Source organism: Pseudogemmobacter sp. TB195, assembly GCF_058313095.1.
Genome location: NZ_JBZEGG010000027.1, coordinates 1 through 91,620, shown reverse-complemented (window position 1 = coordinate 91,620; position 91,620 = coordinate 1). Strand labels below are relative to the sequence as shown.

112 protein-coding genes and 2 tRNA genes are annotated in these 91,620 nt (G+C 62.5%); 29 read left to right on the top strand and 85 right to left on the bottom strand.

Features of this window, described 5'->3' with window-relative positions; genetic code table 11:
* Positions 1-154: 154 nt before the first annotated feature.
* Positions 155-228: transfer RNA gene (locus tag AC4FS3_RS23125), tRNA-Gly, on the bottom strand.
* 167 nt (positions 229-395) lie between these two features.
* Here AC4FS3_RS23125 and AC4FS3_RS23120 point away from each other — a divergent pair.
* Entirely contained in the window at positions 396-734 is a 339-nt protein-coding gene (locus AC4FS3_RS23120; RefSeq protein WP_283178708.1) for a DUF952 domain-containing protein, read from the top strand.
* A 10-nt stretch (positions 735-744) separates the two neighbouring features.
* The gene (locus AC4FS3_RS23115; protein WP_491022472.1) at positions 745-1,806 is read left to right on the top strand and encodes a quinone-dependent dihydroorotate dehydrogenase; all 1,062 of its coding nucleotides are present in this window, start codon (positions 745-747) and stop codon (positions 1,804-1,806) included.
* 19 nt (positions 1,807-1,825) lie between these two features.
* Here AC4FS3_RS23115 and AC4FS3_RS23110 read toward each other — a convergent pair whose 3' ends face one another.
* Complete coding sequence (locus tag AC4FS3_RS23110) at positions 1,826-2,611, bottom strand: YdcF family protein (protein ID WP_491022471.1); 786 nt, start codon at positions 2,609-2,611, stop codon at positions 1,826-1,828.
* Positions 2,612-2,649: 38 nt separating this feature from the next.
* Complete coding sequence (locus tag AC4FS3_RS23105) at positions 2,650-3,288, bottom strand: TetR/AcrR family transcriptional regulator (protein ID WP_491022470.1); 639 nt, start codon at positions 3,286-3,288, stop codon at positions 2,650-2,652.
* A gap of 123 nt (positions 3,289-3,411) precedes the next feature.
* Here AC4FS3_RS23105 and hpbA point away from each other — a divergent pair, with 123 nt between their 5' ends.
* Positions 3,412-5,448 (top strand): N-methyl-L-proline N-demethylase HpbA, encoded by a 2,037-nt coding sequence (hpbA, locus tag AC4FS3_RS23100; RefSeq protein WP_491022469.1) that lies wholly within the window; start codon positions 3,412-3,414, stop codon positions 5,446-5,448.
* A gap of 940 nt (positions 5,449-6,388) precedes the next feature.
* Here the strand turns inward: hpbA and AC4FS3_RS23095 are convergent.
* The 5 genes from AC4FS3_RS23095 to rlmB form a co-directional block, all read right to left on the bottom strand.
* Entirely contained in the window at positions 6,389-6,625 is a 237-nt protein-coding gene (locus AC4FS3_RS23095) for an Lrp/AsnC ligand binding domain-containing protein (RefSeq protein ID WP_491022468.1), read from the bottom strand.
* A gap of 129 nt (positions 6,626-6,754) precedes the next feature.
* Entirely contained in the window at positions 6,755-8,296 is a 1,542-nt protein-coding gene (locus tag AC4FS3_RS23090; protein ID WP_491022467.1) for an ATP-dependent DNA helicase, read from the bottom strand.
* Positions 8,297-8,421: 125 nt separating this feature from the next.
* A complete protein-coding gene (locus AC4FS3_RS23085; RefSeq protein WP_491022466.1) occupies positions 8,422-8,598 on the bottom strand; it encodes a hypothetical protein in 177 nt (58 codons plus the stop codon).
* A gap of 181 nt (positions 8,599-8,779) precedes the next feature.
* Positions 8,780-10,072 (bottom strand): crotonyl-CoA carboxylase/reductase, encoded by a 1,293-nt coding sequence (gene ccrA, locus AC4FS3_RS23080; RefSeq protein ID WP_491022465.1) that lies wholly within the window; start codon positions 10,070-10,072, stop codon positions 8,780-8,782.
* A 414-nt stretch (positions 10,073-10,486) separates the two neighbouring features.
* Positions 10,487-11,263, bottom strand: a complete 777-nt coding sequence (gene rlmB / locus AC4FS3_RS23075; RefSeq protein WP_491022464.1) for a 23S rRNA (guanosine(2251)-2'-O)-methyltransferase RlmB — start codon at positions 11,261-11,263, stop codon at positions 10,487-10,489.
* A 190-nt stretch (positions 11,264-11,453) separates the two neighbouring features.
* Between rlmB and AC4FS3_RS23070 the strand changes: the two genes are divergently transcribed.
* Positions 11,454-11,537: transfer RNA gene (locus AC4FS3_RS23070), tRNA-Tyr, on the top strand.
* Between the two features lie 652 nt (positions 11,538-12,189).
* Here AC4FS3_RS23070 and fsa read toward each other — a convergent pair.
* Positions 12,190-12,843, bottom strand: a complete 654-nt coding sequence (fsa, locus tag AC4FS3_RS23065; RefSeq protein WP_491022463.1) for a fructose-6-phosphate aldolase — start codon at positions 12,841-12,843, stop codon at positions 12,190-12,192.
* Positions 12,844-12,965: 122 nt separating this feature from the next.
* Here fsa and AC4FS3_RS23060 point away from each other — a divergent pair, with 122 nt between their 5' ends.
* The 4 genes from AC4FS3_RS23060 (at position 12,966) to AC4FS3_RS23045 (ending at position 17,741) form a co-directional block, all read left to right on the top strand.
* On the top strand, positions 12,966-15,155 hold the full coding sequence (locus AC4FS3_RS23060) for a primosomal protein N' (protein ID WP_491022462.1): 2,190 nt from the start codon (positions 12,966-12,968) through the stop codon (positions 15,153-15,155).
* A 165-nt stretch (positions 15,156-15,320) separates the two neighbouring features.
* Positions 15,321-16,031 carry a DUF484 family protein gene (locus tag AC4FS3_RS23055; protein WP_491022461.1) on the top strand — a complete coding sequence of 237 codons (711 nt, stop codon included), beginning with the start codon at positions 15,321-15,323 and terminating at the stop codon, positions 16,029-16,031.
* A complete protein-coding gene (locus AC4FS3_RS23050) occupies positions 16,028-16,990 on the top strand; it encodes a tyrosine recombinase XerC (RefSeq protein ID WP_491022460.1) in 963 nt (320 codons plus the stop codon). Before AC4FS3_RS23055 ends, AC4FS3_RS23050 begins: the two co-directional genes overlap by 4 nt.
* 46 nt (positions 16,991-17,036) lie before the next feature.
* Positions 17,037-17,741, top strand: coding sequence for a CDP-alcohol phosphatidyltransferase family protein (locus AC4FS3_RS23045; RefSeq protein WP_171909531.1), 705 nt, complete (start codon positions 17,037-17,039; stop codon positions 17,739-17,741).
* A 146-nt stretch (positions 17,742-17,887) separates the two neighbouring features.
* Here the strand turns inward: AC4FS3_RS23045 and AC4FS3_RS23040 are convergent, their stop codons facing one another.
* The 4 genes from AC4FS3_RS23040 to AC4FS3_RS23025 all read right to left on the bottom strand — a co-directional run bounded on the left by AC4FS3_RS23040 (position 17,888) and on the right by AC4FS3_RS23025 (position 20,857).
* Complete coding sequence (locus AC4FS3_RS23040; RefSeq protein ID WP_283176028.1) at positions 17,888-18,724, bottom strand: DMT family transporter; 837 nt, start codon at positions 18,722-18,724, stop codon at positions 17,888-17,890.
* Between the two features lie 67 nt (positions 18,725-18,791).
* Complete coding sequence (locus tag AC4FS3_RS23035; protein ID WP_283176029.1) at positions 18,792-19,238, bottom strand: methylated-DNA--[protein]-cysteine S-methyltransferase; 447 nt, start codon at positions 19,236-19,238, stop codon at positions 18,792-18,794.
* A complete protein-coding gene (locus AC4FS3_RS23030; protein ID WP_491022459.1) occupies positions 19,235-19,840 on the bottom strand; it encodes a hypothetical protein in 606 nt (201 codons plus the stop codon). The genes AC4FS3_RS23035 and AC4FS3_RS23030 overlap by 4 nt, the downstream gene beginning before the upstream one ends.
* An 87-nt stretch (positions 19,841-19,927) precedes the next feature.
* Positions 19,928-20,857, bottom strand: coding sequence for a LysR family transcriptional regulator (locus AC4FS3_RS23025; protein WP_283176031.1), 930 nt, complete (start codon positions 20,855-20,857; stop codon positions 19,928-19,930).
* Between the two features lie 102 nt (positions 20,858-20,959).
* On the opposite strand from AC4FS3_RS23025, the gene AC4FS3_RS23020 reads away from it, so the two are divergent.
* Positions 20,960-21,163: a YjiS-like domain-containing protein gene (locus AC4FS3_RS23020; RefSeq protein WP_283176032.1), complete on the top strand. Its 204-nt coding sequence runs from the start codon at positions 20,960-20,962 to the stop codon at positions 21,161-21,163.
* 114 nt (positions 21,164-21,277) lie between these two features.
* Here the strand turns inward: AC4FS3_RS23020 and AC4FS3_RS23015 are convergent, their stop codons facing one another.
* The gene (locus AC4FS3_RS23015; protein WP_491022458.1) at positions 21,278-21,865 is read right to left on the bottom strand and encodes a hypothetical protein; all 588 of its coding nucleotides are present in this window, start codon (positions 21,863-21,865) and stop codon (positions 21,278-21,280) included.
* 182 nt (positions 21,866-22,047) lie between these two features.
* On the opposite strand from AC4FS3_RS23015, the gene AC4FS3_RS23010 reads away from it, so the two are divergent.
* Positions 22,048-22,656: a hypothetical protein gene (locus tag AC4FS3_RS23010; RefSeq protein ID WP_491022457.1), complete on the top strand. Its 609-nt coding sequence runs from the start codon at positions 22,048-22,050 to the stop codon at positions 22,654-22,656.
* An 82-nt stretch (positions 22,657-22,738) separates the two neighbouring features.
* Here AC4FS3_RS23010 and ileS read toward each other — a convergent pair whose 3' ends face one another.
* Complete coding sequence (ileS, locus tag AC4FS3_RS23005; RefSeq protein ID WP_491022456.1) at positions 22,739-25,678, bottom strand: isoleucine--tRNA ligase; 2,940 nt, start codon at positions 25,676-25,678, stop codon at positions 22,739-22,741.
* A gap of 217 nt (positions 25,679-25,895) precedes the next feature.
* Between ileS and AC4FS3_RS23000 the strand changes: the two genes are divergently transcribed.
* From AC4FS3_RS23000 to AC4FS3_RS22990, 3 genes are all read left to right on the top strand, one after another.
* On the top strand, positions 25,896-27,110 hold the full coding sequence (locus AC4FS3_RS23000) for an FAD-dependent oxidoreductase (RefSeq protein WP_491022455.1): 1,215 nt from the start codon (positions 25,896-25,898) through the stop codon (positions 27,108-27,110).
* A 62-nt stretch (positions 27,111-27,172) separates the two neighbouring features.
* Positions 27,173-27,550 carry a DUF2237 family protein gene (locus tag AC4FS3_RS22995; RefSeq protein WP_283176036.1) on the top strand — a complete coding sequence of 126 codons (378 nt, stop codon included), beginning with the start codon at positions 27,173-27,175 and terminating at the stop codon, positions 27,548-27,550.
* A gap of 42 nt (positions 27,551-27,592) precedes the next feature.
* Positions 27,593-27,982, top strand: a complete 390-nt coding sequence (locus tag AC4FS3_RS22990; RefSeq protein WP_491022454.1) for a group III truncated hemoglobin — start codon at positions 27,593-27,595, stop codon at positions 27,980-27,982.
* A 9-nt stretch (positions 27,983-27,991) separates the two neighbouring features.
* Here the strand turns inward: AC4FS3_RS22990 and AC4FS3_RS22985 are convergent, their stop codons facing one another.
* Positions 27,992-28,327, bottom strand: coding sequence for a lysozyme inhibitor LprI family protein (locus AC4FS3_RS22985; RefSeq protein ID WP_491022453.1), 336 nt, complete (start codon positions 28,325-28,327; stop codon positions 27,992-27,994).
* Positions 28,324-29,556, bottom strand: coding sequence for a tryptophan synthase subunit beta (gene trpB, locus AC4FS3_RS22980; RefSeq protein WP_491022452.1), 1,233 nt, complete (start codon positions 29,554-29,556; stop codon positions 28,324-28,326). The genes AC4FS3_RS22985 and trpB overlap by 4 nt, the downstream gene beginning before the upstream one ends.
* Positions 29,557-29,691: 135 nt before the next feature.
* Here trpB and AC4FS3_RS22975 point away from each other — a divergent pair, with 135 nt between their 5' ends.
* From AC4FS3_RS22975 to AC4FS3_RS22945, 7 genes are all read left to right on the top strand, one after another.
* Positions 29,692-30,297 carry a (d)CMP kinase gene (locus tag AC4FS3_RS22975; RefSeq protein ID WP_491022451.1) on the top strand — a complete coding sequence of 202 codons (606 nt, stop codon included), beginning with the start codon at positions 29,692-29,694 and terminating at the stop codon, positions 30,295-30,297.
* Positions 30,298-31,263, top strand: a complete 966-nt coding sequence (locus tag AC4FS3_RS22970) for a hypothetical protein (protein WP_283176041.1) — start codon at positions 30,298-30,300, stop codon at positions 31,261-31,263.
* 148 nt (positions 31,264-31,411) lie between these two features.
* Complete coding sequence (rpsA, locus tag AC4FS3_RS22965) at positions 31,412-33,091, top strand: 30S ribosomal protein S1 (protein ID WP_092899119.1); 1,680 nt, start codon at positions 31,412-31,414, stop codon at positions 33,089-33,091.
* A gap of 57 nt (positions 33,092-33,148) precedes the next feature.
* On the top strand, positions 33,149-33,427 hold the full coding sequence (locus AC4FS3_RS22960; RefSeq protein WP_491022450.1) for a hypothetical protein: 279 nt from the start codon (positions 33,149-33,151) through the stop codon (positions 33,425-33,427).
* Between the two features lie 4 nt (positions 33,428-33,431).
* Positions 33,432-33,713, top strand: a complete 282-nt coding sequence (gene ihfB, locus AC4FS3_RS22955) for an integration host factor subunit beta (protein WP_092899121.1) — start codon at positions 33,432-33,434, stop codon at positions 33,711-33,713.
* A 98-nt stretch (positions 33,714-33,811) separates the two neighbouring features.
* Positions 33,812-34,174 carry a lipopolysaccharide assembly protein LapA domain-containing protein gene (locus tag AC4FS3_RS22950; RefSeq protein WP_491022449.1) on the top strand — a complete coding sequence of 121 codons (363 nt, stop codon included), beginning with the start codon at positions 33,812-33,814 and terminating at the stop codon, positions 34,172-34,174.
* Positions 34,171-34,845, top strand: a complete 675-nt coding sequence (locus AC4FS3_RS22945; protein ID WP_491022448.1) for a phosphoribosylanthranilate isomerase — start codon at positions 34,171-34,173, stop codon at positions 34,843-34,845. Before AC4FS3_RS22950 ends, AC4FS3_RS22945 begins: the two co-directional genes overlap by 4 nt.
* Before the next feature lie 80 nt (positions 34,846-34,925).
* Here AC4FS3_RS22945 and AC4FS3_RS22940 read toward each other — a convergent pair whose 3' ends face one another.
* The 5 genes from AC4FS3_RS22940 to AC4FS3_RS22920 form a co-directional block, all read right to left on the bottom strand.
* Positions 34,926-35,486, bottom strand: a complete 561-nt coding sequence (locus AC4FS3_RS22940; RefSeq protein WP_198837643.1) for a F0F1 ATP synthase subunit B — start codon at positions 35,484-35,486, stop codon at positions 34,926-34,928.
* 4 nt (positions 35,487-35,490) lie between these two features.
* On the bottom strand, positions 35,491-36,042 hold the full coding sequence (locus AC4FS3_RS22935; protein ID WP_491022447.1) for a F0F1 ATP synthase subunit B': 552 nt from the start codon (positions 36,040-36,042) through the stop codon (positions 35,491-35,493).
* A gap of 86 nt (positions 36,043-36,128) precedes the next feature.
* Positions 36,129-36,365, bottom strand: a complete 237-nt coding sequence (locus AC4FS3_RS22930; RefSeq protein WP_092899130.1) for a F0F1 ATP synthase subunit C — start codon at positions 36,363-36,365, stop codon at positions 36,129-36,131.
* A 61-nt stretch (positions 36,366-36,426) separates the two neighbouring features.
* A complete protein-coding gene (locus AC4FS3_RS22925; protein ID WP_283178713.1) occupies positions 36,427-37,137 on the bottom strand; it encodes a F0F1 ATP synthase subunit A in 711 nt (236 codons plus the stop codon).
* A 53-nt stretch (positions 37,138-37,190) separates the two neighbouring features.
* A complete protein-coding gene (locus tag AC4FS3_RS22920) occupies positions 37,191-37,559 on the bottom strand; it encodes an AtpZ/AtpI family protein (RefSeq protein WP_198837641.1) in 369 nt (122 codons plus the stop codon).
* A gap of 239 nt (positions 37,560-37,798) precedes the next feature.
* Here AC4FS3_RS22920 and AC4FS3_RS22915 point away from each other — a divergent pair, with 239 nt between their 5' ends.
* Entirely contained in the window at positions 37,799-38,179 is a 381-nt protein-coding gene (locus AC4FS3_RS22915; RefSeq protein WP_283176044.1) for an ArsR/SmtB family transcription factor, read from the top strand.
* 454 nt (positions 38,180-38,633) lie between these two features.
* Positions 38,634-38,801, top strand: a complete 168-nt coding sequence (locus AC4FS3_RS22910; protein ID WP_283176045.1) for a hypothetical protein — start codon at positions 38,634-38,636, stop codon at positions 38,799-38,801.
* Here the strand turns inward: AC4FS3_RS22910 and AC4FS3_RS22905 are convergent.
* The 17 genes from AC4FS3_RS22905 to argB all read right to left on the bottom strand — a co-directional run bounded on the left by AC4FS3_RS22905 (position 38,770) and on the right by argB (position 51,320).
* The gene (locus AC4FS3_RS22905) at positions 38,770-39,579 is read right to left on the bottom strand and encodes a division plane positioning ATPase MipZ (protein WP_283176046.1); all 810 of its coding nucleotides are present in this window, start codon (positions 39,577-39,579) and stop codon (positions 38,770-38,772) included. The two genes, AC4FS3_RS22910 and AC4FS3_RS22905, sit on opposite strands and share 32 nt — an antisense overlap.
* 87 nt (positions 39,580-39,666) lie before the next feature.
* The gene (locus tag AC4FS3_RS22900; protein ID WP_491022446.1) at positions 39,667-40,068 is read right to left on the bottom strand and encodes a hypothetical protein; all 402 of its coding nucleotides are present in this window, start codon (positions 40,066-40,068) and stop codon (positions 39,667-39,669) included.
* Positions 40,069-40,111: 43 nt separating this feature from the next.
* Complete coding sequence (gene rpmE, locus AC4FS3_RS22895; protein WP_092899140.1) at positions 40,112-40,333, bottom strand: 50S ribosomal protein L31; 222 nt, start codon at positions 40,331-40,333, stop codon at positions 40,112-40,114.
* A gap of 11 nt (positions 40,334-40,344) precedes the next feature.
* Complete coding sequence (gene rplS, locus AC4FS3_RS22890; protein ID WP_092899142.1) at positions 40,345-40,719, bottom strand: 50S ribosomal protein L19; 375 nt, start codon at positions 40,717-40,719, stop codon at positions 40,345-40,347.
* 400 nt (positions 40,720-41,119) lie between these two features.
* A complete protein-coding gene (gene trmD / locus AC4FS3_RS22885) occupies positions 41,120-41,986 on the bottom strand; it encodes a tRNA (guanosine(37)-N1)-methyltransferase TrmD (protein ID WP_491022445.1) in 867 nt (288 codons plus the stop codon).
* 124 nt (positions 41,987-42,110) lie between these two features.
* A complete protein-coding gene (locus AC4FS3_RS22880; protein ID WP_491022444.1) occupies positions 42,111-43,142 on the bottom strand; it encodes a hypothetical protein in 1,032 nt (343 codons plus the stop codon).
* 392 nt (positions 43,143-43,534) lie between these two features.
* On the bottom strand, positions 43,535-44,041 hold the full coding sequence (gene rimM / locus AC4FS3_RS22875) for a ribosome maturation factor RimM (RefSeq protein WP_283176050.1): 507 nt from the start codon (positions 44,039-44,041) through the stop codon (positions 43,535-43,537).
* A gap of 56 nt (positions 44,042-44,097) precedes the next feature.
* Positions 44,098-44,457 (bottom strand): 30S ribosomal protein S16, encoded by a 360-nt coding sequence (gene rpsP / locus AC4FS3_RS22870; protein WP_198837631.1) that lies wholly within the window; start codon positions 44,455-44,457, stop codon positions 44,098-44,100.
* 43 nt (positions 44,458-44,500) lie between these two features.
* Complete coding sequence (locus AC4FS3_RS22865) at positions 44,501-44,797, bottom strand: chorismate mutase (RefSeq protein WP_092899152.1); 297 nt, start codon at positions 44,795-44,797, stop codon at positions 44,501-44,503.
* On the bottom strand, positions 44,790-45,329 hold the full coding sequence (locus AC4FS3_RS22860) for a GNAT family N-acetyltransferase (RefSeq protein WP_491022443.1): 540 nt from the start codon (positions 45,327-45,329) through the stop codon (positions 44,790-44,792). Before AC4FS3_RS22860 ends, AC4FS3_RS22865 begins: the two co-directional genes overlap by 8 nt.
* Positions 45,326-45,844, bottom strand: a complete 519-nt coding sequence (locus AC4FS3_RS22855) for a GNAT family N-acetyltransferase (protein ID WP_491022442.1) — start codon at positions 45,842-45,844, stop codon at positions 45,326-45,328. The genes AC4FS3_RS22860 and AC4FS3_RS22855 overlap by 4 nt, the downstream gene beginning before the upstream one ends.
* A complete protein-coding gene (locus tag AC4FS3_RS22850; protein ID WP_491022441.1) occupies positions 45,841-46,380 on the bottom strand; it encodes a GNAT family N-acetyltransferase in 540 nt (179 codons plus the stop codon). Before AC4FS3_RS22850 ends, AC4FS3_RS22855 begins: the two co-directional genes overlap by 4 nt.
* Positions 46,377-47,900, bottom strand: a complete 1,524-nt coding sequence (gene ffh, locus AC4FS3_RS22845) for a signal recognition particle protein (RefSeq protein WP_491022440.1) — start codon at positions 47,898-47,900, stop codon at positions 46,377-46,379. Before ffh ends, AC4FS3_RS22850 begins: the two co-directional genes overlap by 4 nt.
* 208 nt (positions 47,901-48,108) lie before the next feature.
* Positions 48,109-49,059: an aldo/keto reductase gene (locus tag AC4FS3_RS22840; protein WP_491022439.1), complete on the bottom strand. Its 951-nt coding sequence runs from the start codon at positions 49,057-49,059 to the stop codon at positions 48,109-48,111.
* An 87-nt stretch (positions 49,060-49,146) separates the two neighbouring features.
* On the bottom strand, positions 49,147-49,650 hold the full coding sequence (locus AC4FS3_RS22835) for a SixA phosphatase family protein (protein WP_198837624.1): 504 nt from the start codon (positions 49,648-49,650) through the stop codon (positions 49,147-49,149).
* Complete coding sequence (locus AC4FS3_RS22830; RefSeq protein WP_491022438.1) at positions 49,647-50,309, bottom strand: ferredoxin; 663 nt, start codon at positions 50,307-50,309, stop codon at positions 49,647-49,649. The genes AC4FS3_RS22835 and AC4FS3_RS22830 overlap by 4 nt, the downstream gene beginning before the upstream one ends.
* 129 nt (positions 50,310-50,438) lie before the next feature.
* Entirely contained in the window at positions 50,439-51,320 is an 882-nt protein-coding gene (gene argB / locus AC4FS3_RS22825) for an acetylglutamate kinase (RefSeq protein ID WP_370584813.1), read from the bottom strand.
* Positions 51,321-51,509: 189 nt separating this feature from the next.
* Between argB and AC4FS3_RS22820 the strand changes: the two genes are divergently transcribed.
* Complete coding sequence (locus AC4FS3_RS22820; RefSeq protein WP_491022437.1) at positions 51,510-52,139, top strand: TetR/AcrR family transcriptional regulator; 630 nt, start codon at positions 51,510-51,512, stop codon at positions 52,137-52,139.
* Between the two features lie 14 nt (positions 52,140-52,153).
* Here AC4FS3_RS22820 and AC4FS3_RS22815 read toward each other — a convergent pair whose 3' ends face one another.
* From AC4FS3_RS22815 to rplO, 20 genes are all read right to left on the bottom strand, one after another.
* On the bottom strand, positions 52,154-52,930 hold the full coding sequence (locus AC4FS3_RS22815) for an ABC transporter permease (RefSeq protein WP_283176060.1): 777 nt from the start codon (positions 52,928-52,930) through the stop codon (positions 52,154-52,156).
* On the bottom strand, positions 52,930-53,655 hold the full coding sequence (locus AC4FS3_RS22810) for an ABC transporter permease (protein WP_491022436.1): 726 nt from the start codon (positions 53,653-53,655) through the stop codon (positions 52,930-52,932). Before AC4FS3_RS22810 ends, AC4FS3_RS22815 begins: the two co-directional genes overlap by 1 nt.
* A gap of 25 nt (positions 53,656-53,680) precedes the next feature.
* The gene (locus AC4FS3_RS22805) at positions 53,681-54,451 is read right to left on the bottom strand and encodes a transporter substrate-binding domain-containing protein (RefSeq protein WP_491022435.1); all 771 of its coding nucleotides are present in this window, start codon (positions 54,449-54,451) and stop codon (positions 53,681-53,683) included.
* A gap of 31 nt (positions 54,452-54,482) precedes the next feature.
* Positions 54,483-55,277 (bottom strand): ABC transporter ATP-binding protein, encoded by a 795-nt coding sequence (locus AC4FS3_RS22800; protein ID WP_491022434.1) that lies wholly within the window; start codon positions 55,275-55,277, stop codon positions 54,483-54,485.
* Between the two features lie 24 nt (positions 55,278-55,301).
* Positions 55,302-56,084, bottom strand: a complete 783-nt coding sequence (locus tag AC4FS3_RS22795; protein ID WP_283176063.1) for an alpha/beta fold hydrolase — start codon at positions 56,082-56,084, stop codon at positions 55,302-55,304.
* Positions 56,085-56,087: 3 nt separating this feature from the next.
* On the bottom strand, positions 56,088-56,306 hold the full coding sequence (locus tag AC4FS3_RS22790; protein ID WP_370584812.1) for a 4-oxalocrotonate tautomerase: 219 nt from the start codon (positions 56,304-56,306) through the stop codon (positions 56,088-56,090).
* A complete protein-coding gene (locus AC4FS3_RS22785; RefSeq protein ID WP_491022433.1) occupies positions 56,303-57,331 on the bottom strand; it encodes an LLM class flavin-dependent oxidoreductase in 1,029 nt (342 codons plus the stop codon). Before AC4FS3_RS22785 ends, AC4FS3_RS22790 begins: the two co-directional genes overlap by 4 nt.
* Before the next feature lie 186 nt (positions 57,332-57,517).
* On the bottom strand, positions 57,518-58,168 hold the full coding sequence (gene yihA / locus AC4FS3_RS22780; RefSeq protein ID WP_283176065.1) for a ribosome biogenesis GTP-binding protein YihA/YsxC: 651 nt from the start codon (positions 58,166-58,168) through the stop codon (positions 57,518-57,520).
* Positions 58,165-58,926 (bottom strand): MOSC domain-containing protein, encoded by a 762-nt coding sequence (locus tag AC4FS3_RS22775; protein ID WP_491022432.1) that lies wholly within the window; start codon positions 58,924-58,926, stop codon positions 58,165-58,167. Before AC4FS3_RS22775 ends, yihA begins: the two co-directional genes overlap by 4 nt.
* The gene (gene yidC, locus AC4FS3_RS22770; RefSeq protein ID WP_283176067.1) at positions 58,923-60,803 is read right to left on the bottom strand and encodes a membrane protein insertase YidC; all 1,881 of its coding nucleotides are present in this window, start codon (positions 60,801-60,803) and stop codon (positions 58,923-58,925) included. Before yidC ends, AC4FS3_RS22775 begins: the two co-directional genes overlap by 4 nt.
* 161 nt (positions 60,804-60,964) lie before the next feature.
* On the bottom strand, positions 60,965-62,503 hold the full coding sequence (locus tag AC4FS3_RS22765; protein ID WP_491022431.1) for a putative bifunctional diguanylate cyclase/phosphodiesterase: 1,539 nt from the start codon (positions 62,501-62,503) through the stop codon (positions 60,965-60,967).
* A gap of 69 nt (positions 62,504-62,572) precedes the next feature.
* Positions 62,573-63,445 carry a tRNA 2-thiocytidine(32) synthetase TtcA gene (ttcA, locus tag AC4FS3_RS22760; RefSeq protein ID WP_491022430.1) on the bottom strand — a complete coding sequence of 291 codons (873 nt, stop codon included), beginning with the start codon at positions 63,443-63,445 and terminating at the stop codon, positions 62,573-62,575.
* Between the two features lie 400 nt (positions 63,446-63,845).
* A complete protein-coding gene (locus tag AC4FS3_RS22755; protein WP_283176070.1) occupies positions 63,846-65,162 on the bottom strand; it encodes a replication-associated recombination protein A in 1,317 nt (438 codons plus the stop codon).
* A gap of 362 nt (positions 65,163-65,524) precedes the next feature.
* Positions 65,525-65,935 carry a 50S ribosomal protein L17 gene (gene rplQ, locus AC4FS3_RS22750; RefSeq protein ID WP_092899191.1) on the bottom strand — a complete coding sequence of 137 codons (411 nt, stop codon included), beginning with the start codon at positions 65,933-65,935 and terminating at the stop codon, positions 65,525-65,527.
* A 168-nt stretch (positions 65,936-66,103) separates the two neighbouring features.
* Complete coding sequence (locus AC4FS3_RS22745; RefSeq protein WP_092899193.1) at positions 66,104-67,120, bottom strand: DNA-directed RNA polymerase subunit alpha; 1,017 nt, start codon at positions 67,118-67,120, stop codon at positions 66,104-66,106.
* A gap of 144 nt (positions 67,121-67,264) precedes the next feature.
* The gene (gene rpsK / locus AC4FS3_RS22740; RefSeq protein ID WP_092899195.1) at positions 67,265-67,663 is read right to left on the bottom strand and encodes a 30S ribosomal protein S11; all 399 of its coding nucleotides are present in this window, start codon (positions 67,661-67,663) and stop codon (positions 67,265-67,267) included.
* A gap of 15 nt (positions 67,664-67,678) precedes the next feature.
* Entirely contained in the window at positions 67,679-68,047 is a 369-nt protein-coding gene (gene rpsM, locus AC4FS3_RS22735; RefSeq protein WP_283176071.1) for a 30S ribosomal protein S13, read from the bottom strand.
* A 179-nt stretch (positions 68,048-68,226) separates the two neighbouring features.
* Positions 68,227-68,814, bottom strand: coding sequence for an adenylate kinase (locus tag AC4FS3_RS22730; RefSeq protein ID WP_491022429.1), 588 nt, complete (start codon positions 68,812-68,814; stop codon positions 68,227-68,229).
* A gap of 62 nt (positions 68,815-68,876) precedes the next feature.
* Complete coding sequence (gene secY / locus AC4FS3_RS22725) at positions 68,877-70,235, bottom strand: preprotein translocase subunit SecY (RefSeq protein ID WP_491022428.1); 1,359 nt, start codon at positions 70,233-70,235, stop codon at positions 68,877-68,879.
* Between the two features lie 115 nt (positions 70,236-70,350).
* A complete protein-coding gene (rplO, locus tag AC4FS3_RS22720; RefSeq protein ID WP_283176073.1) occupies positions 70,351-70,824 on the bottom strand; it encodes a 50S ribosomal protein L15 in 474 nt (157 codons plus the stop codon).
* A 223-nt stretch (positions 70,825-71,047) separates the two neighbouring features.
* Here rplO and AC4FS3_RS22715 point away from each other — a divergent pair, with 223 nt between their 5' ends.
* The gene (locus AC4FS3_RS22715) at positions 71,048-71,539 is read left to right on the top strand and encodes an energy transducer TonB (RefSeq protein WP_491022427.1); all 492 of its coding nucleotides are present in this window, start codon (positions 71,048-71,050) and stop codon (positions 71,537-71,539) included.
* A gap of 1 nt (position 71,540) precedes the next feature.
* Here AC4FS3_RS22715 and AC4FS3_RS22710 read toward each other — a convergent pair whose 3' ends face one another.
* From AC4FS3_RS22710 to AC4FS3_RS22585, 26 genes are all read right to left on the bottom strand, one after another.
* Entirely contained in the window at positions 71,541-72,521 is a 981-nt protein-coding gene (locus AC4FS3_RS22710; RefSeq protein WP_491022426.1) for a glycosyltransferase family protein, read from the bottom strand.
* 101 nt (positions 72,522-72,622) lie between these two features.
* Entirely contained in the window at positions 72,623-72,814 is a 192-nt protein-coding gene (gene rpmD / locus AC4FS3_RS22705; protein ID WP_092899209.1) for a 50S ribosomal protein L30, read from the bottom strand.
* Between the two features lie 5 nt (positions 72,815-72,819).
* Complete coding sequence (gene rpsE, locus AC4FS3_RS22700; protein WP_198837600.1) at positions 72,820-73,392, bottom strand: 30S ribosomal protein S5; 573 nt, start codon at positions 73,390-73,392, stop codon at positions 72,820-72,822.
* Positions 73,393-73,517: 125 nt separating this feature from the next.
* The gene (rplR, locus tag AC4FS3_RS22695) at positions 73,518-73,877 is read right to left on the bottom strand and encodes a 50S ribosomal protein L18 (RefSeq protein ID WP_491022425.1); all 360 of its coding nucleotides are present in this window, start codon (positions 73,875-73,877) and stop codon (positions 73,518-73,520) included.
* Between the two features lie 11 nt (positions 73,878-73,888).
* Positions 73,889-74,422, bottom strand: coding sequence for a 50S ribosomal protein L6 (gene rplF, locus AC4FS3_RS22690; RefSeq protein ID WP_092899215.1), 534 nt, complete (start codon positions 74,420-74,422; stop codon positions 73,889-73,891).
* A 10-nt stretch (positions 74,423-74,432) separates the two neighbouring features.
* Complete coding sequence (rpsH, locus tag AC4FS3_RS22685; RefSeq protein WP_198837598.1) at positions 74,433-74,831, bottom strand: 30S ribosomal protein S8; 399 nt, start codon at positions 74,829-74,831, stop codon at positions 74,433-74,435.
* 12 nt (positions 74,832-74,843) lie between these two features.
* Complete coding sequence (gene rpsN, locus AC4FS3_RS22680; protein WP_198837597.1) at positions 74,844-75,149, bottom strand: 30S ribosomal protein S14; 306 nt, start codon at positions 75,147-75,149, stop codon at positions 74,844-74,846.
* Positions 75,150-75,167: 18 nt separating this feature from the next.
* On the bottom strand, positions 75,168-75,728 hold the full coding sequence (gene rplE, locus AC4FS3_RS22675) for a 50S ribosomal protein L5 (RefSeq protein WP_283176076.1): 561 nt from the start codon (positions 75,726-75,728) through the stop codon (positions 75,168-75,170).
* Positions 75,728-76,033, bottom strand: coding sequence for a 50S ribosomal protein L24 (gene rplX / locus AC4FS3_RS22670; protein WP_092899223.1), 306 nt, complete (start codon positions 76,031-76,033; stop codon positions 75,728-75,730). Before rplX ends, rplE begins: the two co-directional genes overlap by 1 nt.
* Position 76,034: 1 nt before the next feature.
* Positions 76,035-76,403: a 50S ribosomal protein L14 gene (gene rplN, locus AC4FS3_RS22665; RefSeq protein WP_013066055.1), complete on the bottom strand. Its 369-nt coding sequence runs from the start codon at positions 76,401-76,403 to the stop codon at positions 76,035-76,037.
* Positions 76,404-76,491: 88 nt separating this feature from the next.
* A complete protein-coding gene (gene rpsQ, locus AC4FS3_RS22660; RefSeq protein WP_092899225.1) occupies positions 76,492-76,725 on the bottom strand; it encodes a 30S ribosomal protein S17 in 234 nt (77 codons plus the stop codon).
* An 11-nt stretch (positions 76,726-76,736) separates the two neighbouring features.
* Complete coding sequence (gene rpmC, locus AC4FS3_RS22655; RefSeq protein ID WP_092899227.1) at positions 76,737-76,937, bottom strand: 50S ribosomal protein L29; 201 nt, start codon at positions 76,935-76,937, stop codon at positions 76,737-76,739.
* Between the two features lie 183 nt (positions 76,938-77,120).
* Complete coding sequence (locus AC4FS3_RS22650; protein WP_491022424.1) at positions 77,121-77,858, bottom strand: MgtC/SapB family protein; 738 nt, start codon at positions 77,856-77,858, stop codon at positions 77,121-77,123.
* Between the two features lie 163 nt (positions 77,859-78,021).
* Entirely contained in the window at positions 78,022-78,435 is a 414-nt protein-coding gene (rplP, locus tag AC4FS3_RS22645) for a 50S ribosomal protein L16 (RefSeq protein ID WP_092899232.1), read from the bottom strand.
* 13 nt (positions 78,436-78,448) lie between these two features.
* A complete protein-coding gene (gene rpsC, locus AC4FS3_RS22640) occupies positions 78,449-79,174 on the bottom strand; it encodes a 30S ribosomal protein S3 (RefSeq protein ID WP_092899234.1) in 726 nt (241 codons plus the stop codon).
* Entirely contained in the window at positions 79,174-79,554 is a 381-nt protein-coding gene (rplV, locus tag AC4FS3_RS22635; protein WP_198837594.1) for a 50S ribosomal protein L22, read from the bottom strand. Before rplV ends, rpsC begins: the two co-directional genes overlap by 1 nt.
* A gap of 3 nt (positions 79,555-79,557) precedes the next feature.
* Entirely contained in the window at positions 79,558-79,836 is a 279-nt protein-coding gene (gene rpsS / locus AC4FS3_RS22630; RefSeq protein WP_092899238.1) for a 30S ribosomal protein S19, read from the bottom strand.
* Positions 79,837-79,839: 3 nt separating this feature from the next.
* Entirely contained in the window at positions 79,840-80,679 is an 840-nt protein-coding gene (rplB, locus tag AC4FS3_RS22625; protein WP_198837593.1) for a 50S ribosomal protein L2, read from the bottom strand.
* Positions 80,680-80,933: 254 nt separating this feature from the next.
* Positions 80,934-81,446, bottom strand: a complete 513-nt coding sequence (locus AC4FS3_RS22620) for a hypothetical protein (protein WP_491022423.1) — start codon at positions 81,444-81,446, stop codon at positions 80,934-80,936.
* Between the two features lie 279 nt (positions 81,447-81,725).
* The gene (locus AC4FS3_RS22615) at positions 81,726-82,022 is read right to left on the bottom strand and encodes a 50S ribosomal protein L23 (protein WP_124085136.1); all 297 of its coding nucleotides are present in this window, start codon (positions 82,020-82,022) and stop codon (positions 81,726-81,728) included.
* Entirely contained in the window at positions 82,019-82,639 is a 621-nt protein-coding gene (gene rplD / locus AC4FS3_RS22610; protein ID WP_092899246.1) for a 50S ribosomal protein L4, read from the bottom strand. Before rplD ends, AC4FS3_RS22615 begins: the two co-directional genes overlap by 4 nt.
* Complete coding sequence (gene rplC, locus AC4FS3_RS22605; RefSeq protein ID WP_491022422.1) at positions 82,636-83,361, bottom strand: 50S ribosomal protein L3; 726 nt, start codon at positions 83,359-83,361, stop codon at positions 82,636-82,638. Before rplC ends, rplD begins: the two co-directional genes overlap by 4 nt.
* A 10-nt stretch (positions 83,362-83,371) precedes the next feature.
* Positions 83,372-83,680 (bottom strand): 30S ribosomal protein S10, encoded by a 309-nt coding sequence (rpsJ, locus tag AC4FS3_RS22600; RefSeq protein WP_092899250.1) that lies wholly within the window; start codon positions 83,678-83,680, stop codon positions 83,372-83,374.
* A 333-nt stretch (positions 83,681-84,013) separates the two neighbouring features.
* A complete protein-coding gene (gene tuf / locus AC4FS3_RS22595) occupies positions 84,014-85,189 on the bottom strand; it encodes an elongation factor Tu (protein ID WP_283176081.1) in 1,176 nt (391 codons plus the stop codon).
* Between the two features lie 117 nt (positions 85,190-85,306).
* Complete coding sequence (locus AC4FS3_RS22590) at positions 85,307-86,011, bottom strand: hypothetical protein (protein ID WP_491022421.1); 705 nt, start codon at positions 86,009-86,011, stop codon at positions 85,307-85,309.
* A gap of 139 nt (positions 86,012-86,150) precedes the next feature.
* Positions 86,151-88,457, bottom strand: coding sequence for a DNA topoisomerase IV subunit A (locus AC4FS3_RS22585; protein ID WP_491022420.1), 2,307 nt, complete (start codon positions 88,455-88,457; stop codon positions 86,151-86,153).
* Positions 88,458-88,609: 152 nt separating this feature from the next.
* Between AC4FS3_RS22585 and AC4FS3_RS22580 the strand changes: the two genes are divergently transcribed.
* From AC4FS3_RS22580 to AC4FS3_RS22560, 5 genes are all read left to right on the top strand, one after another.
* The gene (locus AC4FS3_RS22580; RefSeq protein ID WP_491022419.1) at positions 88,610-89,314 is read left to right on the top strand and encodes an SH3 domain-containing protein; all 705 of its coding nucleotides are present in this window, start codon (positions 88,610-88,612) and stop codon (positions 89,312-89,314) included.
* A 97-nt stretch (positions 89,315-89,411) separates the two neighbouring features.
* A complete protein-coding gene (locus tag AC4FS3_RS22575) occupies positions 89,412-90,239 on the top strand; it encodes an SDR family NAD(P)-dependent oxidoreductase (protein ID WP_491022418.1) in 828 nt (275 codons plus the stop codon).
* A 93-nt stretch (positions 90,240-90,332) separates the two neighbouring features.
* Positions 90,333-90,539, top strand: coding sequence for a twin transmembrane helix small protein (locus AC4FS3_RS22570; protein WP_198838080.1), 207 nt, complete (start codon positions 90,333-90,335; stop codon positions 90,537-90,539).
* Between the two features lie 25 nt (positions 90,540-90,564).
* Positions 90,565-91,167, top strand: coding sequence for a cob(I)yrinic acid a,c-diamide adenosyltransferase (locus AC4FS3_RS22565; protein ID WP_491022417.1), 603 nt, complete (start codon positions 90,565-90,567; stop codon positions 91,165-91,167).
* Positions 91,168-91,330: 163 nt separating this feature from the next.
* The coding region (locus AC4FS3_RS22560) for an electron transfer flavoprotein subunit beta/FixA family protein (protein WP_491022416.1) at positions 91,331-91,620 on the top strand (290 nt) is incomplete at its 3' end.

Genomic DNA, 91,620 nt, shown 5'->3' with positions numbered 1-91,620 from the left:
CCGGGAATCGGCAGGATAGTGCAACAAAGCCGGCGGGCCTGGATCAGCCGCTCCTGCGCCATCGAAGGGCTGCGGGATTCGGAGAAGGCGGGGTTTCAACTTGGGACACGTCCGCACTTACAGCGCTGTAAATAATCCACTATTTTCCATGAAATGGAGCGGGCGGCGGGAATCGAACCCGCGTCTCCTGCTTGGAAGGCAGGGGTCTTACCATTACACAACGCCCGCATCTGCTGCCTCACCCTTAAGGGCCGCCGACAGTTTTCTTCAGATAGCGGGCTTCGCGCGCTTGTGCAAGCGAGGCAAGGTGGTTTCTGCACAACCCGGGCCCTCAACCCCGGTTTTTTGCCGGTTTTCATTTGACGCAGCCGCCCTTCGGGTGCAGGAAGCGCGCCATGCTCATCCTCAAGATATTCCGCCGCCCCGAATGGGATGCTTTCCGTGCCGCCGGCGAAACCGCCGGAGCGCCGGTTGATCTCGCCGATGGCTATATCCATTTCTCGACGCCCTCGCAGGCGGCGGAAACAGCGGCGAAGCATTTCAGCGAGGAAAGCGACCTTGTGCTGGTGGCCTGCAATGCCGACCGCCTTGCCCCCGATCTGAAATGGGAGGAATCGCGGGGCGGAGCGCTCTTCCCGCATCTCTATCGCAATTTGCGGCTGGCTGATGTGGTCTGGGACAAATCGCTGCCGCTGGGCGCGACCGGCCATATCTTCCCCGAAGGCCTGATCTGAGGAAAACACCATGAGCCTGATCGAACGCGCCGGCCTTTGCCTTTTGCACCGGCTCGATCCCGAACGCGCCCATGGGCTGTCGCTTTCCGCGCTGCGCGCCGGGCTGGCCCCTTTGCCCGGGCTGGTGACCTCGGCGCGGCTCCCGACCGATCTGGCGGGGCTTATGCTGCCCAATCCGATTGGCCTCGCGGCGGGCTATGACAAGAACGCGGTGGCGATCCAGGCGCTGTCGCGCGCCGGGTTTGGCTTTGTCGAGGTCGGCGCCGCGACACCGCGCCCGCAGATCGGCAATCCGCAGCCGCGCCTCTTTCGCCTGACCGAAGACCGTGCCGCGATCAACCGCTTCGGGTTCAACAATGAGGGGATGGGCGCGATCGCCGCCCGGCTGCAGGCGCGCCGCCCCGGGCCGGTGCCGGTGGGCCTGAACCTTGGCGCCAATAAGGATTCCGCCGATCGCGCGCAGGATTTCGCGAAAGTCCTGGCGACCTGCGGGCCTTTCGTCGATTTCGCCACCGTCAATGTTTCGTCGCCCAACACCGAAAAGCTGCGCGACCTGCAGGGGCCGGCGGCGCTGCGCGCGCTGCTTGCGGGGGTGATGGAGACCCGCGCCGCCCTGCCCCGCCCGATCCCGGTCTTCCTGAAAATCGCCCCCGATCTGACCACCGAAGACCTGGCCGAGATTGCCGAAGTGGCGGTAAACTCGGGTCTTTCAGGGATCATTGCAACCAATACCACGCTGTCGCGCGAGGGGCTGGCCAGCGGCCATAAGACCGAGACCGGCGGGCTGTCGGGCGCGCCTTTGTTTGAACGCTCCACCCGGGTTCTCGCGCAGCTGTCGCAGCTGACAGAGGGCCGGATCCCGCTGGTCGGGGTCGGCGGGGTCGGCTCGGCCGAACAGGCCTGGGAGAAAATCCGCGCCGGTGCCACGGCGGTGCAGGTCTATACGGCGATGGTCTATGAAGGGATCTCGCTGATCGGCCGGATCGCGACCGGGCTTGATGCGATCCTCGCGCGCGAGGGCTTTGCCTCGGTCAAGGATGCGGTCGGCAGCGGTCGGGGAAGCTGGCTCTAGGCCTTCAGCGCCCCCGCCCTCAGCGTCCGGTCAGGCTGTAGGCCAGCAGCCCGACACATTCCTTTGCCGCGACATTCAGCTGCCGCAGGTTATAGGCGAAATCCCAGCCGACACCCCAGCGGAAGGGCCGCACCCGGAAATCCACCGGCCAGGGCAGGATTTCCGTCCAGCCGGCGGCGCGGAAAGTGCGGACCGAACGCTCCATATGAAAGGCCGAGGTCACGAGGATCCAGGTCTCGCCAGGTTGCGGCTGCATCATCTCGTAGCTGAGACGCGCATTTTCCGCCGTATTGCGCGAGGCCGATTCGATCACCAGCTGCGCGGGCGGAATGCCCTGTTCCAGGAAAAAGACGCTCGCGGTGGTCCGCTCCGGCGGCACCCGGATCGCCTCGGTATTGCTGATCGAGCCGCTCCCGCCCGTGAAGAGCAGCCTTGCCTCGGGGTAAAGCTTCGCAAGTCGCACCCCTTCGGTGAACCGTTCAGCGGCTTCGTTAAAACGCACCTGCGGCCCCTGGACGGTCCAGATCCCGTCCTCGGCACCGCCGAGAACGATGATTCCTGTGACCGTTTCCGGCAGTTCCGGAATCGGGTAGCGCTCCTCCAGCGGCCGCATCGCCATATCGCCGACCGGCAGAATCGCGACGCTCAGCGCAAAACCCAGTGTCAGGCCCAGAGACCAGCCCGCCAGACGGCGCCTGCCGAGGAGAAGGCCGAGTGCGGCCAGAACCAGCCCGATGAAAAGCCAGCTCTCGGGGCCGATAAGACCCCAGATAAGTTTCGAAGCGATGAAGAAAAGCGTGTCCATGGGTGTCTTCTGCCCCGGTCGGGGCACGCGGGCAAGCCTCAGCCGGGCGGAGAGAACCCGTGACGGGCATGAAATCGCTCCAGCTCCTCCGGCCCGGGGCGCGCCCCGCCGGAAAAGATCGCGACATAATCGGGGATGCGCCGCATCCTTTCGGCAAGGCTTTCGCTGACCTGCATCGAGATATATCCGATCTGCGTCAGATAGATGGCGCGGGCGCGCACATCTGCCTCATGGGGCACATGGCCCCAGCGGATCAGCATGGCGCAAAGCGCATCGAGGCGTTGCTGATCGGCCTCGCGGATGCGCCCGGCGATATCGGGATCCTGCAACCCCCAGCCCCGCACCGCGAATTCCAGCCGGTCATCAAACACCGCCCGGTCAAGAAAAAGCGAGATCACATTCAGATGCGCTTCGGCCTCCGACGCCGCATAAGCATCACAGGCCGCCAGCAGCGGGACGGTTGTGCGCGCCTCCCAGCGCTTTGCCAGCCCGGTCAGCAGCGCTTGTCGATCCTTGAAATGCCAGTAGAAACTGGTCCGGGCGAGGCCCAGCTGCGCGGCGAGCGGCAGGATTCTGACCTGATCAATGCCGCCCTCTATCAGCGCCGCATAGGCCGCTTCGAGCCAGATTTCCGGCGAGCCGCGCCAGCCGGTTTCGGGAATATCGCCTGTCTCCATGGCCAGATCCTAGCCGGTGCGGTCCCCTGGCGCAACGCAATGTTCACTCATGACCTTAAACTTGACACATGTGAACATTTCTTTCATCCTTGCCACCAAACAGGTCCAGCAGGTTTGCCCGATATGTCGAATGATCCCCTCCTCCAGCCCTTTCAGCTGAAACATCTGACTCTGAGAAACCGGATCATGATCACCAGCCATGAACCGGCCTATCCCGAGGACGGGATGCCGAAAGGCCGTTACCGCGCCTATCATGTCGAACGCGCCAAAGCGGGGGTTGCGCTGACGATGACGGCAGGTTCGGCCAGTGTCGCGCGCGACAGCCCGCCGGTGTTCAACAATATCCTCGCCTGGAAGGATGAGGTGGTCGGCTGGATGAAGCAGATGGTCGATGAATGTCACGACCATGGCGCGGCGGTGATGATCCAGCTGACGCATCTCGGCCGCCGCACCCGCTGGGACAAGGGCGACTGGCTGCCGGTTCTCGCCCCCTCGCATGAGCGCGAGGCGGCGCATCGCGCCTTCCCCAAGCGCATGGAAGACTGGGACATCGCCCGCGTGATCCGCGATTTCACTGATGCGGCCGAGCGGATGAAGGCGGCGGGCGTCGACGGGATCGAGCTGGAAGCTTACGGCCATCTGCTGGAACAATTCTGGTCGCCCCTGACAAACGATCTCGACGCGCCTTATGGCGGCGGTCTCGACAACCGGCTGCGATTCACCTTTGACGTGCTGCGCGCCATTCGTGACCGCTGCGGGCCGGATTTTATCGTCGGGCTGCGCTATACCGGCGATCAGGATCTGAAGGGCGGCATGGGTCCGGATGAGGGGCTGGAGGTCTCGCGGCGTCTGCGCGACAGCAGGCTGGTCGATTTCCTGAATGTGGTAAAGGGCCATATCGACACCGATCCGGGCCTTACCGATCTGATCCCGGTCCAGGGCATGCCCTCGGCCCCGCATCTTGATTTCGCGGGCGAGATCCGGGCCGCGACCGGGTTTCCGACCTTCCACGCCGCCCGCATCCCCGATATCCCGACCGCCCGTCATGCAATTGCCTCTGGCAAGCTGGATATGGTCGGCATGACCCGCGCGCATCTCGCCGACCCGCATCTGGTCCGCAAACTGCGCGAGGGGCGCGAGGACGATATCCGCCCCTGTGTCGGCGCGAATTACTGCCTTGATCGCATCTATCAGGGCGGCATGGCGTTCTGCCTGCATAATGCCGCCTCGGGCCGCGAAGAAACGATGCCGCATGACATCCCCCCCGCCCCGGTGGCAAAGCGGGTGACGATCATCGGTGCCGGCCCCGGCGGGATGGAGGCCGCGCGGGTGGCCGCTGCCCGGGGTCATGCCGTCACCGTGCTTGAGGCCGCCGACCGGGCCGGTGGTCAGGTCCGCCTGACGGCCCAGGATGCGCGGCGGCGCGAGATGATCTCGATCATCGACTGGCGCATGGCGCAATGCGCAGCGAAGGGGGTGACGTTTCGCTTCAACACGTTTGCCGATCCCGAAACAGTGCTGGAGACCCGGCCCGATGAAGTGATCATCGCCACCGGCGGCCTGCCCCATACCGAAGTGCTGGAGGCCGGGAATGACCTGGTGGTCTCGGCCTGGGATATTCTTGCGGGCGATGTGAAGCCGGGGGCGAGCGCGCTGATCTTTGACGATGCGGGCGATCATGCGGCGCTGCAGGCCGCCGATCTGATCTCGGCCAGCGGGGCAAGCGTCGAGATCGTGACGCCGGACCGCAGCTTCTCGCCCGAGGTGATGGCGATGAATCTTGTGCCTTATATGCGCAATCTGCAAAAGCGTGACACGACCTTTACCGTGACCTGGCGCCTGATGTCGGTCACGCGCGAAGGCAACCGGCTGCGCGCCGTTTTAGGCAGTGATTACGGCGACTTCCGGCGCGAACGCCTGGTGGATCAGGTGGTGGTGAACCATGGCACGAGGCCGCTTGACGATCTCTATTTCGCGCTGAAACCGCTGTCCTCGAATCTGGGCGAGGTTGATTATGAGGCGCTCTCGACCGGAGGGTTTCAGACATTGCGGCCAAACCCGGAAGGCGCCTTCCGCCTGTTCCGGATCGGGGATGCGGTGGCCGCGCGCAACACCCATGCGGCGATCTACGACGCGCTCAGACTGGTAAAGGATCTGTAACCGCTGCCATGACGTCAGCGGTCAGACAGACCGGGAATCGCGTCAGCGGCGTATAATCGGGCGCGTCCGCCGGCCGGATGATGTGCGACATGTTCTTGCCCTTTGCCTGTTCTTCTGAGGTTCCGATCTCGGGAGGCCCGCATAAGGTGCCCGGATCGCGCGCGCCTTTCATTGCGCCGCAGTCCTCGACCATCGCAAACCATCTGCCAAAGGCGGTGGGGGCTGCCTGGTCGATCGGGGCGGCGAAACGGCACCGTCCGGGATATGCGATCCTCTCTGATAACGGGCTGATCTTTTACAGTTTCGGCGATGCCTCAGAAAACTATTCCACAACGCAGGGGCCTTTAACGCCACCGCCCGCACAGCGTATCAGTCGCTGCCTCTGCCGCTGCTTTTTTGTTGCGACGATGACGGGATCGGGATTTCCAACCCTACAGCTAAGAGCCGGATCACGGCGAATTTCGCCCGGTGACCTGGGCTTAAATATTTCGCCTGCGACGGACTGGAGATCTTTGACAGATTCGCCACCAGCCAGGCCGCCGCCGCTTCCGTCCGGAGCCGTCGAAAACCGCCTTCCTGCATATCTCGGTGCTGCGCCTTTTTGGCCATGCCGGGGCGGATATACCGACGACCTGACTGCCGAAAGCCGAAGGCGAGGCTGCGACTTTGCCTTTTTTCCCGACGGGACAGGTCAGCAACCCGATAGTTCTCAGGATCGCGGGCCTGGGCGGTGCAGGGCTGCGCTCATATGCTGGTGGTTGATGAAACCCGCCGCCCTGGCGGGCTGGCCGAGGCATTGATGACGCGTCTCGCGGAGGCGGGCTTCTCGCGAATTGCACGGCTTACGGCGGAAGACAGCTTCAACCCGTCCGGACCGGCCTGTTCCGACCCCGCCGTCGCGCGACAGTATCATCGCCGCCGCCTGGCGATTGCTGCCGCGCTAGAACGCGCGGAAGGTCATGATTGTCAGCGTGCGCTGTATGCCGGGAATGTCAAAAAGCTTTGACGACAGGTAATGCCCGGTATCTTCCCCCTCGGGGATATAGACCTTGGCGATAATGTCGAAATCGCCGCTGGTCGAATAGAGCTCGCTGACGACTTCCCGGTCCCAGATCGCATCTGCGACCTCGTAAGTGCGGCCCGGAGTGCAGCGTATCTGAACGAAAACCAGTGACATGGGAGCGTCCTCTCTTCTTTCACCGCAGCCTAGCGCCGCCCTGATCAAAGGGAAATCCCCCCGCGACCGCGAAACGATTTCTTGCAAGAAATCGTGCCGGAGTTTTTCAAAAACTCCGGGCGGCCCGCTTCATGCGCCCGCGTCGGCCCTGTCATCTTCGGATTTCAGCTCCAGCTTTGGCGCCGCCCGCAGGTCCGAGATTCCCAGAATTTGTTTTGGCCGCGCGAGCCGGTTTCTGACCACCCAATGCAGCCGCGTTTCGGCCCGCGTGATCGCAACATAGGCCAGGCGTTTCCACAGGGGCACACCCGCCTCGGTCCGGTTCGCCCAGGCTGCCGCCGCGAGATCGGGCGCAAACACCTGTACTTCGGGCCATTGCGACCCCTGCGCCTTATGGATCGTCACCGCCGCCCCATGCAAGAACGCGGCTCCCATCGTATGGGCATGGGGAATAAAGGGTTCCTCCTCCTCCGGCCGTTCGATCTTGATGATCGAGGCGACCGAGAGCTGCGGATCTTCCGCCCCCAGCACATGCAGTTTCGCAAATCCCGAGCGGTTGCCCGGCCCCAGATAAATCACCTGCGCGCCTTTGATCAGGCCACGCGCCTCCAGATCCACCCGTTTCTTGCGGTGTTTCAATGGCAGCTCGAGCCCGTCGCAGATCAGCGGCTCGCCGGGCATCAGATCATCGGCGGGGGCGTTGTGACCGAGGCGAAAGGCGGTGATCAGTTTGACCCGCGTGGCATTGCGCCAGACCAGAACCGGCGAGCGCGCCATCAGATCGGCATCCACCCGTTCAGACCACATGACCCGGTCATCCTGGCCCGCCTTTTCGCGCACCAGCCGCTCAAAATCGTCAAAGCCGATGCTGTCATCTGCCAGCGCATGCGCGAGATCGAGGATCGGATTATCCTGGGTCTGACGGTGGATGCGGTGCAGGTTCAGCCGCTGTTTCGGCTCCAGCCCTTCGAACACCATCTTGCCCGACTGCCCGACCGGCGCCAGCTGCGCCGGATCGCCGAACAGCACGAGACGCGGGAAAATCTCCTGCAAATCGTTGAACTGGCGTTCATCCAGCATCGAGGCCTCGTCAACAAAGCCCATATCCAGCGGATCTTCCCGCCGCTTCCAGCCCTGGATGAAATCAGACCCTTTCAGCCCTGCCGCCGCCAGTGCGCCCGGGATCGACGCGACCTGCTGATAAAACGCATGGGCGCGGTCCAGCGCCTCCTCGGTAAGCCCCTCTACCTTCGGCCGTTCGGCCTGGCCCGCGAGCCATTCGGCGATCCGCTCATATTGCGGATCATAGAGCGGCGTATACAAAATACGGTGGATGGTGGTTGCCGGCACGCCGCGCTGACGCAAAACCGAGGCCGCCTTGTTGGTTGGCGCAAGAATCGCGAGGCTGCGGCGCTCTTTGCGGCGCTTGCCTTCCCAGTCGCCCGAGACGATCTCGACCCCGGCGCCTTTCAGCGCCTTGTAGAGTTCGGCCAGCAAAAGCGTCTTGCCAGACCCGGCTTTGCCGATCACCGCCATGACAGAGGCAAGCCCCTCGCCCGGCGGCAGCAATATGCCATTGTCGAGATCAACCCCCTGGGATTTCAACCCGGAGGAAATACGGTCCCAGGCCTCGGCCTGATCGTCGGAAAAAGTGGGGGCGAGTGCCTGCATGGCGGGCAGACTATCCTTTGCCGCCCATAAGCGCCAGCGGCGCCAGACCCTTCACAGGCGTCGGCCCAGACCAGGACCGCAATGCGCTGCAGACACATGCGGTGTAACAGCCGTTATGGCAAAGATCAGTGTGGCAGCCCTTTGGGGTTCGGGCGCTTGCCGTCCTTTGCCGCCGGTCTGCCGATCTCCAGCTCGGCGGCGCGCAAAGCCTCTTCAACCTTCTGCGCCAGCGCGGGAAGGTCATTTGTCAGCGCATAAGCGCGCAAGTCCTTCAGGACATCGAAAACCCAGTCGTGCCCCATACTGTCACCTGAAACAGGGAAACCCGTAACATTCTTACCATTCCTCCCAAGCGTGAGAGTATCCGCCACTTCCTGAACAAACTGTTGCCATAATCGCGAATCTCGCAACCATAAATGAAAAGGGCCGCATCCTTACCGGAAACGGCCCTTTTCGGTCTGATCAGATCAGAGTTGAGCCTGATCAGCGATTGCGGCTGGCTTCCAGCGTATCCTCAAAGGTCCTGAGCCCGGTGCGCGGTGCCTGGACCAGCACGGCCATATTGCCGGGCTTGTGCTGGTTCTTCCACATCAGCGTATGGGCGCGCGGGATCTCGGCCCAGGGAAAAACCTCGGACATGCAGGGATCAAGGCGGCGCTCGCACATCAGCTTATTGGCGGCGGAGGCCTGTTTCAGATGGGCGAAATGGCTGCCCTGCAGGCGCTTTTGATGCATCCACATGTAACGTACGTCAAAGGTGCAGTTGAAGCCGGAGGTGCCGGCGCAGATCACCACCATACCGCCTTTTTTGCAGACCAGCGACGAGACCGGGAAGGTCTGCTCGCCCGGATGTTCGAACACGATATCCGGGCTGACGCCCTTGCCGAAAATGTCCCAGATTGCCTTGCCGAACTTGCGCGCCTCTTTCAGCCAGACATTATATTCGTCCGAGTTCACCGTCGGCAGCTGCCCCCAGCATTTGAACTCATTGCGGTTGATCACGCCTTTCGCGCCCAGCGACATGACGAAATCGCGCTTGCTTTCATCCGAGATCACGCCAATCGCATTGGCGCCTGCGGTATTTGCCAGCTGGATCGCGTAAGATCCGAGACCGCCGCTCGCCCCCCAGACCAGCACATTCTGCCCCGGTTTCAGGTCATGCGGCGCGTGGCCGAAGAGCATCCGGTAGGCGGTCGCCAGCGTCAGCGTATAGCAGGCGGCTTCCTCCCAGGTCAGGTGCTTCGGGCGCTCCATCAGCTGTTGCGCCTGCACCTTGGTGAATTGCGAGAACGAGCCGTCATGGGTCTCATAGCCCCAGATCCGCTGGGTCGGCGAGAACATCGGGTCGCCGCCGTTGCATTCTTCGTCGTCGCCATCATCCTGGTTGCAATGGATCACAACCTCATCGCCGACCTTCCAGCGTTTCACCTTGTCGCCCACCGCCCAGACGATACCCGAGGCATCCGAGCCCGCGATGTGATAGGGTTGCTTATGCACGTCAAACGGCGAGATCGGCACGCCGAGACCGGCCCAGACGCCGTTGTAATTGACGCCCGCCGCCATGACGAGCAGCAGCACCTCATTGCTGTCGAGCTTCCAGGTGTCGACCACCTCAAGCTGCATCGCGCTTTCGGGCGCGCCATGACGTTCGCGGCGGATCGCCCAGGCATACATCTGCGCCGGTACATGGCCGAGCGGCGGCATCTCGCCAATCTCGTAGAGATCTTTCTTGGGGGCATCATAGGTCATGATCGGTGCCTGCCTGTCCAGTGCCATGGGCGAACTCCTGATTTCGTGCCGCGCCGCAGAATCAGCGGGCCGTTGTCAGGAGGTTTAAAATTCATCACGCAATAATGCAATCACATTTGGATAGTTTAGGTAATTTTATGTCCGCCGCGTCGCAGCGCCACCTGGAAGCAAGCCAGGACAACACTTCTGCCTGTCGCGCGGCCATTCCGGCCCGGAAAAAGACGCGCCCGCGGTCCGGGACGGTGCAGAGAATGCGGCGGAAAGAAAAAGGCGCCCTGCGCAGATCGCGCGGGCGCCAGGTGCGGAACGAGGGACAGTGCAAACAAGGTACGGGGGTTCCAGATCCCGCGCCTCATGACTGTGACTTAGAATCATTACTGCTGCATTAAAGGGGCGTTCGCATCTTTGTGATCAAACCGCCCCGCCGCAGTTGCCCCTCCCTTAACGGATCGTGGCCGCGTAAAGCGCCACCGCCGCCGCATTCGAGACATTGAGACTGCCGAAACCGCCCGCCGCCGGAATACGCGCGATCAGATCGCAGGTCTCGCGGGTTTTCTCGCGCAGTCCGGGCCCCTCGGCGCCCATCACCAGCCCGACCGGCCGCGTTCCGGCCTGGCTCAGCGCATCCGACAGCGTCAGATCCGCCTCGCCGGCAAGGCCGATCAGCAAAAAGCCCATATTGCGCAGCTCATTCATCGCATCGGCAAGATTGGTGACTCTGAGATAGGGCTGCCGCTCCAGCGAACCAGAGGCGGTTTTTGCCAGCGCCCCGGTCTCCGGCGCGGAATGATGGCGCGGCGCGATCACGGCACGCGCCCCGAAAACCTCGGCCGAACGCAACACCGCACCGGCATTATGCGGATCGGTGACCCGGTCCAGCAGCACCACGAGCGGCGCGCCTTCACCCGAGACCGCGACCTCCTCAAGGCTGCCCCAGTTGAGCGGCTTCACCTCCATCGCAGCGCCCTGATGCACAGAACCCGGATCAATCGGCACGTCGAAGGCCCGCGTATCAACCAGCTCCGGCTCAAGCCCCGAAGCGAGGATCGCATCCTCAAGCTTGTCGAATGCGTTCTTGGTCACCACGAGACGCAGTTTCTCGCGCTTTGGGTTCAACAGCGCGTCGCGCACGGCATGCAGCCCGAAGAGCCAGACGGTCTCTTTCGCCTCTGCCCGCTTCGCGCGTTCCTTATCGACCACCCAGGCTGGTTTTTTCATCGCATTATCCCCGTCTGGCTCCAGATCACGCATCACAGATTTCCGGGGACAAAAGGCCGAATCCAGCGAAAAGCGCAAGGCAAAAGCGGATCATGTGCCAGGTCCTGAGCCGATCACACGAAAGATCGTCACAAAAGCGGTGATAGGGCATTGACGGGGCAGAACGGAGAATCTAGTAAGCCCGCACTGTGGGCGACGTGCTGCAAGGTGCGGCAGCGGACTGTAACTCCGCCGAGGAGACTCATGCCTGGTTCGATTCCAGGGTCGCCCACCATCAATCATAACAATGCGTTATGGGATTGATCCTGTAAGACAGGCCTATGGGCCCGCCGGGATCAGCATAGATGTTTTTCAAACTCTTCCCGCCTGGCTCCCTCGTATAGTCAGCCTGTCGCGCCGTTTGCAGTTCAGGTTCACGCGCGGCCTGGAATGCCTGCCGCCCGGGACTCGCTTTTTTTCAGGGCGGGCCTGTCCCAGGTTGGCCGTTCTGACCGTGTCGCCCGTCCGGGAAATGGTCCGAGACTGCAGCGACCCCACGCAGACGCGGGCGATCTGGCCTTTGCGGCGCCCTGGGGCCATGCAGCCCGTCACTTTTGACCCTGGATGGTAACGCGCCGAGCGCGGCCTCGCCCGCGAGGCGGAACACGGCATCAGCCACATCCTGCGCCAGTACCAAACGGGCAGACCGGGCAAAATCGGCCCTGCTCCGCGCCTGGGTCGGATAAAAAAATGAGAGGAAATAGTGCGCTGCGCCGGAAAGCATCACAAAGGACCGTGCGCAGGACAAGGCGGACAGGTCATCCGCCCGGGCCCTCGCGGCCCATCGGTGACGCATACACGACCAGAAGACGGGCCTGAGACAACCGGCAGATGTCGGAAAGGCGCGCCGGGGCGGCAAAGCCCCCCGGCGCGGCCCGAGAGCGTTGTCAGAGAATTTTCTGGCCGGTTTTGGCCCAGTCTTTTGCGAACTGCTCCAGCCCCTTATCGGTCAGGACATGGTTCGCCATCGCCTTGATCACCGAAGGCGGCGCGGTGATCACGTCAGCCCCGATCAGCGCGCAGTCTTTCGCGTGGTTCACGGTGCGAACCGAGGCCGCGAGGATCTGGGTCTCAAACCCGTAATTGTCATAGATGGTGCGGATATCCTGGATCAGATCCAGCCCATCGAGGTTGATATCATCCAGACGGCCAACGAAGGGCGAGATGAAGGTCGCACCGGCTTTCGCCGCCAGCAGCGCCTGGTTGGCCGAGAAGCACAGCGTCACATTGACCATCCTGCCTTCGCCCGTCAGCACTTTACAGGCTTTCAGACCGTCCCAGGTCAGCGGCACTTTGACGGTGATGTTCGAGGCAATCTCGGCCAGTTTGCGGCCTTCGGCGATCATGTCATCGGCCTTCTCGGCGACGACCTCGGCCGAAACCGGGCCGGCGACGATCGAGCAGATCTCTTTGGTGACTTCCAAGATGTCACGTCCGGATTTCAGGATGATCGAAGGGTTGGTGGTCACACCATCCACCATCCCAAAATCGTTCAGCTCACGGATCGCATCCACATCAGCGGTATCGACAAAGAATTTCATGGCGTCATGCTCCCATTGGGCGGCCAGGTGGGTGGAGAAAGGGGGTCGGGAGAGGTATTACCGCAAAGTGGCCTGGGACGAAAGAGGGTCCGGCCCCGGAAATGTGAGCGCTAACGGAAATGATGGCAGAACGGGTTTTCGAGGCGGGCGATACGGTGACGGTGCTGACCACCGAGCCGCTCGGGCCGTTTCTGGATTACCGCGCGCCGGAGGGCGGCTGCGGCACCGGCGATTTCGTCGAGGTGCCGCTGGGCCCGCGCCGGGTGCTGGGTGTGGTCTGGGGCCCGGGGCTTGGCGATTTCGACCGCGCGAAGCTGCGCGATATCCGGCAGGTGCTCGACGTGCCGCCAATGCGGGCCGAGCTGCGCCAGTTCCTGACGCGCGCTGCCGATTACACCATGACCTGGCTGCCCTCGATGTTGCGCCTGGCCACACGGGCGCCGGGGCTGACGGATCCGCCCTCGATGCGCAAAGTGTTGCGGCTGAGCGGGCCGGTGCCGAACCAGCTGACCGATGCGCGCCACCGCGTGATCGAGGCTTTGCGCCAGTTCGGCGGTGCCTCGGTCCTGCCCGGCGAGCTGGCCGAAGCCGCCTCGGTCTCGGCCTCGGTGGTCAAGGGGCTGGTGAAGCTCGGGGTGATTTCCGAGGAAGAGGCACCACGCGACCTGCCCTATCCCAGGCTGGATGCGCTTCGGCCCGGGCGGCTTTCGGGCGATCAGATCGCGGCGGGCGAGGTGCTGCGCGACATGGTCGGCAAGGGCGATTTCCGGCCGGTCCTGCTAAAAGGCGTCACCGGGTCCGGCAAAACCGAAGTCTATCTCGAAGCCGTGGCCGAGGCATTGCGCCAGGGCCGCCAGGCGCTGGTTCTTCTGCCGGAGATTGCCCTGACCGCCGATTTTCTGGCGCGCGTCGAGGCCCGTTTCGGCGCCCGCCCCGGCGAATGGCATTCCGGCGTGACGCAGACCGAGCGCCGCCGCCTGTGGAAAATGGCCGGCACCGGCGATGTCGGGCTGGTGGTGGGCGCGCGCTCGGCCCTGTTCCTGCCCTTCCAGGATCTGGCGCTGATCGTGGTCGATGAAGAACATGACAGTTCTTACAAACAGGAAGAGGGCGCGCTTTATAATGCCCGCGACATGGCGGTGCTCAGGGCCTCGATCACCCATTGCCCGGTGGTACTGGCCTCGGCGACACCCTCGCTCGAAAGCTGGGTCAATGCCGATCAGGGCCGCTACCTGCGGCTGGATCTGACCTCGCGCTTCGGGGCGGCAGAGATGCCCGCGATGCGCGCCATCGACATGCGAAGCGAAAAACTGCCTGCGGATCGCTGGATGTCAGAGGCTCTGGCGAAGGGCGTCGAAGCGCGGGTCAAGGCGGGCGAGCAGTCGCTTTTATTTATCAACCGGCGGGGATTCGCGCCGGTGACGCTGTGCCGCGCCTGTGGCCAGCAGGTCGGCTGCGACCATTGTGACGCGAGAATGGTCGAGCACCGTTTCCTCAAACGCCTCGTCTGCCATCAATGCGGCGCGACGAAACCGGTGCCGGAAAGCTGCCCCTCCTGCGGGGTCGAAGGCCGGATGGCGGCAATCGGCCCGGGTGTCGAGCGGCTGGCCGAAGAGGTCATCGCGCGCTTCCCCGAGGCACGGGTGGCGGTCTTATCCTCGGACCTTTTCGGCTCGGCCCGGGCGCTGAAGGCTCAGATCGAAGAGATCGCGGCGGGCGGCGCCGATATCATCATCGGCACCCAGATCGTGGCAAAGGGGCACAATTTCCCGCATCTGACGCTTGTTGGGGTGATCGACGCCGATCTCGGGCTGCAAGGCTCCGATCTGCGCGCGGCCGAACGCACCTTCCAGCTGATGCGCCAGGTTGCCGGGCGTGCGGGGCGCGCCGAGAAACCGGGCGAGGCCTGGTTGCAGACCCACCAGCCCGAACATCCGGTGATCCGCGCCATTCTGGGCGGTGACGAAGAAGCCTTCTGGCGGGCCGAGGCCGATGAGCGCCGCCAGGCAAGCGCCCCCCCCTTCGGTCGCTTTGCCGGCATCATCCTCTCCGGCCCCGATCTGCAACCGCTGTTTGATTTCGGCGCCGATCTTGCCCGTGCCGACGGGCCAATCCGCCAGGCAGGGGGCGAAGTGCTCGGCCCGGCCCCGGCCCCCATCGCCCGCGTCCGTGGTCGCCACCGCGTCCGCCTGCTGATCCGCGCCCCGAAAAGCGCGGCACTGCAAAACGCGATTGCGGCCTGGCTCAGACAGACCCGGCAGCCGAAGGGCATTCGCCTCGCCATAGACATCGACCCGCAGAGCTTCTTGTAACCTTGCGAAGGGGCGCTGCCCCCACTGCTTCGAGGGGGTGTGCCGGAGGCAGATATGCCACGCGCGCGGCGGTTTGCGCCGGGGCGAAAGGAAATACTTCCTCAGGCTTTCCCTTTTTTGCTATATCTGCCCCCGAACAACGAAAAAAACACCGAGCAGCTTTCAATGATCGAACCTGACTTGCGCGACCGCATTCTTGCGGAGCCGGAAAACCTGCTGGATGACCGCGACCTCATGAATGCCCTGGTGGCGGCGAATGAGCGGGCGATGGGCTCCAATGTCATTGACCTGCGCGGCATCGCCATGCAGCGGCTGGAGACAAGGCTGGAGCGGCTGGAAGACACCCATCGCTCGGTGATTTCCGCAGCTTACGAAAACCTGGCCGGCACCAATCAGATCCACCGCGCCATTTTGCAGATGCTCGATCCGCCGGATTTCGCCGGGTTTCTGGCTGGCCTCTCGGGGGAGGTCGCGGCAACGTTGCGCGTCGACCGGGTGCGGCTGGTGCTGGAAAGTGCGGGCGGCGGCGATCAGACCGGGGATCCCGCCCTGTCGCGGTTGGGCAATGTGCTGATGATCGCCGATCCCGGCTTCAGCGCCGGCTATCTCGCTGCCGGCCGCAAGACCGCCTCGCGCAGCGTCACCCTGCGCCCCGTGGCGGCTCAGGTCCAGGCCGCGTGCGACCGCATCTATGGCGGCCATGGCTTTATCCGCTCCGAGGCGCTTTTGCAGCTCGATTTCGGTCCGGGGCGGCTGCCGGGGATGCTGGCGCTTGGCGCGGAAGACCCGCATCAGTTCCGCCCGACCCAGGGCACCGATCTCCTGGCCTTCTTTGCGGGGGTTTTTGAGCGCTCCATGCGCCGGTTCCTGTCATGAACGATCTTGACGCGCTGACGCCACAGATGCGGGCGGCGCTGAGCGACTGGCTGGCCGGGCTCTCGGCACTGGGCAATGCATCCGGTCACACGATCATCGCCTATCGCCATGATGTGGTGAACTGGATGGGCTTTCTTGCCGCGCATCATGGCGAGCCGGCCGGGCCGGCAACCATCGCTGGCATGAGCCAGTCCGACCTGAGGGCCTGGATGGCCCATGAGCGCGGACGCGGGCTGTCGGCGCGCTCGCTGGCGCGGGCGTTGTCTTCGGTGCGCAGCTTCGCGCGCTGGCTGACCGAACGCCAGGAGGGGCTGGGCGAGGCAACCGTGATCCTCTCGGCGCGGAGCCCGAAATTCCGCCGTCGCCTGCCAAGACCGCTCAGCGAGACCCAGGCGCTCGGGATGATCGAAACCGTCTCGTTACAGGCGCGGACGGACTGGCAGCAGGCGCGCGATATGGCGGTGGTGACGCTGCTTTACGGCTGTGGCCTGAGGATTTCCGAGGCGCTGTCGCTGACCGGTGCCGATCAGCCGCTGCCCGATATGCTGAGGATCACCGGCAAGGGCGGCAAGACGCGGCTGGTGCCTGTGCTGCCGGCAGCGCGGGCAACGGTGGCCGACTATGTCCGGCTCTGTCCCTTTCAGATCACCGGGGCAGACCCGCTTTTCCGGGGCGCCCGCGGTGGTGCGCTGAACCCGAGGCTGATCCAGAAAGCGATGGAACAGACGCGGCTGCAGCTTGGCCTGCCCGCAACCGCCACCCCCCATGCGATGCGCCACAGCTTCGCGACCCACCTGCTGTCGTCGGGTGGAGACCTGCGTTCGATCCAGGAATTGCTGGGTCATGCCTCGCTTTCGACCACCGAAGCCTATACGGCGGTTGACGCCGCGCGGCTGATGGATGTCTATGCAGCCGCGCATCCCCGTGCGCATTCTTCGCCGCAACGGGGGGTTTCCTGACCCGCCGGAGATTGCACTTTCGGCGCTTTTGCTTCATGAGTTTGTGATGTCAGACCGCTACAAAGCCCTTTCCGTTCATCTGCTGACCGCCTCTGGCGCGGTGCTGTCAATGCTGGCGATGCTGGCTGCGGTTGAGGCAAAATGGAGCCTGATGTTCCTCTGGCTCGTCGTCGCGCTGATTGTCGACGGGATCGACGGGCCGCTGGCGCGCAAATTCGATGTGCAGAAAAACTGGCCGACCTATGATGGCGTGCTGATGGATCTGATCGTCGATTATCTGACCTATGTGTTCATTCCGGCCTATGCCCTGTTCAAATCAGGGCTGCTGACCGGCTGGACGGGCTGGATCGCGATCATCGTGATCGTCTTCGGCTCGGTGGTCTACTTCGCCGATACAAGGATGAAAACCCGCGACAAAAGCTTCGCGGGCTTTCCGGCCTGCTGGAACATGGTTGTGCTGGTGCTCTTTGCGGTCGCCCCCTCGCAAGGGGTGATCCTGGCTCTCGTGATCGCGCTGACGGTGACCATGTTCACCAATCTGAAATTCATCCACCCGACCCGGACCAAACGCTGGCGCAATGTCTCGCTGCCGGTCTCGGTCGCCTGGATCGTCTTTGCCGCCTGGGCCGCCTGGATGGATTTCGCTGAAGGCAGCCTCGCCCATTGGGGGCTGATCGTGACCTCGCTCTATCTCGCCCTTGCGGGTATCCTGCAGCAGATCATTCCGGAAGGGATCCGGCGCGTCAGATAAGCCGGGTTCTGCCGGGCAGGCCGTGGAAGCCTCCGGCGGGGATATTTAAAGACAGAAAATGACCTCACCGAACTGCTTCATTTTCTGTCTTCAAATATCCCGGGGGTGAGGCCCCGCAGGGGCTGAGGGGGCTGGCCCCCTCTCTGTTACACCCTTGTCAGGATCACCCCGGCAACAATAACAAGCGCCGCCGCAGCCTTTTCCCGGCTCATCCTCTCGCCAAAGACCAGCCAGCCGATCAGCACCGCGAACAGGATCGAGGTTTCGCGCAGCGCCGCCACCAGCGCGATGGGGGCAATGGTCATGGCCCAGACCGCAATCGCATAGGCGCCAAAGCTCGCGGCGGCGCCGATCGTGCCCATCTTCCAGGCCTGAAAGCCCATCGGCACCACTTTGCGACCGCGCATGGCCAGCATCCCCAGCGAGAAGATCAGCCCATCCGCCACGAAAACCCAGGCGATATAGGACACGGCATTACCCGAGATCCGCGCACCCTGGCCGTCGATCAGCGTATAGCAGGCGGTCGCCAGGGCCGAGCCAAGTGCAAAGGGCACCAGCTTGCGGTTCTCGTCGCTCGAAAACACGCCCCGCGCCATCATCAGGATCCCGGCCGCCAGCACGGCAATGGCGAGATACTGGCGCGAACTCATCACATCGGTCAGCAGGAATATCCCCGCCACCGTCACCAGCATAGGCGCCGCCCCGCGCGCAATCGGGTAGACGCGGCTCAGATCACCGCGCTCATAGGCATAGCTGAGAAAGTACTTATAGGCGAAATGCGTGATCCCAGCCGCGATCACCCAGGGGATTGCCGCCGGATTGATCGGCCCCATGAAATAGGCGACGCCAAGGCCGATCGGCACTTCCATCACCGACAGAACCACCATTGCACCTATCTTGGAAGTGCCAAGCTTGATCAGCGCATTCCACAGCGCATGGAGGAAGGCCGCTGCCATGACAGCGAGAAAGACGCCAAAGGTCACGATGAAAAACCGTTACAGTTCCGTTACGCCGATCTCTGGCACGCGGCGGCGGCGGCGGCAAGCGCGCTCATATCAGAAGCCCTGCCGCCCCCTCGAACCGCAAGAGCGCCACTTTGGTCTCGACACCGCCGGGGGCAGAAAAGCCTCCCAGCGTCTTTGCACCCAGCACCCGGTGGCAGGGAATGATGATCGGGATCGGATTGGCACCGCAGGCCTGGCCCACAGCCTGGGCGGGCGCGCCTGTCAGCTTCGCGATCTCGCCATAGCTGCGGGTCTCGCCCTGAGGGATCGCCGCCATCGCGCGGCGGACCTTTTCATGCAGCCCCCTGCCCCAGTCGAGCGGCAGGTCAAACTGCACCAGCCGGCGCTCGAACCAGGCCGCGAGCTGTGCGAGCCCCTCTCGTTGCAGCGGGCTGTCCCCGGCCTCGCCCTCCCCCCAGACCAATGCGGTGATCTGCTGGCCATCATCGCGCAATGAGACGGGACCAAAGGGGGTGAGGCAGAAATTCGTCATTCGAAATTCACCAGGGTGACGGGATTGCCCTTGCCATCATAGCTGGCATCCACCTCATAGCGCACCAGCCGGAAGGCGGCATCCTGCAGCCGCCAGACCCCGCTATCCGAGGCATCCCCGATCCCGCGCCAGAAGCTATGGGCCGAAATCTGCAGCGTTTCAGGATCGAACCCGGCATTGATCGCCAGCAGATCCGCACTCCAGCCATTGATTTCCAAAAGGCTCACCACGCTATCCACCTCACCGGGCGCCGCGGCCTTCTCGTCATATTCGATCTTCAGCGTTGGCCGGGTCAGGCCCACCGGAATCGCTCCGCCCTGATCGGAGGAGATCATGAAGACCTGCGAGGTATTATAGGCGTAGATTTCGCATTGAAACTCCCAGACCACCATCGGGATCGGATCGCCCCAGCTGCCGGGGCTTTCGACCTCGAACCGCTTCGGGGGCTTGAGCAGCCGGCCATCTTCGGAAAACGCCCCGGTGCATTCTTCGGCAAAGGTCGCTGAAAAAGCCGCAATGGCGATGGCATCCTCAGGCAGCGCCGCCTGGGAGAAGACCGGGCTGGCCGTCGCCAGCAGCAGCGGAAACAGGATCTTTCGCATCAGAGGGTCTCCTTCACATGCGAGACTGGCATGTCGGCCCCCCGCTGCCAAGCGCCGCGCCCTGCCCGATCCGGAGGACGGCGTGGATCAGCAGCGAGGTGCCAGCACGCTGCGCTCGGGCGCGATCTTTTCTTCGGTGCCCGGGGCCCGCGCCATGGCGAGGGGCCGGAACGCCTCGCGCAGGACCGCCGCCATGCCTTCGATCGCCGCCGAGCCGCCTCGCGGATTGCGCCGCAGCAGCACCCGCGCCGAATCAATCGCCGGAAAGCCCTCTTCCACCGTCAGTTCGCGGCATCCGACGGGGATCGTCGACCGCGACAGCGGCGAGATCGCCATGCCATTCGTCACCGCATTGCGCATGCCGCTGGCCACATCGCAATACCAGGCCCGCCGCCAGCGCAGCCCCTGGTGGTTCAGCGCCGCTTCGGCAAATTCGCGACACCAGGAGCTTTCGATATAGACCGAGACCGGCAACGGGCTTCTGAGATGCTGCATATGGGTCATCGAGGTCACCCAGACCGTCGGGTCGATGGCCAGAAGCTCGCCTTCCTGGAAATAACTGGTGTCATGGATCACCGCGATGTCCAGCCGGTCTTCCTCCAGCGCTTCCAGCTGTTTTTCGGAATGGTCGCACAGGACCGAGACCTGCAGCCCCTCATGGCGTTCGTCAAAGGCGGCAAGCGCGCGCGGCAGGATGGTGCCGGAATATTCATCCGGAAAACCCACCCGGACCGGCCCGGTCAGTGGTTTTTCCCGCAATGCCAGCGTCGCCTCATCCAAGAGTGCGACCACGCGCTGCGCATAGGGCAAGAGCTGCTCGCCGCGCGCCGTCAGGCTGACGCCGCGCGCAAGCCGCTGGAACAAAGGCTGGCCAAGATTTTCCTCCAGCCGCCGGATCAACAGGCTGACCGCCGATTGCGTCCGGCCCAGCCGTGAAGCCGCGAGCGTCACCGAGCCGGCCTCGGCCACGGCGAGAAAGCCACGCATCAGATCGCTTTCAAGATGGGGATGCGACATCGCCAGACCTATAAATGAAACTCATGAAACCCATTAAATCTATTCGTTTGTGAAATGTCAAAACCGGAGCGATATAGATGAGGTAATTCCAAGGAGGCTGAAATGTTCACCCGTCTGAAATCGCAGATGCAGATGCGCCGCTCTACCGCGTTCCTGCTTAATCGCGCGGATGACCGGTTGCTGGACGATATCGGCCTGACCCGTGGCGATCTGATGGCCATGCATGAGGGTCTGGAACCCGATACCGGCACCGCCAATGCGCAGGTTCTGTTGCCGCTCTGGCTTGGCGCGAAGCGCGCCGCCTGAGCTTTGACCACCAGTTTTCTGATCGTCTCCTGTCGGTGACGAAACCTGGACGCCAGCGATCGCCGCTGGCGTCTTTTTTACATTCCCCCTGGTTCTGCGGGCAAAGGTTGCGGGTCAGAGATAGCCGGCTTCTGCCGCCTTTTCGCGCAGCTCTTCCCGGCTGAGGTCGATCATTGTCTCGCCCGCACGGGTCACGGTGGCCCGATTTCGGTCAATCCGGAACAGATCCTCTCCGACCTGAAATTCGATCTCTGGCGACATGGCGAGAAAGCCGCGCTTTGCAGTCAGCGTGAAAAGCGAATCGCGCAGCCCCTCGGCCTGGTCGCGGTAAAACAGCGCAATCAGCTGCGGCAGATGCATGCGGATGGCCTGGGCACCGGCCTTCCTTGCATCCGGCAACGGCACTTTGAACAGCCGCGACGGTCCGGTGGCCATCTTAAAGGTGACATCATCGCCGAAAATCTCGCCCTTCACCTTTTGCGTGCTGCGTCTTTGCTGCGGCCTCGAAGGCACTTCCTGATATTCGGCGCTGAAGCTTTCGCGCGTGCGGATCGGCTGGCGGTCGGTGACGGACACCACGCGCATCCGGGGCGACTGTTGCCCGGCAATCAGGGCGAGCCCGACCAGCAGCACATCGCCAAAGAACAGCCGCGAAAGATCGAGGGACTGACGCCCGGCAATATCGCTGACCTGCATATTCATGGGCCTTGCCCCTCTGGCTGTGGAACTGATCCGTTCACAGACACCCTGAACCGGGCCGAAATCGGAACAAACTAAGGTAATCCCGCGACCAAAGGCGTCAGAGGCCATGGAAAATCCGCTCTGTGGTCCTCTTCGCGCCGCTTTCGCCACAGAAATCACCTCTGTTCCATCAGGGAGTTTTCATGTTCCACCTTTCCCATCCCATGCGTGTTCTCCTGCTGCCGCTGGTGCTGGCCGCCTGTGTCAGCCCCGAACCGCAACGCGGCAATTCCTATTTCGATCGCCCGATCGGAAGCTCTGCCGCCCCACCGCCCGGTATCGCTTTCACCGCCAACGGCCCGGCAATCGGGGCTTTGGCGACCGGCGGCCGACAGGCGCTGCCGGTCTATCAGGTGACCAAATCCATTCCCCGCGACAATGTCCGAGGTCAGAGCCCGGATGAGCGCCGCTTCCTGGCGGTCGAGACCATGGCGCACCAGCCCGGCGCCACCTTGCAGGCCGCCGCCGGGCCGTTTGTTGCGAAACGGGTGATCCTCAACAACGACGCGGATTTCCTGATCGCCACCGGCCTTGGCAAGAACAAGCCCAAAGACGCCGTTGCGGTGGTCGAGGCGACGGGCGCCTGCGACATCAACACTTCTGGCCGCAATGTCCTGATGAAGAGAATCGGCTTCCGGGGTGACGGTTTCATCATTCCCTGCCAGCCTGCCCGCGATGAGGCCAAACGACAGGAGCGCATCTGGCACGGGGCGGGCGTCACCCTGCCGATGCCCGGCTGGACCGCTTACTGACCATTCGCGCCGCGCAGGGGGCGCCCGAAACAGATAAGGGCCGCATCCTGCGATGCGGCCCTTTTGGTTCTCGGGATGTCCGTCAGCCCAGGACGCTGTTACAGCGCGCGCAGGTCTCGGGGTGCTTGTGGCTGCCGACATCGGGCAGGATCTGCCAGCAGCGCTGGCATTTCGCGCCTTCCGCCGGGGCGAAGACCACTTTCACCGCCGGCGCATCGGCCAGGGTGAAAGCCCCGTCCGGCGCGGCGGCATCGGTCACACGGATGCCGCTGGTGATGCAGATATCGGCAAAGGCCACCGAATTCAGCGCGGCCAGCATCGCCGTATCCGCTACATGGACCACCGGCTTCGCCTCAAGGCTGGCGCCGATCACCTTGGCGGTACGCTCCACCTCCAGCGCGCCGGTCACGACGCGGCGGGCGGCGCGGATCCCGTCCCATTTCGCGGCGAGGGCATCGTTCTTCCAGCCCGCCGGTGTCTCGCAGAAATCCTCGAGATGAACCGAGCTCTCCTCGCCCGGATGGCGCGAGAGCCAGACATCTTCCATCGTGAAGGGCAGGATCGGCGCAAGCCAGGTCGTCAGGCGCTGGAACAAGAGATCCAGCACCGTGCGCGCGGCCCGGCGGCGGAGACTGTCGGGCGCATCGCAATAAAGCGCATCCTTGCGGATGTCGAAATAGAAGGCCGAGAGATCGACGGTCGCAAAGTTGAACAGCGTCTGGAACACGCCCGCAAAATTGAAGGCACGGTATTCGCGCCGCACTTCGGCATCGAGTTCCGCGAGGCGGTGCAGCACCCATTGCTCCAGCTCGGGCATTTCCGCCGCGTCGAGGCGCTCGGCCTCCTGGAAGCCGGACAATGCGCCCAGCATGAAACGCAAAGTATTCCTCAGCCGGCGATAGCTGTCGGCGGTGCCTTTGATGATCTTCGGCCCGATCCGCTGATCCAGCGTGTAATCGGTCTGCGCCACCCAGAGCCGCAGGATATCGGCGCCATATTCGGCGATGATCTCTTGCGGCGCGACCGTGTTGCCGATGGATTTGGACATTTTCATGCCCTTCTCATCCAGCGTGAAACCATGCGTCACCACATTGCGGTAGGGCGCGCGGCCGCGCGTGGCCGAAGCCTGCAACAAAGACGAATGGAACCAGCCGCGATGCTGGTCGGTGCCTTCCATATAGACATCGGCGATGCCGTCATCGGTGCCGTCGGCGCGGTCACGCAGCACGAAAGCATGGGTCGAACCGGAATCGAACCAGACATCGAGCACATCAAAGACCTGGTCATAATCCGCCGGATTAACCACGCCTTCGAGCACTTTTTCCTTGAAGCCTTCCACATACCAGACATCGGCGCCGTCTTTTTCAAAGGCGTCAGAGATGCGGCTGTTGACCGTTTCATTGCGCAACAGGAAATCCGGGTCGGTCGGTTTCGCGCCTTTCCTGGTGAAGCAGGTCAGCGGCACACCCCAGGCGCGCTGACGCGACAGCACCCAGTCCGGACGGTGCTCGATCATTGAATGCAGGCGGTTCTTGCCCGAAACCGGGGTGAATTCCACCAGATCCTCGATCGAGGTCAGGGCGCGTTTGCGGATCGTATCGCCGAACTCGCCAAAGCCGTCATCCAGCTTTTCGTCGATGGCGGCGAACCATTGCGGCGTGTTGCGGAAGATCACCGGCGCTTTCGAGCGCCAGCTATGGGGATAGCTGTGCTTGACCCTGCCCTTGGCCAGCAGCGCACCCGCATAGGCCATCTGCTTGATATTCGAGACATTTGCCGGGCCTTCCTTGCCATCGGCAAGGATGATGTGCTGGCCGCCGAACAGCGGCAGATCGGCGCGATACGAGCTGTCTTCGGTGACGTTATAGGTCATCGGCAGCCTGAACCTGACGCCCAGCTGATAGTCGTCATCGCCATGGCTCGGCGCGGTATGGACAAAGCCGGTGCCCGCATCATCGGTGACATGGTCGCCCGGCAGCATGGGCACGTCATAATCCCATTCGCCATTCGCGCCCTCAACCCCGTGATAGGGGTGGCGCAGGATCACGCCTTCGAATTCCGATGCTTTCACATCGCGCAGACGGGTCCAGGCCTCGATCTTTGCCGCAGCCTTAACGCCTTCGGCCAGCGCATCGGCCAGCACCAGGGTTTCTCCGACCACTGCCGTCGATTTCTCATCTGCGGCATCGACACGGTAAAGCCCGTAAGCGATCTCAGGCCCGTAAGCGACCGCGCGGTTTTGCGGGATCGTCCAGGGCGTGGTGGTCCAGATCACCACCGAGGCATTCAGCAGCCCGGTATTGATGCAGCCATCCAGCTCCGGGAAGCTTGCCGCGGATGCAGGGCGGAACCGCACCCAGACCGTGTGGCTCGTATGGTCGTGATATTCGATCTCGGCCTCGGCCAGCGCGGTCTTCTCGACCGGCGACCACATGACGGGCTTTGACCCCTGATAGAGCGAGCCGTTCATCAACAGCTTCATGAAATCCTGGGCGATCACCGCCTCGGCATGGTAAGCCATTGTGAGATATGGGTCTTCCCAATTCCCGTAGACACCCAGCCGCTTGAATTCCTCGCGCTGGATATCAACCCAGCCCTCGGCAAAGCGGCGGCATTCCTGGCGGAAATCGACGGTGCTCACATCGTCCTTGTTCAGCCCTTTGGCGCGGTATTGCTCTTCGATTTTCCATTCGATCGGCAGACCGTGGCAATCCCAGCCCGGCACATAGCGCGCGTCATGGCCCATCATCTGATGCGAACGCGTGATGATGTCTTTAATCGTCTTGTTCAGCGCGTGGCCGATATGAAGATGGCCGTTGGCATAGGGCGGGCCGTCATGCAGCACGAAAGACGGGCGGCCCGGCTTCGCACGCAGGCGGTTATAGACCTCAAGCCGCGCCCAGCGGGCCAGCCATTCGGGCTCGCGGTTCGGCAGGTCGCCGCGCATCGGGAAATCGGTCTCGGGAAGGAATACGGTGTCGCGGTAGTCGACACCCGTTTCAGCGGTGGTTTCGGCGCACATCGATGCGGTCCTCTGGAATGTTGGCATTGGGGCGCCCCCTTGCCTGCGCGTCACGCAGCAGGAATGGTCCGCGCGAAATCTCCCGGCGTGCTGGTGTTCAGCGCGCCGGGCCGCTAATTCGGACACCCGGGGTCCGGGCGAGGATCGCAAAAGAATACGACATGGGGTCGGCTTATAGTCGCGGGCCGGGGTCGGGTCCAGTGCCAGGGTGAGGAAGATGGCGGGGAAAAGCACGGCAAAAACGCTTGAGATCGCCGTGGTGGGTGCCGGCATGGGCGGGCTGGCGGCGGCAAGCCTGCTTGCGCGCGACGGCCACCGGGTCACGCTGGTCGAGCGGTTTGCGACGCCGCGCCCGCTGGGCTCGGGGCTGGTGGTGCAGCCGGTGGGCCTTGCCGTGCTGGACGAGCTGGGCCAGGGCGATGCGGCCCGGGCGCTCGGGGCGCCAATCCGGCGGATGCGGGGCTGGTCGGTCGCGCAGCTCTCAGGCGCCACCCGCAGCCGCAACGCGCTGGATGTGCATTACCCGGCGGCAGACCCCGCCTGTGCGATGCATCGCGCAAGCCTTTTTCATGTGCTCTGGCAGGCGATGCAGGCATCCCCGGTCACACTGATCAGCGGCGAGACGGTGCGAGAGGCACCGCTGCGCCAGGGCCTGCGGGTGCTGGTCTCGGACAATGGCGAGATCGGCGGTTTTGACCTGGTGATCGATGCCTCCGGCGCGGGTTCGGCGTTGTCGCCCTTAAAGGCGCGGGAGCTTGGCTATGGCGCGATCTGGACGCATGTCCCCTGGCCCGAAGGATCTGATCAGGGCCAGGATCAGCTGCGCCAGCGTTACTTTCGCGCAAGCCGCATGGCCGGTCTGATGCCCATCGGCCGCCTGCCCGGCGAGGCGGGCGCCCGCGCCGCCGTCTTCTGGTCGATGCCGCGCGCGGATCTGGCGGGCTGGGATGAAGCACGTTTCCAGGCCTGGAAGGCCGAGGCCAGCGCCTTCTGGCCCGAGATGCAGCCCTTCCTGACTGGCCTGGATCATGCAGGCCAGATGACGACAGCACTGTACAGCCATGGCACGCTGGACCGGCCTTATGCGCCGGGACTGGTCTATATCGGTGACAGTGCGCATCGCGCCAGCCCGCAGCTTGGCCAGGGCGCGAATATGGCGCTGCTTGATGCGCTGGCGCTACGCGAGGCGCTGCGCGGTGATATCGATGAGGCGCCCGCGGCCTATGCCAGAATGCGGCGCTGGCATGTGCGGATCTACCAGTTGTTCAGCCTGTTCCTGACCCCGGCCTATCAGCCGGACAGCCGGGTTCTGCCTCAGATCCGGGATCTGTTTCTGGCCCGGATCTCGCTGGTGCCACCGGTGCCGCAGATATTGACGCGGCTGGTGGCTGGGCATCTCGTACCGCCTCTGGCCTCGAAACGCTGGCCCTGACTTGCCTCCCCTTGACCGGGCCGGGCGCTTTCAGCAGGCTGGGCCGCGAAAGGGAGCATGTGATGAAATACCCGTCGATCAATGTGCTGGGCGGCCCGCTGGAGGTCTGCTCGACCCGCCCGCTCACCGGTTTCTTCCGCGATGGCTGCTGCAATTCCGGGCCGGGCGATCAGGGGCGGCACACGGTCTGCGCTGAGATGACGGCAGAGTTCCTCGCATTCTCGAAATATCTCGGCAATGACCTTTCGACACCCCGGCCAGAATTCGGCTTTCAGGGCCTGAAGCCGGGGGATCAATGGTGCCTTTGTGCCAGCCGCTTTGCCCAGGCGCATGACGAGGGCGCGGCGCCGAAGCTGCGCCTCAAGGCGACGCATCATGCGACACTCGACCTGGTTCCGCTGGAGGTTCTGAAGCTGTATGCGAGTGATGGGGAAGCCTAGTCGCTTTCACTTATCGAACATTTCAGCCCGAAAGCCTGCTCTATGACCCTCGCCCGCTTTCCTGTTTCCGACATTGAGCTGCGCGGCGTGGTTCATGACTTCTACCTGGAGGTCCGGGCGCATCCCGTGCTTGGACCGGTCTTCGCTGCGCATGTGAAAGACTGGCCGGAGCATGAGGAAAAGATCGTCGCCTTCTGGCGCAATGCGATCCTGATGGAGCGCGGCTATGACGGCAATCCGATGGCCGTCCATAAAGCAGCCGGCAATGTCCGCGCCGGCATGTTCATCCCCTGGCTGAAGCTTTTTGACGAGGTGCTGGCCCGGCGCCTGCCCCAGGAAACCGCCCGCGCCTGGTCGGCACTTGCGCATCGGATCGGGAGGGGGCTCAGCCTCGGGCTGCAGGACTATGGCGGTATCCCGAAACTGAAATAGAGCGCGTGGTCAGAGCGGTCGGTCGATCCCGTCATAGATCGCCTGCAACGCCCCGATGCGTTTGGCATAAGCGGCACGGATACAGGTGATATCGGCCTCACAGGCCATGCGCTGCCGCAACCAGGCCGCCTGATCATCGAGGATCTCGCCCCGATAGCCCATGGCAAAAAGCCCGGTCAGGAATTTCAGCAGCGTCGCCATTTCCACATCGGCGTCGTTCAGGTCACGATTGTCGCAAATCGCCCGCTCGTTCGGGCTGAGCCCTGCAAGCGTACAATCGAAACTGGCCGCCGCCGCCGGGAGCGGCAGCGACAGCAGAATGGCAAGCGACAGCGCGCGCCTCACCCCTTGATCTCGACACCGAGATGGCGGGCGACAGTGAAGATGTCCTTGTCGCCGCGCCCCGAGAGATTGACCACGATGATATGGTCCTTCGGCAGGCCAGGTGCGTATTTCGTCACATAGGCCAGGGCGTGGCTGGGCTCGAGCGCCGGGATGATGCCTTCGGTCTGGCACAGGAGCTGGAACGCCGCGAGCGCCTCGTCATCGGTGACCGAGACATATTCAGCGCGACCGACATCGTGGAGCCAGGAATGTTCCGGTCCGATACCGGGATAATCGAGGCCCGCTGAGATCGAGAACCCTTCAAGGATCTGGCCATCCTCATCCTGCAACAGATAGGTGCGGTTGCCGTGCAACACGCCGGGGCGGCCGCCGGTAAGGCTGGCGCAATGCTGCATCCGCTCATCCACGCCCTTGCCGCCGGCTTCGACGCCGATGATCTTCACCGATGGATCATCGAGGAAGGGGTGGAAGAGGCCCATGGCATTCGAGCCGCCGCCGATTGCGGCAATGACAGTGTCGGGCAGGCGGCCGGGACCTTCCTGTTCCGCGAGCTGTTCACGGGTTTCCTTGCCGATGATCGACTGGAAATCGCGGACCATGGCCGGATAGGGATGCGGGCCGGCGACGGTGCCGATGCAATAGAACGTGTCGCGCACATTGGTGACCCAGTCCCTGAGCGCGTCATTCATCGCGTCTTTCAGCGTGCCGCGACCCGAGGTGACCGGGACGACCTCGGCCCCCAGAAGCCGCATGCGGAAGACGTTCGGCGCCTGGCGTTCGACATCATGGGCGCCCATATAGACCACGCATTTCAGGCCGAAGCGCGCGCAGACGGTCGCGGTCGCCACGCCATGCTGACCGGCGCCGGTCTCGGCGATGATGCGCTTTTTGCCCATGCGCCGCGCCAGCAGGATCTGACCCAGCACGTTGTTGATCTTATGCGAGCCGGTATGGTTCAGCTCTTCGCGCTTGAGATAGATTTTCGCGCCGCCGAGATGTTCGGTCAGGCGCGGCGCGTAGTAAAGCGGGCTCGGGCGGCCGACATAGTATTTCCACAGATCGGCCATCTCGTCCCAGAAGCTCTGGTCGGTTCTCGCGCGTTCATATTCGGCTTCGAGATCGAGGATCAGCGGCATCAGGGTTTCCGAGACGAAACGCCCGCCATGGATGCCGAAGCGGCCGCGCTCGTCCGGGCCGGTCATGAAGCTGTTGATACCGTCATCGGCCATGGTGTTCCCCTCATGCTGTCTTTGCCGGTGTAGCGCCCTTGGCGCGCGGGGAAAAGGGGGGCCTGCCCCCTCGCCGCGTTGCGGCTCACCCCCGGGATATTTATAGACAGATGAAATTGGCTTCAGGAGCGTCTGGTGATCTTTACAGTGGCAATTGACGGGCCGGCGGCGGCGGGCAAGGGCACGATCAGCCGGGCAGTGGCGGAGCGGTTCGGCTTTGCGCATCTGGATACGGGGGCACTTTATCGGGCCGTGGGCGTCAAGGGCGGCGATCCGGTGGCGGCGGCGCGGGGGCTGACGGTGGCGGATCTGGCGCGGGGCGATCTGCGCACACTTGAGGCGGGGCAGGCGGCAAGCCGGGTTGCCGTGATCCCCGAAGTGCGGGCGGCGCTTTTGCAGTTCCAGCGCGATTTTGCCCGGCGCGCGGGCGGCGCGGTGCTGGACGGGCGCGATATTGGCACGGTGATCTGCCCCGGGGCCGAGGTGAAGCTGTTTGTCACGGCGCGCGCAGAGATCAGGGCAAGGCGCCGCTGGCTGGAACTGGGGGGCGAGGCTGCGGAGTCGGACTATGAGACCGTGCTGGGGGAGGTGCGGCTTCGCGATGAGCGCGATATGAATCGCGCCGATGCGCCTTTGCGCCCGGCAGCTGATGCGGTGGTGATCGACACTTCGGATCTGGGGATCGGGGCGGCGTCAGAGCGTGCCATCGCCGCCGTTATGGCGGTGCGGGAGCGGCGCTGAATGCCGGCGAAAGTGGTGCTGCATCTGCCGCAGCGGTTTCGGGATCGGCTTGACCGGCGGCGCGGGCCGCTGCTTTACGAAGAGATCCGGTCAGTGATCACCGGGTTCGGCGGTGAAGTCGTGCTGGCGCCGCAGCTGAAGCGGGCCGATTATAAGATGGTTTCGTCTGAAGATCTGCATATCGTTGAAAATGGCAGGATACAGCGGCCCGCGGTGCTGAACGCGGCGACCGCCTATCTTGACGGTTTCTTTCATGTCGATCCGCGCGGAATCCAGGCGGAAAGCAGCATCGGGATGCGCCTTTATAAGCCGAAAAGGATCGATCCTGGTGTCGCGGCGGAGTATTTTGCCCTGCTGCGCGCCCGTTTCGTCACGCCGCGCCTGTCGCGCTATCGCCAGGCGCGGGACCATGCGCAACTGCCCGAGGGCTGCATTGCGGTGTTTCTGCAGGGGCCAGCGCCGCAGCGCCTGATGCAGGCGGCCTGTGGTTATGACGAGATGCTGATCGGGGTCTGCGCCGGGGCGGGAGGGCGCCCGGTGGTGGCCAAGCCGCATCCGCTTGACCCGGAAAGCGGCCAGGCGACCATTTCGGCGGCGCGGGCAGCCGGCTATGAAGTGATCGCGACAGAGGCCAATATCCACGATATCCTCAATGCCTGTGCGCTGACGGTCTCGGTCAATTCAGCGGCCTCGATCGAGGGGCTTTTGCATGAAAAGCCGGGGGTTCTGTTCGGCTGGTCGGATTTTCACCATTTCTTCCCCACCGCGTCACAGCCCGGAGAATTCGCCGCCCTGGCAGAGCGCGCGCTGGCGGCGCCGCCCGATGCGGCAAAGGCGCTTTACTGGTATTTCGGCCAATGTCTTGATGCGAAATCCCCAGACTTCGCGCCCCGCTTGCTGGCAATTTTTGCCAAAGCGGGCTTTGACGCCGTCCGGCTGGGCCTGAACCCGCCGCCCGGGCAGTGAATCAGGGCGGCAAAGGGGGGCGGAGCTTGCCCTGACGGGACTTTGCCGCTATAGGACCGCATCCTGCGCCCGAGTCGCGCGCGGGGCCACCAAAGACCGGCGGAGCCAACCGCATGGCCAGAAAACCATCAAAAGGAAAACACCTCTTATGTGCGCTAAAAACGCTATGGACGAATTCGAAGCCCTGCTTGCGGAAAGCTTCGAAATTGACACCCCCGACGAGGGTACTGTCGTCAAAGGCAAGGTCATCGCTATCGAAGCGGGCCAGGCCATCATCGATGTCGGCTACAAAATGGAAGGCCGCGTCGATCTGAAAGAATTCGCTAATCCCGGCGAAGCTCCGTCGATCAATGTTGGCGACACCGTCGAGGTCTATCTGGACCGCGTCGAGAATGCCCGTGGCGAAGCTGTCATCTCGCGCGAGAAAGCTCGCCGCGAAGAGGCCTGGGATCGTCTTGAGAAAGCCTATGCTGACGAGATCCGCGTCGAAGGCGCGATCTTCGGCCGCGTCAAAGGCGGCTTCACCGTGGACCTGGGCGGCGCTGTTGCCTTCCTTCCGGGCAGCCAGGTTGACGTGCGCCCCGTGCGCGACGCCGGCCCGCTGATGGGCATGAAGCAGCCGTTCCAGATCCTGAAAATGGATCGTCGTCGTGGCAATATCGTGGTCTCGCGCCGTGCGATCCTCGAAGAGAGCCGCGCCGAACAGCGCGCAGAAGTCATCGGCAACCTGCACGAAGGTCAGGTTGTGGACGGCGTGGTCAAGAACATCACCGAATATGGTGCCTTCGTTGACCTCGGCGGCGTTGACGGCCTCCTGCACGTCACCGACATGGCATGGCGCCGTGTGAACCACCCGTCGGAGATCCTGTCGATCGGCGAGACCATCAAGGTCCAGGTCATCAAGATCAACAAAGAAACCCACCGTATCAGCCTGGGCATGAAGCAGCTCCAGAACGATCCGTGGGATGCGGTGGAAAAAGCCTATCCGATCTCGTCGGTCCACAAAGGCCGCGTCACCAACATCACCGATTACGGCGCCTTCGTGGAGCTGGAAGCCGGTGTGGAAGGTCTCGTCCACGTCTCGGAAATGTCCTGGACCAAGAAGAACGTGCATCCCGGCAAGATCGTTTCGACCTCGCAGGAAGTCGAAGTCATGGTTCTCGAGATCGACTCGGCCAAGCGTCGCGTTTCCCTCGGCCTCAAGCAGACCATGCGCAATCCGTGGGAAGTCTTTGCTGAGACCCACCCGGTTGGCTCGACCATCGAAGGCGAAGTCAAGAACATCACCGAATTCGGTCTGTTCGTTGGCCTCGACAACGACATCGACGGCATGGTTCACCTCTCCGACCTGTCCTGGGACAAGCGCGGCGAAGAGGCCATCCAGGAATACCGCAAGGGCGACATCGTCAAGGCAGCGGTCTCGGAAGTCGACATCGACAAAGAGCGGATTTCGCTCTCGATCAAGGCTCTGGGCGAGGACACCTTCTCGGAAGCTGTTGACGGCGTGAAGCGCGGTTCGATCATCACCGTGACCATCACCGCCATCGAAGAAGGCGGCGTCGAGGTCGATTACAACGGCATGAAGAACTTCATCCGCCGTTCGGATCTTGCACGTGACCGCGCCGATCAGCGCCCCGAGCGCTTCTCGGTCGGCGACAAGGTCGATGTGCGCGTGACCAATGTCGATTCGAAGACCCGCAAGCTGGGTCTGTCGATCAAGGCACGCGAGATCGCCGAAGAGCAGGAAGCTGTTCAGCAATACGGTTCCTCGGATTCGGGCGCTTCGCTCGGCGACATCCTCGGCGCCGCGCTGAAGGGCGACCGCTGAGCCAAAGGCTGAAACGCCGCCAGACCCAATTGGCGGCCTCACAGCCCTGGAGAGAAAATGACAGGAAAGGCCGGGGAAATCCTCCCCGGCCTTTTTCTTTTGCGCGTGTCCGATTCGCCGGTCAGCGCGGTCACAGACAGGATCCGGGTGCCGCTGCGGGCCGACGAAGGGCTCAATCGCACCATCAAGCGGCTTTTCAGCACCGGGTCACCGGGTCTCATAGCAGCCAGGTGCTTGTTTTCATTTGCCTCATCCGCTTTTTCTGCTTTTATGATCACAGACGCGCCAGGGCTGACTGCCACATCCTGGCCGAAACAATGTCGCGAAGGGGAGTGACCGGATGATCCGCTCGGAACTGATCCAGAAGATCGCAGACGAGAACCCGCATCTGACCCAACGCCATGTTGAGCGGATCGTGAACACGGTTTTCGAAGAGATCATCGAAGCGCTGTCGCGCGGCGACCGGGTCGAATTGCGCGGCTTCGGCGCCTTCTCGGTCAAAGAGCGCGACGCCCGCACCGGCCGCAACCCGCGCACCGGCGAGGCCGTCGAAGTCGAGGACAAGCGCGTCCCCTTCTTCAAGACCGGCAAATTGCTGCGCGACCGGCTGAACGGCCGCTGATCGGCGCAAGCCGGGTTGAACAGCGCTGCGTTAAGCCCGATATTCCGGCCAAGGGGCAGGCTTTGCCTGCCCGGTTCCTGACTGACGGATAGCGGATCATGCTGCGTTACCTGCGCTTTATCTTCATCGGTTTCACTGGCCTCGTGCTGCTGACGCTTGCCCTGGCCAATCGCGGACAGGTGCAGCTGCGGCTGCTGCCCGAAGGCATCGGCAATATGCTCGGCACCGCGGGCGGCTGGTCGATTCCGCTTTTTGTGGTGATCCTCGGATCGGTGGCCATCGGCATCCTGGTCGGCTTCATCTGGGAATGGATGCGCGAGATGCGGATACGCCAGGCGGCAAAGGTCCAGACCAAAACCGTGGCGCGGCTTGAGAAGGAACTCGCCGTCCTGAAGGACAGCAATTCCGTGCCGCCCCGGGACGAGGTTCTTGCGATTCTCGCCGGGGACGGGCGGAAGTGAGCTCTCCCATCCGGGTAAAGATCTGCGGCTTGCGCCATGCAGCCGAAGTCTCTGCCGCCGCCGCCGCTGGAGCCGCCTATGTGGGCTTTGTCTTCTTTCCCAGGTCCCCACGCCATGTCTCGCTGACAGAGGCCCGTGAGGCCGCGCTGAGCGCGCCTGAGGGCCTGTGCAAGGTGGCGCTTGTGGTCGATGCTGATGACGGCCTGCTCGACAGTATCCTGGCCGAAGTGCCCATTGATATGCTGCAGCTGCATGGCAGCGAGACGCCCGGGCGCGTGTCAGAGATCCGCGCGCGCTTCGGCCTGCCGGTGATGAAGGCGGTCGGCGTAGCGGATGAGGGCGATCTGGCGCCGCTCATGGATTATGCGCTGGTGGCAGATCAGCTGCTGATCGATGCCAAGCCCCCGAAAGGGACCGCCCTGCCGGGCGGCAACGGGCTGAGCTTTGACTGGCGGCTGGTGGCGCAACGGCGCTGGCTGAAGCCCTGGATGCTCGCGGGTGGGTTGACCCCCGAGAATGTGGCCGAAGCGATACGCCTGACCAATGCGCGCCAGGTCGACGTGTCTTCGGGCGTGGAAACTGCGCCGGGCATCAAGGATCTGGATCGGATCCGCACTTTTGCCCGCGCGGCCCTTGGCCCGGCGGAACCGGCGATTCCGAAACTGCGCTGACCGCCGGCCTGCAGGGCGCTCAGACAATGAAAAAGCCCCGGAGCTCACTCGCCGGGGCTTTTTCATTTCGGTTTCGCGGATCAGTGCAGCCTGGCGTCGACCTGGGCAATCGCATCTTCAATCGACGCAGCCGCCCAGTCTTCGGTGCTGTTTTTCGCCAGCAGGTCTCCTGCCGCCGCAATCGCAACCGCCACGGCGCGCTCGCGCACCTGACGAACGGCAGTCTGCTCTGCCAGAGCGATCTGCTCTTCGGCCGCCTTCAACCGGCGCTCGATCGAGATGGCCAGATCCGCACGCGCCTTATCGGCAGCGGCCCGGGCCTCCTCTTTGGCCGAAGCCACGATGCGGTCCGACTGTTCGATCACTTCCTTTTGCTTGCGCTCATAGGAAGCGAGGATCGACTTGGCCTCTTCGCGCAGCGCCCTTGCCTCGTCAAGCTCGGCCTTGATCGCGACCGCACGCTTATCGAGAAGCCGCCCGAGCAACCCCGGTACACCTGCATAGATCAGGATACCGACGAAGATCAGGAAGGCGATCAGGACGACGAAGTCCGTATTGCCGAGCGAGAAGAACGGACCCGAAGCCGCGAGGGCGGGCGTCGCGCTCACAAGGGCTGCGGCAGTGATGAGAAGTTTTTTCATCGCCTTACCCTTTCAGCCGGGCAGCAATCGCCGCCGTTACCGACCGCGCATCGGCGGAGCCGCCAAGCGCTGCAACCAGTTCCTTCGCGGTGTCTTTCGCGACGGCCTGAACCGCCTCTTCGGCACCGGCACGGATTTCGGCGATCTTCGCCTCGGACTCTGCAGCCCGTGCGGTGATCTCGACATCGGCCTTTGCAGTCGCCGCATCCAGGTCTTTCTGGATGTCCGCCTTCGCCGCCGCGATGATCTTCCCGGCCTCGGTGCGGGCCGTGGCCAGCGCCTCGTTATAGGCTTTCTCGGCCTCGAGTGCCTTGAGCTTCAGCTCTTCGGCCGCGGCGAGATCATTGGTGATCGTTCCCTTGCGCTCGGCCAGCACCGCGCCGATGCGCGGCAGGGCAATGCGCGAGAGGATCACGAACAACACCACCAGGGCGACCGCAAGCCAGAAAATCTGGTTGGGCATCCAGTCGGTGCAGAGCTGCGGCATCCCTTTGGCGCCGCCCGCGTCATAAAGGCATTCTGCATGCCAGTTAACGCCGTGGGTTTCCGTTGCCATTCTGCTCTCCGTCGATCCCTTCTGAACAGGATGGGCGCCAGCCGTCTCCGACCCGCGCCGCTTCCCACTTTTACGTCAGAAGCAGATCAGACTGCGAACATCAGCAGCAGAGCGATCAGGAACGAGAAGATCCCGAGTGCTTCTGCGAAAGCGATACCAACGAAGAGGTTGGCGGTCTGGCCCGGAGCGGCCGAAGGGTTGCGCAGAGCGCCGGCGAGGAAGTTGCCGACGATGTTACCCACACCGATGCCAGCGCCGCCGAGACCGAAAGCCGCGAGGCCAGCGCCGATGTATTTGCCGAGAGCTGCGATTTCGCCTTCCATGGTCGAATACTCCTGTATTTGGATTTGGCTGAGTTGAGGTTCGGACCTTCAGGGGTGACGCTTAGTGATGCGCGTCGCCCACGGCGTCTTTCAGATAGACGCAGGTCAGAATGGTGAAGACATAGGCCTGAACAAAGGCCACGAGCACCTCGAGCGCGTAGATGCCGACGGCACCTGCGATCGCGAGCGGCGAGATGATCGCCATCGAGGCAAAGCCCGCGAAAACTTTGAGAACGGCGTGACCTGCCAGCAGGTTACCTGCAAGACGGATCGAATGGGACACCGGGCGCATGATGTAAGAGATGATCTCGATCACAGCGAGAACCGGGCGCAGCGCGAGCGGCGCCGAGGACACCCAGAACATCGAGAAGAAGCCCAGACCCTTGCGGGCAATCCCGATCAGGGTAACGCCGAAGAACACCAGGAGCGCAAGCGACGCGGTCACGGCGACATGCGAGGTGGTGGTGAAGCTCATCGGCAGGAGGCCAAGGAGGTTCGAGAGCAGGATGAAGAGGAAAAGCGTCATGACATAGGGGAAATACTTCACCCCGTCATGGCCTGCGACTTCTTCAACCATGTTATGGATAAAGCCGTAAAACACTTCGGCGACCGATTGCAGACGGGTCGGGATGATGCCGCGATGACGCGTCGCCAGCACGAACAGCGCGAAGACGCACAGAAGTGCGATCCCCATCCACAGGGTCACATTGGTCACGGTGAACGTGCCCACGGGGCCATCGCCCCAGAGGGGTTTCACAATGAACTGATCCATCGGATGGATCGAAAAACCGCTTCCGCCCTCAGCCGTGCCTTCTGCCGCCACGATCAGTTCCCTTCACCCGATGCGGCGCCGGCCTCTGCCTTTGCCGCCTTGTCATCCCTTGCGGCCTCAGCCGCACGTTTTTCCGCCACTTCCCGCGCGGTGCCCATCATGGTGCGCACCCCCGCAGCAAACCCCAGAAGCGAGAAGATCACCAGGAGGAACGGGATCGTGCCGAACAGCTTGTCCAGCCCATAACCGATCCCGGTTCCGACGATAATGCCGGTCGCAAGCTCGATCACCATTCTCCAGGCAAGCTCGCCATGCGAGAGGCCCTTCGCCACAGAGGTCTTATCTGACTTCGGCTTGCCCCGCAGATCACCAAGCCGCTTTTCCAGCGCCCTGAGCCTGTCGGGATCGGGTTCCGAAGCCATTTTCGCCACCCCATGACATTTGCGAGGGTTCTATGCGGCGGGGGGAAGGGTGTCAACCTTGCGTGAACGCGGGGCATCTCAGCACAACCCATTGAAATTACGCGCATATGAGATTCGCAACCTATCTTTTCTCCGCTCCCCGCGGGCGCAGGATCGCGATTTGCACGCCGCTTCAATATTCAACGAAACGGTTGACTATCGCCGGTTGCGCCCGCCCGCCCTAGCCGCGATACTGCGACATGCTTTCCGCCTCCGCCCAGCTGGACCTCGTCTTCGCCGCCCTCGCCGATCCGACGCGGCGCGCGATTCTCGCGATGCTGCTCGAAGATGATATGGCGGTGACCGATGTGGCGCATCCGTTCGAGATCAGCCTTGCAGCCGTGTCGAAACACCTTGGCGTGCTCGCGGATGCCGGGCTGATCACGCGGGAGCGGCGCGGGAGGGTGATCTGGTGCAAACTCGAGCCCGATGCCCTGCGCGGCGCCTCGGTCTGGATGCAGGCCTTCGGCCAGTTCGAGCCTCTTGACCTGGACCAGTTCGAACGTTTTCTGGAAAGCGAGCTCGCCGGAACGGAAACCGCGCCTCTTATGCCGGAAGAGGCCTCCGGCGGGGATATTTAAGGACAGAAGTCATCTTTTTTCCTGGTTTCTGTCCTTAAATATCCTGGGGGGCGCCGCCGCAGGCGACGCCCCCCCCCCTGCCCCGGCAGTCAGGCGCGCAACCGCTCTTTGCAGGCGTCACCATCAGGTTCTTTTTCCCTTTGCCCAAGGCGTTGCGCGGCAGTCCATCCACCACCAGGTCAGCTGTTGGCTGCCTGAAGCTGGCCACCTGCCCCGACAGGCCGGGAAACATCGCTGCCGCATACGGTTCTGCGCCGGGGCACGCCCGGGCCTCAGAGGTTTCCTTCACAACCAGAAACAGTCTGTCCAAAACGCCAGGGCCAAGGCCCATGTTTCAACCGGAGGCTGCCACAAACCTGCCCCGGTTCGCGGCGATCCTTGGGCTCAGGAAAACCAATGGGCCCATTGCCAGCCGCAAAGCCGGCTGCGGGCCAGGAACTGAAGGAACACCGCCATGACCAAGGCACTTGAATTTCTGCGCAGCCTGACCGCGAAACGTGCCGTCGAGCCCGATGTCGATGCCGCTTTCGACGCCCGGCTGCAAAGGCTCGACGCGGTGCGTCAGGTGTCGGTTTCGCGCGCGGTGCTGTTCAGAACGCAGCCGTCACAGCAGGAAGCCTGAGCGCGTTGATCAGGTCGCGCAGCTCCTGCCGCGCGGCGACGTTGGAGAGGTTCATCTGCTCGACCCCGGTATCCTTCAGGTCAAGCAGCGTCAGCCCTCGCGGAAACAGTTCGCGAAAGATCACGCGTTCGGAAAAACCGGGCGCCACACGAAAGCCGATGCGGCGGGAGAGATCCTCCAGCGCGGCACCGACCTTTTTCTTGTTATGCATCGCCTGGGCGCCCAGACGGTTGCGCAAAACGATCCAGTCGATCGGCTTCAGCCCGGCCTGCGCCCGCAATTGCCGCGCGCCCCAGACCATCTCGGCATAGATTGACGGGCCCTTCACCTTGCCGGATTCAGGGTCGATCCGGGCCAGAAGATCGAAATCAACGAAAGAGTCATTCAGCGGCGTGATCAGCGTATCGGCCAGCGAATGCGCCACCTGGCTCAGCCGCGTATGGCTGCCGGGGCAATCGATCACGATGAAATCCTTGACCGGGTCCAGCGCCGAGACCGCCGCCGTCAGACGCTGGTCGAACGGGTTTTCTCCGTCCACAAGGCTTGGCTCGTCGACTTCGGGCAACTCCCGGTAATCCGGCGAGGGCAAATCCAGCCCGGCCTTCGCAAGAAAGGCCCGGCGGTTCTCGACATAGCGGCCAAAGCTGCGCTGCCTGAGATCAAGATCCATCGCGCCCACCCGATGCCCCATCCGGGCCAGCGCCGTTGCGACATGCATCGAGGTGGTCGACTTCCCCGACCCGCCCTTTTCGTTTCCGACTACGATGATATGCGCCATGGCAGTGGCTCTCCCCCGGGGTCATTCCAGCCTGTCTATTGGCAAGGACCGGGCAAAAGGGGAAGAGGAAATCCACGACCCGGCATTTCAGGAGGTTGCTGCTGCCGCACAGGGAACATACCAGTCACAGTCATAAGCGGCGTCATCACCCGGAAACTTCCCCAGACAAACACGCCCGTCAGCCTCGCGCTGAAGACGCCGTTCATGCCGGTCCTCGTCTGGGGCGAGCGGAAAGTCCCCCTCGGGCAACTGGAACCAGGACAGGATCAGATAGCCCGGCCCGTGCCCGAGAACACGGCAGGACGGGTCGAAATAGCCACATTCACTGTAGCCCCAAAGCGTGAGAACAGTACCGCCATCCTGAGACCGGAACCCGATCGGGCGCTTTTCGCAGCGCGACAAATCTGCTTGTGGCGCGAACTTACCGTCAAAGGCCGCGAAAGGATCTGCTGCGACGCCGGTCCCGCATGTCAGCAGCATCCAAAGCAAAAAGGCGCATCCGAAGATGCGCCTTTTGTATCTGTGCCAGGTCTCAGAACCCAAGGCCGGCATATTTGTTTTTGAACTTCGACACGCGGCCGCCGGTATCCATCAGCTTGGCCGACTGTCCGGTCCAGGCCGGATGCGCCAGCGGGTCGATGTCGAGCGACATGGTGTCGCCCTCTTTGCCCCAGGTCGAACGGGTCTGATAGGTCGAGCCGTCGGTCATTTTCACTTCGATGAAGTGATATTCGGGGTGAATGCCCTCTTTCATCTCGGCTCTCCTTATTCCGATTTGGCTTTATAGGTGCTGTCTTCGGCGATACGGGCCGATTTGCCGCGGCGCGCGCGCAGGTAATACAGCTTGGCGCGACGGACTTTACCGCGGCGGACCACATCGATCGAATCGATATTGGTCGAGTAAAGCGGGAACACGCGTTCCACACCTTCGCCAAAGGAAATCTTGCGGACGGTGAACGAGGCCGCGAGGGTCGCGCCGCCTTTGCGGGCGATGCAGACGCCTTCATAGGCCTGCACGCGCGAACGGGTGCCTTCGGTCACTTTATAGCCGACCCGAATGGTATCGCCGGCCTTGAAATCGGGGATCTTCTTGTCGAGGGCGGCAATCTGCTCCGCCTCGATCTGAGCGATCAGGTTCATCGCATTTCTCCAAATGCCTGCGGTTTTTGTCCGCAGAGGTGATCCTGGCCGAGAGCTCCTGGTCTTCTTTCGGGTCCCTGCATCGCGTATTGCGCGACCGGCCCGCCGGAGATCGGTTCGGTTTACTTTGCTTTTCAGCGTGCCGCGCCTTGCCTGCCCCCGCCGAAGAAGACGGATCGATCAGACAAAAGGAATCGGGTCCGACAGGCTTTCACCCCGGACCCGCTGGCTATAGGCGCTGACGGCTTTCCGGTCAAGCGGCGCGCATCCTGTCCCGGCATGCTGCCGGGATGCCTCCGGCGGGGATATTTAAGGACAGAAAATGACAAAAGAAGGCTTTCATTTTCTGTCTCTAAATATCCCGGGGGTGAGCGCGGTACGCGCGAGGGGGCTGGCCCCCTCAACACCCTTTCCGCTTGCGAAATACATCCCAGAGATCGGGCCGCCGCGCGGCTGTGATTTCTTCTGACTGCGCCTGACGCCATTTGGCGATTTCGCGGTGATTGCCGGACATCAGCACCGGCGGGATCTCCAGGCCTTGCCACTCTGCCGGCCTGGTATATTGCGAATGTTCCAGCAGCCCGTCGGAGAAACTCTCCTCCACCGCCGATTCCGCATTGCCCAGCACACCGGGCAAAAGTCGCAATGTGGCATCCAGCACCGCCTGGGCTGCAATCTCACCCCCGGTCATCACGAAATCGCCGAGGCTGACCTCCTCGATCTGCCAATGGTCCAGCAGGCGCTGATCGACCCCTTCGAACCGGCCACAGAGCAGCGTCATCCCCTCGCCCGCCGCAAACCGGCGTGCCATTGACTGATCGAACGGCCGGCCTCGCGGCGAGAGATAGATCAGCGGCCAGGTGGCGCGGCTGGCGCGCACACCCTCCATTGCCGCGGACAGCGCACGATGCGTCACATCCGCCCGCAGCACCATTCCCGCGCCGCCACCCGCAGGTGTGTCATCGACATTGCGGTGCCTGCCCTCGCCGAACTGGCGCAGATCAAAGGTCTCCAGCCGCCAGCGCCCCATCTCCAGCGCTTTGCCGGTCAGCGAGAGCCCGAGCGTGCCGGGGAAGGCGTCGGGAAACAGGGTGACGATCCTGGTTTCAAACGCCCCGTGCAGGAGACGCGGCTCCTGCATCAGATCGCGCGGCTTCAGGGAAGCGCTGATCTTCAGTTTGCCATGGCTGCGGTCGGGCGCAGCCCCGTTGCCGGGACCCTCGGGCCCTCCGCCAGTCGCTTGCTGTTTACCGGGTTCTTCACTCATGGCCCCCGCTCTAGCGCGAAACCTGTCGTCACGAAAGGGTCGTGCGTGAAATCACCAGGGCGGAGCGGTTTCCCGATCGGCCCGTCTCAACAGAGGCAAAGCCCTCGCGTCAGGGTCCCGTGTTTCAGGCCTGCCGGGCACCGGCAACCGGCGGCACAAAGCCAGGGGTGACCGGCCGCGCGGCGACCGGCTTGCCCCGCGCGGTCTCGCCTGCCTGACCCGATGGCTGACCCGGTGCCTGATCTGGTGCCTGATCTGGCGCTCCGGCTGCTGCCAGAGCTGCCGCGAGGTCAATCAAAGCGCTTGCCGCAGCACTGCTTTCGCAGGCCCCGGCGAGATCGCGGACCGCGCCTGCAGATGGGAAATAAGATGCCATCGCCGGGATCTTGTGAAAAAGCGTCCGACCTCGCAACGACAGGAGCGACAGGAGTTCCTCGGAGTTTCCGGCAGCGGCAAAGGCCGTCCGCATCTCACCAGGCACCGTATAGTCCGAATGCGGGAAAGGTTCTGTGGCTTTCAGAATGACCGCCGTTCTGAGTGCCACATGCTGGCTCGCGGGGCAGGCATTCAGTGCCGCCGTAAGTGCTGCAAGCCGTGACCAGATATCGCCGGTATCGAGGAAATGGCCGAGCTGTTCCAGCATGACCCCGACCTCGGCTGCGCCATCCTCAGCCAGGGCGAACAGTGCAGAGACCGCAGCCTCGGCCGAAGCTGGTACCGGTCGCGGTGGCGCTGCACCTGCCTCATCGCTCCGCAGCTGCTGGTCAATGGTTTCGCCATTCACCAGGGCCAGTTCAGGCAGCCAGGCCATCCGCAGCAGCGGCAGCGCCACTAGCGACAGCGCCACCGGCAGCACAGGGTTGAACAGCGGCATATAGCCAAGGACGCCGCCGATGCCGCGCCCGACCCCGAACAGCAGGGCCACGAAAAGGATCTGCGAGCACAGGAGCGTCAGCGCCGCCAGCGCCGCCCTGAGGGTCAGCCATTCGCCAAAGCGTTGCGGCCATTTATGCGGCCGAAGCATCACCAGCCAGAGCATGAACAAGGCCACGAAGGGCGGAAGATAGCCCGCGCCTGAACCGGCCAGTCCGGCCAGCAGCGGCCCCATGTAAAGGAGAACATTTGCCGCCTGTATCAGCCGCTTCCGATGCGTCACGACGGGTCCCTTTCGCCGATGCGGATTGCGATCCGCCCTTTTGCTGTCACGATCCCGACCCGGGTGAAGGCACGCGCCGGCCCTGCCTGTCCCGAGCCACAGGTGACGGTTTCAACGAGAGGGACCAGCCATGGCAAAAACAAGGCAGCGCCGTGTCGGGCCCTGGAAGTACCGCGACGCTTAGGGGGAATTTCGGTCGCAGATGGGGACAATCCAGACCTGCTGGTCGCCGTGGTTCCGATACCGCCAAGGAAGCTCTGGCATGCCGGAAAATGTCTTAACGCCTGTGACGCTGTCATGGCGCACAAAAGACGGGGCAGAGAAGACGGGCCTTCAGCGCCAGCTTTCCGCCTGACACACAGGGCCGCACTGGCAGGCAGCCAGGCCCGGCGTCAGTCCAGACCTTCCGGCAGATCGGCGATCAGCACTCCGCGTGCAAGATCAACGGTGGGCACGGTTGCCTGTGTGAAAGGAAGCAGCAGCGGCGCGGCTTTCTGGGTGAGCCGGATCTCGATCAGATCCCCTGCCCCGTGATTATGAACCGCGATCACCGTCCCGAGGCTTGCGCCGCCGGTGTCTTTCACCGCAAGCCCTATCAGATCGGTGTGATAGAATTCATCGTCCGGCAAGCCGGGCAAACGGTCACGCGCGACATAAAGCTCGGTCCCGCGCAGCGCATCGGCCTCTTCCTTGGTCGAGATGCCAGACAGCCGCGCCCCGATGGCCCCTGCGACCGGCCTGGTCAGGGTCACCGCAAAGCTGCGATTGCCGTCTTTGGTGAAAAGCGGGCCATATGAGGCGATATCGGTCGGCTCGGCGCAAAAGCTTTTCAGCCGCACCTCGCCCCGGATCCCCCAGGCGCCCGCGATGGAACCGACACAAATCCGGTCGTCAGACATAGCCCGCTCCAGTCCTGGAACGGATGGCCCCGGCAAAAGGGCCATCCGTGTTCTGATCACGCTTCGGCAGCAGCCGGAGCTTCCGAACGTGCTGCTTTCTTGGCAGCGCGCTCGGCCATTGCTTTGCCCGGGACAGCCGATTTCAGGTTCGAGCGGACGGCTTTTTCTTTCAGACCAGCCGATTCCAGGAAGCGGGCCACGCGGTCGGTCGCCTGAGCACCCTGGCTCAGCCAGTATTGAATGCGCTCGACATTCAGCACGACGCGGGCTTCGTTGTCTTTTGCCAGCAGCGGGTTATAGGTGCCCAGCTTTTCAATGAAGCGGCCATCGCGCGGCATGCGCGAATCGGTCGCAACGATTGCGTAGAACGGGCGCTTTTTCGAACCGCCACGGGCGAGACGGATTTTCATAGACATGGGTATCTCCTTCAGATGTCTGTGTCGCGGGCGTCAAACCCGCTTATTTTTGCAGTTTCTCGTGATGCCTGATGACTTCGGATATGATGAAGGTCAGGAATTTCTTGGCGAATTCCGGGTCGAGACGGGCCTCATCGGCCAGCTTTTCCAGACGTTCGATCTGACGCGCCTCGCGGGCGGGGTCGGATGGGGGAAGGTCATGCGCGGCCTTCAGCCGGCCAACCGATTGCGTATGCTTGAACCTTTCGGCCAGCGTATAGACGAGAATCGCGTCCAGCCGGTCAATCGACTCGCGATGTTCTTTCAGCAGCTCAGCGGCGCGTGCGACAGGATCACTCATCTTGCTTCTCCGGTTGCGGCGCGCGCGGATGCCGCCAGATCGTCATCGGCTTGCCGAAAATCTCGTCATCCCGCTCGGGGGCCGCACCAAGGCGGCGGGCCAGGGCCATCGAACGGTGATTGTCGCGCGCGATCATGCTGATCGCCGTGTTCCAGCCAAGCGCGCCGAATGCGTGGTCACGAATGGCGAAGGCAGCTTCGCTGGCATAGCCATACCCCTCATGCGCCGGATCCCAGAGATTCCAGGCCAGTTCCGGCTCGGGCCAGGCGGGCGGGTTCAGATGGCCGGCAAGGCCGATCGCCTGACCGGTTTCCGTAAGCGTCACGGCAAACAGCCCATAGCCGCGCAGCACCCAATGGCCGATCACGGTCGCGAATGTCTGAAACGCACCCGAGGCGGTGGCCGGCCCGCCGGTGAACACCGCACGGGGGCTTGCCATATAGGCGATGAAGCCCGGCAGATCGCGCTCTTCAGGGGCGCGAAGCGTCAGCCGCAGGGTGTTCAGTACGGGCGCACCGGCAAGCAGGATCATGCGGTCGCCTCCGCTGTCAGCGGGAAATGCCAGAGGATCGCATCAGCGATATGCGGCGAGGGCTGGTCGGTGGGCGTGCCGCCGATCTTGCGGGCAATCGCCATTGAAGCGTGGTTGTCGCGGTGGATCGAGGTCACCGCCCTGGTAAAACGCGGATCCGCGACCATCCAGGTCTGCACCAGCTGCGCAGCCTCGGAGGCGACGCCCTGTCCTTCGGCCTCCGCACTCCAGAGCGACCAGCTCAGATCGACCGGCGCGGCGGGGTCGAAATGCAGCGGCCCGGCATGGCCAAGCGCCGCCCCGCTGGCGCGGTCGGTGATGGCGAACCGGCCATAGCCGCGCAGATGCCACTGCCCGATCATACCGGCGAATTTCTCGAACGCCTGAGCGGCGGTCTTCGCGCCCCCGACAAACCGCGCCCTAGCCGAAGTCGCGAAGGCGACAAAGGCGGCCACATCTCCGGCTTCGGGCATGCGCAGAACCAGGCGGTCCGAGGTGAGGATCGGAAAGCTCATGCCGCCGCCCTCAGATCATGGCGGATCACCACATCGCGCGGGTCGATCCCCGGCAATGTCGGGTCAATCACGCCGCCGATCCGCAGCCCAAGCGCGATGGAACGCTGGTTGCCCGGATCGATAATATTGGTGATGAAAGGCCAGTCGGTCGCGCCTTTCAGCCAGGTCAGCACCGCTTGCGCCGCCCGCGCCGCAACGCCCCGGCCTTCGGCCTCCGGCACCACGAACCAGCCAAGCTCCGGCGCCGGATATTCGGCAGGGTGATAGACCCCGACCTCGCCCAGATAGGCGCCGCTGTCCCGGTCTTCGACCGTGAAGGGGCCATAGCCCATCAGCGGCCATTGCCCGACCTCGGACGCCCAGAGACGCCAGGCCGCGTTACGCAGCAAAGGCCCGCCCTCCCAGACCGAACGGTCCGAGGCGTAGAAGGCGGCGCGATATTCAAAATCCGACAATTTCGGCATGCGCAGCCGCAAATCGCCTGTCTCCAGAACAGGCGCTTGCAGATGTGCAACATTTGCCGAAAGAGCGGTCATTTCTTGCGCATCATCCCCGAAAGGCCGGCCGGCAGGGTCACGCCGCGCGGCATCCCCGGGATCGAGCCACCGCCGAGGCCCGGCAGGCCACCCATGCCGCCCGCGCCCTGCTGCACACCCTTTGCCAGTTCAGCGAGCTGTTCCGGCGACATTTTCGACGGGTCCGGCATGCCACCGCCTTTGCCAAGGAATTGCTTGATCATGTTTTTCATCATGCCCCCCTTGCCCATCTTCTTCATCATATCGGCCATCTGCTTATGCTGTTTCAGCAGACGGTTCAGGTCCTGCACCTCAAGCCCGGCACCCGATGCGATCCGCTTCTTGCGGCTCGCCTGCAGCATATCGGGATTGGCGCGTTCCTTCTTGGTCATCGAATTGATCAGCGCGATCTGACGCTTGAGCATGGAATCATTCAGCCCCGCCTCGGCTGCCGCCGCCTGGTGCTTGCCCATGCCGGGAAGCATCCCCATCAGGCCCTGCATGCCGCCCATCTTAAGCATCTGATCAAGCTGCATCTTCAGGTCGTTCATATTGAACATCCCCTTGGCGAAGCGCTTGGCCATGCGTTCGGCCTGCTCGGCCTCAAACGTCTCCTGCGCGCGTTCGACCAGAGCAACGATATCGCCCATGCCAAGGATACGGCCCGCAACGCGCTCGGCATCGAAGGTCTCGATGGCATCCATCTTCTCGCCAAGGCCGACAAAACGGATCGGCTTGCCGGTCACAGCACGCATCGACAGCGCCGCACCGCCGCGCCCATCGCCATCCATCCGCGTCAGCACGACGCCGGAGATCCCGACCTTGCCGTCAAATTCGGTCGCAACATTGACCGCGTCCTGGCCGGTCAACCCGTCAACCACCAGCAGCACTTCGCGCGGTTGCGCGATATCGCGGACCGACTGGACCTCATCCATCAGCACTTCGTCGATATGCAGACGGCCTGCGGTATCGAGGAAGAGCACATCATAGCCGCCAAGGCTGGCCTGGGTTTTCGCGCGTTTCGCGATCTGAACCGCGCTCTCGCCCTTGACGATCGGCAGGCTGTCGACACCGATCTGGGTGCCGAGAATCGCGAGCTGTTCCATTGCGGCCGGGCGCTGCGTGTCAAGAGACGCCAGCAGCACGCGCTTGCCGTTGCGCTCTTTCAGACGTTTCGCCAGTTTCGCGGTCGTCGTGGTCTTACCCGAACCCTGCAGACCCACCATCAGGATGGTTGCGGGCGAATTATCGATCTTCAGCGCATCGGCCGGGCCATCGCCCTGCAGCGTCCGCACCAGTTCGTCATGCACGAATTTAACGACCATCTGGCCGGGGGTAATCGACTTCGTGACAGCCGAGCCGGTCGCCTTTTCCTGCACCCGCCTGATGAATTCACGCGCGACCGGCAGCGAAACGTCTGCCTCCAGCAGCGCGATCCGCACCTCGCGCATCGCCGATACAACATCGTCCTCGCTCAGCGCGCCCTGTTTCGTCAGGCGATCAAAGACGCCGCCAAGGCGTTCTGAAAGGCTCTCAAACATGCGCGGCTCCTCGCGTGACAGATTTTCCCCGATATGGGGCGGCGACCGGGGTGGGACAAAGCGGTTTCGCACCCGTGGGCGCAAACGCGCTGACGGATGGCGATCCCGGGCAAAGCCCAAGGGACCGGAAGCTTTTGCCTCCGGGGAATTACCCCCGCGCATACGCAAAGCGGGGGCGAGAGTCAAGTGCAGGCGGGTTGCGCTGCCGTCAGTTGCCAGCCGCCGTCAGGGCTGCGAGTTCGTCGGATGAAAGGCTGAGATCGGCCGCGCGGGCGAAACTTGCCACCTGTTCGACCGAGGTGGCCGAGGCAATCGGCGCGGTGATGCCGGGCTGCGCCATGACCCAGGCCAGCGCCACCTCGGCCGGTTTTGCGCGATGGGCAGATGCCACCTCGTCCAGCGTATCGAGGATCCGCAGCCCTTTGGCGTCAAGATATTTTTCGACCGCATCGCCGCGCGCCGATTTGTCGAGATCGGCTTTCGAGCGGTACTTCCCCGACAGGAATCCGGAGGCGAGGCTGAAATAGGTCACAACCCCGATCCCCTCAGCAAGGCATAGATCGCGCAGCGGGCCTTCGAATTCGCCCCGGTCATAGAGATTATATTCCGGCTGGATCACCTGATAGCGCGGCAGCGAACTGCCCGCCGCCTTCAGCGCCGCGCCCAGCAAGGCTGCATCGTAATTCGAGGCGCCAATGGCTTTGATCTTACCCGCTTTCAGCAGCCTGTCATAGGCGCCCAGCGTATCCTCATGGCGCGCCTCGGCATCGGGCCAATGCGAGAAATAGAGGTCGATGCTCTCGACCCCGAGCCGCTTCAGCGAGTTTTCGGCCGCCTCAGCGATCCAGCCCGAGGAAAGCCCCTTCTGCCCCGGCTGCCCCAGATCAGAGCCCACTTTGGTAAAGATCTTCACGCGCTGCCGCATCCCGGGCCGCGCCCTGAGCCAGGCACCGATGATCGTCTCTGATTCGCCGCCTTTATTCCCGGGCTTCCAGGACGAATAGACATCCGCCGTGTCGATGGCGTCAAAGCCGTGATCGACAAAAGCATCCAGCACCCGGAAGGAGTGCGCCTCATCGATGGTCCAGCCAAAGACATTGCCGCCAAAGACCAGCGGCATGAAGCTCAGCCCGCTCTTGCCCGCATCGCGCCGTTCCATGGCTTTCTCCGTCCTGGTCAGAAATCAGTGACAACCCTGCCCGCCGGCCTGTCCGGGTGCAAGCCCCTGGCGCCAGCAGATGCGCCTTCAGGCCCCGATTTCGCGCGGCACGATAAAATCGACCGTGATGCCCTGACCAAAGCCTACCTCGCCCCAGCTCGCTGCGTCGAAATCAACCACAAGGGTTGCGCCGGTCGGATAGCGGGTGAATTGCGAGGAAATCGGCGTTTTCGACACCAGGCGATGGGCGAATTCGGCAATGCCGGGGTTATGACCCAGCATCATGACGCAGTCCGTCTGCGCCTTGCGCAGCACGGTCAGCATCACATCCGGACCGGCGTGATAAAGCGCCGGCTTCAGCTCCAGCTCCGGACCTTCGGGCAGTTCTCTGGCGAGGCCCGACCAGGTCTCCCAGGTGCGCAGGGCGTCGGAACAGAGCACCTGCCCCGGAATATAGCCGCGCGAGGCCAGCCATAGCCCGAGATCCGTTGCCGCCAGTTTGCCGCGCTCATTGAGAGGGCGGTCGTGATCCGCCATGGTCGGTTCGTCCCAGCTGGATTTTGCGTGGCGGATCAGGATCAGGCGCTTCATGTGTGGAACTGTCTCATATGATAGGCTGAATGTTGCGCCAGTCTTGCATAGCGAGAGGACACCGGGCAAGCGCGTCGCGTGATGCAGCCGGAACTGAGACAATCGGCGCCGGCGGGCTGATCGAGAAAGGCGTGGCAGGCGGGGACGTCATAGCCATGGCCCCCAAGCGCTCCGGCCGGGCAGGCGGTCAGGCAGGGCGCGGGGCAATCCTGGCAGGGCTTTACACCGGGGCTGACGTCGAGGCGCTGTTTCAGCGCCAGCGCGCCGCGAAAACTGACCATCAGCCCCTGGTCCTGATGGACAAGCAGCCGGACCGGACTGTCCCAGACCCGCCCCGACCGCAAGGCCCAGGCATAGAACGGATGCCAGGGAGGGCCACCAAAAGGAAACAGCGCTTTCGCGCCGATGGCGCAGGCCAGGCGTCCGATCACCCGGCGCGACCAGCGATCCACCGGATCGGCCCGCCCGTCCCATTCCGGCTGAGAAGTGAGATGCGGCCAATACCCCGGCTCCTTCGGCCCAAGGAGCAACAGCGTCCTTGTCCCTTTGGGAAACCCCGCCTCCTCCGGATCGGGGTTGAACCCTCCGAGCAGCGTCAGGAAATGTGGCGCGAGACGCGCCTCCAGGTCCTCCAGATTGTTCAGCGGTGCCGATGCCATGCCAGACCTGTTGCAGACGGAGCCAGCCCCCCGCACCCCCGGAGTATTTTTATCAAGTGGAAGAAGCTGGCTTCCTCCTGACTTAAATACGCCTGCCGAAGGCTTCCGCGCTTTGCCGGAAGCGACCGCTCAGCCGCGTTTCACGCGCGGCTTCACCCGGGGTTCGGTCGAGCGGATCTGGCTGCCTGCCCCGTGATCGGTAAAGAGCTCCAGGAGTGCCGCATTCGGAATGCGGCCATCGAGAATGGTGACGGCCCGCACCCCTTCTTCGATCGCCTTCAGCGCGGTCTCGGTTTTCGGGATCATGCCGCCTGCGATCACACCGTCACTGGTCAGCTGGCGGATCTCTTCGGGGGAAAGCGAGGTCATCACCTGGCCATCCGCCCCCTTCACGCCGGCCACATCGGTCAGAAGAAGCAGCCGGTCGGCCTGCAGCGCGCCGGCAATCGCGCCGGCAGCGGTGTCGCCATTCACGTTGAAGGTCTCGTTGTCATTCATGCCGGTCGCCACCGGCGCCACCACGGGGATGATCCCGGCGAGGTAAAGGTCGCGCAGCACCTGAACATTCATCTCGACCGGGCGGCCGACAAAGCCCAGTTCAGGATCATCGGCCTCGCAGACCATCAGATCATCATCCTTGCCGGAGATTCCGACTGCGCGCCCGCCTGCATCCATGATCGCCTGCACGATGCGCTTGTTCACAAGGCCCGAGAGGATCATCTCGACCACCTCGACCGTCGCCTTGTCGGTCACCCGCTTGCCGCGCACGAATTCCGATTTGATGCCCAGTTTCGACAGCATCTCATTGATCATCGGCCCGCCGCCATGCACCACGACCGGATGCAGGCCAACCTGCTTCATCAACACAATATCGCGAGCGAATTCGGCCATCGCCCCGTCATCGCCCATCGCATTGCCGCCGAATTTCACCACCACCACCGCATCCTCATATCTTTGCAGATAGGGCAGTGCTTCCGAGAGCATTTTCGCGGTGTTCTGGGCGTCTTGCATGGTCAGGGTCTGCTGCTTCATGATGGCCTCCGGGTTGCCTTTGCCCCATAGGACTTTCACGCCCCCTTGCCAAGCACCGCACAGCCGGCCGGGACGGTTTTGCGCAGGGATCCGGGCGCGGTTTTGACACGGGGGGTCGCAAAGGCTATGCCCTTCGGCATTGATATGGTGATTTAAGCGAGCGAAGTCTTGAGTGCAGAAGACAATCCCCGCGCAGCAAAGGCGCCCCGCAAACTGAGCGAGGCGAATATCAACCGCCGCGAAGAGATCCTCGAGGCCACAGAACGGGTGTTGCGCCGGGACGGATATTCCGGCCTCACCGCGCGCAAAGTAGCGGCTGAAGCCGGGTTCTCACTGGGCCATATTACCTATAATTTCAACGGGATGGACGAAGTTCTCTCCGAGACCTATCGCCGTCTGTCGGGGCGTCTGCGCGACAGTATCGCCAGTGCAGGTTGCGCCGATGCGCCGCCTCTGGCCCGGCTCGAAGGGTTTCTCGACGCGGCTTTCACGCCTGAATTTCTTGACCCTGCTCACCTGCGGCTCCGGATCGATCTTTGGTCGGCTGCGCTGACATCCGAAGTGATTGCCGCAACCGAATCCGGGCTTTACGCGCATTATCGCGGCGATCTCGAGGGGCTTTTGCTGGCTGTCGCAGGGGACGAACCCGCACGCCGGGCGCAGGTGCCTTTGCTGACCGATACGCTGATGGCGACGCTCGACGGGCTCTGGCTTGACTGGATGCGCCGGCGTGATGATGCCGCAATCCGCCACGGGCTCAAAGGTTGCATGGCGCTGGTCCGCGCGCTTTTGCCCTGACCTGAATCGCACCCTCAGGCGGTACGGCGAGGGCGCCGGCTTTCCAGCCAGCCAAAGCCCAGCACGATCACCCCGGCCAGCACCAGATAGACCGCTGCGACAAAGAACAGCGGCTCATAGGTGATCAGCAGATCCTGGCGGACCCTGCTGGAGGCGGCATAGATTTCCAGCACCGTGATCGTCGCGACCAGCGGTGTGGCCTTCAGCTGCAGCACGGTCTCGCCGCCAAGAGTCGGCAGGACGCTTTGCAGCGCCTGAGGGAAGGAAATCCGCGTCAGGATCTTGTGGCGCGGCATCCCCATGGCGCGGGCGGCCTCGATCTGGCCGCGCGGCACCGAAGCAAAGGCCCCGCGCATCACCTCGCCCTCATAGCCCGCGTAAGACAGCGACAAGGCCAGCAGCGCATAGGGCCAGGCCTGGCGCAAGATCGGCCAAAGCTCGCTCTCGCGGATCCAGGGGATACCGGGGAAAAGCGAACCCAGCCCGTAATACAAAAGCCAGATCTGCAACAAAAGCGGCGTGCCGCGGATGACGGTGCAGAAGGCGCGGGCCGGCACCGCCAGATACCATGGCCCCGAGGCCTGGGCGAGGCCAAGCGGCACCGCAAGGGTGAACCCGATCAGCACCGAAAGCGCCATCAGCCAGATCGTGCGCCAGATGCCCTGCAGGATCAGCGTCTGGTATTTCGGCTCCCCCAGCCAGTCCCAGCGGCCGGCAAGGCAGATCCACAGCACGAGACCTGCGGCGATCAGCATCATGATGATGCGATGCGGTTGCAGCAGCGCCTTCATCAGCGCCCTCCTGTCTGGCGAGGCGGGTCACCGCGCCGTGCCCAGCGTTCCAGGCGCGCGAAACCCCAGGTCGAAATCAGGGTGATCACGAGGTAAATCAGCCCCGCTGCGATGAAAAAGGTGAAGAAAGCCTTGGTGGTACTTGCTGCCTGGCGGGTCGCAAGGGTCAGCTCGTTAAAGCCCACAATCGCCATCAATGCCGTGTCCTTGGTGGCGATCAGCCAGAGGTTCGAGAGGCCCGGCAGCGCCAGGCCCAGCATGGTCGGCAAGGTGATGCGGCTCGCCACTTTGCGCGCCGGCATCCCCATCGCTTTCGCGGCCTCGATCTGGCCGGAGGGCACGGCAAGAATGGCGCCGCGCAGGATCTCGGTCGCATAGGCGCCCTGCACCACACCCAGCACGATGATCCCGGCGACCACGCCGGAAATCTGGATCCGGCCGAAATCCAGCGCCATCAGCGCCCGGTTCAAAAGGTCTGTCAGCCCGAAATACAACAGAAGGATCAGGATCAGCTCGGGCAAAGCCCGCACCATGGTCGTGTATACGCTGAGGCAATCACGCAGGACCGGCCCGCCATAGATCTTGCCATAGGCGCCTGCGAGGCCGATCACCAGACCGATGCCAAAGGCGCCGACAGCGATCCGGATTGACGCCCAGAGCGCGATCAGCAGCGTGCCCCCCCATCCGGGAGGGCTGAGGGCCAAAAGGCCGAATGTGCTTTCCACGGCGTATCGCTCCGGCGATCAGCGCTTATTCACCGTAGATCGACGAGGCGAAGTATTTCGCGGTGATCGTGTCATAGGTGCCATCGGCCCGAACCGCCGCGATGCCCTTGTTGAAGGCTTCTTTCAGCTTTTCATCGCCCTTGCGGATCCCGACGCCGACGCCAAGACCCAGCACCGCCGGATCATCGGCCACAGCGCCCATCGATTCACAGCAGGCCTGACCATCGGGCGAGGCGAGGAAGGCATCAAGTGCGGTCGAATCTGCCTGGATCGCATCGACGCGGCCCGCAACCAGGTCCTGGTTCGCCTCGTCCTGGGTCTGATAGGCTTTGATTTCCGAAGCCACGCCTGCAAAATGCTTCTCGGCATAGGCCTGATGGATGGTCGCGACCTGAACGCCGAGGATCTTGCCCGTCAGTCCAGCCGCATCCGGCGTGATGCCTGCGCCTTTCGCGGCGACGATCATCGAGGGGGTGTTGTAGTATTTATTCGAAAAATCAATAACTTTCAGACGTTCATCATTGATCGACATCGAATTCATGATCGCATCAATCTGACCTGCGGTCAAAGCGGGGATAATGCCGTCCCAGGCGGTGGGGGTGATGACACAGTCAAGCGCTGCCGCCTTGCAGACAGCCTCCATCATCTCGATCTCCCATCCGGTCCAGTTCCCCGAGGCATCGACGCTGGCAAAGGGCGGATAGGGTTCGGGCGCCATGCCGACGCGAACGGTCTCGGCAGCGGCCATACCGGTAAAGCCGATGGCGAAAGCGGCGGCGAGTGCGATTTTTTTCATAGTCTTCTCCCTGTTTTGTTGGCTGGTCTTCTTACGAGACCGATTTAAGAAACTGTTTAAGCCGGGCCGATTGCGGGGCACCGAAGAGCTGGTCAGGCGGCCCTTCCTCCTCGATCAACCCGTTATAAAGATAGACAATATGGTCTGATACTTCGCGGGCGAATTTCATCTCATGCGTGACCAGCAGCATGGTGCGCCCCTCATCTGCCAGGCTGCGGATGACCGCGAGAACCTCGCCCACCAGTTCCGGGTCAAGTGCCGAGGTCGGCTCGTCAAACAGCATGGCGCGCGGCTCCATGCACAGCGCGCGCGCGATGGCGGCGCGTTGCTGCTGACCGCCCGACAGAAAGGCCGGATAGGCATTTTCCTTGGCCGAAAGGCCGACCCGGTCCAGCAATTTGCGTGCGGTCGCAATGGCCTCGTCCTTCGGCTTTTTCAGCACATGGACCGGCACTTCGATCAGGTTCTCCAGCACCGTCTTATGGGTCCAGAGATTGAACTGCTGGAACACCATACCAAGACTTTGCCGGATCCGCTCGATCTGGCGGCGGTCGGCTGGGGTGCCGTCGCCCCGGCACCGCACCTCTTCCCCACCGATCAGAATCCGCCCCGATGAGGGCGTCTCAAGAAAGTTCACACAGCGCAAAAGCGTGGACTTCCCCGAGCCCGATCCACCGATCAGCGTGACCACATCGCCCTCTTTCGCCGAGATCGAGACCCCCTTGAGCACCTCATGCGGACCGAAGCTCTTATGCAGATCCTCGACCCGGATCGCCTCGGCTTTGGCTGTGATGCTGGCGGGGGGGGCAGTGGTCGCGATGCTCATCAGGTCCGGCTGCCCCTTTTGTCGCTATGCCGCCTGCTCCCGGGCAAGCAGGAACCGGCGCACATGCGGAAGCACCTGTTCGGTCGCCTCGATGAAAATCGCATGTTTCAACTCCGGAAGGACCACCAGTTCCGCCTCGGGCATTGCCCCGGCGATCAGCCTATTGAGACGGGGATTGCAGCCGCCGTCAAGCGCGCCGGTCAGAACCTGGGCGGATGCATGAATTTTATGCAGCCAGGGCGCCATTTCGGTTTCCGCATAGATATCAAATACATTCAGAAAGACATCCGCCGGGGTCTCAACCACCTGCTGCTTGCGCCAGGCGATCACATCCGGGCGGGCTGCCACGAAAGCATCGGTGAACCAGCGCGCGGTCAGCGTATCCAGCACCGGGCCGATGCCCTTTTCACGCATCGCCTGCACCACAGCCCTGACCTTCGCACTATCCTCTTCGCTGCGGAAGGCGGCGGTAGACCAGAGGCCCAGCGAGCGCACGCGATCAGGGAAACGCCGCGCATAGGCCGGGCCGATCATCCCGCCCAGCGAATGGCCGGCGAAATGAGCGCGCTCAATGCCCAGCTTTGCCCGCAGCGCCTCGAGATCATCGACAAGATCGTCAAGGCCAAAGCGACCGGCCGGCTGCGGGCTTTCCCCATGCCCGCGCAGATCATAGCTGATACAGGTGAAGCGGTCTTGCAGCCCTTCGACCAGGCGGGCAAAGGTGGCACGGCGCGCACCGATCCCGTGGATGAGAAAAAGCGGCGGGCCCTCGCCCGCCACTGAATAAGCGCAATCGATCGCGGCCATGGCTCACTCCGGTTTCGGGTCGGACCCGAGCCGCCCGCCAAAGGCCCAGTCGTGTTTCGCAACATCTGTAAAGACGATCTGAAGCGCTTCCGGCGTGCCACCGCAGGTTTCTACAAAGGCCCGGGTGAGGGCTTTGGCACAGGCGCGCTTCTGTTCGACAGTGCGACCTTCGAACATTTCGATACGGATCATTGGCATTTTCTGGTCCTTGCTTTCACTTATGCAACTTTTTGGCGAATGGGCCGGATCGAGGGCATGACCTCTGCCGCGAAGCGGCTCATCATATCAAGTGTGGCCTCCTGGGGCTGGCCGAAATTCGACGAGGCGATCACCTCATCGATCCCCAGTTCGGCATAACCGGACAGTCTGTCGATCATCTCGGCTCGCGTACAGATGAGCACGTTCTGGCGTAACTCCTCAACCGTCTGACGCCGCGGCAGCGGGCGGATCATGCCATGATCCACCAGGCCTGGCCCGCCAAAAACATTATCAAAGCTCTGGTAATAGTTATGCGCCCGGGCGGTCATCTGGTCCGCCTCTGCCTCATCACGGGCAAGCCATAGCGTGCGTTGCAGGGAGAGCCTCTGACGGTCCGGCCGGCCAGCCCGGGCACGGCCAGAGTGGAAGGCATCCACCTGACTGCGCAGGATCTCGTGGCTGGCCCCGAGCGGTGTGGTCTGGACAGAATAGCCCCTGGCCGCTGCCGCCTCGATCCCCGGCGGCGCCATGATCGCCAGCGCGAGCGGGATCGGATCTTCGGGGCGCGGCATCACTGTAAGCGCGTCAAAGCGATAGCGAGACCCCTCCCATGCGACTTCTTCGCGTGTCAGAAGCGCCTCGAGAACGGTAAGGCTTTCCTCGAAAATGGCCTTTGTATCTTCCATCGGGACGCCGATCCGGCCGGTTTCAAAACCAAATGCCCCCTTGCCGACCCCAAGAACCAGGCGCCCGTCACAAAGCGCCTGGGCCTGAACGACTTCACCGGCAAAGACCCGCATATCCCTGATCGGCAGCTGACAGATCGAGGTCGCAATCTCGAGGTCCCTGGTCACAGAGGCAATTCTGACCGCGAGTTGCAGCGGCGAAGGGACCAGTAGAATATTGATCAGATGATGTTCCGGGATTGCGACACCGCGATAGCCACAGAACTCGGCATGAATCGCCTGGTCGGTCATCTCACGGTAGAGCTGCTTGCCCCCGGTCTCCCGGCACAGGAGATGACTGCTGAGAAAATGTGAAAAATCCAATCGCCTTCCCTCCACTCTGCACGATCGTGCAATTGTACATCCGAACAAACATGTCAACAGAGAAGAACAGGCCGGGAAAAACCACCAGGCCAGGGGCGAAACCGAAAGAATGCAGAGAATTCGCCGGCCAGAGCCACCGGAGTTTTAAGGAAAACTCCGGGCCGGTTTCTGTACAGAAACCGGCTTCTATTCCAGCGTTGCGATCACGGCGCGCAGGGTCTCGACCCCCTCGCCCTTTTCGGAACTGGTCACGATGATTTCGGGATAGGCGGCCGGATGCTTTTGCAAGGCCTGTTTCACCTGCTCGATATTGGTCTCGCGGGTGGCGAGATTGACCTTATCCGCCTTGGTCATCACAACCTGGAAGGTCACGGCAGATCGGTCGAGCAGGCCCATGATCTCGTCATCTACCGCTTTCACACCATGGCGCGTGTCGATCAGAACAAAAGCACGGCGCAGGGTCTGACGCCCGGCAAGATAGGATTTCAGCAATTCCTGCCATTTGCGCACAATAGCCACCGGGGCTTCGGCGAAACCATAGCCGGGAAGGTCGACGAGATAGCGGCTGTCGCCTAGCGTAAAGAAGTTGATCTCCTGCGTCCGGCCCGGGGTATTCGACGCGCGCGCGAGGCTTTTGCGCGTGGTCAGGGCATTGATCAGGCTTGATTTCCCGACATTGGAGCGACCGGCGAAGCAGACCTCCACGCGGTCAGCTGGCGGCAGTGCCGCCATGGTGGTCACGCCCTTCACGAAATCGACCGGCCCGGCAAAAAGCAGCCGCCCGGTTTCGCGCGCCGCGTCCTCCGGTTCTGCAGCAAGGGTAAACGCCATCGTCATGCCAGTACCTCGACCCTGTCTTCCGGGCGGATCTCGCCGCCCTCCAGCACGGTGCCGAAGACACCGAAATCCTGCACGCCGACGGTTTCCATCAGCGCATCCAGCGTATCCGCGTCAACCAGACCGGTCTCCGGGTTCGACATGGTGGCACGGCAGCGCCCCACCCTTTCGCGGATCTCCAGCACGGTGGCGCCAATCCGCAACCGCCGTCCGACCCAGGTCATCTCTTCCCAGGGCGCGAAACCGTCAACCCAGAGATTGCCGCGCCAGCGATGGATCGAAAGGTCGCGCTTCATCTTCTGCCCGAGTGCGGCATTTGAGGCGAGGTTCTTGATCGAGAGGCTGGCATAGGCCGTGTCGGTCATTGCGCGATCCGGCGCGTGCACCAGGGCCACCGGGCGAAACCGCAGCTGCGGGCTGATCGGCAGTACCCAGTCGATCAGCTTTTCGCCTTCGCTTTCGGGAAAGAAGACCAGCGGCGGCAGGTCCGGATGGGTGAGGCGCATCTCGCCCGAGACCTCATCGAACCGCGCCTCGATCGCCATCAGCGTCGGGCTGCGCGCTGCACGCTGAAAGTTGATGCAGGGCATCCAGGACGGCGCCCCGGGATCAAATTTCGACAGGTCATGCGCAACCGCCCAGTGGCGATCCCAGGGCATCGCCTCGCCTTCCGACAGCCGAACGGACGCGAGCTGCTCGCGCCCGTGGGCCTTGATCGGGTGACGGAAGATCTGCGCGAGGCGCCCTTCACTGGTCATTTCTTTTTCGCACTGCCTTTATCAGCAAGCTTACCGGCGGGCGCTTTATTGGCATTGGCCGCCGCTTCCTTCTTGCGAAAGCCCGAACGGATATTGCCGAAGATATCCGGCTTATGCCCGTGGCTGCGCATGATGATGAACTGCTGCGAGAAGGTGATGACGTTGTTGGTGATCCAGTAAACCACCAGGCCCGAGGCAAAACCGCCAAGCATGAACATGAATACCCAGGGCATCCAGGCGAAGATCGAGGCCTGAACCGGATCGGTGGGCGCCGGGTTCAGCTTTTGCTGCAGCCACATGCTGATGCCGAGGAGGATCGGCAGCACACCGATAAACACCAGATGCAGGATCGAGCCGGTCGCAGGTGCATCCCAGGGCAGCGCGCCGAACAGGTTGAACAGCGAAGACGGATCAGGCGCCGAGAGGTCCTGCAGCCAGCCAAAGAAGGGCGCATGCCGCAATTCGATGGTGACGAAGATCACCTTGTAAAGCGAAAAGAAGATCGGAATCTGGATCAGGATCGGCAGACAGCCCGCCGCCGGATTGACCTTTTTATCGCGGTAAAGCTGCAGCATTTCTTTTTGCAGGCGCTGCTTATCTTCGCCAGCCCGTTCCTTGAGCGCCTCCATCTCGGGCTGCAGCTCTTTCATCCGCGCCATCGAGACATAGGATTTGTAAGCCAGGGGCAGCACGATCAGCTTCAGCACGAAGGTCAGTGCGATGATCGCAAGGCCCATATTGCCGATCAGACCATGGATCCAGTGCAGCAGCGCGAAGATCGGCTTGGTGAGGAAGTAGAACCAGCCCCAGTCAATCGAATCGATGAACCCGGGGATCGGGGCGCGGGCTTCGTCGACCTTGGCACCGAACAGTTTCGACACGAAGCCCGGCTCGTTCTGATAGTCGCGGATCGCTTCCCATTCCTTGGCGCCGACAAAAAAGCGGGTCGAGGTGGTGAGGCTTTGGCCCGGGGTCACGATCACAGTCGGCTGACGCGCCTCGGTCAGATAGAGGTCATGCGAGGCCACATATTTCGTAACCTGGGTGATCGGTTTGCCCTGTTCGGGCACCAGGAGCGACATCCAGTAGTGATCTGTAAAGCCAATCCAGCCGCCATCAGAGGCTTCGACGACACTGGCCGGGGCGGCCTCGCGTTCGACCGGGTCGAGGGCGACGATGTTTTTATAGGTCGTTTCGGTCAGCTTGCCATCGGCACGGGCAATGGCGCCTTCATGCAGGATGAAGAAGCTCTTCATATTCGCGGGCAGTCCATAGCGCTGGATCTGACCGTAATAGAACATCGAGGCATCACCGGTGCCGCTGTTCGCAACCGTCTCATTGACGGTGAACATGAACTCTTCATCCACCGAAATCTCGCGGGTGAAGGTCAGGCCCTTGCCATTGTCCCAGGTCAGTTTTGCAGGGTTGCCCGGCGACAGTGCGCCGGTGGTCACCGGCGTCCATTCGGTTTGCGCACCGGGCACATCGCCCTCGGTCAGCGAACCGGCGGGGCGCCAGCCAAACAGCGCAAACCATGCGCCCTGCTCGCCTTGCGGGGTCAGCAGGCGGACGATAGGCGAGTCATCCTCGATGGTCTCGTGATAATTTTTCAGACGCAGATCGTCGATACGTCCACCGCGCAGCGAGATCGAACCTTCCAGCTGCGGCGTTTCGACCCGCAGACGCGGCGCTTCGGGAACCGGCTCCGAACCTGCCACAGCACCCGCCTCAGGCAGAGCCGCACCGGGTTGTTCCGTGGTGGCGGTCTCAACCGGAGCCGTCGTTTCCGGAGGAGGGAAGAGCCAGAACCACACCAGGATGACCAGAGCGCTGAGCACCATGGCGAGAATGAGGTTCTTGTTGTTTTTCTCGTCCATATTCTGAACCGCTGCCGCATGTAAGGAAGGATCAGCGGTCTTCAACAGAAGGGGGGGCGAAAGGTCAAGCGGTTTCGCCGGAAAAGCCGGCGAACCGGCCCGGTATCCGGCTGATTAGCGCATTCCGGCCTGCCACAGCACAGCGCACTAAGCTGCAGGTCTCAACCGCCCCGCGCGCCAATCCGCGGGATCCGGTCGGGGCGGTTCTGGTGTTTACGGATCCATTCCAGCGTGTCTTCGGGGTTCAGCGGCCGTTCGATTCCATAGCCCTGCACAAAGCGGCAGCCAAGCTGGGACAACATGGAATGCTCGTTTGCGGTCTCCACACCTTCGGCCAGCGTCTCCAGCCCAAGCCGGTCCGCCAGCGAGATGATCGCCGACACCATGCGCTGCTGATCGCGATCCTGATCCACCCGGGTGACAAAGCTGCGGTCGATCTTCAGCCGGCGGACGGTAAAGCGCCGTATGGTTGAGATCGAAGCATGGCCGGTGCCGAAATCGTCAAGGTCGATGCCGCAGCCCATCGAGGCCAGCTGCGCTATATTCGACACGATCACGTCATTCTCGGCCTGGGCCACCACGGTTTCAAGGATCTCAACCGTGAGTCGGGCCGGTTTCAGATCGAACCTCTCCAGCTCCCAGCGGATACGGTCTGGCAGGCGCGGGTTGCGCAGTTCTGCCGCCGAGAAGTTGACTGAGACCGTGGGAACCTGCAGCCCCGCCTTGTCCCAGTCTTTCAGCGCGACCAGCGCATGGGACAGCATGGTCTCGCTCAGACGATCGCTCAGATCGCTGCTTTCGACCAGCGGCAGGAACTCTGCCGGCGAAAGCACGCCGCGCAGCGGGTGATGCCAGCGTGCCAGCGCCTCGAGCCCGGAAATCTCGCCGGTATCGGTGGAAATCTGCGGCTGGAACCAGGCGCGTATCTCTCCCTTATCGAGCGCCTCTTCGAGATCGTCGCGCAGCGCAGCGCGGACGACACTGCGTTCGGCCATATCACGCGAGAAGGCCCGGATCGCGCCCGGCCCGTGGCCAAGCGCCTCGTCTGCCGCCGCCTGCGCCGCATCGAGCAGCGATCGCCCCGTCGCCTCGGGTGAGTAGCCCCCGATACAGAACCCGATGGAGCAGGTGATATAAAGCCGCGCACCGCCAAGCGAAATCGGTTCCGCCACCGCATCCTGGAGCCGCGCACAAAGCTGAACCATGCTCTCCAGATCCAGCCGCCTGACCGGCGAGAGCACAACGACCGCCGAAGCGCCAAGCGGATTGGTCACAAGATCCCCCGCCCTCAGCGCGCCGCGAATGCGGTCCGTCGCGCGCTCCAGCACTTCGGTATGGGCGGCGCGGCCGTGTCGTTCCAGCGTATTGGTCAGGTTGTCGAACTGCACGATCAGGCAGGCCGTATTGCGCCCGTTATCCGTGACCAGCGGCAGCATCCGGTCCATCGCCGCAATCGCGCGCTGCAGCGATGTCCCTTCGTCCTTGTCCCCCAATGGCATCGGCGCCCGCAAAGGATCCGGCCCGGCGATGGCGATCACCAGCGGCAGGCCAAGCGCGAGAAAGATCAGCGCCCGCTCACCGCCCAGCCAGAACCCCGCAAGCGTGATCGCGGGCAGGAACAGAAGAAATTCCGGCCGCTGGAAACAGCCCAGGGCTTTCAGATACCTGCGGGTGCGGTCTGTGCTGGGAAGAGCCGACATACGGGAACCCTCTCTGATATGGCGCAGGGCCATCGCAGAACAGGATTGGCGAAACCTGTATGGGCTTTCTTAATCCGGAAGACGAAGTTGCTTCGCATTTTCCTCAACTTCTCCCGGTTCTCCGGTCATCAGCCCGAGGAAATCGAAGATGCCGGGGTCGGCAAGATGCGAGGGGCGGACATTCATCAGCGACCGGAACATCACCTGACGGCGACCCGGCGTGCGCGTTTCCCACTCATCAAGCAGCTTTTTCACCTGGGCCCGTTGCAGCCCTTCCTGGCTGCCACAGAGATCACAGGGGATGATCGGATAATTCATCGCGCGGGCAAAACGGTCGCAATCAGCCTCGGCCACAAAGGCCAGGGGCCGGTAAAGGAACAGATCGCCCTCTTCATTCACCAGCTTCGGCGGCATGCTCGCCAGCCGCCCCCCATGGAAGAGGTTCATGAAAAAGGTCTCGAGAATATCATCACGGTGATGCCCGAGCACCACGGCCGAACAGCCCTCTTCCCGCGCAATCCGGTAAAGATTCCCGCGTCTTAGCCTCGAACAAAGCGAACACATCGTCGCACCTGGCTTGATCTTCGCGGTCACCACCGAATAGGTGTCCTGATATTCGACCCGGTGCTCGACCCCCATTTTCGCCAGAAATTCCGGCAGCACGGTCGAAGGGAACCCCGGCTGCCCCTGATCGAGATTGCAGGCCAAGAGATCGACCGGCAAAAGCCCACGCCATTTCAGCTCATGCAAGACGGCGAGCAGCGTGTAGCTGTCCTTGCCGCCCGAGAGGCAGACAAGCCAGCGCGTCCCCGGCTGGATCATGCCATAGGTGTCGATTGCCTCGCGCACCTGGCTTACGAGGCGCTTTCTCAGCTTGCGGAACTCGGTCGATTTCGGAGCGCCATAAAACAGCGGATGAATATCGTCGGCCTCGTCCAGCATCGGTGCACCTTCATGTGTTCCTGCGGCCAGATGGCCGTTCAGCGTTAACAGGTCAAGCCCCTCACCCGCGCATCGGCCATCCCGACCTCACTGCAACAGCCGGGCACAGCAATCGATTCGCTTTTCAGCTCGCACCAACCCACGGGCGGGTCGTAAAGACCGGGGCCTTCAGACCACCGGGCAAACCGGCCCTGCCCAGCGGGAACGTCTTCGGGTCGTGGCCGTCGTTATAGCCTGTGCCATATGAATGTCGCCTGCGCAGATTTCAACGCTGGTTACCAGCCTGAACCAGGCCAGGCTGATGTTTTATCATGCCCGAAACGCCGCCGCACGGCGCCATATCGGAGTGACCTGTGCTGGCGCCCGGTAGGTTTGGGCCAAGGTCGCGCCTCGGGTCACATCACTCAGATGTTGACGAAGGCGTTCTCTGCACGGTGGGAAGGCCTGTGACACGCTCCCAATACTCGGCCGCTCTTGCCTCGAATGTGACACCTCTGCCATCTGACTGGTAGAGAGATCCCCTGGCCAGACCCGCCGCATAATTCTGTTCGACCCAGCCCCGAGGGTCATTATGCGGGTATCTGTAGCCGACGTGGCCGAGCTTGGCGGCGCCGGCGTAATGAGAGTCGCGCAGATGCAGGGGAACCGGTTTTGGCGCTTCTGAAGTCACCATCTTCATGGCCAGCCCGATGCCACGGCAGGCTGAATTCGACTTCGGCGCGAGGGCGATATGCAGCGCCGCATGGGCCAGGATAATCTGTGCCTCAGGATAACCGATCTTCTCCACTGCGTGCAGGGCGGCAACCGCAGTCTGCAGCGCAGTATTGTCAGCAAGGCCCACATCTTCCGAGGCATGGATCATCAGCCGTCGCGCAATGTAGCGTGGATCTTCACCGGCATGGATGAGCCGGGCCAGCCAATAAAGCGTGGCATCCGGATCCGAGCCTCTTGCCGCCTTGATCATCGCACTGACGACATCGTAATGCATATCGCCACTGCGATCATGGTTCACCGGCGCCGAGGCATAGACTTCCTCGATCATCTCACCGGTGATGACCACCCGCGCCTGGTCATGCCCGACCGCAAGGCTTTCAAGTGTCGTGAGCGCACGACGCGCGTCGCCACCGGACCGGCCTGCCAGCAGACGCATCTGTGCAGGCTCCAGGACCACTTCGATGCCCTCCTCTTTCAGATGGGCAAGGCCGCGCAGAAGGACACGTTCCATGTCTTCTATGGTCAGTGGTTCAAGCTTCAGAATATGCGAGCGCGATATCAGAGCGGGCGGCAACACGTGGTAGGGATTGCCGGTCGTCGCGCCGATGAAGTCGGCCGTGCCCTCCTCACAGATCGACAGGAGATCGTCGCATTGCGTCGCGCTGAAGCGGTGAACCTCGTCCACGAAGATCAGCAATGGCCGGATCCGGGCCTCATCCGCCAGTTCACGCAAATCCTTTACGCCGGCGCGGGTTGCGTGCAGCGGGCGGAATTCCTTGCCAAGCATATTGCCGACCGCCCTGGCAATCGAGGTCTTCCCGATGCCGGGAGGGCCGTAAAGGATCAGGCTGCCAAGCCGGCCGGCAGCGATCCGGCGGCGCAGCACCGAGCCGGGCTTAACGATATCGGGCTGGCCGAACACATCATCAAGCGTCTGCGGGCGCAGAACTGCGGCCAGCGGCTGTTTCGTCTGCCTGGGGGCACTGTCGAAAAGGTCGGACATGGGGATACCGGTTTTGAAGGATCTATCTCGAAGCCAGATTGCGATACCGGGCCGCCAGCCTCGCACCGGGCAAGACCTCGGGAGCCAGGGCCTGCCCCTGCCCTCTCACTCCTGAAAGCCTGTTCGGCCACAGCCGGCCGGCAGGGGGGCGCGGCACCCCGGCACCTGGGGGCTTCGGATCGGTGCGACCACCGGGGGAATCGAAGAGATCGGTCATGGGCGCAGCTTCGCATGAAGCGATCAGCGCCGGAAGCTCCGAGGTAAAAGCATAGCGCCCGAAAGGATAAGGCCCGCCCCTGACGATCAGAGGCGGGCCCTTTAGTCATCCCGATCCCAGACAGGCGGGGATCAGTCGCGCGAGATCACTCTTCAGCGGCTTCCAGACGGGCGCGGTCAGCGGCGCCTTTGGCCGAAGTGTCACGGTCAACGAATTCGATGATCGCCATCGGAGCCATGTCGCCATACCGGAAACCGGCTTTCAGGACGCGCACATAGCCGCCCTGACGATCTTTGTAACGCGGGCCGAGAATCGCGAACAGCTTCTCGACGTCTTTGTCTTCTTTCAGCTGGGCGGCAGCCTGACGACGGGCGTGCAGGTCGCCACGCTTTGCCAGCGTGATCAGCTTCTCGATGATCGGACGCAGTTCCTTCGCCTTCGGAAGGGTGGTCTTGATCTGCTCATGCTCGATCAGCGAGCCGGACATATTCGAGAAAAGCGCCTTGCGGTGCTCATGGGTGCGGTTGAGGCGACGATAGCCGCGGGCGTGACGCATGGGTCTCTCCTATAGCGTTTTTTACTTTGTGTTGCCGGTCTGCGTTGGACCGGCGTCGTTGGGGCGGGATTGCCCGGATCGTCTCACCACCCTCAAACACAGGTCGCGCGGCGGGGGGTCCGGGGGGCCTTAGCCCCCCGGCCTTGTTCAGTCAACCGGTGATGCGGCTCAGAACTGATCCTCAAACCGCTTGGCCAGATCTTCGATATTTTCCGGCGGCCAGTCTTCGACTTCCATCCCGAGATGCAGACCCATGCCCGAAAGCACTTCCTTGATCTCGTTCAGCGATTTGCGGCCGAAGTTCGGGGTGCGCAGCATCTCGGCTTCGGTCTTCTGGATCAGATCGCCGATATAGACGATATTGTCGTTCTTCAGGCAGTTTGCCGAACGGACCGACAGTTCCAGCTCGTCGACTTTCTTCAGCAGCAGCGGGTTGAATTCGAGGCCCGAATCCACTTCGCCACCACGTGCCGCTTCCGGCTCGTCGAAGTTCACGAACACCGCCAGCTGGTCTTGCAGGATGCGCGCAGCATAGGCCACAGCGTCATCCGGCGTCAGCGAGCCGTCGGTTTCGATCTTCATCGTCAGCTTGTCATAGTCGAGCACCTGACCCTCACGGGTCGGCTGCACTTCATAGGACACGCGCTTGACCGGCGAATAGATCGCATCGATCGGAATCAGGCCGATCGGCGCATCTTCCGGGCGGTTCTTATCGGCAGAGACATAGCCCTTGCCGGTGCTCACGGTTAGTTCCATGAACACGTCTGCCCCGTCGTCGAGGTGGCAGATCACGTGATCCTTGTTCAGCACTTCGATGCCGTTGGTCTCGGAAATCGCGCTCGCGGTGACAACACCGGGGCCACGGGCCGAGATCGAAAGACGCTTCGGCCCTTCGACATCCATCTTCAGCGAAACGCCTTTGAGGTTCAGAACGATATCGGTGACATCCTCGCGGACGCCCGGCACCGAGGAGAACTCGTGCAGGACATTGTCGATCTGGACGCTGGTGATCGCGGCGCCCTGCAGCGACGACAGCAGAACGCGACGCAGCGCATTGCCGAGCGTGAGGCCGAAGCCCCGCTCCAGCGGCTCTGCGATGACCGTGGCAACGCGGCCTGCGTCACTCCCCGGTTTCACGACCAGCTGGGTCGGTTTGATCAGTTCCTGCCAGTTCTTGTGGATCATGCTTATGCCTCCATACCTGCCATCGCTTCCATGTTCCGGGTGAAGCGCGGCGCCCGAGGGTCTTTAACGAAGTCTGAGAACCAGACCGTCAAACAGGAACACCCGGGCCATGCACCAGCACGGCCCGGGCTTGATCTTGAAAGATCAGACGCGGCGACGCTTCGGCGGGCGGCAACCATTATGCGCCAGCGGGGTCACGTCGCGGATCGAAGTGATGGTCAGACCAATGGCCGACAGCGCGCGGAGCGCCGATTCACGACCCGAACCCGGGCCCTGAACTTCGACTTCCAGCGTTTTCACGCCATGTTCCTGCGCCTTGCGGCCGGCGTCTTCAGCAGCCATCTGGGCAGCGTAAGGCGTCGATTTGCGCGACCCCTTGAAGCCCATGGTCCCGGCCGACGACCAGGAAATGGCATTGCCCTGAACGTCCGAGATCAGGATTTTGGTATTGTTGAACGACGAGTTCACATGAGCAACGCCTGCGGCGATGTTCTTGCGCTCTTTACGCTTGCCACCGCGGGCGGCTTTCGGATCACGTGCCATGTGTCAGGCCTCCCCTTACTTCTTCTTGCCAGCGATGGCCTTTGCGGGGCCTTTGCGGGTGCGAGCGTTGGTGTGGGTCCGCTGACCACGCACCGGGAGACCGCGACGATGGCGCAGACCGCGATAGCAGCCGAGATCCATCAGGCGCTTGATGTTCATCGAGGTTTCGCGACGCAGGTCGCCCTCGACGGTGAAGTTCGCGTCGATATATTCGCGGATCGCCAGCACTTCTGCATCCGAGAGATCATTCACGCGGCGCGCCGGGTCAATGTTCAGCGCGGTGACGATCTGGCTCGCGATATGCGAGCCGATGCCGGTGATATACTGAAGCGCAATCGGAACGCGCTTATTGGTGGGGATGTTAACGCCAGCAATACGTGCCACGCGTGATTTCCTTTCGTTGCGGTTCCGTAGCTCCAGAACCTTTTTTCACAACCGGCCAGCAAAACTGTTCCGGCCGATTCGATCTTCCCGAAATGGGAAACCCCGGAGCGGTGATTCCACCCCGGGACGCTGTGCAATATGGTCAAATGCCCTGCGGGTCAAGGCCCCGCGCCGGATTTTCATGCCTTGTCAAGAACTTTCGCGATATCAGCGGCAACGCTCTCCATCGCGGCCATGCCATCAACCTGGGTCAGACCGCCCTTGGCATAGTAATACCCGAGCAGCGGCGCCGTCTGCTTGTAATATTCCCGCAGACGTTTGGCGAAGACTTCGGGATTGTCATCCGGGCGCACAGCCTCGCCCGCAGACGCAGCCTCTTCGGCACGTTTCACGATACGTCCCACCAGAGCCTCATCATCCACCACCAGCTCGATCACCGCATCAAGCTTTGTGCCCTTGGCCGCGAGCAATTCGCCCAGGGCATCGGCCTGGGCCAGGGTGCGCGGAAAGCCATCAAAGATGAAACCACCGGCCGCGCCACGATCCAGCTGTTCGGCGATCAGGCCGATCACGATCTCATCGGTCACCAGTTGCCCGGCATCCATGATCGCAGCAACCTTCTTCCCCATTTCGGTGCCCGAGCTTTTGGCGGCGCGAAGCATGTCGCCGGTCGAAAGCTGAACCATGCCGCGCCCGGTTTCGAGCCGCTTGGCCTGGGTGCCTTTGCCGGCCCCGGGGGGGCCAAGCAGGATGATATTCTTCGCCAAAGCGTTGTCCTTTCCCTCAGGCCAGCACGCCTTCGCGTGCAGGCTCTCCCTTAACCTCGGGCTTAGCGGCGGGCCGGCGCGCGCGGGCCCGTCTTACGCTTGCCGCGCAGCTGCGACTTTTCGATCAGGCTTTCATACTGATGTGCCAGCAGATGCGACTGAACCTGGTTGATCGTGTCCATCGTCACCGACACCACGATCAGAACCGACGTGCCGCCAAAGTAGAAAGGCAGACCGATATTGGCGATCAGGAATTCCGGCAGCAGACAGACGGCAGCCAGATAGGCCGACCCCAGAACAAGCACGCGATTGGTCACATAGGTGAGGTAATCTTCGGTCTTCTTGCCAGGGCGGATGCCCGGGATAAAGCCGTTCTGCGTCTTCAGGTTCTCGGCCACTTCATCAACTTTGAAGCTGACATTATGGGTGTAGAAATAGCTGAAGAACACGATCAGCAGACCCAGAGCCAGGGCGTGCAGCGGCGTGCCGTAGCCCAGATACAGCGCAATCCAGCTGATCACCGGGTTCGTTGTATTGCCCGAGAAAGTGCCGATGGTGGTCGGCAGCAGAAGGATCGACGAGGCGAAGATCGCCGGGATAACGCCGGCCGGGTTGACCTTGATCGGCAGATGCGACGAGCCGCCGTCATAGACCTTCATCCCCACCTGGCGGCGCGGATACTGGATATGGATCTTGCGCAAAGCGCGTTCCATGAAGACGACGAAGGCGATGACGATGATCACCATCACGATCACGCCAAGGATCACCGGGGTCGAGATCGCGCCCGAACGGCCCTGTGCGAGGAAGTTCATCAGCGCGGCCGGGATCTCGGCGACGATACCGACGAAGATGATCAGCGAGATGCCGTTGCCGATGCCGCGGGCGGTGATCTGCTCGCCCAGCCACATCAGGAACATGGTGCCGCCGACCAGGGTGATCACCACGCCTGCGATGAAGAACATTCCCGGATTATGTGCCAGATCACCAGCCTGCAGCGAGGCGGCGATGCCGTAAGCCTGGAAGACCGCCAGCAGCACGGTGCCATAGCGGGTATACTGGTTCAGCTTCTTGCGACCCAGCTCGCCCTCTTTCTTGAGGTTCTTCCAGGGCTCATACATCGTGCCCAGCAGCTGGACGATGATCGAGGCCGAAATATAGGGCATGATGCCAAGGGCGAAGATGCCCATCCGGCTCATGGCGCCCCCGGTAAACAGGTTCAGCATCCCGCCGATCCCCTGCCCCACCTCGGCCCAGGTGCGCCGCAAAGCCTCACCCTCGATGCCAGGCACCGGGATATAGGTGCCAAGCCGATAGATGATCAGCAGGCCGATGGTAAAGAAGATGCGTTGGCGAAGATCGGTCGCCTTGGCCAAAGCCCCCCAGGAGAGGTTGGCGGCCATTTGCTCTGCGGCAGATGCCATTTCCGGTCTCTTTCATGGACAGCGCCGCCGGACCGTTTTATCCGGGTCCGGCGGCGCAGGAAAACGTGAGTGAGATGTAAGCGACGATGACGCCGCTCACAACCGCTTTGTTGGCTTATTCAGCCGCAGCGTCAGCCTTCACCGTGATCGAGCCGCCAGCGGCCTTGATGGCCTCGACAGCAGCGGCCGAAGCGCCGGTCACGTTCAGTTTGACAGCCGATTTGATCTCGCCCTTGTTCAGGATGCGGATACCGTCGCGCTTGTTGGTGGTCAGGCCAGCTGCAACCAGCGCGTCCTCGTTGATCTCGGCTTTGATGTCGAGTTTGCCCATATCGATGAATTTCTCGATCAGGCCAAGGTTGACGACTGCGTATTCCTTACGGTTCGGCTTCGAGAAGCCGCGCTTGGGCAGGCGGCGATAGAGCGGCATCTGGCCACCCTCGTAACCACCAATAGCCACACCCGAACGGGATTTCTGGCCTTTGATACCGCGCCCTGCGGTTTTACCTTTGCCCGAACCCGGACCGCGTGCCACGCGCTTTTTCTTACGGGCGGCGCCGGCGTTGTCGTGAAGTTCATTCAGTTTCATGTCGCATACTCCTGGCCGGAACGACCCCGCCTGCGACGGATGGGGCCAACACGGCATTTCTTGGTTGTGAGTCGCAGCCCGCTGGGCCACGCTGGCGCCTATAGACCACCACCCAGCCCCTGGCAAGCCCGGCGTCACTACTGGCGCCTGACCCCTGAGCGCGGCACGGTCGGACATCACCCCTGGCCGGGGCACGAACCCGGCCATTTGCTCAGGATCCGCTATGACCGCCTCCCCTTCCGCTGCCCGCCTTACTGCCCTTGTCGCAGCCCTCAGCCTGTCACTCTCGCCGCTTGCAGCTGTTGCGCAAGAGCCGGCTGCGCCCGGCGGGGCAGCCCTGCCCGAAGCCGCGAGCGCAGCCGAGGCCCCCGCCACGACCGAAGATTATGTCGCCGCAGTGATCGCACGGATCAACAGTGTCAGGCTGAACACCGCGACGCTGAGAGACGCAGGCATAGCCGGTGACTTCACGACACGCGTCGACTTTACCACCGGCGCCGATGGCCGCCTCGTCTCCAGCGCGGTCTCGGAAAGCTCGGGTCAGCCGATGTTCGACAATATCGCCATGGCCCAGATCCGGTCCGCCGAGCCCTTCCCGCTATTCGCGCCGGATATGGGCGATGCGGATCGCAGCTTCTCGATCCTCGTCACCAGCAATATCCCCGCCCTGCCGGAATCCCCCGCCGAAGAGGACGCAGAACCGGCGGCAGAGTAACTCAGAGGCTGGCCAGCCAGTCACACCAGACCGAGGGCGCGCTGCGGCTCAGGGCGATGTCGCGGGCGCGCTCCGCCATGTCCCGGATCCCGGCCCCGCCGGTCGCAATGTGTTCCATCGCGGCGGCCAGCGCCTCCGGGCTTGCGGGCGGCAGCAAAAGAGCGGTGGCCGGGTCGACATAATCCCGCACCCCGAGCGAATCGGTGATCGCCAGCGGCACGCCCAGCATCTGGGCGCCAACCAGCGTGATATGGCCATTGGGCGTGCGGCCCTCGCGCAGCGGCAACAGCATCCCGGCTGCGCCGCTGACCAGCCCCCAGGCCTCGGCCGCCGGCAGATTGGTAAAGGCCTTTACATTGGGCGGCAGTTCCAGCCCGGCAAGGTTATAGGGCCGCGCGATCACCACCAGCCGCAGATCGGGCCGCAGCAGCGCGGCCTGCAGCAGCGTCGGGTAGTCGCGCCCTTCGCCGCCGAGCGCCACCAGCCAGGGCTGATCGAAGGGCGCCGCCACCGACCCGGGTCGTGGCACCTCCATCGCCCAGGGCAGGAAGGTGAATCGCTCGGGCGGCAGGCCAAAATGGCGCGCATAGAGGTCGCGCTCAAAATTCGAGAAGATGACGAATTCATCGACACGGGACAGGGCCGCGCGATAGGCGCGCAGTTTTTGCCCCTGCGGCAGATCGGTAAAATTGAAGGCAAATGCGATATGCCTTATCGCTGCCCCGCTGCGTGATCCCGGCCCCGCCAGCATGGCCAGCCGCAACGTCGCGCCCGGCAAATGGCTGACCAGCACCGCGTCTGACCGCCCTCGCGCCGCCCTGACCGCGCGGCGCGCCGCAGCCCATGAATTCAGCCGGAGCCCCCAGGAGCGGCTTCCCGGGGCGATGACATGGCATTCCGAACTCAACCCCGGGGTCTGGCAGGACGGATCCGGAAAACGCCAGTCAGGCCCCATCAGTTCGGAAAAATTTACCAGATGCACGCGCGGCCCCTTCGTATTGCGGCGCCATCCTGGCGGCAGTGGCGCAAAAAGAAAACGCCCCGGTCGCGGGGACCGGGGCGTTTTCAGAAATCGTCAGAGGCTCAGCCGCGCTCTTCGATGATCTTCACAAGATGCGGGATCTTGTTGACCATGCCGCGCACTGCCGGAGTATCTTCCAGCTCGCGGGTGCGGTTGATTTTGTTCAGGCCAAGACCGATCAGGGTCTGGGTCTGGATCGCAGGGCGGCGGGCTGCCGAGGCGTATTGCTGGACGACGATGGTTTTCTTGGCCATTTCGATCAGCCTCCCACAGCTTCGGGAGCCGCTTCGGTTTCCGGCTTACGCAGGATCTCGGCGACTTTCTTGCCACGACGCGCAGCAACCGAACGCGGCGAGTTCTCTTTCGAGAGGCCTTCGAAGGTGGCGCGGATCATGTTGTAGGGGTTCTGCGAGCCGAGCGACTTCGCAACAACGTCCTGCACACCGAGCATCTCGAAGACAGCGCGCATCGGGCCGCCGGCGATGATACCGGTACCTGCAACAGCGGTCCGCATCACGACTTTACCAGCGCCGTGACGGCCCTCGATGTCGTGGTGCAGCGTGCGGGCGTCTTTCAGCTGCACACGGATCATCTGGCGCTTGGCCTGCTCGGTGGCTTTACGGACAGCCTCCGGCACTTCTTTCGCCTTGCCCTTGCCGAAACCAACGCGGCCGCGCTGATCGCCGACAACGACGAGCGCTGCAAAGCCAAAGCGCTTACCGCCCTTGACGGTTTTCGACACGCGGTTGATCGCGACGAGGCGATCTGCGAATTCCGGGGTCTCTTCGCGACGGTCGTCACGACGCTCCCGGCGGTTATCACGTTCTGCCATGTGACAGAGTCCTTTCCGTGAGTGGCACGGGCGAGCCGCGCCTGATTTGGGTCAATCCTAGTGAGTGACGGCCACAGGGGCCGCCCTCCCGGATCATCGGGGTGGCGTGACCGCCACCCGCAGGATCAGAACTTGAGGCCGCCTTCGCGTGCAGCTTCTGCCAGGGCTTTGATTTTGCCATGGAACAGGAAGCCACCGCGGTCGAAGTAAACTTCTTTCACACCGGCTGCTTTGGCGCGTTCTGCAATCGCTGCACCCACTTTCGCGGCTGCTTCGACGTTGTTCTTGCCAACGACGCCCAGTTCTTTTTCCAGCGAAGACGCGGCTGCCAGGGTCACGCCCTTCACATCGTCGATCAGCTGAACGCTGATGTTTTTCGACGAGCGGTGAACGGAGAGACGCAGACGACCTGCATTCGCCGATTTGATTTTGTTCCGTACGCGCAAGCGGCGCTTCAGGAACAGCTCTCGTTTGTTCAAAGCCATTTTTGCGCCCCTTACTTCTTCTTGCCTTCCTTGCGGAAGACGAACTCGCCCTTGTAGCGGATCCCTTTGCCCTTATAGGGCTCGGGACGCTTCCAGTTGCGGATGTTCGCTGCCACCTGGCCGACTTCCTGCTGATCGATGCCCTCGACGGTGATCTCGGTGGGCTTCGGGGTCGTAACGGTGATCCCCTTCGGCACTTCGAAATTCACTTCATGCGAGAAGCCCAGAGACAGTTTCAGAACATTGCCAGCCATCGCCGCGCGATAACCAACGCCCTGAATTTCCATCTCTTTCTTGAAGCCGGTGGTCACACCGGTCACAAGATTTTCGATCATCGAACGCGACATGCCCCATTGCTGACGGGCAATTTTGGAAAGGCCACGCGGGGTGACTTTCACTTCATTGCCCTCAACAGTGACCGACACATTGTCGCCAGCGGTGAAGGAACGGGTGCCTTTCGGCCCCTTGACTTCGATGGTCTGGCCGGAAACGGACGCGGTAACGCCCTTTGCCAGCTCTACGGGTTTTTTGCCGATACGAGACATTAAACCCTCCTCAGAAGACGGTGCAAAGCACTTCGCCGCCAACATTGGCCGCGCGCGCATTTGCATCCGAGAGAACGCCCTTCGGGGTCGAGACGATCGCGACGCCAAGCCCGTTGCGGACCGACGGCAGATCTTCGACGCCCATATACACGCGACGGCCCGGCTTGGAGACCCGCTTCAACTCGCGGATAACCGGCTCGCCTTCGTAGTATTTCAGGCTGATGGTGAATTCGCCCTGACCATTCGAGGTCTCGGCCTTTTCATAACCGCGGATGTAACCTTCTGCGAGCAGCACGTCGAGGACGCGGGCACGCAGGGTCGAAGCCGGGGTCGAAACCGTGGACTTGCCGCGCAGCGACGAGTTACGGATACGGGTCAGCATATCGCCGATGGGATCATTAACAGGCATCTGCTCTCTCCCTTACCAGCTCGACTTGACCATGCCCGGGATCTGGCCGAACGAGGCCAGGTCACGCAGCTTGATCCGCGACAGTTTCAGCTTACGGTAGTAAGCATGCGGACGACCCGTCAGCTGGCAACGGTTGTGCATGCGCACAGCCGAAGAGTTGCGGGGCATCTCAGCCAGTTTCAGAGTCGCCGCAAAGCGCTCTTCAATCGGCTTCTCTTGGTCATTGATCACCGCCTTGAGTGCAGCGCGCTTGACAGCATGACGAGCCGTCAGCTTCTCGCGCTTCACTTCGCGGTTCACCATGGATTTCTTAGCCATGTTTCAGGTTCCTCGCGATCAGGCCGTGAACGGCATGTTGAAATGCTTCAGCAGGGATTTTGCTTCGGCATCCGACTTGGCGTTCGTGCAGATGATGATGTCCATACCCAGAACCTCATCGACTTTGTCGAATTCGATTTCCGGGAAAACGATGTGCTCTTTCAAGCCCATGGCGTAGTTGCCATTGCCGTCAAACGAGGTGCCTTTCACGCCGCGGAAGTCGCGGACGCGCGGCAGGGCCACGTTGATCAGACGATCAAGGAATTCATACATCTTGTCGCCGCGCAGCGTGACTTTGGTGCCGAGCGGCATCTCTTCACGAACGCGGAAGCCTGCGATGGATTTCTTGGCCTTGGTGATGACGGCCTTCTGGCCGGCGATCAGCGAAAGCTCCTCGGAGGCCTGTTTGACCTTCTTGGTGTCTTTCACCGCTTCACCAACGCCCATGTTCAGGACGATCTTTTCCAGACGCGGGATCTGCATGTCGTTCTTATAGGAGAATTCCTCCTTCAGAGCGGCGCGGATCTTGGTCTTGAACTCAGCCTTCAGACGCGGGGTATAGGTTGCTTTATCCGACATCAGATAGCCTCCCCGGTGGTCTTGGCGAAGCGGATCTTCTTGCCGTCTTCCTCACGGAAGCCAACGCGGGTCGCTTTGCCGTTTTTGTCCAGGAGCGCGAGGTTCGACAGGTCGATCGGCATCGCTTTCGGGATGCGGCCGCCCTGGCTGCCTGCGGATTGCTTGGTGTGACGGATCGCGATGTTCACGCCATCAACCACAGCTTTGCCGGCTTTCGGCGAAACAGACGAGATCTCGCCTTGTTTGCCCTTGTCCTTGCCGGTCAGAACGACGACGGTGTCGCCTTTTTTCAGCTTAGCAGCCATATCACAGCACCTCCGGCGCCAGCGAGATGATCTTCATGAAGTTCTTCGCGCGCAGCTCACGAACCACCGGCCCGAAGATACGGGTACCGACCGGCTCGCCCTGATTGTTCAGGATGACGGCAGCATTGCGGTCGAAACGGATGGCGGTGCCATCTTCACGACGAACTTCTTTCGCGGTGCGAACGACGACGGCTTTACGCACGTCACCTTTCTTCACGCGACCTTTAGGAATCGCCTCCTTGACCGACACCACGATGATGTCGCCCACGGATGCGTAGCGGCGGTGCGAGCCGCCCAGAACCTTGATGCACTGAACCCGGCGGGCGCCGGAGTTATCAGCTACATCCAGATTGGTCTGCATCTGGATCATTTGGTTTCTCCCGACCTTCGGGGACAGCGATCAACCGCCCCGGGGTATCGCTCAGTTGTAGCTGAACGGTATGGAGAGGACTGATTGCTCAGGCCTCGACCACCACCGTCCAACGCTTCGTCTTCGAAATCGGCGCGCACTCTTCGATACGAACAGTGTCACCCACTTTGAATTTGTTTTCCGCGTCATGGGCGCGGTATTTCTTCGACTTACGGACCGTTTTCTGCAGCAGCGGGTGCTTGAAACGACGCTCGACCGAGACAGTGATGGTCTGCTCGTTCTTGTCGGAGGTCACGGTGCCAGTCAGGATGCGCTTCGGCATGGGTCTGATCCTTACTTCGCAGCTTCAGCGGCTTTTTGGCCGAGAACGGTTTTGATACGGGCCACTTCGCGGCGCACGGTGCGCATGCGGGCGGTGTTCTCAAGCTGGTTGGTCGCTTGCTGGAAGCGCAGATTGAACGCTTCTTTCTTGAGCGCAACAAGGCTGTCACGCAGCTGGTCCGGGGTTTTCCCGGTCAGTTCTTTGGCGGTCATTCGCCTTTTCCTTTTACATTCACCAGAGGGCCCCGACATGTGGCCGGGTGACCTTTGACCTGGTGGATCAATGAATCACCTGCGAATCCCGGTCACCCGGAATCCGCAGGATGGGTTCCCCTACAGGAGGCATCGATAAAGGGCAAGCCAAATCCCCTGATTTTCCTGGCGGGACTGCTGCACTCAGCCGAACTGGGCCGAGTCAAGCGTCAGCGGCGCGATCACCAGCCGGTGAACGCCACCGGCCTCCTGCACCCGGGCGGCAATCGCTTCGGGCGCCGGCAGCGGGCGGCGTGACGAGAGCAGGGTCTCGTAGCGACGCATACCGCTTTCCTGATCCATCTGGTAGCCGACGGCGCCACAACGGATGCCCTGCCGCGCCAGGAGCTCTTCCAGCTCGCCGACGGTCAGTGTTGCTGCCGTGGTCAGCTCGACCTCAAGCCGCGCAACAGGCGAAGGCGGCGCGAGCCACTGAAACACACGCAGCACCACAAGGACCAGTACGGTGATCGCCGCACCGACGAGGCCCAGCCCCAGCAGGCCGGTCCCGAATACAATCCCGAGCGCAGCCGTCAGCCAGAGCGAGGCGGCAGTGGTCAGCCCCTGAACCGAGCCGCCCTCGCGAAAGATCACCCCTGCCCCAAGAAAGCCCACCCCGGTCAGGATCGCATGTGGCATCCGCGACATGTCCGAGACCACCTGGGTCCCTGCCGGCAGATAGGCCACCCATTCCGCCATCCTCAGCCCGAGAATGGTCATCAGGGCCGCAGCAAAGCATAACAGCGTGTGGGTTCTGATCCCGGCGGGCTTGCGGTTCAGCTCTCTCTCCGCCCCAATCAGCCCTCCGGCCACGAGGCTGCACATAAGCGGGATCATCACATCGCGATCCTGCAATGCGGTCAGAACGGTCTCAGGGGTCATGGAAAGCTCCGGTCAGAGGTGTCGTGCTCAACCCCGGTCCTCAAGAACAGTTCCCCCCGGCCCTGAGCCGCCGGTGACTTATCGCCTGTCACCGCGACCACAAACGAAAAGGCCCCGGCGCAATCGCGCCGGGGCCCCTCTAAGCCCGGATACGGGCCTGTTCTTACCAGTCTTCGCGCGCGACGATGCGCGAGGTGACCGGCAGTTTCATCGCGCCGAGACGCAGGGCTTCACGAGCGATTTCCTCGTTCACACCGTCGATCTCGAACATGATGCGGCCAGGCTTCACCTTGCAGGCCCAGTAATCGACCGAGCCCTTACCGGACCCCATCCGGACCTCGGTCGGCTTTGCCGAAACCGGGGTATCCGGGAAGATACGGATCCAGACACGGCCCTGACGCTTCATGTGACGGGTGATCGCGCGGCGGGCCGCTTCGATCTGCCGCGCCGTGACGCGCTCGGGTTCGGTCGATTTCAGAGCAAACGAGCCGAAGTTCAGGGTGGAGCCGCCTTTGGCTTCGCCCTTGATGCGGCCCTTGTGCATCTTGCGGAATTTAGTGCGCTTTGGTTGCAGCATTGTTCAATACTCCTCAGGCGCGCTCACGGTCGCCACGCTCACGGCGCGGACCGCGGGGTGCCGGAGCATCCGCTGCCTCTGCCAGGCGACGATCGTGGGCTTGCGGATCATGCTCAAGGATTTCGCCTTTGAAGATCCAGACTTTCACACCGATGATCCCATAGGGGGTTTCGGCTTCCGACAGCGCATAGTCGATGTCAGCACGAAGCGTATGCAGCGGCACGCGGCCTTCACGGTACCATTCGGTACGCGCGATTTCCGCACCACCCAGACGACCAGCCACGTTCACACGGATGCCGAGGGCGCCCATGCGCATCGCGTTCTGCACGCCACGCTTCATCGCACGACGGAACGACACACGACGCTCCATCTGTTGTGCGATCGACTCGGCCACCAGCTGGGCATCGACTTCGGGCTTGCGCACTTCGACGATGTTCAGATGCAGGTCCGAGGCGGTGAAGGCCGCGACCTTCTTGCGAAGCGTCTCGATGTCAGCGCCTTTTTTGCCGATGATCACACCCGGACGCGCCGAGTAGATGGTCACGCGGCACTTACGGTGCGGACGCTCGATGACGACTTTCGAGATGCCGGCCTGTTTGGCTTCCTTGTGGATGAACTCACGGATGCGGAGATCTTCCAGAAGCAGGTTGCCGAAATCTTTCGATTCAGCGAACCAGCGGCTGTCCCAGGTACGGTTGACCTGAAGGCGCATGCCGATCGGATTGACCTTCTGACCCATTATGCCGACTCCCCGGACTGACGAACCTTGATGGTGATTTCGCTGAACGGCTTCATGATTTTGCCGAAGCGACCACGAGCCCGCGGACGGCCCCGCTTCATCACCAGGTTCTTGCCGCACCAGGCTTCCGCCACGATCAGGCTGTCAACGTCGAGACCATGGTTGTTCTCGGCATTGGCAATCGCGGATTGCAGGACTTTCTTCACTTCGCCAGCGATACGACGCTTGGAGAAGGTGAGGTCGGCCAGCGCCTTGTCGACTTTCTTGCCGCGGATCAGACCCGCAACCAGATTCAGTTTCTGGGGCGAGGTGCGCAGCATACGTGCCACGGCCATCGCCTCATTATCCGCCACGCGGCGCGGATTCTTTTCCTTACCCATGGCTTACTTCCTCTTGGCTTTTTTGTCGGCAGCATGCCCGTAATAGGTACGGGTCGGCGAGTATTCACCGAATTTCTGACCGATCATGTCCTCGGTCACCGCGACCGGAACGTGTTTTTTGCCGTTATAGACGCCGAAGGTAAGTCCGACGAATTGCGGCAGGATGGTGGAACGGCGCGACCAGATCTTGATCACTTCGTTCTTGCCCGACGCGCGCGACGCTTCTGCCTTTTTCAGGACATAGCCATCGACAAACGGGCCTTTCCAGATGGAACGTGCCATGGATCAGCGCCCTTTCTTCTTGGCGTGACGCGAGCGGACAATGTATTTGTCCGTCGTCGAGTTGGTGCGCGTACGGGCGCCCTTGGTGGGTTTGCCCCAGGGCGTAACCGGGTGACGACCACCGGAGGTCCGGCCTTCACCACCACCATGCGGGTGGTCGATCGGGTTCATCGAGACGCCGCGGACAGTCGGACGCACGCCCTTGTGGCGCATACGACCGGCTTTACCGAAGTTCTGGTTCGAGTTGTCGGGGTTCGACACGGCACCGATGGTTGCCATGCATTCCTGACGGACCAGACGCAGCTCGCCCGACGAGAGGCGGATCTGCGCATAGGAGCCGTCACGACCGACGAATTGTGCGTAGGTGCCTGCGGCGCGAGCCAGCTGACCACCTTTGCCGGCTTTCAGTTCCACGTTGTGCACGATGGTACCGATCGGCATGCCCGAGAAAGGCATCGCATTGCCGGGCTTCACGTCGACTTTGGCGCCGGCGACAACAGAGTCACCAACGGCAAGACGCTGGGGCGCGAGGATATAGGCCTGCTCGCCGTCAGCATAGCGCACCAGCGCGATGAATGCGGTGCGGTTGGGGTCGTACTCGATCCGTTCGACGGTCGCGGCGACATCCCATTTTGCGCGTTTGAAATCCACGATGCGGTAGAGGCGCTTTGCCCCGCCGCCCTGGTGGCGCACAGTAATCCGTCCGGTATTGTTCCGACCACCATGTTTACGCAGACCTTCGGTCAGCGCTTTAACAGGGCGGCCCTTCCACAGCTCCGAACGGTCGATCAGAACCAGCCCGCGCTGGCCTGGCGTCGTAGGTTTATAAGACCTGAGTGCCATGTTCTCTGTCTTCCGTTTGCTTCATGGGCCATAAGTGCCGCCCGCTGATCTTGCGACCTGAAGGTGGCTTTTCGGCCCGGGGTTAAGGGCTCCGAAGATCCCCGGCTGAGTTGCCTTGCCCCTTCAGGTGAAAGAGGTCGGCAAAACCAAAGACCCCCGGACGAATCCGGGGGCTTTGGGATGGAGGGCTGGTAACAGAAAGAAGTTGAGGCGGCAACCGCTCTGTGCGCTTTTTCCGCTCCCCCTGCCCCGCCCTAGCGCTGCGCGGTGACGAAGAGCTCTTCGGTCGCCGCGTCATAAGCGATATATCCCACAGTGTCGGGCTGCGCCGCGCCGCTGCCGATCTCGACCACGGTGCCGTCGACGGGGCGGATATGGCCGATCAGCAGCTGGTCGGCGACCCCCTCTTCAATCAGCGCGACAAAGGCGCCATCTTTCCAGACCGCGATCCTGCCATCGAAGAACTCGCAGCCGCCACCGTCTTTGGGCGTAGCGATGGCGGCGAAGCTGACCAGTTCAAAGTCGTAGAACGTGACCTCACTGGTCACCACCCAGTCGCCATCAGCGAGGATCTTGCCGGGGGCCGAGAGGTCATCACTCGCCGGGTAGCACTGGTTCTCAGCCTGGATCCCGACCGGGTTGCCGGTCACGGCCTCGCCGCCGCTGACGAGGAAGTCCGCCGTCTCGCTGGAGACCATAAAGGCATGTCCTGCGAGAGGCAGGAGGGAAAGGCTGAGTGCCGCAATGGCGGTTTTCGACAGCGACATGTTCACTCCGGTTTTATGACGCGGCTCAGGGCCTCTCAATGTTGCGGCTCCGGCCGGGTGCCTTTGTGCCTCCCCCTGTGCCCGGCCTCAACGCAGGTATCCCCTGGTTGACAAATGACGGCAACGCCCCGCCTGGCCGCCAGAAAGCCCGCTTTGGCCGGTCCGCCAGCGGGCAGCACCCCCTGACACCGATTGCGGGCCGGAGTGGCACAGCGCAATGCCCCACAACGAAAAAAGCCCCCGCTTTCGCAGGGGCTTTCAATTTCACCGATCTGACGATCAGAGGCCGGTCGACACGTCGATCGTGTTGCCCTCTTCGAGGGTCACATAGGCCTTTTTCACGTCCGAACGCTCACCGGCGCGGCCGCGGAAACGCTTGGCCTTGCCTTTGGTGATGGTGGTGTTGACGGCTTTGACCTTGACGCCAAAGACAGCCTCAACGGCCTCTTTGATCTGCGGCTTGGTCGATGCCATCGCAACCTGGAACACAACCGCGCCATTTTCCGAGGCCATGGTGGCTTTCTCGGTGATGACCGGCTTGCGGATCACGTCGTAATGTTCGGGTTTCGCGCTCATTTCAGGCGAGCCTCCAGAGCTTCGATACCTGCTTTGGTGATCACGAGCGTGTCACGCTTCAGGATATCATAGACATTGGCGCCGATGGTCGGGAGCACGTCCACGCCTTCGATGTTGCGCGCAGCCAGTGCGAAATTCGCATCAACCGTTGCACCATCGATGACCAGAACGCGTTTCCAGCCACGCTCGCCCAGGGTTTTGGCCAGAAGACCGGTTTTCGCATCGGCCAGCGCGAGGCTGTCGAGGATCACCAGTTCGCCGGCTTTGGCCTTGGCCGAAAGCGCGTGACGCAGACCGAGCGCACGGAACTTCTTCGGCAGGTCATGGGCGTGGCTGCGGGGCTGCGGGCCCTTATAGACACCACCGTGACGGAAGATCGGAGCTTTCTTGGACCCGTGACGTGCGCCACCGGTGCCTTTTTGCTTGTAGATCTTCTTGGTCGAGTAGCTGACATCCGATTTACCCAGCGTCGAATGGGTACCGGCCTGTGCTTTCGCACGCTGCCAGCGGACCACACGGTGCAGAATGTCGGCGCGCGGCTCAAGGCCGAACAGCGCTTCGTTCAGGTCAACCGAACCGGCTTTGTCGCCGTCGAGTTTGATCACATCAAGTTTCATGCTTCACCCCCTTCGACTGCTTCCACAGCCGGAGCAGCAGCACCCGCGAGCGCCTTGACGGCAGCCGGACGCGGAGCGTCAGCATGCGGAGCCTTTTTCACGGCATCCTTGACAGTGACCCAGCCGCCGGCCGAACCGGGGACAGCGCCCTTGACGAGGATCAGACCACGCTCTGCATCCGTCTTTACGACCTGCAGGTTCTGGGTGGTGACGCGAACGGCCCCCATATGGCCAGCCATCTTCTTGCCTTTGAACACCTTGCCGGGGTCCTGGCACTGGCCGGTCGAACCGTGCGAACGGTGCGAAACCGACACACCGTGCGACGCGCGAAGACCGCCGAAGTTGTGACGCTTCATCGCACCCTGGAAGCCTTTACCAAGCGAGGTACCGGCGACGTCGACGAACTGGCCCGAAACGTAGTGCTCGGCCGAGATTTCGGCGCCCACTTCGATCAGGTTGTCAGGCGAGACGCGGAACTCGACCAGCTTGCGCTTGGGGGCGACATTCGCTTTCGCGAAATGGCCACGCTGCGCGGCAGTGGTGCGCGAAACTTTGGCAGTGCCGGCGCCGAGCTGAACAGCGGTATAGCCGTCAACCTCGTCGGTGCGGTTTGCCACGACCTGAAGGGCGTCAAGCTGCAGCACCGTGACCGGGATCTGCTTGCCGTCTTCCAGGAACAGCCGAGTCATGCCCAGCTTCTTTGCGATAATACCGGAACGCATTTTTGCCCCCTTACACCTTGATCTCGACATCCACGCCAGCGGCGAGGTCGAGCTTCATCAGCGCGTCCACGGTCTGGGGGGTCGGATTGACGATGTCGAGAAGACGCTTATGGGTACGGATTTCCCACTGGTCGCGCGACTTCTTGTCGATATGCGGACCACGCAGAACCGTGAATTTCTCGATTTTGTTCGGCAGCGGGATCGGCCCGCGGACTTCTGCACCGGTGCGCTTGGCCGTGGAAACGATTTCCTGGGTGCTGGCATCCAGCACGCGGTAATCGAAGGCCTTGAGGCGGATGCGAATGGTCTGACCTTGCATTGCTTCTTCCTTCGGAACGTCATGATGAGGCCAGGATGGCCGCATCCGATAGGTTCACATGTTGACGGTCTTTTTCTCTGAACGGGCGGAACAAACTACCCACCCGAAGAATCAGGCAGACGGCACTTTCCAGCGCCGCGCGCCCCTTTTGCACCAAAGCATGAGGAAATCAAGGCCCCTGCCCTGCGAATCGCCGAAAACACCTGAAGAGGCTGGGCCCTCTTCCTGCCCCTTCACCCCTGACTTCTGTGGAATACACCCGCCCGGGGCTTGCGACAAAAAAAGGCCGCCCCGAAGGGCGGCCTCTGGATCACAAAGCCCGAAGGCTTCAGATCACTTGATGATTTTGGCAACGACGCCTGCACCAACGGTGCGGCCGCCTTCGCGGATTGCGAAGCGCAGTTTCTCTTCCATAGCGATCGGCGCGATCAGTTCGACTTCGAACTTCAGGTTGTCGCCCGGCATCACCATTTCGGTGCCTTCCGGAAGCTTGACCATGCCGGTCACGTCCGTGGTGCGGAAGTAGAATTGCGGACGGTAGTTCGCGAAGAACGGCGTGTGACGGCCACCCTCTTCCTTGGTGAGGATATAGGCCTCAGCCTCGAAAGTGGTGTGCGGCAGAACCGATTTCGGCTTGCACAGAACCTGACCACGCTCGACGCCGTCACGGTCGACGCCGCGCAGCAGCGCGCCGATATTGTCGCCGGCCTCACCGCGGTCGAGCAGCTTGCGGAACATTTCCACACCGGTGCAGATCGACTTCGAGGTCGGGCGGATGCCGACGATCTCGACTTCGTCACCGACGTTGATCACGCCGCGCTCGATACGACCGGTCACAACCGTGCCACGGCCCGAGATCGAGAACACGTCTTCGATCGGCATCAGGAAGGGCTGGTCAACAGCGCGCTCCGGGGTCGGGATATAGGCGTCGACAGCCGCGATCAGTTCGCGGATCGAGTTCTCGCCGATCTCCGGATTGGTGCCGTTCATTGCAGCCAGAGCCGAGCCTTTGATGATCGGAATATCGTCGCCCGGGTATTCGTAGGACGACAGAAGCTCGCGGATTTCCATCTCGACGAGTTCCAGCAGTTCCGGGTCATCAACCTGGTCGACCTTGTTCATATAGACGACCATGTAGGGGATACCCACCTGGCGGCCGAGCAGGATGTGCTCGCGGGTCTGCGGCATCGGGCCGTCAGCGGCGTTCACCACGAGGATCGCGCCGTCCATCTGGGCCGCACCGGTGATCATGTTTTTGACGTAGTCGGCGTGGCCGGGGCAGTCAACGTGAGCGTAGTGACGCGACTCCGACTCATACTCAACGTGTGCGGTCGAGATCGTGATGCCGCGGGCGCGCTCTTCCGGAGCACCGTCGATCTGGTCATAGGCTTTGAAGTCACCGAAATACTTGGTGATCGCGGCCGTCAGGGTCGTCTTGCCGTGGTCAACGTGGCCGATCGTGCCGATGTTGACGTGCGGTTTGTTCCGTTCAAACTTTGCCTTTGCCATCCTGGCCGCCCTTGCTCTGCGGAGCCCCCCTCGCGGGAAACCCCTGGTTCACTCGGGCGGCGACTTAACGATGGCGACAGGGAAAATCAAGTGTCCGTTGGTGTCGCGTCCATCGCATCACCCCTTCGGAGCACGCTTTGCTGCGGTCGCGCTCTTGCCCGCGGGCAAAGCGGCTGCGGTCGCGGCTGCAGCCGGATCCTGGGCCTTATCTTCTGCGGGCTTCGCCTCTGCGGCTTCGATTTCGGCCTCACGAGCGGCAAGCAGTTCTTTTTGTTCGTCTTTTGTCTGGCCAAACCAGTCGGGATGTTCCAAAAGCCAGGCCTCGATCTTCTGCACCGCATTATAGCTCAGCGCCTCCATCTGCTGGGCCTTGGTGCGGGTCAGACCTGTGCCGATCACGCTTTCCCCCGACAGCCCCTCAAAAATGGTGAATTTTTTACCCTCGTCATTGAGCTTTTTCGCCTTCGCGTCGTCCCAGATATTGGCGGTGATGGCGAGCACGGATTTCGGAGCGGCAACGACCGGGATTCCCGGAGGGGCAAGCGCATAGCCATCGACGGAGATGCCGATATTGTAAATGCGGCTGCCCTGATAACGTTTTTGCCCGAAGCGGTCATCGACCGCTTTCTGCATCACCTTCTGCCATTCCTCGGGCGTCGCATCGCGCGAGATCGGCACTTTCTGCACATTGTCTGCCACGATGATGTTGTGGCCCAGCACAAAATCACCAAAGGGCATCGGAGGCTCGTTCAGATCTGCCTTCCCGCCACAGGCGGCCAGCGAGCAAACAAGGGCGAAAGAGGCAAATCCGCGCAGATACAAAGCAGAACTCCGGTTGAGACGCCCCACCGATATCCGAGCCAGAGGCAACAGGCAAACCCGCACACGACCGGCCCGCCAGAAGACAAATTCCTTGCAAAGGAATTTGGCCGGAATTTTACGATAAAATTCCGGTTGCGCCTCAGTTGAACCGGTTGTCGCGGGGGAAGCCGCGCGGAGCCATCTTGCCGGTCCCGGCCCGCGCGCCGATCCATTCGCTCAGATCGGTCTCGAGCCGGGTGCGGCCAGCCGGGTCTTTCCAGCTCAGGCCATCGGCCAGGGTAAAGGTGATTGCATCCGACAGACCGCCATCTTTGTATTTCTGCAGTCTGACGCCCTTGCCTTTGACCATCTCGGGGAGCTGTACCAGCGGGAAGACCAGCAACTTGCGGTTCTCGCCCACCACAGCGACGTGATCGCCGCTCACCTTGCGGCACATCGCGGATTTCACCCCGTCTTTCACCGTCAGCACCTGCTTGCCCGCCTTCGTCTGTGCCAGCAGCTCTTCTGCGGCCACGACGAAACCATCCCCGGCCGTCGAGGCGAGCATGTATTTCTCGCCCGGACGATAAAGGATCAGATCGGTGATATCGGTGTCATTTGCCAGATCGACCATCAGGCGCACGGGTTCGCCCATACCGCGCCCGCCAGGCAGATTAGCGCCGATCAGGGTAAAGAAGCGGCCATTCTCGGCCACAAGCAGGATCTTGTCGGTGGTCTCGGCATGGAAGGCGAAACGCGGCCCGTCGCCATCCTTGAATTTCTGCTCGGCCGCCAGATCGACATGGCCCTTCATCGCGCGGATCCAGCCCATTTTGGAACAGATCACGGTGATCGGCTCGCGCTCGATCATCGCCTCAAACGGCACTTCCTCGACGGAACCTGCATCGGCGAATGCGGTACGGCGGGCGCCATGCACCCAGTCCTTACCGAACTTGCGCCGGATCTCTTCCAGCTCTTCACCAATCCGCGTCCACTGTTTTGCGTCCGAGGCCAGCAGATCGGCAAGCCCCGCCCGCTCCAGGATCAGCGTATCGCGTTCGGCGCGCAGCTCCATTTCTTCCAGACGGCGCAAAGACCGCAGCCGCATATTGAGAATCGCCTCGGCCTGGACCTCGGTCAGATCGCCAGGCGCGCGCGGCTTCGGACCTTTGTAGTCCTTTTCCGACAGCGCGCGCGGATAGGTTCCGCCCCAGAGCTCGGCCATCAGCGCGGCTTTCGGGTCGCTGTCATAGCGGATGATGTCGATCACCCGGTCAAGGTTCAGATAGGCGATGATAAAGCCTTCGAGCACCTCGAGCCGGTGGTCGATCTTTTCAATCCGATGCGTCGAGCGCCGGCGCAGCACCTCGCGGCGGTGGTCGAGAAACGCCCGCAGCACCTCTTTGAGCGAACAGACGCGCGGCACGCGACCATCGATCAGCACGTTCATGTTCAGGCTGAACCGGGTTTCCAGATCGGAATTGCGATAGAGCATCCCCATCAGCATCTCGGGGTCGACATTGCGGGCGCGGGGTTCCAGCACCACGCGGACATCCTCGGCGGATTCGTCGCGCACATCGGCCAGCAGCGGCACCTTTTTCAGGTGGATCACCTCGGCCAGTTTCTCGATCAGCTTCGACTTCTGCACCTGATAGGGGATCTCGGTCACGACGATCTGCCAGGCCCCCCTTCCCAGATCTTCGATCTCCCATTTCGCGCGGATGCGGAAGGCGCCGCGCCCGGTGGCATAGGCCTCGCGCATCGATTCTTTCGGCTCGACGATCACGCCGCCGGTCGGAAAATCGGGGCCCGGGATATGGTCCATCAGCCCGTCAATGCTGATTTCGGGATCCTTCAGCATCGCGTGACAGCCGCGGATCAGCTCGTCCAGGTTGTGTGGTGCTATATTTGTCGCCATACCCACCGCGATGCCGGATGACCCGTTCGCCAGCAGATTCGGGAAGGCCGCCGGCATCACAACGGGTTCTTCCAGCGTGCCGTCATAATTCGGGCGGAAATCGACCGCGTTCTCGGCCAGCCCCTCCATCAGGGTCTCGGCCAGCGCCGTCAGACGCGCCTCGGTGTAGCGCGACGCCGCCGGACTGTCGCCGTCGATATTGCCGAAATTGCCCTGGCCATCGACCAGCGGGTAGCGGACGTTGAATTCCTGCGCGAGGCGCGCCATCGCATCATAGATCGCGCCATCGCCATGCGGGTGATAATTGCCCATCACATCGCCGACGATCTTGGCGGATTTCCGGAAGCCCCCGGTCGCCGAGAGCTTCAGCTCGCGCATTGCATAAAGGATTCGCCGGTGAACCGGCTTCAGCCCATCGCGCGCATCGGGCAGCGCCCGGTGCATGATGGTGGACAGCGCATAGGTCAGATACCGCTCGCCAATCGCCCGCGAGAGCGGCTCGACTTCGGTTGCACCCAGGGAATTGTGATCGTCATCTTCGTCGGACATGGATCTTGTCTAGGCCGAGGCCCGGGGCTGGTCCAGTCGGTTTTCGCGCAACAACGTGCGGTCCGCGCCGGGCATGAGGATTTTGCTGCTGATTTTTCACCCTGATCTGTGTTAGACAGGGGGTGCTGCTGCCAAATTCCGAAAGTCTGCCGATGTTGCGCTATGTCTTGCCGCTTTCTGCGGCCATGTTCGTCACTCTGCTGGTTGCCGGCGAGGACAAGGGCCAGATGCGCCCCGGTCTTGCCCGTGCGGTCGCGACCGGGGAAGAGATCGTGCTCGTCACCCGCACCTTCTCGCCCACCGTCACTGTCGCGCCCGAACCCGAGCGCGTCCAGCTCTCCGCCACAGATCTGCCGCCGCCGGTCGAGCTGGCTGCGGCCCCGGCAATCGCGAGCGTGCCGAAGGCCGAGCCCACCGCGCCGGCGCCAAAGCCCGTTTTTACCCTGTCTTCACTGCCTGATCCCAGCGGTGACACAGCGACACTTGATGCTACGGCCGCCGGATCCGCAGAGATGTCTGCCCCGGCTGCGCCCACCATGGCGGAAACCTCGCTTTATGCCGATCCGACCGATGGCGGCGCGCTTTCGCCCGACCCGTCCGCCGCCTATGACAGCCCCTCTTATGACGGCCTTTCCAATGACGGGCCGGCAATGAACGGCGATATCCGTACCGTTTCGGCCAGTTCGGTCAATGTGCGGCTTGGCCCTTCGACCGATTCTTCGGTGGTCGGCCGCCTTTCCGAAGGCGAAGCCGTCCGCGTGATCGGCGCGGTTGATTCGGAATGGGTCGAGGTGGCGATCGAAGGCGACGGAATCTACGGCTATGTCGCTTCGCGCTTCCTGACCGACGCCTATTGAAAGCGGGCGGGGTTTCACCCCTGCCCCCTGGGGCGATCTTCATTTGACGCTGCCCGGTCTTTGCCCATAAGGCTTTGGAAAAAAGACGGGCAGAGCAATGGACAGATCGATTCTCATCACCGGATGTTCCTCCGGCATCGGGCTGGATGCGGCACAGGGCATGAAGGCCCGTGGCTGGCGCGTTTTCGCCACCTGCCGCCAGGAGGCCGATTGCGAAAGGCTGCGCGAACAGGGGTTCGAGAGCTTTCGCCTCGATTATTCCGATGAACCCAGCATCGCGAGCGCCATCGACGAGATCCACGAGCGCAATGGCGGCCGGCTTGGCGCCCTGTTCAACAATGGCGCCTTTGCCTGCCCCGGCGCGGTCGAAGACCTGCCTCGCGGCGCCCTGCGCGAGATTTTCGAGGTCAATCTCTTCGGCTATCACGACCTGACGCGCCGGGTGATCCCCCTGATGCGCGCCGCTGGTGCCGGGCGGATCGTCAACTGCTCCTCGGTGCTGGGACTGGTGCCGATGAAATGGCGCGGCGCCTATGTGGCAACGAAATTCGCGATGGAGGGGATGACCGATGTGTTGCGCCTTGAGATGCGCGGCACCGGAATTGACGTCGTGCTGATCGAGCCCGGCCCGGTCACCTCGCGCATCCGCGAAAACTCGATCCCGCATTTCGAGAAATGGATCGACTGGGAAAATTCGGCGCGCTCCGACGAATATCGCACCCTGCTGCACCGGCTGTACGAGGCGAAAAATGCGCCTGACCGCTTTGAGCTGCCGCCTTCGGCGGTGACGGCGGCGCTGGTGAAAGCGGTGGAAAAGCCGCGCCCAAGGGCCAGATACTACGTGACCAAAGCCACCTGGCTGATGGCTTTCGCGCGCTGGCTGCTGCCGCGCCCCATGCTGGACTGGCTGATCGCGAAAGGCTGAGACAGCAGTTTCACCCTTCGCATTCCCCCCTTTGCGCTTTAGGCTTTCCCCCGTGGCACTGTTGTGCCGCCGGGCGCACAGAAAGAGCACACCATGTTGAGAGATCCCCTTTTCCTCCTCGCGGCCTTTGCTGCGCTTGTCGTCGCCGCGATCCTCATCTTCGGTATCGGCACCTTCGCCAAAGGTGGTGATTTCAACCGGCGCAACGCGAATAAGATCATGCGTTGGCGCCTTATCGCTCAGTTCATCGCCGTCATCCTGCTGGTCGCCTTTGCTTGGTTCCGGCATTCGGGCAGCTGAGGCGGCGCAAGGTCAGGGAGAAACCATGGTCGTTCTGTCAAAAATCTACACGCGCACCGGGGACAAGGGCGAAACAGCCCTGTCCAATGGCGCGAGAGTGCCGAAACATGCGACCCGCGTCTCGGCCTATGGCACGGTAGACGAGACCAATGCGACCGTGGGCCTTGCCCGGCTGCATGCGACAGGCGAAGTCGCGCTGGCGCTGGCCCGGATCTCGAACGACCTCTTTGATCTTGGCGCCGATCTTGCGACGCCGGACCGGCATCTGGACGAGACCCTCTCTTATACGCCGCTGCGGATGATTGCGCCCCAGGTTGACCGGCTGGAGCGCGAGATCGACGCGATGAACACCCGGCTGACGCCTTTGCGCAGTTTTATCCTGCCCGGGGGATCGCCGCTGGCGGCCCAGTTGCATCTGTGCCGTACGGTCTGCCGCCGGGCCGAGCGGCTGGCAGTGGAGCTTGCCGGCGAAGAGGATGTGAACCCCGATGCGGTGCGATATCTGAATCGTCTGTCGGACTGGTTTTTCGTGGCCGGCCGCATTGCCAATGACGATGGTCAGTCGGATGTGCTCTGGGTGCCAGGCCTGACACGTGGCGATGCCAAACCGGATGGCGCCGCGGGCTGATCGCCCCCTTCACACATCTGATCGAAAAGACGCATCAGTAACGCGACGCAGTGCATCCGGGACGTGTCGCTTTTTGCTGTAGAATCGTTTCCCCCTGCGATAACACTCCTGCCGGGAGCTTGTGAGGGGCGTGCGAACGCCCCCTGAAATGGAGATTTACCGCATGAAGGTCCTCGTGCCTGTCAAACGGGTGATTGACTACAACGTGAAGGTCCGTGTGAAGGCGGATGGTTCGGGTGTCGATCTTGCCAATGTGAAGATGTCGATGAACCCCTTTGACGAGATCGCTGTAGAAGAAGCGATCCGCCTGAAGGAAAAGGGCATCGCCACCGAGGTCGTGGTCGTCTCGATCGGCGTCAAACAGGCGCAGGAAACGCTGCGCAACGCGCTGGCGATGGGCGCGGACCGTGCGATCCTGATCGAAGCCGCGTCCGACGTGCATACCGATATCGA

Coding starts and splice junctions, on each gene's coding strand:
- AC4FS3_RS23120 (WP_283178708.1), top strand. CDS start 396: ATGCTCATCCTCAAGATATTCCGCCGCCCCGAATGGGATGCTTTCCGT.
- AC4FS3_RS23115 (WP_491022472.1), top strand. CDS start 745: ATGAGCCTGATCGAACGCGCCGGCCTTTGCCTTTTGCACCGGCTCGAT.
- AC4FS3_RS23110 (WP_491022471.1), bottom strand. CDS start 2,611: ATGGACACGCTTTTCTTCATCGCTTCGAAACTTATCTGGGGTCTTATC.
- AC4FS3_RS23105 (WP_491022470.1), bottom strand. CDS start 3,288: ATGGAGACAGGCGATATTCCCGAAACCGGCTGGCGCGGCTCGCCGGAA.
- hpbA (WP_491022469.1), top strand. CDS start 3,412: ATGTCGAATGATCCCCTCCTCCAGCCCTTTCAGCTGAAACATCTGACT.
- AC4FS3_RS23095 (WP_491022468.1), bottom strand. CDS start 6,625: ATGTCACTGGTTTTCGTTCAGATACGCTGCACTCCGGGCCGCACTTAC.
- AC4FS3_RS23090 (WP_491022467.1), bottom strand. CDS start 8,296: ATGCAGGCACTCGCCCCCACTTTTTCCGACGATCAGGCCGAGGCCTGG.
- AC4FS3_RS23085 (WP_491022466.1), bottom strand. CDS start 8,598: ATGGGGCACGACTGGGTTTTCGATGTCCTGAAGGACTTGCGCGCTTAT.
- ccrA (WP_491022465.1), bottom strand. CDS start 10,072: ATGGCACTGGACAGGCAGGCACCGATCATGACCTATGATGCCCCCAAG.
- rlmB (WP_491022464.1), bottom strand. CDS start 11,263: ATGAAAAAACCAGCCTGGGTGGTCGATAAGGAACGCGCGAAGCGGGCA.
- fsa (WP_491022463.1), bottom strand. CDS start 12,843: ATGAAATTCTTTGTCGATACCGCTGATGTGGATGCGATCCGTGAGCTG.
- AC4FS3_RS23060 (WP_491022462.1), top strand. CDS start 12,966: ATGGCAGAACGGGTTTTCGAGGCGGGCGATACGGTGACGGTGCTGACC.
- AC4FS3_RS23055 (WP_491022461.1), top strand. CDS start 15,321: ATGATCGAACCTGACTTGCGCGACCGCATTCTTGCGGAGCCGGAAAAC.
- AC4FS3_RS23050 (WP_491022460.1), top strand. CDS start 16,028: ATGAACGATCTTGACGCGCTGACGCCACAGATGCGGGCGGCGCTGAGC.
- AC4FS3_RS23045 (WP_171909531.1), top strand. CDS start 17,037: ATGTCAGACCGCTACAAAGCCCTTTCCGTTCATCTGCTGACCGCCTCT.
- AC4FS3_RS23035 (WP_283176029.1), bottom strand. CDS start 19,238: ATGACGAATTTCTGCCTCACCCCCTTTGGTCCCGTCTCATTGCGCGAT.
- AC4FS3_RS23030 (WP_491022459.1), bottom strand. CDS start 19,840: ATGCGAAAGATCCTGTTTCCGCTGCTGCTGGCGACGGCCAGCCCGGTC.
- AC4FS3_RS23025 (WP_283176031.1), bottom strand. CDS start 20,857: ATGTCGCATCCCCATCTTGAAAGCGATCTGATGCGTGGCTTTCTCGCC.
- AC4FS3_RS23020 (WP_283176032.1), top strand. CDS start 20,960: ATGTTCACCCGTCTGAAATCGCAGATGCAGATGCGCCGCTCTACCGCG.
- AC4FS3_RS23015 (WP_491022458.1), bottom strand. CDS start 21,865: ATGAATATGCAGGTCAGCGATATTGCCGGGCGTCAGTCCCTCGATCTT.
- AC4FS3_RS23010 (WP_491022457.1), top strand. CDS start 22,048: ATGTTCCACCTTTCCCATCCCATGCGTGTTCTCCTGCTGCCGCTGGTG.
- ileS (WP_491022456.1), bottom strand. CDS start 25,678: ATGTGCGCCGAAACCACCGCTGAAACGGGTGTCGACTACCGCGACACC.
- AC4FS3_RS23000 (WP_491022455.1), top strand. CDS start 25,896: ATGGCGGGGAAAAGCACGGCAAAAACGCTTGAGATCGCCGTGGTGGGT.
- AC4FS3_RS22995 (WP_283176036.1), top strand. CDS start 27,173: ATGAAATACCCGTCGATCAATGTGCTGGGCGGCCCGCTGGAGGTCTGC.
- AC4FS3_RS22990 (WP_491022454.1), top strand. CDS start 27,593: ATGACCCTCGCCCGCTTTCCTGTTTCCGACATTGAGCTGCGCGGCGTG.
- trpB (WP_491022452.1), bottom strand. CDS start 29,556: ATGGCCGATGACGGTATCAACAGCTTCATGACCGGCCCGGACGAGCGC.
- AC4FS3_RS22970 (WP_283176041.1), top strand. CDS start 30,298: ATGCCGGCGAAAGTGGTGCTGCATCTGCCGCAGCGGTTTCGGGATCGG.
- rpsA (WP_092899119.1), top strand. CDS start 31,412: ATGTGCGCTAAAAACGCTATGGACGAATTCGAAGCCCTGCTTGCGGAA.
- AC4FS3_RS22960 (WP_491022450.1), top strand. CDS start 33,149: ATGACAGGAAAGGCCGGGGAAATCCTCCCCGGCCTTTTTCTTTTGCGC.
- ihfB (WP_092899121.1), top strand. CDS start 33,432: ATGATCCGCTCGGAACTGATCCAGAAGATCGCAGACGAGAACCCGCAT.
- AC4FS3_RS22950 (WP_491022449.1), top strand. CDS start 33,812: ATGCTGCGTTACCTGCGCTTTATCTTCATCGGTTTCACTGGCCTCGTG.
- AC4FS3_RS22940 (WP_198837643.1), bottom strand. CDS start 35,486: ATGAAAAAACTTCTCATCACTGCCGCAGCCCTTGTGAGCGCGACGCCC.
- AC4FS3_RS22935 (WP_491022447.1), bottom strand. CDS start 36,042: ATGGCAACGGAAACCCACGGCGTTAACTGGCATGCAGAATGCCTTTAT.
- AC4FS3_RS22930 (WP_092899130.1), bottom strand. CDS start 36,365: ATGGAAGGCGAAATCGCAGCTCTCGGCAAATACATCGGCGCTGGCCTC.
- AC4FS3_RS22925 (WP_283178713.1), bottom strand. CDS start 37,137: ATGGATCAGTTCATTGTGAAACCCCTCTGGGGCGATGGCCCCGTGGGC.
- AC4FS3_RS22920 (WP_198837641.1), bottom strand. CDS start 37,559: ATGGCTTCGGAACCCGATCCCGACAGGCTCAGGGCGCTGGAAAAGCGG.
- AC4FS3_RS22915 (WP_283176044.1), top strand. CDS start 37,799: ATGCTTTCCGCCTCCGCCCAGCTGGACCTCGTCTTCGCCGCCCTCGCC.
- AC4FS3_RS22910 (WP_283176045.1), top strand. CDS start 38,634: ATGACCAAGGCACTTGAATTTCTGCGCAGCCTGACCGCGAAACGTGCC.
- AC4FS3_RS22905 (WP_283176046.1), bottom strand. CDS start 39,579: ATGGCGCATATCATCGTAGTCGGAAACGAAAAGGGCGGGTCGGGGAAG.
- rpmE (WP_092899140.1), bottom strand. CDS start 40,333: ATGAAAGAGGGCATTCACCCCGAATATCACTTCATCGAAGTGAAAATG.
- rplS (WP_092899142.1), bottom strand. CDS start 40,719: ATGAACCTGATCGCTCAGATCGAGGCGGAGCAGATTGCCGCCCTCGAC.
- trmD (WP_491022445.1), bottom strand. CDS start 41,986: ATGAGTGAAGAACCCGGTAAACAGCAAGCGACTGGCGGAGGGCCCGAG.
- rimM (WP_283176050.1), bottom strand. CDS start 44,041: ATGTCTGACGACCGGATTTGTGTCGGTTCCATCGCGGGCGCCTGGGGG.
- rpsP (WP_198837631.1), bottom strand. CDS start 44,457: ATGTCTATGAAAATCCGTCTCGCCCGTGGCGGTTCGAAAAAGCGCCCG.
- AC4FS3_RS22865 (WP_092899152.1), bottom strand. CDS start 44,797: ATGAGTGATCCTGTCGCACGCGCCGCTGAGCTGCTGAAAGAACATCGC.
- AC4FS3_RS22860 (WP_491022443.1), bottom strand. CDS start 45,329: ATGATCCTGCTTGCCGGTGCGCCCGTACTGAACACCCTGCGGCTGACG.
- AC4FS3_RS22855 (WP_491022442.1), bottom strand. CDS start 45,844: ATGAGCTTTCCGATCCTCACCTCGGACCGCCTGGTTCTGCGCATGCCC.
- AC4FS3_RS22850 (WP_491022441.1), bottom strand. CDS start 46,380: ATGACCGCTCTTTCGGCAAATGTTGCACATCTGCAAGCGCCTGTTCTG.
- ffh (WP_491022440.1), bottom strand. CDS start 47,900: ATGTTTGAGAGCCTTTCAGAACGCCTTGGCGGCGTCTTTGATCGCCTG.
- AC4FS3_RS22840 (WP_491022439.1), bottom strand. CDS start 49,059: ATGGAACGGCGCGATGCGGGCAAGAGCGGGCTGAGCTTCATGCCGCTG.
- AC4FS3_RS22835 (WP_198837624.1), bottom strand. CDS start 49,650: ATGAAGCGCCTGATCCTGATCCGCCACGCAAAATCCAGCTGGGACGAA.
- AC4FS3_RS22830 (WP_491022438.1), bottom strand. CDS start 50,309: ATGGCATCGGCACCGCTGAACAATCTGGAGGACCTGGAGGCGCGTCTC.
- argB (WP_370584813.1), bottom strand. CDS start 51,320: ATGCAAGACGCCCAGAACACCGCGAAAATGCTCTCGGAAGCACTGCCC.
- AC4FS3_RS22815 (WP_283176060.1), bottom strand. CDS start 52,930: ATGAAGGCGCTGCTGCAACCGCATCGCATCATCATGATGCTGATCGCC.
- AC4FS3_RS22805 (WP_491022435.1), bottom strand. CDS start 54,451: ATGAAAAAAATCGCACTCGCCGCCGCTTTCGCCATCGGCTTTACCGGT.
- AC4FS3_RS22800 (WP_491022434.1), bottom strand. CDS start 55,277: ATGAGCATCGCGACCACTGCCCCCCCCGCCAGCATCACAGCCAAAGCC.
- AC4FS3_RS22795 (WP_283176063.1), bottom strand. CDS start 56,084: ATGGCCGCGATCGATTGCGCTTATTCAGTGGCGGGCGAGGGCCCGCCG.
- yihA (WP_283176065.1), bottom strand. CDS start 58,168: ATGACGATGGCGTTTACCCTTGCTGCAGAACCGGAGGACGCGGCGCGC.
- AC4FS3_RS22775 (WP_491022432.1), bottom strand. CDS start 58,926: ATGACCAGTGAAGGGCGCCTCGCGCAGATCTTCCGTCACCCGATCAAG.
- yidC (WP_283176067.1), bottom strand. CDS start 60,803: ATGGACGAGAAAAACAACAAGAACCTCATTCTCGCCATGGTGCTCAGC.
- AC4FS3_RS22765 (WP_491022431.1), bottom strand. CDS start 62,503: ATGTCGGCTCTTCCCAGCACAGACCGCACCCGCAGGTATCTGAAAGCC.
- ttcA (WP_491022430.1), bottom strand. CDS start 63,445: ATGCTGGACGAGGCCGACGATATTCATCCGCTGTTTTATGGCGCTCCG.
- AC4FS3_RS22755 (WP_283176070.1), bottom strand. CDS start 65,162: ATGTCCGACCTTTTCGACAGTGCCCCCAGGCAGACGAAACAGCCGCTG.
- rplQ (WP_092899191.1), bottom strand. CDS start 65,935: ATGCGTCACGCCCGCGGCTATCGTCGCCTCAACCGCACCCATGAGCAC.
- AC4FS3_RS22745 (WP_092899193.1), bottom strand. CDS start 67,120: ATGATCCACAAGAACTGGCAGGAACTGATCAAACCGACCCAGCTGGTC.
- rpsK (WP_092899195.1), bottom strand. CDS start 67,663: ATGGCACGTGATCCGAAAGCCGCCCGCGGTGGCAAGCGTAAAGAGCGC.
- secY (WP_491022428.1), bottom strand. CDS start 70,235: ATGGCATCTGCCGCAGAGCAAATGGCCGCCAACCTCTCCTGGGGGGCT.
- rplO (WP_283176073.1), bottom strand. CDS start 70,824: ATGAAACTGAATGAACTTCACGACAACGCCGGCGCCGCCCGTAAGAAA.
- AC4FS3_RS22715 (WP_491022427.1), top strand. CDS start 71,048: ATGACCGCCTCCCCTTCCGCTGCCCGCCTTACTGCCCTTGTCGCAGCC.
- rpmD (WP_092899209.1), bottom strand. CDS start 72,814: ATGGCCAAGAAAACCATCGTCGTCCAGCAATACGCCTCGGCAGCCCGC.
- rpsE (WP_198837600.1), bottom strand. CDS start 73,392: ATGGCAGAACGTGATAACCGCCGGGAGCGTCGTGACGACCGTCGCGAA.
- rplR (WP_491022425.1), bottom strand. CDS start 73,877: ATGGCTTTGAACAAACGAGAGCTGTTCCTGAAGCGCCGCTTGCGCGTA.
- rplF (WP_092899215.1), bottom strand. CDS start 74,422: ATGTCTCGTATCGGCAAAAAACCCGTAGAGCTGGCAAAGGGCGTTACC.
- rpsH (WP_198837598.1), bottom strand. CDS start 74,831: ATGCCTGTTAATGATCCCATCGGCGATATGCTGACCCGTATCCGTAAC.
- rpsN (WP_198837597.1), bottom strand. CDS start 75,149: ATGGCTAAGAAATCCATGGTGAACCGCGAAGTGAAGCGCGAGAAGCTG.
- rplE (WP_283176076.1), bottom strand. CDS start 75,728: ATGTCGGATAAAGCAACCTATACCCCGCGTCTGAAGGCTGAGTTCAAG.
- rplX (WP_092899223.1), bottom strand. CDS start 76,033: ATGGCTGCTAAGCTGAAAAAAGGCGACACCGTCGTCGTTCTGACCGGC.
- rplN (WP_013066055.1), bottom strand. CDS start 76,403: ATGATCCAGATGCAGACCAATCTGGATGTAGCTGATAACTCCGGCGCC.
- rpsQ (WP_092899225.1), bottom strand. CDS start 76,725: ATGCCGAAGCGCATCCTGACTGGCACCGTGACCTCCGACAAGAACGAG.
- rpmC (WP_092899227.1), bottom strand. CDS start 76,937: ATGACCGCCAAAGAACTGACCGGGAAAACCCCGGACCAGCTGCGTGAC.
- AC4FS3_RS22650 (WP_491022424.1), bottom strand. CDS start 77,858: ATGACCCCTGAGACCGTTCTGACCGCATTGCAGGATCGCGATGTGATG.
- rplP (WP_092899232.1), bottom strand. CDS start 78,435: ATGCTGCAACCAAAGCGCACTAAATTCCGCAAGATGCACAAGGGCCGC.
- rpsC (WP_092899234.1), bottom strand. CDS start 79,174: ATGGGTCAGAAGGTCAATCCGATCGGCATGCGCCTTCAGGTCAACCGT.
- rplV (WP_198837594.1), bottom strand. CDS start 79,554: ATGGGTAAGGAAAAGAATCCGCGCCGCGTGGCGGATAATGAGGCGATG.
- rpsS (WP_092899238.1), bottom strand. CDS start 79,836: ATGGCACGTTCCATCTGGAAAGGCCCGTTTGTCGATGGCTATGTCCTG.
- rplB (WP_198837593.1), bottom strand. CDS start 80,679: ATGGCACTCAGGTCTTATAAACCTACGACGCCAGGCCAGCGCGGGCTG.
- AC4FS3_RS22620 (WP_491022423.1), bottom strand. CDS start 81,446: ATGTCGCTGTCGAAAACCGCCATTGCGGCACTCAGCCTTTCCCTCCTG.
- AC4FS3_RS22615 (WP_124085136.1), bottom strand. CDS start 82,022: ATGAGCGCGAAACCCGAACATTACGACGTGATCCGCAAGCCGGTCATC.
- rplD (WP_092899246.1), bottom strand. CDS start 82,639: ATGAAACTTGATGTGATCAAACTCGACGGCGACAAAGCCGGTTCGGTT.
- rplC (WP_491022422.1), bottom strand. CDS start 83,361: ATGCGTTCCGGTATTATCGCAAAGAAGCTGGGCATGACTCGGCTGTTC.
- rpsJ (WP_092899250.1), bottom strand. CDS start 83,680: ATGCAAGGTCAGACCATTCGCATCCGCCTCAAGGCCTTCGATTACCGC.
- tuf (WP_283176081.1), bottom strand. CDS start 85,189: ATGGCAAAGGCAAAGTTTGAACGGAACAAACCGCACGTCAACATCGGC.
- AC4FS3_RS22585 (WP_491022420.1), bottom strand. CDS start 88,457: ATGTCCGACGAAGATGACGATCACAATTCCCTGGGTGCAACCGAAGTC.
- AC4FS3_RS22580 (WP_491022419.1), top strand. CDS start 88,610: ATGTTGCGCTATGTCTTGCCGCTTTCTGCGGCCATGTTCGTCACTCTG.
- AC4FS3_RS22575 (WP_491022418.1), top strand. CDS start 89,412: ATGGACAGATCGATTCTCATCACCGGATGTTCCTCCGGCATCGGGCTG.
- AC4FS3_RS22570 (WP_198838080.1), top strand. CDS start 90,333: ATGTTGAGAGATCCCCTTTTCCTCCTCGCGGCCTTTGCTGCGCTTGTC.
- AC4FS3_RS22565 (WP_491022417.1), top strand. CDS start 90,565: ATGGTCGTTCTGTCAAAAATCTACACGCGCACCGGGGACAAGGGCGAA.